This window comes from Rhodococcus sp. Q, assembly GCF_005503035.1.
GTDB lineage: Bacteria > Actinomycetota > Actinomycetes > Mycobacteriales > Mycobacteriaceae > Rhodococcus_G.
In genome coordinates this window covers 171,544-286,467 of the sequence record NZ_SCOY01000004.1, presented here as the reverse complement: position 1 = coordinate 286,467, position 114,924 = coordinate 171,544, and the positions used below count along the sequence as shown (strand labels likewise).

At 68.8% G+C, this 114,924-nt stretch carries 104 protein-coding genes (2 of these 104 cut by a window edge); 51 read left to right on the top strand and 53 right to left on the bottom strand.

The window, feature by feature from the left end:
* Both FFS72_RS06925 and FFS72_RS06920 read left to right on the top strand, forming a co-directional pair.
* Positions 1–138 carry the end of a hypothetical protein gene (locus FFS72_RS06925; RefSeq protein WP_212744328.1) on the top strand. The gene continues 618 nt to the left of window position 1, outside the view, so 138 of the gene's 756 nt are visible here — the last part of the coding sequence; the start codon falls outside the window, past its left edge; the stop codon is at positions 136–138.
* Positions 135–596, top strand: coding sequence for an RDD family protein (locus tag FFS72_RS06920; RefSeq protein WP_050066073.1), 462 nt, complete (start codon positions 135–137; stop codon positions 594–596). The genes FFS72_RS06925 and FFS72_RS06920 overlap by 4 nt, the downstream gene beginning before the upstream one ends.
* Here FFS72_RS06920 and FFS72_RS06915 read toward each other — a convergent pair.
* Positions 569–1,966, bottom strand: coding sequence for a GH1 family beta-glucosidase (locus tag FFS72_RS06915; RefSeq protein WP_137873230.1), 1,398 nt, complete (start codon positions 1,964–1,966; stop codon positions 569–571). The genes FFS72_RS06920 and FFS72_RS06915 overlap by 28 nt on opposite strands.
* A gap of 96 nt (positions 1,967–2,062) precedes the next feature.
* Here FFS72_RS06915 and FFS72_RS06910 point away from each other — a divergent pair, with 96 nt between their 5' ends.
* The 3 genes from FFS72_RS06910 to FFS72_RS06900 are packed head-to-tail and all read left to right on the top strand — an operon-like array spanning position 2,063 to position 4,230.
* Positions 2,063–3,259 carry an MFS transporter gene (locus FFS72_RS06910; RefSeq protein ID WP_137873229.1) on the top strand — a complete coding sequence of 399 codons (1,197 nt, stop codon included), beginning with the start codon at positions 2,063–2,065 and terminating at the stop codon, positions 3,257–3,259.
* A gap of 15 nt (positions 3,260–3,274) precedes the next feature.
* Positions 3,275–3,706, top strand: coding sequence for a hypothetical protein (locus tag FFS72_RS06905; protein WP_137873228.1), 432 nt, complete (start codon positions 3,275–3,277; stop codon positions 3,704–3,706).
* Entirely contained in the window at positions 3,703–4,230 is a 528-nt protein-coding gene (locus FFS72_RS06900) for a GNAT family N-acetyltransferase (protein ID WP_137873227.1), read from the top strand. Before FFS72_RS06905 ends, FFS72_RS06900 begins: the two co-directional genes overlap by 4 nt.
* On the opposite strand, the gene FFS72_RS06895 is transcribed toward FFS72_RS06900, so the two are convergent.
* Both FFS72_RS06895 and zapE read right to left on the bottom strand, forming a co-directional pair.
* Positions 4,227–5,285 carry an NAD(P)H-dependent amine dehydrogenase family protein gene (locus tag FFS72_RS06895; protein ID WP_137873226.1) on the bottom strand — a complete coding sequence of 353 codons (1,059 nt, stop codon included), beginning with the start codon at positions 5,283–5,285 and terminating at the stop codon, positions 4,227–4,229. The genes FFS72_RS06900 and FFS72_RS06895 overlap by 4 nt on opposite strands.
* 78 nt (positions 5,286–5,363) lie before the next feature.
* Entirely contained in the window at positions 5,364–6,377 is a 1,014-nt protein-coding gene (gene zapE, locus FFS72_RS06890; RefSeq protein WP_137873225.1) for a cell division protein ZapE, read from the bottom strand.
* A 34-nt stretch (positions 6,378–6,411) separates the two neighbouring features.
* Between zapE and FFS72_RS06885 the strand changes: the two genes are divergently transcribed.
* Genes FFS72_RS06885 through FFS72_RS06865 form a run of 5 tightly spaced genes read left to right on the top strand, consistent with a single transcriptional unit; the run spans position 6,412 to position 11,526 of the window.
* On the top strand, positions 6,412–7,185 hold the full coding sequence (locus FFS72_RS06885; RefSeq protein ID WP_137873224.1) for a pyrimidine reductase family protein: 774 nt from the start codon (positions 6,412–6,414) through the stop codon (positions 7,183–7,185).
* A gap of 3 nt (positions 7,186–7,188) precedes the next feature.
* Complete coding sequence (locus tag FFS72_RS06880) at positions 7,189–8,757, top strand: alpha/beta hydrolase (RefSeq protein WP_137873223.1); 1,569 nt, start codon at positions 7,189–7,191, stop codon at positions 8,755–8,757.
* A 59-nt stretch (positions 8,758–8,816) separates the two neighbouring features.
* Positions 8,817–10,058 carry a glycosyltransferase family 87 protein gene (locus tag FFS72_RS06875; protein ID WP_171018579.1) on the top strand — a complete coding sequence of 414 codons (1,242 nt, stop codon included), beginning with the start codon at positions 8,817–8,819 and terminating at the stop codon, positions 10,056–10,058.
* A 13-nt stretch (positions 10,059–10,071) separates the two neighbouring features.
* Positions 10,072–10,509, top strand: a complete 438-nt coding sequence (gene msrB / locus FFS72_RS06870; RefSeq protein ID WP_050066082.1) for a peptide-methionine (R)-S-oxide reductase MsrB — start codon at positions 10,072–10,074, stop codon at positions 10,507–10,509.
* A 51-nt stretch (positions 10,510–10,560) separates the two neighbouring features.
* A complete protein-coding gene (locus FFS72_RS06865) occupies positions 10,561–11,526 on the top strand; it encodes an L-lactate dehydrogenase (RefSeq protein WP_137873222.1) in 966 nt (321 codons plus the stop codon).
* A gap of 4 nt (positions 11,527–11,530) precedes the next feature.
* On the opposite strand, the gene FFS72_RS06860 is transcribed toward FFS72_RS06865, so the two are convergent.
* The 6 genes from FFS72_RS06860 to hemE form a co-directional block, all read right to left on the bottom strand.
* On the bottom strand, positions 11,531–12,799 hold the full coding sequence (locus FFS72_RS06860; RefSeq protein WP_137873221.1) for a serine hydrolase domain-containing protein: 1,269 nt from the start codon (positions 12,797–12,799) through the stop codon (positions 11,531–11,533).
* A gap of 43 nt (positions 12,800–12,842) precedes the next feature.
* Positions 12,843–15,122 (bottom strand): molybdopterin guanine dinucleotide-containing S/N-oxide reductase, encoded by a 2,280-nt coding sequence (locus FFS72_RS06855; protein ID WP_137873266.1) that lies wholly within the window; start codon positions 15,120–15,122, stop codon positions 12,843–12,845.
* A gap of 47 nt (positions 15,123–15,169) precedes the next feature.
* Positions 15,170–16,303, bottom strand: coding sequence for an endonuclease/exonuclease/phosphatase family protein (locus FFS72_RS06850; protein WP_137873220.1), 1,134 nt, complete (start codon positions 16,301–16,303; stop codon positions 15,170–15,172).
* 184 nt (positions 16,304–16,487) lie between these two features.
* Positions 16,488–17,183, bottom strand: coding sequence for a hydrogen peroxide-dependent heme synthase (gene hemQ / locus FFS72_RS06845; protein WP_050066087.1), 696 nt, complete (start codon positions 17,181–17,183; stop codon positions 16,488–16,490).
* Positions 17,184–17,187: 4 nt separating this feature from the next.
* A complete protein-coding gene (locus tag FFS72_RS06840; protein ID WP_137873219.1) occupies positions 17,188–18,540 on the bottom strand; it encodes a protoporphyrinogen oxidase in 1,353 nt (450 codons plus the stop codon).
* Positions 18,537–19,634 (bottom strand): uroporphyrinogen decarboxylase, encoded by a 1,098-nt coding sequence (gene hemE / locus FFS72_RS06835; RefSeq protein WP_050066089.1) that lies wholly within the window; start codon positions 19,632–19,634, stop codon positions 18,537–18,539. The genes FFS72_RS06840 and hemE overlap by 4 nt, the downstream gene beginning before the upstream one ends.
* Positions 19,635–19,761: 127 nt before the next feature.
* Between hemE and FFS72_RS06830 the strand changes: the two genes are divergently transcribed.
* Positions 19,762–20,337, top strand: coding sequence for a DUF3000 domain-containing protein (locus FFS72_RS06830; protein WP_137873265.1), 576 nt, complete (start codon positions 19,762–19,764; stop codon positions 20,335–20,337).
* Here the strand turns inward: FFS72_RS06830 and FFS72_RS06825 are convergent.
* Positions 20,323–21,552: an alpha/beta hydrolase gene (locus FFS72_RS06825; RefSeq protein WP_137873218.1), complete on the bottom strand. Its 1,230-nt coding sequence runs from the start codon at positions 21,550–21,552 to the stop codon at positions 20,323–20,325. The genes FFS72_RS06830 and FFS72_RS06825 overlap by 15 nt on opposite strands.
* A gap of 127 nt (positions 21,553–21,679) precedes the next feature.
* Here FFS72_RS06825 and FFS72_RS06820 point away from each other — a divergent pair, with 127 nt between their 5' ends.
* Entirely contained in the window at positions 21,680–22,942 is a 1,263-nt protein-coding gene (locus tag FFS72_RS06820; RefSeq protein WP_137873217.1) for a ribonuclease D, read from the top strand.
* On the opposite strand, the gene FFS72_RS06815 is transcribed toward FFS72_RS06820, so the two are convergent.
* Positions 22,935–23,582 (bottom strand): TetR/AcrR family transcriptional regulator, encoded by a 648-nt coding sequence (locus tag FFS72_RS06815; RefSeq protein WP_249353162.1) that lies wholly within the window; start codon positions 23,580–23,582, stop codon positions 22,935–22,937. The genes FFS72_RS06820 and FFS72_RS06815 overlap by 8 nt on opposite strands.
* Before the next feature lie 389 nt (positions 23,583–23,971).
* Here FFS72_RS06815 and FFS72_RS06810 point away from each other — a divergent pair, with 389 nt between their 5' ends.
* A complete protein-coding gene (locus tag FFS72_RS06810; RefSeq protein WP_137873263.1) occupies positions 23,972–24,736 on the top strand; it encodes an oxygenase MpaB family protein in 765 nt (254 codons plus the stop codon).
* Positions 24,737–24,809: 73 nt separating this feature from the next.
* Here FFS72_RS06810 and FFS72_RS26945 read toward each other — a convergent pair whose 3' ends face one another.
* Complete coding sequence (locus tag FFS72_RS26945; protein WP_283235405.1) at positions 24,810–24,935, bottom strand: hypothetical protein; 126 nt, start codon at positions 24,933–24,935, stop codon at positions 24,810–24,812.
* A gap of 415 nt (positions 24,936–25,350) precedes the next feature.
* A complete protein-coding gene (locus FFS72_RS06805) occupies positions 25,351–26,112 on the bottom strand; it encodes an SGNH/GDSL hydrolase family protein (RefSeq protein WP_137873216.1) in 762 nt (253 codons plus the stop codon).
* A gap of 227 nt (positions 26,113–26,339) precedes the next feature.
* Here FFS72_RS06805 and FFS72_RS06800 point away from each other — a divergent pair, with 227 nt between their 5' ends.
* The 5 genes from FFS72_RS06800 (at position 26,340) to FFS72_RS06780 (ending at position 33,723) form a co-directional block, all read left to right on the top strand.
* Complete coding sequence (locus FFS72_RS06800) at positions 26,340–27,560, top strand: thiolase family protein (protein WP_137873215.1); 1,221 nt, start codon at positions 26,340–26,342, stop codon at positions 27,558–27,560.
* Positions 27,561–29,666 carry a 3-hydroxyacyl-CoA dehydrogenase NAD-binding domain-containing protein gene (locus FFS72_RS06795; protein ID WP_137873214.1) on the top strand — a complete coding sequence of 702 codons (2,106 nt, stop codon included), beginning with the start codon at positions 27,561–27,563 and terminating at the stop codon, positions 29,664–29,666. It begins immediately after the preceding gene.
* A gap of 311 nt (positions 29,667–29,977) precedes the next feature.
* On the top strand, positions 29,978–30,970 hold the full coding sequence (locus FFS72_RS06790) for an alpha/beta hydrolase (RefSeq protein ID WP_137873213.1): 993 nt from the start codon (positions 29,978–29,980) through the stop codon (positions 30,968–30,970).
* 142 nt (positions 30,971–31,112) lie between these two features.
* Complete coding sequence (locus tag FFS72_RS06785) at positions 31,113–32,126, top strand: iron-siderophore ABC transporter substrate-binding protein (protein WP_137873212.1); 1,014 nt, start codon at positions 31,113–31,115, stop codon at positions 32,124–32,126.
* Between the two features lie 151 nt (positions 32,127–32,277).
* The gene (locus FFS72_RS06780; RefSeq protein ID WP_137873211.1) at positions 32,278–33,723 is read left to right on the top strand and encodes a sugar porter family MFS transporter; all 1,446 of its coding nucleotides are present in this window, start codon (positions 32,278–32,280) and stop codon (positions 33,721–33,723) included.
* Between the two features lie 28 nt (positions 33,724–33,751).
* Here the strand turns inward: FFS72_RS06780 and dxs are convergent, their stop codons facing one another.
* The gene (gene dxs / locus FFS72_RS06775; RefSeq protein WP_137873210.1) at positions 33,752–35,686 is read right to left on the bottom strand and encodes a 1-deoxy-D-xylulose-5-phosphate synthase; all 1,935 of its coding nucleotides are present in this window, start codon (positions 35,684–35,686) and stop codon (positions 33,752–33,754) included.
* 206 nt (positions 35,687–35,892) lie between these two features.
* On the opposite strand from dxs, the gene glsA reads away from it, so the two are divergent.
* The 3 genes from glsA to FFS72_RS06760 are packed head-to-tail and all read left to right on the top strand — an operon-like array spanning position 35,893 to position 39,593.
* Positions 35,893–37,746 carry a glutaminase A gene (gene glsA, locus FFS72_RS06770; RefSeq protein WP_137873209.1) on the top strand — a complete coding sequence of 618 codons (1,854 nt, stop codon included), beginning with the start codon at positions 35,893–35,895 and terminating at the stop codon, positions 37,744–37,746.
* A gap of 42 nt (positions 37,747–37,788) precedes the next feature.
* A complete protein-coding gene (locus FFS72_RS06765; protein ID WP_137873208.1) occupies positions 37,789–38,754 on the top strand; it encodes an ATP-binding cassette domain-containing protein in 966 nt (321 codons plus the stop codon).
* Positions 38,751–39,593 (top strand): ABC transporter permease, encoded by an 843-nt coding sequence (locus FFS72_RS06760; RefSeq protein ID WP_137873207.1) that lies wholly within the window; start codon positions 38,751–38,753, stop codon positions 39,591–39,593. The genes FFS72_RS06765 and FFS72_RS06760 overlap by 4 nt, the downstream gene beginning before the upstream one ends.
* 65 nt (positions 39,594–39,658) lie before the next feature.
* Here FFS72_RS06760 and FFS72_RS06755 read toward each other — a convergent pair whose 3' ends face one another.
* From FFS72_RS06755 to FFS72_RS06740, 4 genes are all read right to left on the bottom strand, one after another.
* Entirely contained in the window at positions 39,659–41,245 is a 1,587-nt protein-coding gene (locus tag FFS72_RS06755) for an MDR family MFS transporter (protein WP_137873206.1), read from the bottom strand.
* Positions 41,242–41,727, bottom strand: coding sequence for a MarR family winged helix-turn-helix transcriptional regulator (locus FFS72_RS06750; RefSeq protein ID WP_137873205.1), 486 nt, complete (start codon positions 41,725–41,727; stop codon positions 41,242–41,244). The genes FFS72_RS06755 and FFS72_RS06750 overlap by 4 nt, the downstream gene beginning before the upstream one ends.
* A 124-nt stretch (positions 41,728–41,851) precedes the next feature.
* The gene (locus FFS72_RS06745; RefSeq protein ID WP_137873204.1) at positions 41,852–43,120 is read right to left on the bottom strand and encodes a class I SAM-dependent RNA methyltransferase; all 1,269 of its coding nucleotides are present in this window, start codon (positions 43,118–43,120) and stop codon (positions 41,852–41,854) included.
* Positions 43,117–45,132 carry an APC family permease gene (locus FFS72_RS06740; protein WP_137873203.1) on the bottom strand — a complete coding sequence of 672 codons (2,016 nt, stop codon included), beginning with the start codon at positions 45,130–45,132 and terminating at the stop codon, positions 43,117–43,119. The genes FFS72_RS06745 and FFS72_RS06740 overlap by 4 nt, the downstream gene beginning before the upstream one ends.
* A gap of 178 nt (positions 45,133–45,310) precedes the next feature.
* On the opposite strand from FFS72_RS06740, the gene FFS72_RS06735 reads away from it, so the two are divergent.
* Both FFS72_RS06735 and FFS72_RS06730 read left to right on the top strand, forming a co-directional pair.
* The gene (locus FFS72_RS06735; protein WP_137873202.1) at positions 45,311–45,976 is read left to right on the top strand and encodes a potassium channel family protein; all 666 of its coding nucleotides are present in this window, start codon (positions 45,311–45,313) and stop codon (positions 45,974–45,976) included.
* Between the two features lie 58 nt (positions 45,977–46,034).
* Entirely contained in the window at positions 46,035–46,697 is a 663-nt protein-coding gene (locus FFS72_RS06730) for a potassium channel family protein (RefSeq protein WP_050066265.1), read from the top strand.
* Positions 46,698–46,900: 203 nt separating this feature from the next.
* Here FFS72_RS06730 and FFS72_RS06725 read toward each other — a convergent pair whose 3' ends face one another.
* The gene (locus FFS72_RS06725) at positions 46,901–47,635 is read right to left on the bottom strand and encodes a DUF3159 domain-containing protein (protein ID WP_137873201.1); all 735 of its coding nucleotides are present in this window, start codon (positions 47,633–47,635) and stop codon (positions 46,901–46,903) included.
* Positions 47,636–47,648: 13 nt separating this feature from the next.
* Entirely contained in the window at positions 47,649–48,026 is a 378-nt protein-coding gene (locus tag FFS72_RS06720; protein ID WP_050066103.1) for an OB-fold nucleic acid binding domain-containing protein, read from the bottom strand.
* A 147-nt stretch (positions 48,027–48,173) separates the two neighbouring features.
* On the opposite strand from FFS72_RS06720, the gene FFS72_RS06715 reads away from it, so the two are divergent.
* Positions 48,174–48,902, top strand: coding sequence for an alpha/beta hydrolase (locus FFS72_RS06715; protein ID WP_137873200.1), 729 nt, complete (start codon positions 48,174–48,176; stop codon positions 48,900–48,902).
* Positions 48,903–48,906: 4 nt separating this feature from the next.
* Here FFS72_RS06715 and FFS72_RS06710 read toward each other — a convergent pair whose 3' ends face one another.
* Together FFS72_RS06710 and dut are read right to left on the bottom strand one after the other, a co-directional pair.
* The gene (locus FFS72_RS06710; protein ID WP_137873199.1) at positions 48,907–49,719 is read right to left on the bottom strand and encodes a DUF3710 domain-containing protein; all 813 of its coding nucleotides are present in this window, start codon (positions 49,717–49,719) and stop codon (positions 48,907–48,909) included.
* Complete coding sequence (gene dut / locus FFS72_RS06705; protein WP_137873198.1) at positions 49,719–50,210, bottom strand: dUTP diphosphatase; 492 nt, start codon at positions 50,208–50,210, stop codon at positions 49,719–49,721. Before dut ends, FFS72_RS06710 begins: the two co-directional genes overlap by 1 nt.
* Positions 50,211–50,285: 75 nt before the next feature.
* Here dut and FFS72_RS06700 point away from each other — a divergent pair, with 75 nt between their 5' ends.
* Positions 50,286–50,762 carry a DUF3093 domain-containing protein gene (locus FFS72_RS06700; RefSeq protein WP_137873262.1) on the top strand — a complete coding sequence of 159 codons (477 nt, stop codon included), beginning with the start codon at positions 50,286–50,288 and terminating at the stop codon, positions 50,760–50,762.
* A gap of 172 nt (positions 50,763–50,934) precedes the next feature.
* On the opposite strand, the gene FFS72_RS06695 is transcribed toward FFS72_RS06700, so the two are convergent.
* Positions 50,935–51,237 carry a DUF4193 domain-containing protein gene (locus FFS72_RS06695; protein ID WP_050066107.1) on the bottom strand — a complete coding sequence of 101 codons (303 nt, stop codon included), beginning with the start codon at positions 51,235–51,237 and terminating at the stop codon, positions 50,935–50,937.
* Positions 51,238–51,744: 507 nt separating this feature from the next.
* Between FFS72_RS06695 and cei the strand changes: the two genes are divergently transcribed.
* Positions 51,745–52,428 (top strand): envelope integrity protein Cei, encoded by a 684-nt coding sequence (cei, locus tag FFS72_RS06690; protein WP_137873197.1) that lies wholly within the window; start codon positions 51,745–51,747, stop codon positions 52,426–52,428.
* 10 nt (positions 52,429–52,438) lie between these two features.
* Here the strand turns inward: cei and FFS72_RS06685 are convergent, their stop codons facing one another.
* Complete coding sequence (locus FFS72_RS06685) at positions 52,439–53,368, bottom strand: inositol monophosphatase family protein (RefSeq protein WP_137873196.1); 930 nt, start codon at positions 53,366–53,368, stop codon at positions 52,439–52,441.
* 60 nt (positions 53,369–53,428) lie between these two features.
* Between FFS72_RS06685 and ppgK the strand changes: the two genes are divergently transcribed.
* A complete protein-coding gene (gene ppgK, locus FFS72_RS06680) occupies positions 53,429–54,238 on the top strand; it encodes a polyphosphate--glucose phosphotransferase (RefSeq protein ID WP_137873195.1) in 810 nt (269 codons plus the stop codon).
* Positions 54,239–54,359: 121 nt separating this feature from the next.
* On the top strand, positions 54,360–55,724 hold the full coding sequence (locus FFS72_RS06675) for an RNA polymerase sigma factor (RefSeq protein ID WP_050066110.1): 1,365 nt from the start codon (positions 54,360–54,362) through the stop codon (positions 55,722–55,724).
* 15 nt (positions 55,725–55,739) lie between these two features.
* Here FFS72_RS06675 and FFS72_RS06670 read toward each other — a convergent pair whose 3' ends face one another.
* The 3 genes from FFS72_RS06670 to FFS72_RS06660 are packed head-to-tail and all read right to left on the bottom strand — an operon-like array spanning position 55,740 to position 57,818.
* Positions 55,740–56,951, bottom strand: coding sequence for a cation:proton antiporter (locus FFS72_RS06670; protein WP_137873194.1), 1,212 nt, complete (start codon positions 56,949–56,951; stop codon positions 55,740–55,742).
* A gap of 3 nt (positions 56,952–56,954) precedes the next feature.
* Positions 56,955–57,437 carry a cation:proton antiporter regulatory subunit gene (locus FFS72_RS06665; protein ID WP_050066113.1) on the bottom strand — a complete coding sequence of 161 codons (483 nt, stop codon included), beginning with the start codon at positions 57,435–57,437 and terminating at the stop codon, positions 56,955–56,957.
* A gap of 48 nt (positions 57,438–57,485) precedes the next feature.
* A complete protein-coding gene (locus FFS72_RS06660) occupies positions 57,486–57,818 on the bottom strand; it encodes a DUF952 domain-containing protein (protein ID WP_137873261.1) in 333 nt (110 codons plus the stop codon).
* A gap of 236 nt (positions 57,819–58,054) precedes the next feature.
* Here FFS72_RS06660 and FFS72_RS06655 point away from each other — a divergent pair, with 236 nt between their 5' ends.
* Complete coding sequence (locus tag FFS72_RS06655) at positions 58,055–58,252, top strand: DUF7455 domain-containing protein (RefSeq protein ID WP_050066115.1); 198 nt, start codon at positions 58,055–58,057, stop codon at positions 58,250–58,252.
* 84 nt (positions 58,253–58,336) lie between these two features.
* On the opposite strand, the gene FFS72_RS06650 is transcribed toward FFS72_RS06655, so the two are convergent.
* The gene (locus FFS72_RS06650) at positions 58,337–60,079 is read right to left on the bottom strand and encodes a DEAD/DEAH box helicase (RefSeq protein ID WP_137873260.1); all 1,743 of its coding nucleotides are present in this window, start codon (positions 60,077–60,079) and stop codon (positions 58,337–58,339) included.
* Between the two features lie 235 nt (positions 60,080–60,314).
* Between FFS72_RS06650 and FFS72_RS06645 the strand changes: the two genes are divergently transcribed.
* Positions 60,315–61,517: a YihY/virulence factor BrkB family protein gene (locus tag FFS72_RS06645; protein ID WP_137873193.1), complete on the top strand. Its 1,203-nt coding sequence runs from the start codon at positions 60,315–60,317 to the stop codon at positions 61,515–61,517.
* On the opposite strand, the gene FFS72_RS06640 is transcribed toward FFS72_RS06645, so the two are convergent.
* Positions 61,490–61,726 carry a DUF3039 domain-containing protein gene (locus FFS72_RS06640; RefSeq protein WP_050066269.1) on the bottom strand — a complete coding sequence of 79 codons (237 nt, stop codon included), beginning with the start codon at positions 61,724–61,726 and terminating at the stop codon, positions 61,490–61,492. The genes FFS72_RS06645 and FFS72_RS06640 overlap by 28 nt on opposite strands.
* 80 nt (positions 61,727–61,806) lie before the next feature.
* Between FFS72_RS06640 and FFS72_RS06635 the strand changes: the two genes are divergently transcribed.
* The 3 genes from FFS72_RS06635 to FFS72_RS06625 all read left to right on the top strand — a co-directional run bounded on the left by FFS72_RS06635 (position 61,807) and on the right by FFS72_RS06625 (position 64,813).
* On the top strand, positions 61,807–62,166 hold the full coding sequence (locus FFS72_RS06635) for a DUF3099 domain-containing protein (RefSeq protein WP_137873192.1): 360 nt from the start codon (positions 61,807–61,809) through the stop codon (positions 62,164–62,166).
* 38 nt (positions 62,167–62,204) lie between these two features.
* On the top strand, positions 62,205–63,686 hold the full coding sequence (locus tag FFS72_RS06630; protein WP_137873191.1) for a DUF7782 domain-containing protein: 1,482 nt from the start codon (positions 62,205–62,207) through the stop codon (positions 63,684–63,686).
* Between the two features lie 155 nt (positions 63,687–63,841).
* Positions 63,842–64,813 (top strand): sigma-70 family RNA polymerase sigma factor, encoded by a 972-nt coding sequence (locus tag FFS72_RS06625; protein WP_050066118.1) that lies wholly within the window; start codon positions 63,842–63,844, stop codon positions 64,811–64,813.
* 76 nt (positions 64,814–64,889) lie between these two features.
* Here the strand turns inward: FFS72_RS06625 and FFS72_RS06620 are convergent, their stop codons facing one another.
* Positions 64,890–67,517 carry a bifunctional acetate--CoA ligase family protein/GNAT family N-acetyltransferase gene (locus FFS72_RS06620; RefSeq protein ID WP_137873259.1) on the bottom strand — a complete coding sequence of 876 codons (2,628 nt, stop codon included), beginning with the start codon at positions 67,515–67,517 and terminating at the stop codon, positions 64,890–64,892.
* Between the two features lie 82 nt (positions 67,518–67,599).
* Positions 67,600–68,886: an acetoin utilization protein AcuC gene (locus tag FFS72_RS06615; protein ID WP_137873190.1), complete on the bottom strand. Its 1,287-nt coding sequence runs from the start codon at positions 68,884–68,886 to the stop codon at positions 67,600–67,602.
* Positions 68,887–69,079: 193 nt separating this feature from the next.
* Here FFS72_RS06615 and FFS72_RS06610 point away from each other — a divergent pair, with 193 nt between their 5' ends.
* The 3 genes from FFS72_RS06610 (at position 69,080) to FFS72_RS06600 (ending at position 71,969) form a co-directional block, all read left to right on the top strand.
* On the top strand, positions 69,080–69,766 hold the full coding sequence (locus FFS72_RS06610) for an iron-dependent transcriptional repressor DtxR (RefSeq protein ID WP_137873258.1): 687 nt from the start codon (positions 69,080–69,082) through the stop codon (positions 69,764–69,766).
* 4 nt (positions 69,767–69,770) lie between these two features.
* Positions 69,771–70,757, top strand: a complete 987-nt coding sequence (galE, locus tag FFS72_RS06605) for a UDP-glucose 4-epimerase GalE (protein ID WP_137873189.1) — start codon at positions 69,771–69,773, stop codon at positions 70,755–70,757.
* A gap of 171 nt (positions 70,758–70,928) precedes the next feature.
* Positions 70,929–71,969, top strand: coding sequence for a phosphatidylinositol-specific phospholipase C (locus FFS72_RS06600; RefSeq protein WP_249353158.1), 1,041 nt, complete (start codon positions 70,929–70,931; stop codon positions 71,967–71,969).
* A 17-nt stretch (positions 71,970–71,986) separates the two neighbouring features.
* Here the strand turns inward: FFS72_RS06600 and FFS72_RS06595 are convergent, their stop codons facing one another.
* Both FFS72_RS06595 and FFS72_RS06590 read right to left on the bottom strand, forming a co-directional pair.
* A complete protein-coding gene (locus tag FFS72_RS06595) occupies positions 71,987–73,051 on the bottom strand; it encodes a DUF4192 domain-containing protein (RefSeq protein ID WP_249353157.1) in 1,065 nt (354 codons plus the stop codon).
* Between the two features lie 108 nt (positions 73,052–73,159).
* The gene (locus FFS72_RS06590) at positions 73,160–73,909 is read right to left on the bottom strand and encodes a sensor domain-containing protein (RefSeq protein ID WP_249353156.1); all 750 of its coding nucleotides are present in this window, start codon (positions 73,907–73,909) and stop codon (positions 73,160–73,162) included.
* Positions 73,910–74,126: 217 nt separating this feature from the next.
* Between FFS72_RS06590 and FFS72_RS06585 the strand changes: the two genes are divergently transcribed.
* The 4 genes from FFS72_RS06585 to FFS72_RS06570 all read left to right on the top strand — a co-directional run bounded on the left by FFS72_RS06585 (position 74,127) and on the right by FFS72_RS06570 (position 80,174).
* Positions 74,127–75,089 (top strand): proteasome assembly chaperone family protein, encoded by a 963-nt coding sequence (locus FFS72_RS06585; RefSeq protein WP_137873187.1) that lies wholly within the window; start codon positions 74,127–74,129, stop codon positions 75,087–75,089.
* A 116-nt stretch (positions 75,090–75,205) separates the two neighbouring features.
* Positions 75,206–76,243, top strand: a complete 1,038-nt coding sequence (locus FFS72_RS06580; protein ID WP_137873186.1) for an alpha/beta fold hydrolase — start codon at positions 75,206–75,208, stop codon at positions 76,241–76,243.
* A 32-nt stretch (positions 76,244–76,275) separates the two neighbouring features.
* On the top strand, positions 76,276–78,780 hold the full coding sequence (locus tag FFS72_RS06575) for a DEAD/DEAH box helicase (protein ID WP_137873185.1): 2,505 nt from the start codon (positions 76,276–76,278) through the stop codon (positions 78,778–78,780).
* On the top strand, positions 78,777–80,174 hold the full coding sequence (locus FFS72_RS06570; protein ID WP_137873184.1) for a cytochrome P450: 1,398 nt from the start codon (positions 78,777–78,779) through the stop codon (positions 80,172–80,174). The genes FFS72_RS06575 and FFS72_RS06570 overlap by 4 nt, the downstream gene beginning before the upstream one ends.
* 88 nt (positions 80,175–80,262) lie before the next feature.
* Here the strand turns inward: FFS72_RS06570 and FFS72_RS06565 are convergent, their stop codons facing one another.
* Together FFS72_RS06565 and FFS72_RS06560 are read right to left on the bottom strand one after the other, a co-directional pair.
* Entirely contained in the window at positions 80,263–81,000 is a 738-nt protein-coding gene (locus FFS72_RS06565) for a hypothetical protein (RefSeq protein ID WP_137873183.1), read from the bottom strand.
* A gap of 239 nt (positions 81,001–81,239) precedes the next feature.
* Positions 81,240–81,674 carry a DUF5997 family protein gene (locus FFS72_RS06560; protein WP_137873182.1) on the bottom strand — a complete coding sequence of 145 codons (435 nt, stop codon included), beginning with the start codon at positions 81,672–81,674 and terminating at the stop codon, positions 81,240–81,242.
* Positions 81,675–81,706: 32 nt separating this feature from the next.
* Here FFS72_RS06560 and FFS72_RS06555 point away from each other — a divergent pair, with 32 nt between their 5' ends.
* On the top strand, positions 81,707–82,468 hold the full coding sequence (locus FFS72_RS06555; RefSeq protein ID WP_137873181.1) for a LysR family substrate-binding domain-containing protein: 762 nt from the start codon (positions 81,707–81,709) through the stop codon (positions 82,466–82,468).
* 86 nt (positions 82,469–82,554) lie between these two features.
* Here the strand turns inward: FFS72_RS06555 and FFS72_RS06550 are convergent, their stop codons facing one another.
* Positions 82,555–83,748, bottom strand: coding sequence for an acetyl-CoA C-acyltransferase (locus FFS72_RS06550; protein WP_212744331.1), 1,194 nt, complete (start codon positions 83,746–83,748; stop codon positions 82,555–82,557).
* Positions 83,749–83,814: 66 nt separating this feature from the next.
* Complete coding sequence (locus FFS72_RS06545) at positions 83,815–84,744, bottom strand: LysR substrate-binding domain-containing protein (RefSeq protein WP_137873179.1); 930 nt, start codon at positions 84,742–84,744, stop codon at positions 83,815–83,817.
* Between the two features lie 120 nt (positions 84,745–84,864).
* On the opposite strand from FFS72_RS06545, the gene FFS72_RS06540 reads away from it, so the two are divergent.
* Positions 84,865–85,539: a PhzF family phenazine biosynthesis protein gene (locus FFS72_RS06540; RefSeq protein ID WP_137873178.1), complete on the top strand. Its 675-nt coding sequence runs from the start codon at positions 84,865–84,867 to the stop codon at positions 85,537–85,539.
* A gap of 97 nt (positions 85,540–85,636) precedes the next feature.
* Here FFS72_RS06540 and FFS72_RS06535 read toward each other — a convergent pair whose 3' ends face one another.
* Together FFS72_RS06535 and FFS72_RS06530 are read right to left on the bottom strand one after the other, a co-directional pair.
* Positions 85,637–86,224 (bottom strand): LysM peptidoglycan-binding domain-containing protein, encoded by a 588-nt coding sequence (locus tag FFS72_RS06535; RefSeq protein ID WP_050066133.1) that lies wholly within the window; start codon positions 86,222–86,224, stop codon positions 85,637–85,639.
* Positions 86,225–86,602: 378 nt separating this feature from the next.
* Entirely contained in the window at positions 86,603–87,286 is a 684-nt protein-coding gene (locus tag FFS72_RS06530; RefSeq protein WP_137873177.1) for a hypothetical protein, read from the bottom strand.
* Positions 87,287–87,303: 17 nt separating this feature from the next.
* Between FFS72_RS06530 and FFS72_RS06525 the strand changes: the two genes are divergently transcribed.
* The gene (locus FFS72_RS06525) at positions 87,304–87,543 is read left to right on the top strand and encodes a hypothetical protein (RefSeq protein WP_050066135.1); all 240 of its coding nucleotides are present in this window, start codon (positions 87,304–87,306) and stop codon (positions 87,541–87,543) included.
* A gap of 63 nt (positions 87,544–87,606) precedes the next feature.
* Here the strand turns inward: FFS72_RS06525 and FFS72_RS06520 are convergent, their stop codons facing one another.
* A complete protein-coding gene (locus FFS72_RS06520) occupies positions 87,607–88,833 on the bottom strand; it encodes an aminotransferase family protein (RefSeq protein ID WP_137873176.1) in 1,227 nt (408 codons plus the stop codon).
* Positions 88,830–89,522, bottom strand: coding sequence for a Pr6Pr family membrane protein (locus FFS72_RS06515; protein WP_137873175.1), 693 nt, complete (start codon positions 89,520–89,522; stop codon positions 88,830–88,832). The genes FFS72_RS06520 and FFS72_RS06515 overlap by 4 nt, the downstream gene beginning before the upstream one ends.
* 68 nt (positions 89,523–89,590) lie before the next feature.
* Between FFS72_RS06515 and hrpA the strand changes: the two genes are divergently transcribed.
* Positions 89,591–93,499: an ATP-dependent RNA helicase HrpA gene (hrpA, locus tag FFS72_RS06510; protein WP_137873174.1), complete on the top strand. Its 3,909-nt coding sequence runs from the start codon at positions 89,591–89,593 to the stop codon at positions 93,497–93,499.
* A gap of 33 nt (positions 93,500–93,532) precedes the next feature.
* Here the strand turns inward: hrpA and nrdR are convergent, their stop codons facing one another.
* Both nrdR and FFS72_RS06500 read right to left on the bottom strand, forming a co-directional pair.
* Positions 93,533–94,036 carry a transcriptional regulator NrdR gene (nrdR, locus tag FFS72_RS06505; protein ID WP_137873173.1) on the bottom strand — a complete coding sequence of 168 codons (504 nt, stop codon included), beginning with the start codon at positions 94,034–94,036 and terminating at the stop codon, positions 93,533–93,535.
* 161 nt (positions 94,037–94,197) lie between these two features.
* Positions 94,198–94,683 (bottom strand): LysM peptidoglycan-binding domain-containing protein, encoded by a 486-nt coding sequence (locus FFS72_RS06500; RefSeq protein WP_137873172.1) that lies wholly within the window; start codon positions 94,681–94,683, stop codon positions 94,198–94,200.
* 349 nt (positions 94,684–95,032) lie between these two features.
* Between FFS72_RS06500 and lexA the strand changes: the two genes are divergently transcribed.
* Positions 95,033–95,740 (top strand): transcriptional repressor LexA, encoded by a 708-nt coding sequence (lexA, locus tag FFS72_RS06495; protein WP_137873171.1) that lies wholly within the window; start codon positions 95,033–95,035, stop codon positions 95,738–95,740.
* A gap of 101 nt (positions 95,741–95,841) precedes the next feature.
* Here lexA and FFS72_RS06490 read toward each other — a convergent pair whose 3' ends face one another.
* The 3 genes from FFS72_RS06490 to FFS72_RS06480 all read right to left on the bottom strand — a co-directional run bounded on the left by FFS72_RS06490 (position 95,842) and on the right by FFS72_RS06480 (position 99,944).
* A complete protein-coding gene (locus FFS72_RS06490) occupies positions 95,842–96,984 on the bottom strand; it encodes an acyl-CoA dehydrogenase family protein (protein ID WP_050066142.1) in 1,143 nt (380 codons plus the stop codon).
* Between the two features lie 331 nt (positions 96,985–97,315).
* The gene (locus tag FFS72_RS06485; protein ID WP_137873170.1) at positions 97,316–98,728 is read right to left on the bottom strand and encodes an aldehyde dehydrogenase family protein; all 1,413 of its coding nucleotides are present in this window, start codon (positions 98,726–98,728) and stop codon (positions 97,316–97,318) included.
* A gap of 88 nt (positions 98,729–98,816) precedes the next feature.
* Positions 98,817–99,944 carry an NDMA-dependent alcohol dehydrogenase gene (locus tag FFS72_RS06480; RefSeq protein WP_137873169.1) on the bottom strand — a complete coding sequence of 376 codons (1,128 nt, stop codon included), beginning with the start codon at positions 99,942–99,944 and terminating at the stop codon, positions 98,817–98,819.
* 232 nt (positions 99,945–100,176) lie between these two features.
* On the opposite strand from FFS72_RS06480, the gene FFS72_RS06475 reads away from it, so the two are divergent.
* Positions 100,177–101,256 (top strand): AraC family transcriptional regulator, encoded by a 1,080-nt coding sequence (locus FFS72_RS06475; RefSeq protein WP_137873168.1) that lies wholly within the window; start codon positions 100,177–100,179, stop codon positions 101,254–101,256.
* Positions 101,257–101,367: 111 nt separating this feature from the next.
* Here the strand turns inward: FFS72_RS06475 and FFS72_RS06470 are convergent, their stop codons facing one another.
* The 4 genes from FFS72_RS06470 to FFS72_RS06455 all read right to left on the bottom strand — a co-directional run bounded on the left by FFS72_RS06470 (position 101,368) and on the right by FFS72_RS06455 (position 106,711).
* Positions 101,368–102,651, bottom strand: coding sequence for a uracil-xanthine permease family protein (locus tag FFS72_RS06470; RefSeq protein ID WP_502704083.1), 1,284 nt, complete (start codon positions 102,649–102,651; stop codon positions 101,368–101,370).
* Between the two features lie 44 nt (positions 102,652–102,695).
* Positions 102,696–103,877 carry a lipase family protein gene (locus FFS72_RS06465; protein ID WP_137873167.1) on the bottom strand — a complete coding sequence of 394 codons (1,182 nt, stop codon included), beginning with the start codon at positions 103,875–103,877 and terminating at the stop codon, positions 102,696–102,698.
* Between the two features lie 78 nt (positions 103,878–103,955).
* Positions 103,956–104,966, bottom strand: a complete 1,011-nt coding sequence (locus FFS72_RS06460; protein WP_137873166.1) for a PHP domain-containing protein — start codon at positions 104,964–104,966, stop codon at positions 103,956–103,958.
* A gap of 26 nt (positions 104,967–104,992) precedes the next feature.
* On the bottom strand, positions 104,993–106,711 hold the full coding sequence (locus FFS72_RS06455; protein WP_137873165.1) for a phosphoenolpyruvate--protein phosphotransferase: 1,719 nt from the start codon (positions 106,709–106,711) through the stop codon (positions 104,993–104,995).
* Between the two features lie 144 nt (positions 106,712–106,855).
* Here FFS72_RS06455 and FFS72_RS06450 point away from each other — a divergent pair, with 144 nt between their 5' ends.
* From FFS72_RS06450 to FFS72_RS06435, 4 genes are read left to right on the top strand one after another with little or no spacing between them, the layout of a single operon-like run.
* Positions 106,856–107,617: a DeoR/GlpR family DNA-binding transcription regulator gene (locus tag FFS72_RS06450; protein ID WP_137873164.1), complete on the top strand. Its 762-nt coding sequence runs from the start codon at positions 106,856–106,858 to the stop codon at positions 107,615–107,617.
* A complete protein-coding gene (locus FFS72_RS06445; RefSeq protein ID WP_137873163.1) occupies positions 107,614–108,630 on the top strand; it encodes a 1-phosphofructokinase family hexose kinase in 1,017 nt (338 codons plus the stop codon). Before FFS72_RS06450 ends, FFS72_RS06445 begins: the two co-directional genes overlap by 4 nt.
* Positions 108,631–108,639: 9 nt before the next feature.
* Positions 108,640–110,664, top strand: a complete 2,025-nt coding sequence (locus tag FFS72_RS06440; RefSeq protein ID WP_137873162.1) for a PTS fructose transporter subunit IIABC — start codon at positions 108,640–108,642, stop codon at positions 110,662–110,664.
* Between the two features lie 37 nt (positions 110,665–110,701).
* The gene (locus tag FFS72_RS06435) at positions 110,702–110,959 is read left to right on the top strand and encodes an HPr family phosphocarrier protein (protein ID WP_050066153.1); all 258 of its coding nucleotides are present in this window, start codon (positions 110,702–110,704) and stop codon (positions 110,957–110,959) included.
* Positions 110,960–110,992: 33 nt separating this feature from the next.
* On the opposite strand, the gene FFS72_RS06430 is transcribed toward FFS72_RS06435, so the two are convergent.
* Together FFS72_RS06430 and FFS72_RS06425 are read right to left on the bottom strand one after the other, a co-directional pair.
* A complete protein-coding gene (locus FFS72_RS06430; protein ID WP_137873161.1) occupies positions 110,993–112,321 on the bottom strand; it encodes an alpha/beta hydrolase in 1,329 nt (442 codons plus the stop codon).
* Between the two features lie 118 nt (positions 112,322–112,439).
* Positions 112,440–113,399: a siderophore-interacting protein gene (locus tag FFS72_RS06425; RefSeq protein WP_137873160.1), complete on the bottom strand. Its 960-nt coding sequence runs from the start codon at positions 113,397–113,399 to the stop codon at positions 112,440–112,442.
* A 112-nt stretch (positions 113,400–113,511) separates the two neighbouring features.
* Here FFS72_RS06425 and FFS72_RS06420 point away from each other — a divergent pair, with 112 nt between their 5' ends.
* Complete coding sequence (locus FFS72_RS06420) at positions 113,512–114,177, top strand: GAP family protein (RefSeq protein WP_249353155.1); 666 nt, start codon at positions 113,512–113,514, stop codon at positions 114,175–114,177.
* Positions 114,178–114,194: 17 nt separating this feature from the next.
* On the opposite strand, the gene FFS72_RS06415 is transcribed toward FFS72_RS06420, so the two are convergent.
* Positions 114,195–114,924, bottom strand: partial view of a hypothetical protein gene (locus tag FFS72_RS06415; protein ID WP_137873159.1) — the 3' portion only. It continues 215 nt past the right edge of the window; 730 of the gene's 945 nt are visible here — the last part of the coding sequence; its start codon lies off the right edge, out of view — the gene reads right to left on this strand; its stop codon occupies positions 114,195–114,197.

Genomic DNA, 114,924 nt, shown 5'->3' with positions numbered 1-114,924 from the left:
GTGCGGAGTCAGGGCATGCAGGCCGACGACGCGGTTGCCGGGTTCGTGGGCCGCCTGTTCGGCCGCGAACGCCACAATCACGGTTATCCAACCGATCTCGCGCAGGCATCCACGGAGAGCGGGGAGTCCGACCGGTGACGCATGGAGTTCCCGAACGCCGGCCTGCGGGAATCGTGACCCGGGGTGTTGCCGCCGCGCTCGACCTCGGAGTGGTGCTCACCCTCCTCGGCGGCATCTACCTGAGTCTGGTCTTCCTCCGACTGCTGCTGTCGCCGCAGTCGTTCAGTTTCCCGGAGCCGCGGGTGCTGGCATCCATCTCGGCGTGGTTCGCGATGTCGTTCGCCTACCTGACCGGATGCTGGGCCACCACGGGCCGGACCGTCGGGTCGCTCGCCATGGGGGTTCGGCTCACGACCCGCACGCACCTCCGCGTGGGGTGGATGCGTGCAGCACTGCGCGCAGGCGCATGCATCTTCTTCCCGGTCGGCCTGATCTGGGTCGCGATCGACCCGCGACGACGCTCGGTGCAGGACATCCTGCTCCGCACCGAGGTCGTCTACGACTGGCGTCAGGACCTGGATGCCGTCACGGTCTGACGCTGCGCGGCAATGAGATTGCGGTACCAGTGGTACGAGTCCTTCGGGGTCCGCGTCTGGGTCTCGAAGTCGACGTGCACGAGCCCGAACCGTTCCTGGTAGCCGGCTGCCCACTCGAAGTTGTCGAGGATCGACCAGACGAAGTAGCCGCGCACGTCGACGCCGTCGTCGATGGCCTGCTTGAGTGCGTGCAGGTGGTCGCGGTGGTAGTCGATCCGGCGCTGGTCGCGTACCCGACCGTCGGCGTCGGGGCCCGCGTCGTGGTACGAGGCCCCGGACTCGGTGATGTAGATCGGGGGTAGTGCGTCGCCGTAGCGGTCGGCGAAGATCTGCACGATCTCGCGCAGCCCGTCGGGGACGATCGGCCATCCGAAATCGGTGCGGGGGTAACCCTCGAGCGCGACGGGCTGGAACGGCATTCCCGGAGGAAGGTCGACCTCGAGTACGCCGGTGCTGCCCTCGTCGGATGTCGGTGCGGCGATCACCGTCGGCTCGTAGTAGTTGATTCCGAACCAGTCCAGTGGCTGCGCAATGGTTTTCAGGTCGTCCTCGACCGGACCTTGCAGGATCGCGGCCAGTTCCGGCGCCGAGTAGGTGCCGCGCAGGATCGGATCCGCAAACGTCCAGTTGACGATGTGGTCGTAGATTTCGGCTGCCTCCACGTCGGCATCCGAATCGCTGGCGGCGTGCACCGGGGCGTGGTTGGACGCGATTCCGATGTTGCCGCATCCGGCCGACCGCAGCGCCTGCACCGCGAGTCCGTGCCCGAGGAGTTGGTGATGGGCCGCCTGGAGGGCGCCGAAGCCGAGTGTCTGCCCGGGAGCGTGGACGCCGAGCGCGTGACCGTAGAGGGTGTGCACCACCGGCTCGTTGAGCGGCATCCACATTCGGACCCGGTCCCCCAGCCGGGCGCCCACGATGGCGGCGTAGTCGGCGAGGCGGGCCGCGGTGTCGCGGTTGAGCCAGCCACCTGCGTCCTGCAGCGCCTGCGGGAGGTCCCAGTGGAACAGGGTGACTGCGGGTGCGACTCCCGCCGCGCACAGTTCGTCGATCAGTCGGTCGTAGAAGTCGAGTCCCTCGTCGTTGACCTCGCCGGAACCGCTCGGCAGCACCCGTGACCACGACACCGACAACCGGTACGCGTCGACGCCGAGGTCACGCATCAGCGCGACGTCCTCTGGGTAGCGGTGGTAGTGATCCGTCGCCGCCGCGCCAGTCTCCTCGCGTGCAATCACGCCCGGTCGCGTGCAGAATTCGTCCCAGATCGACGGGCCTCGCCCGCCGAGGTCGGTGGCTCCTTCGATCTGGTACGCGGCTGCGGCCACGCCCCACAGGAATCCGGGAGGGAACATCGGGTCGGCGTTCGTCATGAGGCGAGTCTCGCCTTTTCCTGGACGCACGTCCAGTGTGATGCTTGAATTCGTGGACACGCCCACGCGGGCCCGGCGAAAGTACCGACACAGGACATGACCGAACCCACTTCAGTTTCGCGCACCGCCCGTGTGGCGGCCGCAACGGCGTTCGCGCTGCAGGGCTTCTTCCTGGCGGTCCTGCTCACCCAACTCCCCCAGATCAAGGACAAGTTCGGATTCTCCGACACCACCATCGTCATCGCGGTGGTGACCGTGTCCCTGGTGGCAGGCGTCGGCAGTGTCATCGCCGAACTCGTCGCGACCCGGACCTCGAGCCGGACGACGCTCCGGCTCGGACTGGCGGTCGTCGCGGCTGCAGGTGTCGGGATCGCACTGTCCCAGGGAGTCGTCGCCTTCTTCGCCGGATTCGCGGTGTACGGAATCGGACTCGGCATGGTCGACGCCGCCGCGAACATGCAGGCTGTCGCAATCCAGCACCGCTACGGGCGCTCGATTCTGTCGTCCTTCCACGCGGTGTGGAGCGTCGGCGCCATCATCGGCGCGCTGTTCGTCTCGGTCTGCGCCGGCCTCGACGTCGGGCTCGGCGTGACGCTTCTGATCGGGGCCGCGGTCGTCGCCGCGGGAACCGTGGCGTTGGGTCCCCGACTCCTCGTCACCGGGCACGAACACGTCATCGCGCCGACCACCCCCCTGTCCGTGCCGCTGCGGCCGTTCCTCGCGCTCGGCGCGGCGATGGCACTGTTCTTCGCGATCGACTTCAGCGTCGGCAACTGGTCCGCGCTCTACCTGACGGACGTGCTACTGGCCAGCACGAGCACCGCTGCCCTCGGCGTCGCCGCCTACCAGGGTGCCGGACTCGTCTCGCGCCTCACCGGCGACCTCTGGGTCCGCCGGTACGGCGAGATCGCAGTGGTCCGCGTCGGTGCGGCGATCGGCGCCGTCGGCATGCTCGTCGTCGTGACGGCAACCGGCCCGGCCATGGCGATTGCGGGATTCCTCGTCGTCGGTCTCGGCGTGCCCATCGTCGCACCGCTGTGTTTCAGCGCCGCAGGCCATCTCACACCGCCGGAGCAGACCGACGCCGTCATCGCACGCCTGAACCTGTTCAACTACGCCGGGACCGTCATCGGCGGCGGCGTCGTCGGTGCTGTCGCGGCGGTGTCGAACCTACGAGTCGGCTTCCTCGTTCCACTCGCGTTCGCGATCCTGCTGATCGTCCTGGCGCCCGCGTTCCGGCCACACGTGGCCATCGCAGGCGAGGTACCGGAGTCCGCCGACCGAACCGCCTAGTGGTTGACTGAGCCCATGCCGAACTGGGGCTGGCTCATCGTGGTGCTGATTCTCGTGGACCTTGCGGTTCTGACGACGTGGCTTCTGACGCGGCGTTCGCAGTCCGCGGAAAAGCAGTCGTCGTCACATGGCCTCCTCGCGAACCTCGACCTCGACACCAGGGACCGCGTCGAACGGCTCGTCGCCGACCACAAGAAGGTGCACGCCATCACCGTGCTGCGGGAGCGAACCGGTCTCGGCCTCGCCGCGGCCAAGGCTGCGGTCGACGCCGTCGAGCGCGGCGAGTGGGTGCCCACAGCGGGCAATCCCCCCGCCGACTGGCACGAGCTCGAACCGGAACTCAAGAGCCTCAAGGCCGCCGGGCATCCCGGCAGGGCAGCCAAGATGCTCCGCGACCGAACCGGCATGGGGCTGCGCGAAGCGAAGGACGCGGTGAGTCGACTGTGACCGTCACCGTTGCCGACGCCACGCAGGCCGACGCCGCCGAACTCGCGGCCGTCGCCGCCGTCACCTTCCCGCTCGCCTGTCCGCCGTCCGTCACCACCGAGGACGTCGCGGACTTCCTCGCAACCGTGCTGTCGAGCGCCCGCTTCTCCGAGTACCTCGAGGCCTCCGATCGTGCGGTGCTCAAGGCCGTCGTCGCCGACCGGATCGTCGGATACGCGATGCTCGTCGACGGCGTGACCGACGCCGATGTGCGCACAGCGGTCACCGCCCTCCCCACCGTCGAGCTGAGCAAGCTGTACGTCCTGCCCGACCACCACGGCGAGGGCGTCTCGCACATGCTGATGGACGCGGCGATCGAGCGCGTCCGCTCGCGGGGCGCAGCGGGCCTGTGGCTCGGCGTCAACCAGGAGAACGTCCGTGCCCAGCGTTTCTACACGAAGCAGGACTTCGAACGCGTCGGCACCAAACGATTCCAGGTCGGCGACCAACTGCACCACGACTTCGTGATGCAGCGGACGTTCTAGCGGGCCGCCAGCTTCGGGTGCGCACGACCGGCCATCAGCGGCAGGTCCAGGTACGTCTTGATTCCGGGTTCGGCGCGGCACACGTATGGCACCGAGTTCACGAGGTGGTTGGCGGTGGCGACGATGCCGGGATTCGGATCACCCACCTTCTCGACGGCATCCGAGTTGAAGCCGGTGAAGGTCATGAGCGAACTCGGGGTGCCCTCGATCTCGACCTCGTAGCGCTCGCCTGCGGACCCGAGCGTCCACGGCGGATCGAGGTTCTCCTCCCCCATCAACCAGTTCACGGCGACCCGCGCGACGGAGTTGCCGTCGATCACCGCATCCCACTGGAACCGTTGCGCCGCAACGGCTCCTGGCTCGATGACGCCGAGCGGACTGTCGATCGGCGCGGTGGCGACCGCGATGTCGTGGCCGGTGCGGATCTCGGCGTCGGGGTCGAATCCCATGCCGTCGAGGATCAGCCGGAGCGACTGCGTGAACCCGCCTGTGAGCAGGCCGAGCATCGGACCGTCTTGCGCCTCCTCCACCGAGCCGCCGAACCGCATGATCCACCGCAGCACGTCGGGCGCAGCGTAGCCGCGCAGGTCCGAGAACTCCTCGGCCCGCACGAACGTCACCGCCGACGTCATCGCCGAGAGTGCCAGCGGGAAGAGGTCGGTGATGCCACCCGGGTCGATGCCGGTGCCGTGCAACGTGACTCCGGCGTCGCGGGCCGTCCGGTCGAGTGCGGCGTCCCGCTCGGACGGCCGGAACCAGCCGAGCGGTGTCACGACGTTCTTCCCCGACGCGAGGAGCGCCGCGACGACCTTCTTGTCCGCGACGAGCGGCGTGTAGATCACGCAGTCCGCATCGAGGGCGAGAATTTCCTCCGCGCTGGTGGTCGCGCGAACACCGACGGGTGCTCCTCCGACGAGGTCGCCGATGTCGCGGCCGTTCTTGTCGTCGGAGTGCACCCAGCATCCGACGAGATCGATGTCCGGATGTAGCAGCGCCCCCCGGATCGCCGCGGTCCCGACCCCACCCGTCGCCCACTGCACCACACGAAACGTCATGGCGCAGATGGTAGGGGCGACTCCGACATGCGTGAGTCCTTTTGGCCCCGATGCGGAGCGAAAGGACTCACGGATGCGTTAGGCCGGAACCTCGAAACGCGACAACGCGAGCAGACGCGAGGTGGCGCGCAGGTACTTCTTCTTGTAGCCGCCCGCGAGCATCTCGGGGGTGAAGATCTCGTCGAGCTTCGCGCCGGACACGGTGACCGGAATGCTGGCGTCGTAGAGACGGTCCGCGAGGACCACGAGACGCAGTGCCACCGACTGGTCCTGTGCGGGGTGCACGCCGTCGAGGAACACCGCGGTGACGTCCTGGATCAGCTTGTTGTACCGCGACGGGTGCAGGGTGCTCAGGTGCACGCACAGCTCGTCGAAATTGTCGAGGGTGGCGCCGGGTGTCGCCTCCGCGCGCTCGCGCAGATCCTCCGACGAGATCGGCTCCGGGGCGGGCGGAAGGTCGCGGTGGCGGTAGTCGGGGCCGTCGACGCGGATGGTCTCGAAGATCGAGCCGAGCTTCTTGATCTCGCGCAGGAAGTCCTGGGCCGCGAAGCGACCCTCGCCGAGCTGGCCTGGCAGGGTGTTCGACGTCGCGACGATGGACACGCCGCGCGCGGACAGTTCGGTCAGCAGCCGCGAGACCAGCATCGTGTCGCCCGGATCATCGAGCTCGAACTCGTCGATGCACAGCACACTGTGCGAGGACAGCTGCTCGACGGCGTTGTTGAAGCCGAGCGCGCCGACGACGTGGGTGAGTTCGACGAACGTACCGAACGCCTTCGGGCTGGGCGAGCTGTGGAAGATCGACGCGAGGAGGTGCGTCTTGCCGACGCCGAACCCGCCGTCGAGATAGAGGCCAGCGCCGGTGGAGGGCGCCTTCTTGCCGAACAGGCCGCGGCGTCCGCCGGCCCGGATCTTCGCAACTTTGCCCGAGAACTCCTCGGCCTTGGCGACCGCAGCGGCCTGGCTCGGTTCGTTCGGATCGGGGATGTAGGAGGCGAAACTCACCTCGTCGAACATGGCGGGCGGGACCATCTGGGCAATCAGTTGGTCGGCGTGGACCACGGGATTGCGATCGACAAGGCGCTGCGGCATGTAAACAGCGTATCTACGTGCTGTTATCGACACTATGCGCGCTATCGATAATGAGGGATTCCTCACAACAGCTCACAGCCGGCTACACGACGACGAGATCCGCGAGCTGTACGCCTACCCAACGGATCCGAGCTCGCCGTGGATCCGAATGAACTTCGTCTCCAGTATCGACGGTGCGGTCACGTCCGACGGTACATCCGGGGCACTCGGCACGCCCGCGGATCGGCGGCTTTTCACACTTCTGCGCGAGCTCGCCGATGTCGTGGTCGTGGGCGCGGGCACGGTCCGATCCGAGAACTACGGCGGCGCGAAACCCGACGCCGCCACCAGGGACCGCCGCCTCGCCCGTGGTCAGGCGTCGGTTCCCCCGATCGCCGTCGTCACCACCAGCGCGCACATCCACCCCCGAAGCAGGCTCCTGACGGACACGGATGTGCCACCGATCGTGATCACCGGCCGGGCCGCACCCGAGGACCGGGTGCAGGCACTCGTCGCGGCCGGCGCCGACGTGGTGAGGGTCGACGACGATGCCGTCCCGACCTCGGCGCTGCTGGCCTCGCTTGCGGAGCGAAACCTGAATCGCGTGCTCTGCGAGGGCGGCCCGAGCCTGTTCGGGCAATTGCTGCGGGACGACGCCGTCGACGAACTGTGTCTGACGACGTCACCGATGCTCATTGCGGGAAGTGCGGGACGGATCGCGTCGTCCCCGTCGTCCTCACCCAGGCCGATGCGACGCGCTCACGTGCTCGCCGACGACGACGGCACGATCCTGACCCGCTGGGTGAGGGAGCGACCTGGCAGGCTGTGACGCATGCGCACATTGGGGTTGGCGGCACTGGTCATCGCGTTGTGCAGTGCGTGCAGCGCGGGGCCGAGCATCCGACCGGACGTCGCGGTCGTCGAGGAACAGGAAGGTGCCCCGGCCTCGACGACGGGTGACGTCCCCACCGGTGCAGCCGAGTTGCCGGTACCGCAGCACGACCTCGACTGGCGGGACTGCACCACCACGACGGTGGCCGTCCTGGGGTTGCCGCCGGGTCCGCCGGGGCTGGTCCTCGAGTGTGCGGAACTGACGACGCCTGTCGACCCGGACGAGTTGATGCGCGGCACGTTCACCCTCGGTGTCCTGCGCGCGAGGCTGCCCCAGACTCCGACCGACGTCGCGCCCCTCGTCCTCACGACGGGAGCGGATCGTTCGTCGACGTCGACGCTGGCGGCGCTCGCGACCGGACCGGTCGGATCACTGCTGCCGTCGCGTCCGTTGGTGGCGGTGGACCGCCGCGGCATCGGCACGTCCACGGCGATCGAGTGCGCCAACAGCACGACCACCACGATGCCTCGGCAGGCGATGATCGACCTCGGACAGTTCACGCCGCCCCCGGCGCCGGGTGGTGACGAGGCGGACACCGTCCTCGCACTGGGGCGGGATGCCACGACGGTCTGCTCGGACTTCCTGGCACCGCACGAACTCTCCTTCGATGCCCTCAATGCCGCCGGGGATCTCGACGAGATCCGACGGATGTGGGGCGTCGACCGGATCGGTCTGATCGCCGCAGGCAGCGGCGTCGACGTCGCCCTCGCGTACGCGGCCGAGCACCCGGAGTCGCTGGGACGGCTCGTCCTCGACTCGCCGTCGGTGGTTCGGTCGGACGCCGCGACGGCCACCGAATCCGTGGTCCGCGGCAGGCAGGCGGCTCTCGCCTCGTATGCCAGGCAGTGCGCGGCGCTCCAGTGCTCGCTCGGGGCGGATCCGCTGGGCGCGATCACGAACCTGGTCGAGCGGGCCCGCAACGGCGAACTGGGCACGGTGTCCGCGAACGCGGTGCTGATCGCGATCACCGACTTCGTCGGTTCGCCGCGCCCCGACGTTCAGGCCGGGATTCGTGAGTTCTCCGACACCCTGTCCGCCGCGGCGGCGGGCGACACCGGCCCCCTGCAGGCACGGATCGATACCGCGGTCGCCGCGATCCGGACCGACGGTCAGTTCATCGCGCGGTGCTCCGACGGCGACCAGTGGCCGACGCCGGGACGAGTCCGGGAACTGATGACCGACTGGGGACAGCGGTATCCGGTGTTCGGACCGGAGGCGGCGCTGGAAATGCTGCTGTGTGCGTCCTGGCCGAGCACTCCGCCGCCGCCGGGGCCCGATACCGACACCGTCGGGACGATGATCGTTGCCGGTGCCGCCGATCCGGTCGGCGGTGACGGGTCGGCGTCGGCGTCGGGTGCCCTCGGCGCCGTCGGCACTCCGACGGCGACCATTGTCTGGCTGGGGTCGGGTCACCCCGCATTCACGCATTCCGACTGCGTGCAACTCGCGATCGCCGGGTACGCGGACACCGGCCTTCTGCCGCCCGACGGCGGTGCGTGTCCGGGCTGAGCCCGAATCCGGGCGGCGTCTTGGGGCGGCGGAGGCGACGCGTCGGGTACCGTGCCACGGTGTTCCTTCGACAGCTCGAGCCGCGTACCGCCCGCACCACCGCCGAGGTGGTGAAGTTCGCGCTCTGGCCGCTCGCGATCATGACGGTCCTGCACCGCGTGCTGGTCAAGGCCGTGAACGGGGCGCGCACCGATGACTTCACACCGGTGTACAACGCCGCGCTGGCCTTCCTGAACCGACAGCCGGTGTACACCGCCAATTTCAACTGGGTGGACCCGCACTACCTGTACGCGCCGAGCGGCACACTGCTGCTCTCGCCGATCGCGATCATCGACCCCGAGCGGTCCCGGTGGCTGTTCATCCTCGGCAACGCGGTCGCCGTGATCATCGCCGGCTACCTGCTGCTGCGCATGTTCGGTCTGGCACTCGACTCCATCGCCGCCCCGATCCTGCTCCTCGGCATGTTCGCGAGCGAGACGGTCACCAACACACTGGTCTTCACCAACGTCAACGGTGTGGTCCTGCTCGGCGAGGTCGCGTTCCTGCTGCTTCTCCTGCGCCGGCGTGACGCATGGGCGGGCGTCGCCATCGGATTGACGCTGGCGATCAAACCCGTACTGGCCCCCCTGCTGTTGCTCCCGCTGGTGACGAAGCAGTGGCGCGCACTGGTCACGGCGGTCGGTGTCCCGCTGGTCCTGACTGCGGTCGCGTGGCCCCTGGCCGTCGACCCGATGGAGTTCGTGCACCACACGTTGCCGTACCTGATGGAGTCGCGGGACTACTTCAACTCCGCGATCGTCGGCAACGGCGCCTACTACAACCTGCCGACCTGGCTGATCTTCGGACTCAGGGGCGTCTTCGCCGTGGTGGTGCTGGTGTCGCTGTGGCTGCTCTACCGGTACTACCGCGAGGACCGCCTGTTCTTCCTCACCACCACAACCGGCGTTCTCATGGCGGGCTCGTTCCTGCTCGGTTCGCTCGGTCAGATGTACTACTCGATGATGCTGCTGCCGTTGCTGATGACCGTGGTGCTGCGCAACTCGGTGATGCGGAACTGGCCGGCCTGGCTCGCGGTGTACGGATTCATGTCCCTGGACAGTTGGCTGTCGGGCCGGTTCCCAGCGACCGGGCGGGCGGCCGAGTACATGAAGACCACACTTGGCTGGAGCCTGCTGCTGCTCGTGATCTGCGGTGTGCTCGTCACCCGGTACCTGACCGCGAAACGCGAGGGTCGCCTCGACCGAGGCATCGATCCGGCGTTCGACGAACCGGAGCGGGAAGCCGTTCCCGTCGCGTCCTGAGTAGCGTGGTCTCATGACCCCGGATTCTGAGCACACTGCTGCGGGCCGCAAGCCCGGGTTCGAGCTGACCGACGCGCAGTGGCGCGAGAAGCTGACACCCGAGGAGTACGCGGTGCTTCGGCAAGCGGGTACCGAACGTCCCTTCGTCGGCGAGTACACCGACACGAAGACCGTCGGCGAGTACCACTGCCGCGCGTGTGACGCGCTGCTGTTCACGTCGACCGAGAAGTTCGAGTCGCATTGCGGGTGGCCGTCGTTCTTCGACCCCGCCGATTCGGACGCGGTGATCCTGCGTGCCGACGACTCCCTGGGAATGCGCCGTGTCGAGGTGCTGTGCGCCAACTGCCACAGCCATCTCGGGCACGTTTTCGAGGGCGAGGGTTATCCGACGCCGACGGACCAGCGGTACTGCATCAACTCGATCTCACTGCGCCTGACGCAAACGGGGTAGGTCGTCCCGGCTCGCACTGCGCCGAGCGCCGAAGGCGGGGACGATTTGTCCATGACCGCTACGAGGGCGTCGCGTAAGTCGAAGGTGTCCATCATCGGCGCAGGCAGCGTCGGCACCGCGGTTGCGTATGCGTGTCTGATCCGCGGGTCGGCGGATTCACTCGCGCTGTACGACACCAACGCGGGCAAGGTCCGAGCCGAGGTGCTGGATCTCAACCACGGGACGCAGTTCGCGCCGGCATGTGTCATCGACGGGGCCGACGACCTCGCGGTGACCACGGCGTCGGACCTGATCGTCGTCACCGCGGGCGTGAAGCAGCGCCCGGGACAGTCGCGACTCGACCTCGCCGCCGCGAACGTCGAACTCGTCCAGGCACTGACCCCGGCGCTGCTCGACCTCTCTCCTGACGCTGTGATCGTGTTCGTGAGCAACCCCGTCGACATCGTCACGTACGCGGCCGTACGCACGGCGGGTGCGGAGTTCGCGCCCCGGATCTTCGGTTCGGGCACCGTCCTCGACTCGGGTCGGCTGCGATTCCTGGTCGCCCAGCGCGTCGACGTGGCCGTCGAGAACGTGCACGCGCTCATCGTCGGCGAGCACGGCGATTCGGAGATCGCACTGTGGTCGAGCGCGACGATCGGCGGGGTGCCCGCCCTGAGCTACGACGTCGGCGCCGGCCCGGTGTTCGACGAGAACGCCTGCGCCGAGCTGTCGGCCGAGGTGACGCGGAGCGCCTACGAGATCATCGAGGGCAAGGGCGCCACCAATCTGGCGATCGGCCTGTCGACGGCACGGATCGTCGAGGCCGTCCTGCGCGACCAGCATCGCGTGCTCCCCGTGTCCACTGTGCAGACCGGCGCGTACGGCATCGACGGGGTCTGCCTGTCGCTGCCGACCCTCGTCGACGGACGCGGCGCCACGCGGGTGCTCGAGGTGCCGCTGTCCGGCGGTGAGGCGGAGGGCCTGCGGGCGTCCGCGCAGGCGCTGCGGGGCGTGCAGCGCGCGCTCGGACTGTGACACCTCAGCCGGCGTACATCTCGTCGATGAGGTTCTTCGCGATCGTGGAGGCCGGATCGTGCCCGTTCGCGCCGGGCGCGAGATTCGCCCACACGATCAGCGTGACCCCGTTCTCCGGGTCCGAACCCATGAACGAGTTGTAGCCGGGCAGCTCGCCGGTGTGCCCGTACATCGGCCCCATCTTCGCGATGCCCCAGCCGTAGCCCGCCGCCTCGGGGCTGGACGGGTCCGTCGGCTGAACACTGGCCAGCCGCTGCTTCTGCATGTCGGCGTCCAACGCCTTGCCGCCCGCGAGCGCCTCCGCCCAGGTGGCGAGGTCCTCGGCGGTCGAGATTCCGCCGCCCGCGGACCACGTCCACGACGGGTTGTTGTTCGTGACGTCGGTCGGAGCGAGGGTGCCGTCCATCGCCTGGGCCTGCATGTCCTGGGGCAACGCCGGATCGGTGAGGGTGAGCATGTTGGTGCCGAAGAAGTAGCCGTGCGAGTACGGATCGGGAAGCGAGGTGTCCGTCGGCTCGGGGAACGACGAGCTGGTCAGACCGGCGGGACCGATGATGCGGTCACGGTAGATCTCGGCGAGCGGCTTGCCGTCGAGTTGCTCTGCGATCAGACCGAGCAGAACGTAGTTGGTGTTCGAGTAGTGGTACCCGCCACCGGGCGGGAAGTACGGCGGCTGCGACAGCCCGAGGGCGAGCAGTTCCTCCGGCATCCAGACGCGTCCCGGGTCGTTGTCGAGTGCCTCGTTGAGCTCCGGGGTCTCGCTGTAGTTGTAGAGCCCGGACCGCATGTCGAGGACCTGCGCGATGGTGATGTTCTCGCCGTTCGGGACGTCGGGGCGGTACTTCGACACGGGGTCGGTCACCGCGATCTGCCCCTCCTGCGCGAGCTGCAGGATGGCCGTCGCGGTCCACGTCTTGGTGTTGGAACCGATCCGAATGTGGTCCCCCAGCGCGACGGCGTCACCGCCGCCGCGTTCGGTGGTGCCGTACGTCGCGGTGATCGTGCCCGACGGAGTGCGCAGCAGCGCGACCGCACCGGGGAACAGGAACTCCTTCGCTCCCTCCTCGAGCGCGGCCTCGAGCCCCGCCTGATCGACGGGCTTGACGGCACCGGCATCCGAGGTGGCCGACGATGTTGCGGCCGTGCCGGCCGTCGTGGACGTGGCGTCCGAGGACGCGTCGTCGGAGTCCGAGCACGCTCCGGCGAACAGGGTCAGCGTCACCACGACGCCCGTGACCCGCAGCAGTCGGCCAGGTACGGCTTTACGGTTCATGGGCTTTCACGCTACGCGGGGCCACAGCCGGATGTGAGGTGGTTCACATATGTGAACGAACTGTCGGCGGCTCGTACGCACGAATCGGCGGCACCTCACCCTCGAACCGCTCGACCTCGACCAGCACGTGCTGCCCGGTGCTGCCGCGCGCCAGTCGCGACGTCCCGACGTCGGGCGTGAGCACGTTCGGGTTTCCGTGCACGCACATCGAATTCGGATCGGACGGATCGAGCGGGTCGTACCAGGCGCCCGTCGACAGTTGAACGACCCCGACGAGCAGTCCGTCGTCGAGTACGGCCCCGGCGAGGCAGGCGCCGCGGTCGTTGAACACCCGCACGACGTCGCCGGCCGCGATGCCGCGCGCCGCGGCGTCGTCGGGGTGCAGCCGGATCGGTTCGCGCCCCTGGATTTTCGACGCCTGGCTGGTGGCGCCGTGGTCCAGTTGGCTGTGCAGCCGCGTCTTCGGCTGGTTCGCGATCATGTGCAGCGGGAACTGCTCGGCACGCCGCCCGCCGAGCCACTCCTGAGGCTCGTACCAGGTCGGATGCCCCGCGCAGTCGTCGTAGCCGAATCCGTCGATGTCGCTGGAGAAGATCTCGATCTTCCCGCTCGGTGTCCGCAACGCGTTGCGCTCCGGATCGGCGCGGAAGTCCTCCAGCAGCGTCAGGCCGTCCTCGGTGCGCATCCGGACGTGTCCACGCGCCCAGAACTCGTCGAACTGCGGTGCCTCGCCGCCATCGGCCCGCACGAAGCCGCGCCACTGCTCGTACAGGTGCTCGATCCACTCCGCCGACGTTCGCCCCTCCGTGAACTGCGCACCGAAACCGAGACGGCGTGCGAGTGCCGCGAAGGTGTCGTAGTCGTCACGGGCGTCGGCGTACGGCGGAACCGCTGCCTGCATCGCGACCATCAGCGGGTCGTTCCGGGTGCAGGACAGGTCGTTTCGCTCGAGTGATGTCGTGGACGGCACGACGATGTCGGCGTGCTTGGCCATCGGGGTCCAGTACGGGTCGTGCACGACGATCGTGTCCGGACGCGACAGTGCACGGCGCAGCCGGCCGAGGTCCTGATGGTGGTGGAACGGGTTGCCGCCCGCCCAGTACACGAGGCGGATGTCCGGGAACGTGCGGGTCTCGCCGTTGTAGTCGTACCGCTCCCCCGGATGCAGCAGCAGGTCCGAGATCGCCGCGACGGGGATCGACTCGGAGACCGGGTTCTGCCCCTGGAACAGGGTCGGCAGCGGGTACGGCACCGGCGCCAGGCCCGGCTCGTTCATCGACCCGTAGCCGTGGCCGAAACCGCCGCCGGGAAGACCGATCTGGCCGAGCATCGCGGCGAGGGTGATTCCCGCCCACGGTGCCTGCTCGCCGTGCCGGACCCGCTGCAGCGACCACGTGACGGTGACCAGCGTCCGGCCGGACGCCATCTGCCGGGCGAGGTCCGCGATCGTCGCGGCGGGAATCCCGGACAGGCCCTCGGCCCACGCCGGGTCCTTCGCGACGCCGTCGCTGCGGCCCAGCAGGTAGTCCTCGAACTTGTCGTAGCCGACGGTGTACCTGTCCAGGAAGGCGCGATCCGCGAGATCCTCTGTGGCCAGGACGTGTCCGAGCGCCAGCATGATCGCCACGTCGCTACCCGGCCGCGGCGCCAGCCACCGCGCGTCACCGTGCACGTCGTCGCGCAGAGGGCTGATCGTGACGATCCGCCCGCCGCGGGCGCGCAGCGCGTCCAGCGCGCCGCGGGTCGGGTGGTTGCTCGTGCCGCCGTCGTTGACCGCGGTGTTCTTCAGGGGGACGCCGCCGAAGCACACCATCAGATCGGTCTCGCGGGCGATGACGTCCCAGTTCGTCGAGCGCGCGAACAGCTTCCAGTGCGTGCCCATCACCCGAGGCATGATCACGCTGGTCGCGCCGAGCGAGTAGCTGTTCTCCGAGCGCGTGTAGCCACCGAACTGCTTCAGGAACCGGTGCACCTGGCTCTGCGCATGGTGGAACCGTCCCGGCGCCGACCAGCCGTAGGAGCCGCCGAAGATCGCCCGGTTGCCGTGCCTGTCGACGACCCGGCGCAGCTCGCCGGCCAGCAGTTCCGTGAGCTCGTCCCACGACACCGCGACGAAGTCGTCGGCGCCGCGCCGATCGGACGGACCCGGGCCGCCCTCGAGCCAGCCGCGCCGGACCGCCGGGCCGGTGACGCGCGAACGGTGACGAACCGACCCGACCGCGTTCTCGAGGATCGGTGAGGGGTCGGCGTCGCCGGCGAACGGGTGCACCGCGGTGACCTCACCGTTCGCCGACTCGGCCTCGAACATTCCCCAGTGCGCCATCTGCCGGCGCCGCTCCGAACTCACGGTGGCCAGTGTGCCACCGGTCGCTACTTCAGCTTCAGCTCGGCCACCACCCCGGCGTGATCCGAGGCCCACAGCGGCGCGGGTGCGTTTCGGAACGGTGCCGCTCCGACCGTCGAGACCTTCTTGGCCTGCCAGTCCCCCCTGGTCAGCACCAGGTCGATCCGCGTCGTGTTCTCCGACACCGGGTTCGTCAACAACTCGTTCTGGCAGCACGTCAGCCCGGGATCGTTCCGGTTGGCTGCGGGCCACGCATCGACGAGTCCGCCTGCGATCAGGTTCGCGTAGGTCGGCGTCGTCGTGCCCGCCGCGTCGGAGTTGAAGTCGCCGACGACGATCACGGGCAGCGGACTCGCGGTGACGATTCCGAGTGCCTCCGCGCCCTGCGCGACCTGAATGGCGGGCACCGGGGACTCGGTCTCGAGGTGGGAGTTGAAGAACCGGAACGAGGCGCCGTTCACGGTCGCGTCGACCGATGTCCAGCCTCGGGTGAAGCTGACGGTGCTTCCTGCCGCGGTGGGCACGGTGAGCTGCGCGGCGTAGTGGCCGTTCTGCGGGTTCGCGGTGGCCACCCCGGACCGCGCGAGGATCACGTCGCGGTCCGTGAGCCGGATGTCCGACAGCGGCAGTCCCAGCACAGGATTCACCGGTGCCGCCGGATCCAGGTACGGCGCCTCGACGTCGGCGTTGGTCGACGTCGCGACCGCGGTGTAGGCCAGGCCGCGTTCGGCCAGCTCGGACTGCAGGATCGCGAGGAAGTCCTGGAACGGGGTTGTCGCGTTCGGGGTGCCCGTGAGATCGGCGGGGGTCTGGGTCCGCCACAGCGAGACCTCTTGCAGACCCACGAGATCGGGGCCCGCCTGCTGGATCTCGGTGGCCAGCGCGTCGGCGCGGGCCGCGAAGTCGGTCTCGATCACGTTCTGTCGGGCCCGGGTGACGGCCTCGACGAACTGCGGGAGGGTCGGTGCGGTCACGATGTCGGTCAGACCGGTTCCGAGGTAGAGGTTCCGCGTCATCACGGTGACCTTCTTGTTGTTCGGTTCACCCGGTGGGGTGCCGTTGTTCGGCGCCGCGGCGGCGGGCGCCGCCACCACGAACGCGGCGGCGACGGTGACGAGAATGCCCAACCGCCTGGTGATCTTCGAGAAACGCTGCGACATGGTGGATACCTCCGTCGTGGTGGCGTGCCCGGTACACCCGACGACGGTCACCACCGGTACTCCTCGGGCGAAGCCTCGGGCGTCCGTTGCAGGTGGGTACCGCCGTCCACCACGGAGAGTGACACAGAAAGCCCTCCCCGCGGTCGGTAACGACGAGACTTCGTCCCGACCGCAGGGGGCAGGATCAGGGCAGGGAGTTGACCAGCTGCTCCACCGACACACGCGGACCGGTGAAGAACGGCGTCTCCTCGCGGACGTGCATGCGAGCCTCGGTGGCGCGCAGATCACGCATCAGGTCGACGATCCGGTCCAGCTCCGGCGCCTCGAACGCGAGGATCCACTCGTAGTCGCCGAGCGCGAACGCGGGCACCGTGTTGGCGCGGACGTCCGGGTAGCCGCGTCCCGCCTTGCCGTGATCGGCGAGCATCGTGCGACGCTCGGCGTCGGGCAGCAGGTACCACTCGTACGAGCGCACGAACGGGTACACGCAGATGTAGGCGCCCGGCTCCTCGCCCGCGATGAACGCAGGTACGTGGCTCTTGTTGAACTCCGCCGGACGGTGCAGTGCGACGTTCGACCACACCGGGTCGCTCGCCTGGCCCAGGTCCGTCGTGCGCCGGAAGTCGGCGTACAGCTTCTGCAGGTCCTCGAGCTTCTCGGCGTGGGTCCAGATCATGAAGTCCGCGTCCGCGCGCACACCGGCGATGTCGTAGATGCCGCGGACGACGACGTCCGTGTCCTCGTACGAGTCGAAGAAGTCCTGGGCGTTCTTCACCGCGGCGGCGCGGTCGTCACCGAGGACTCCGGGCTGGGCCTGGAACACCGAGAACATCGCGTAGCGCAGGGTGGAATTGAGCTTGTCGTAATCGAGGCGTGCCATGGCCCTATCCTGCCACCTGCTCCGCGAGCCGTGTCGCGGCCGTCGTGGCTGATCGGACACATGCCGGGACGCCGACGCCGTGCAGCATCGCGCCCGCGACCTCGATGCCGTCGACCAGGGCGATCTCGGATTCGAGTGCCGCGACGACGTCGAGGTGACCGGCCCGGTACTGCGGCAGGCCGCCGTGCCAGCGCTGCACGAAGGTCGCGATGGGCTGATCGGTGACGCCGGTGACGGTGGCGAGGTCCGCGCGCGCCAGGGTGACGAGCTGCTCGTCGTCGGCGTCGACGAGGGCGGCGTCCCCGAACCTGCCGAACGACGCTCGCGCCAGGGTGACCGCGCGCGCGCCGAGGTGCGGCCACTTCCGGGCCGAGAGTGTGAACGCCTTGGCCGCGAGGTCCTCGCCGGTGGCCACCAGGATTCCTGAATTGTTCGGCAGTGCAGCATTCTTCGGCAGCGCCATGGCGACGACGACGGACGACGCGAGCGGAATGTCGCGCGCCTGCGTCGCTGCTGCAGGCACCGTGTCGGCGAGCAGTGTCGCGGCGCGGTCGGCGGGAACCGCGAGGATGACCCCGTCGACCTCGCCGATCGGGTCGATCGACCAACGGCCGCCGGTCCTCCGCAGCCCCGCTGCGCGGGTGCCGTCGTGGAACTCGGCTGCCGACGCCTCGCGAAGCGCGTCGAGGAGGGTGCCGTACCCGTCGCGGAGTGTCCCGAACACGGGTGCGTCCGAGGGGGGTGGCAGCGCACGGCGCACCGCCTCGGTCAGGCTCGGCGCACCCGCGTCCAGCGCGGCCGCGAGCGTCGGAACCGTCGCCCGAACGCCCGCTGTGTCGGACAGGCCCGAGTAGACCCCACCGAGCAGCGGATCCACGGAGCGCCGGACCACCTGGTCCCCGAACCGGGCGCCGACAAGGGCGGCGACCGAGACGTCGGTGGTGCTGTCCCAGTGCAGCGGGGTGGTCGGCTCGGCGTCGATCTGCGCGAGGGTCTGCGCGTCGACCAGTCCGACAAGGGACTCCGACCCGGCCGGGATGCCCATGAGGGTCCCGGTGGGCAGCGGATGCAGCCGCCCGCCCGCCCAGATCAGCGGCCGCGCTCCCGACGGGTGCTCCACCTGGTCGGACAGGCCCAGCTCGGCGAGGAGCTCGGGCACCTCCGGACGCCGCTCGATGAACGCCTCGGCCCCGACGTCGACCGGATCACCGGCGAGCGGGACGGTACGCAGTTTGCCGCCGCACCGATCCGACTCCTCGAGCACCACGATCCGGGCGTCCGGTCCGAGGCGCTGCCGCAACCGGTAGGCGGCGACGAGCCCGGAGATGCCACCACCCACCACCGCCACCGTGGTCACAGCGAATGCACCAGCTCCACGACGTCGGTGAGCACGGCCGGATCGGTGTCGGGGAGGACGCCGTGGCCGAGGTTGAAGATGTGCCCGATCGCCCCGGCCGCAACCGCGCGGTCCGCCTCGGCAGTGATGCGCCGCACCTCCTTCTCGATCGCGTCCCAGCCGGCGAACAGCACCGCGGGATCGAGGTTGCCCTGTAGCGCCTTGCCCGGACCGACCCGGCGGGCCGCGTCGTCGAGCGGGATCCGCCAGTCGACACCGACGACGTCGGCCCCGGCCTCCCCCATCACGCCGAGCAGTTCACCGGTACCCACGCCGAAGTGGATACGCGGCACGCCCGCCTCGGCGACCTCGGCGAACACCCGCTCGGAATGCGGCAGGACGTACGTGCGGTAGTCCGCCTGCGACAGCGCACCCGCCCACGAGTCGAACAGCTGGATCGCATCGACACCGGCGTGCAGCTGCGCCTTCAGGAAGGCGATGGTGGTGTCGGCGAGCGCGCCGAGCAACGCATGCCACGTCGCCGGGTCGGAGTGCATGAGCGCCTTCGTGCGCTCGTGGTTGCGACTCGGTCCACCCTCGACCAGGTACGACGCCAGCGTGAACGGGGCGCCCGCGAAACCGATGAGGGGGGTGTCCCCGAGCTCGGTCGTCAGGAGCGCGATCGCCTCGGTTACGGCGCCGACCTCTTCGGCACGCAGCCGGGGCAGCGCCTTGACGTCGGCGGCTGTGCGCACCGGGTTCGCGACGACAGGCCCCGTGCCCGCGACGATGTCCAGGTCGATGCCCGCCGCCTTGAGCGGGACCACGATGTCCGAGAACAGGATCGCGGCGTCCACCTTGTGCCTGCGCACCGGCTGCATGGTGATCTCGCAGACCAGCTCCGGGTTGAAGCAGGATTCGAGCATCCCGATCCCCGCCCGGATCTCCCGGTACTCGGGCAACGACCGCCCGGCCTGCCGCATGAACCACACCGGCCGGTGTCGCGGCCGCCCGCCGGTGGCCGCGGCCAACAGCGGCGCGTCGGTGAGGCGCCTGCGGTACGGGTACCGCGCGCCGGTGGTCATCGCCGAATTCGTGTCTTCCAGATCGCTCATGTGTCCCAACGCTTCGTCACCTGGTCCGTGCTACTCGTCCGTCATGCTGCCAGATCCGCCGCCACACGACGTCCGGCGCGCCTCCCGCGCCGATCATCGGGGCCGGTCTACCGTCCGCTCTGTGACCATGTCCGGACCCAACGCCGAGCCAGCGCCGTTCCGTAGCGCAGTGGACTCCATGCATGCGGCATCGGTCCACCCGCAGATCGAGATCGGCCCGATCCGGCCGCCTCAGCGACTCGCCCCGTACAGCTACGCGATCGGCGCCGAAGTCAGGCATCCGCAGGCCGACGCCGTTGCCGAGGACTCCGAGGGCGATGCCTTCGGTCGGCTGATCCTGCTCTACGACCCCGCGGGCGACGAGGCGTGGAACGGGACCCTGCGCCTGGTTGCCTATATCCAGGCCGACCTCGAGGCAGACCTCGCGGCCGATCCGCTGCTTCCCGAAGTCGCGTGGAGCTGGCTGATCGACGCGCTCGACGCCCACCACGAGCAGGTGACGGCACTCGGCGGCACCGTCACCGCGACCAGTTCGGTCCGATACGGCGACATCGCCGGTCCGCCGCGCGCCCACCAACTGGAACTGCGGGCGTCCTGGACTGCGGGTAGCACCACGTTGGCGCCTCATGTCGAGGCGTTCTGCGAGGTTCTCGCAGCGGCGGCGGGTCTGCCGCCCGCAGGCGTCACCTCACTGGGTCACTGACGGCTGCGCGGGTTCGGTTCCCTCCTCCGCGCGTGCGCGTGTCCATTCCAGAAATGCCGCCACTCGGGTGGTGACCTGGTCGCTGCGCAGGGAGTGGAAGAGGTCGAAGGCGTGCTGGGCTCCGCGCAGTTCCGCGTACGCGACGGGGTTGTAGGACACGTCGCGGAGCCTCCGGACGAAGTCGCGGGCCTCGGCGACGGGGATGAGCGAGTCGTTCGTTCCGTGGATGACGAGGAACGGTGGCGCACCGGCGTGCAACTTCGCGAGCGGCGAGGCGGCCAGGTAGGAGTCGGGGAACACCGCGTCCCGCCCGAGAACCATCCGGGTCAGTTTCGACTCGACCCGCCACCGGACGGCGGGGATGCCCGATTCGCCGGTGAAGTCGTAGGCGCCGTAGAACGGCACGCAGGCCTGCACCGACGTGTCGAGGTCCTCGAAACCGGGCTGCAGCACCGCGTCGTTCGCGGTCAGCGCGAGCATCGTGGACAGGTGGCCGCCTGCCGAACCACCGGTGACCGCCAGAAAACCCGGATCTCCCCCGTACTGCGGACCCTCGGTGCGCATCCACCCGACCGCACGTTTGAGTGCGACGAGGTGGTCCGGCCACACCGCCTTGGGCGAGAGCGGGTAGTTCACCGCCGCACACACCCAGCCCCGCGACGCCATCTCCACCATCAGGGGCAGTCCCTGCTGGTCCTTGTTACCGATCACCCATCCGCCGCCGTGCACCTGCAGCAGCATCGGCGCGTCGGCCGGGGTGTCGCGGTGGTGGTAGACGTCGACGAGGAAGCGCTTGCCGCCGGGCGCGTACGCGAGGTTCCGGACCCGGCGCACGCCCTCGCGACGGTACGAGAACGGCCGCGACGACGACCGCCAGTCGACGGCACGACCCGGGAGGTCGATCCCGACCTCGGTGAGCGCCGCGTCCATCTCGGCTCCCGCCCGGCTGCCCGTGAGGATGTTCGCAGCCAATCCGGCAGCGGACGCGGCGGCGAGGGCGAGCCCGATCCGATCGGTCGGGGTGCGGACGCCGCGCCGCGCCACGTGGATGCCCGCGTCGAGCGCGGTGGCCGCGAGAAGTTGAGGTGCGAGCTCCGACGTCAGCCAGCCCGCGGGGAAGGCGGGGACGGCGCTGCGCGGGCCGTCCATCGGGCGCAACGCGTTCACGCTCGCCACCGCGTTCACTGCCTGCCGTAGTGCGAAGGAAATAGTCATGCGCTGCCTTTCGGGTGTACCGCCGGATCGAATCTAGGACACGCCGCGCACTCGGCGGGGGCATTCCGCCACGCGTGGTCCGGGTCGTTCCTCGATGCTTGAGACAGCCGTCGTAGAGTCACCTACCATGTCGGAGCCGAGCGTCCCCTCGCCTGCACCCACCGCTGTCCCCCTCCTGGCGCCGTCGGGCGGGCTGCCCGAGGTGGTGGACTCGCCTCGCCTGGTCGCGGAGGCGGCAGTGCGGCTCGCGGGTGGCACCGGGCCACTCGCCGTCGACGCCGAGCGCGCATCCGGCTTCCGCTACTCCAACCGCGCCTACCTGCTGCAGTTCCGGCGCGCCGGCGCGGGAACGGTCCTGGTCGATCCGATCCCTGTCACGGGCGATCTCGGTCCGCTCGCCGAGGTGATCAATCCCCTCGAGTGGGTCCTGCATTCGGCGGATCAGGATCTGCCGGGGATGGCGGAGCTCGGACTCCGACCTGCCTCGCTGTACGACACCGAACTCGCGGGCCGGTTGGCCGGATTCGAACGGGTGGGGCTCGCGGCGGTCGTCGAACGACTGCTCGGGCTGGAACTGAAGAAGGGACACGGCGCCGACGACTGGTCCCGCCGTCCGCTACCCGAATCGTGGCTCAACTACGCGGCTCTCGACGTCGAGGTGCTCGTGGAACTGCACGACGCGATCGCCGCCGAGCTCGAATCGCAGGGCAAAACCGATTGGGCCGCACAGGAATTCGAGCACATCCGGCTCGCGGGCCCACCGAAGCCGAAGGCCGACCGCTGGCGGCGCACGTCGCAGATCCACTCCCTGAAGTCGCCCCGCCAGCTCGCCGCGGTCCGTGAGTTGTGGCTGGCACGCGACGAGATCGCGTCCCGTCGCGACATCGCGCCCGGCCGCATCCTCCCGGACTCGGCGATCACGGCGGCCGCGAGCGCGAACCCGATGTCCGTGGACGCGCTCCGGGCACTACCGGTGTTCGGCGGACCCCGCCAGCGCCGCAGTTCGAAGGTGTGGCTCCAGGCACTCGAACGCGCCCGCGCGCTTCCCGAGTCGGAGCTGCCGCCGGTCACACAGCCGTTCAGCGGTCCACCGCCCGCCGGACGCTGGGCCCGGAAGCACCCCGACGCGGCGGAACGGCTCGCTGCGGCGCGGGCAGAGCTGGCGACCCTGAGCGAGCGGGTGACCGTGCCGGTCGAGAATCTTCTGATGCCGGAACTGGTGCGGCGACTGTGCTGGGACTACGTCCCCGCCGACCATGCCGGTGAGAGTGCCGCCCAGTTGACGGAGTTCGTCGACTCGGTTCTCCAGGCCGGCGACGCCAGGCCGTGGCAACGCGAACTGACCGCGCCCGTACTCGCCGCAGCGCTGACGCAGGCGACGACTACCTGACGCCGCCCGCGGCGATCATCAGGTCGGTGCAGCGCTCGATCAGGGTTTCCGTGTCCACCTCGACCGCACCGTCGAGCCACGCGGTGAGGATCTGAGCGAGTCCGCCGACGACGAAGTGACCGACGAGGTCGAGTTCGGGGCCGGACGGCGTGTCGTAGAAGTCGACCGCCTGCGCGATGGTCAGGCCGACGAACATCCGCACCGATTCCAGGCGCTGCTGCGCGAGCATGTTGTTCAGGGATGCGAAGAACACGAGTCGGCCGAGTCGTGGATCGTCCGAGATCTCCTGGACGAGGATGGCGACGACCGCGCGCACGAGGGCGCGTTCCTCCTGCGGCGCCTCGGCGACCGCCCGGAGTGCCGATTCGGCGATTCGACCGACCGCGTGCTCGTAGACGGCCACCGCGAGCGCTTCCCGATCGGCGAAGGACTCGTAGAAGTACCGACTCGCCAGTCCGGCCTTCTTGCAGACTCCACGAACGGAGAAGGCCGTCTCACCGTCGGGCCCTCCCAGCAGGTCGAGTCCGGCTTCGATCAGTTGCGCCCGTCGTTCGGCCTTGCGCTGATCGCCCTCGACTCCCGCGTAGATCCGTGCCGACGTCGTCATGGCGTCCATCTTCCCATCGGGCGATCTTTTCATCCGACCCTTGTACGCGGTACATATATCTGAGTACAGTCGTGTTCAGATGCGGCCGACGGGGCCGAACGAGATACCTGGAGGGGCAGATGTCTGTGGCACCGGAAGCGGACGGCACGATAACGAGCGAATCGCCCGAAGCGGCAGCACCCGAGGCCGCGGCACCGAAGCCCGCCGCAGCCAAGCCGGCCGCCGCGAAACCCGCCGCGCGCAAGTCTGCGGCACGGAAGGCGGCGGCACCCAAGGCCGCCGCCGAATCCGACGCTGCAACCCCCGAAACCACACCGGCTGCGCCGGCCCCGGCGGCAGCGCCTGCCGTCCCGGCCGCCAAGCAGCCGATCCGGGCCATCGACGGCGGGCCCGTGCTGGCCCACGTCGACGGAATCTCCCTGATGGCGGGCGCCGCGAACGTCATCATGCAGCTCTCGTGGCCCGCGGTCGGCTATGGCGTGATGGAGAGCAAGGTCGAGTCGGGACGCCTGCTGGACCATCCGATCAAGCGCAGCCGCACCACACTGCAGTTTCTCGCGGTCGCGTCGATGGGCACCGACGAGGAGAAGCGACTGTTCCGCCGCGGCGTCAACCGCGCGCACGCCCAGGTTCGGTCGACCGACGAGAGCCCCGTCGAGTACAACGCCTTCGATCCGGAACTGCAGCTGTGGGTCGCGGCCTGCATCTACCGCGGCTTCGAGGACACCCATCGACTGCTGCGCGGCGCGTACACCCCGGCGCAGCGCGAGTACTACTACCAGAAGGGCGCGGTCTTCGGCACCACCCTTCAGGTCAAGGAAGAGATGTGGCCCGCGACCCGTGACGCGTTCGAGGAGTACTGGGCGGAGTCACTGAAGAAGGTGCACATCGACGACGCCACCCGCGAGCACCTCGACTACATCGCGCGCGCCAAGTTCGCGCACCCTCTCACCGCCAGGCTGATCGGCAGGACCAACCTCTTCATCACGAAGGGATTCCTGCCGCAAGAGTTCCGTGACCAGATGCGGTACTCGTGGACAGCCAAGGACCAGAAGCGATTCGACCGCATGATGAAGGTGATCGCCACCGTCAACCGCCGGATGCCGACGGTGCTGCGCGAGTTCCCATACAACTACCTGATGGCCGACCTGCGCTGGCGCCTGCGAACGGGACGCTCACCGGTCTGATTCACCGAACCACGAAAGGCGATGGTGGCCAGGATGACTCACTCCTGAACACCATCGCCTTCTCACGCGTGAACTAGGCTGAGAGCGTCGAAAGGCTCCCGGTCTCGTCGCCCGCACTGCTTGCCGCGCTCAGCTTCTCGATCACGGTCAGAATGGTCGCCACTCCGGTGACGATGGAAGCGATCTCAGAAGATCCCACGATTGTCCTCCCTCAATGTGTGATTCGTGCCCGAGATGTGGACACAGCACGAACGTACTGCCCGCGTTGCGAGTGGTCACGGCCTTGACAAGCACGGTTACTCGGCAGTAGCGACAAACGCCCGGTGGGGACTCGGAGCAGATTCGGCCGTCGAACAACGCTGCGCTGCATACCAATACGTCAGTCCGTGCGATTACGTCCGACACGGGCGAGCAGCAGTACCGCACGAATCGCAGTGAGGGGGATCACCTCACCGCGCGGCGAACACGAACCACGAATCACCCCGGTCGACGCACCCGTCGGCCTCCGTTCGCCTCCCCGACACCTTCCCGCCGTCGGCCCGCAGGAATGGGCGCCGAATTCGCGTGTGATCGGCCACATTTCGTCGACGCCGATGCTGTGACGCTCGACACCGTCAACTCACGGGCGTCAACTGTGGCCGCTTCGCGGTGCGTCCCGCACCCGAGGACGTGCCCCGCATACGGCGCCCGAGCCATGGGCCGAGGAAGCGGACGACCCATTCCGCATCCCCGCGCACGCGGTCACCGAATCGCACGGACGGCAGCGGTCCCAGATCCTCCTGCCACGACAGGTCGGAACCCGGCAGGGCGAGGGCGCTGGCAGCGGCTGCCGCGAGGCGCTCGTGCCCGTCCGCGTTCAGGTGCAGGCGGTCCCAGCTCCACAGTCGCGGGTCCGTCGACACCGAGTACGCCTCGAGATCGACCAACGCGACCCCCTGCCGGTCGGCGGCGGCGCGGATCTCGGCGTTGAGCGCGACGATGCGACCCCTGATCGCGGACCCGCCGGGCATTCCCGCACCGAGCGTCGGGAACGCCATGGTCAGCACCCGCGCACCGGAGGCGGTCAGCGCCTCGAATGCGATCTCCAGTTCACCCGCGACCGTCACCGGGTCGAACTTCGGACGCAGCAGGTCGTTGACGCCCGCGACGACGGAGGCGAGGTCCGGTTCGAGCGCGAGTGCGGGCGCGAGTTGTTCCATCCTGACCTGCGCGGCGAGCCTGCCGCGGATCGCGAGATTCGCGTACCTCGCCCCGGGGTCGACGACGGCGAGCCGTTCGGCGAGCCGGTCGGCCCAGCCGCGGTAGCCGGCGTCGTCGTCGCCGTCGTTCAGGCCCTCGCTCTGACTGTCGCCGATCGCGACATACCTGGTGAACACCTGACATACCTCCCGGAGTGCCGAATTCACTATTAAAGAAATTGACTATAGCGGGTGCGGGCTCGTGCTCTCACACGATCCCTCATGTCGGTACCGGCGGTATTGACGTAGACTAAGTTACCGACCGGTAGCGAACGCGCACGGCTCGCTACGAGGGCAAATACAGGCCTCACCGCCGCAAGGGCAACGGTGACGGTGAGCATCTCCCCCCACCAGGAGGAAACAGCGTGTCTCCATCCACTTCGCAGGGTCGCGGCGTCGTCTTCGTCGACGGCATCCGCACCCCGTTCGGCAAGGCCGGCGCCAAGGGCATCTATGCCGAGACCCGCGCCGACGACCTGGTCGTCAAGGCGATCCGGGAACTGCTTCGCCGCAACCCGCAGCTGCCGCCCGAGCGCGTCGACGAGGTGGCTGTCGCCGCCACCACCCAGACCGGCGACCAGGGCCTGACCATCGGCCGCACCGCCGCCATCCTCGCGGGCCTGCCCGAGACGGTTCCCGGCTTCGCGATCGACCGCATGTGTGCGGGCGCGATGACCGCGGTCACCACCACCGCTTCCGGCATCGGCTTCGGCCAGTACGACGTCGTCATCGCAGGCGGCGTCGAGCACATGGGCAGGCACCCGATGGGCGAGGGCGCCGACCCGAACCCCCGTTTCCTCGCCGACAAGCTCGTCGACCCGTCCGCCCTGGTCATGGGCAACACCGCCGAGAACCTGCACGACCGGTTCCCGGCGATCACCAAGGACCGCACCGACGCCTACGCGGTCGCGTCGCAGAACAAGTACGACGCCGCTCGCAAGGCCGGGTACATCTCCGAGATGCTCGCGCCGGTCGCCACCCGCTCCGCCGCCGGATGGGGCCTGGCCACCGAGGACGAGCCGCCGCGCCCCGGCACCACGCTCGAGGACCTGGGCAAGCTCAAGACCCCGTTCCGTCCCGCGGGCCGGATCACCGCAGGCAACGCGGCCGGCCTCAACGACGGCGCCACCGCCGCGATCCTCGCCGGCGAGGACACCGCCGCCGAACTCGGCCTGCCGGTCGGGATGCGGATGGTCGGATTCGGCTACCAGGGCGTCGACCCCGCCGTCATGGGCATCGGACCCGTCCCCGCGACGGAGAAGCTCCTCGCCCGCACCGGCCTGAAGATCGAGGACATCGGACTGTTCGAGATCAACGAGGCGTTCGCCGTGCAGGTGCTCGCGTTCCTCGATCACTTCGGCATCGCCGACGACGACCCGCGCGTCAACCAGTGGGGCGGTGCCATCGCGTGCGGCCACCCCCTAGCCTCCTCCGGGGTCCGCCTGATGACGCAGCTCTCGCGTCAGTTCGCGCAGAACCCCGACGTCCGCTACGGCCTGACCACCATGTGCATCGGCCTCGGCATGGGCGGCACCGTCATCTGGGAAAACCCCAACCACGCTGATTACCAGGCCGGAGGCAAGTAAATGAGTGACATTGCAAGCGCTTTCGCCGACGAGGTCGTGACGAACGCCTACACGAAGCTCGTCGCGGTGCCCGGCATCGACGGCCCGGTCGCGCTGATCACCCTCGACAACGGGTTCGACCACACCAAGCCGAACTCCTTCGGCCCGGCCGGCCTGCTCGCGTTCGACGCCGCGCTCGACGTCGCGTTCGATGCGAACCCGGCCGCGATCGCCGTCACCGGCAAGCCGTTCATCTTCGCCGCGGGCGCCGACCTCAAGGGCGTCCCGTCGATCACGTCGCGCGAGCAGGGCATCGAGCTCGGCCGCCTGGGCCACAAGGTGTTCCGCCGCCTGCGCGATTCGTCCGTGCCCACCTTCGCGTTCGTCAACGGCCTCGCGCTCGGCGGCGGCCTCGAGGTCGGCCTGCACTGCCACTACCGCACCTACGCGGACAACGTGCCCGCCCTCGGCCTGCCCGAGGCGATGCTCGGTCTGGTCCCCGGCTGGGGTGGAACGCAGCTGCTGCCCAACATCGTCGGGCCGGCCAACGCGGTGACGATCGCGGTGGAGAACCCCCTCAACAACGGCAAGGTCATCGGCGCCGCGCAGGCCGCGAAGCTCGGCCTCGCCGACGCCGTCCTCGGCTCCGCCGACTTCCTCGAGCAGTCGCTCTCGTGGTCGGCCAAGGTGCTCGCAGGTGAGATCGTCCCCGCCCGCCCGGAGATCGACCGCGGCACAGGCTGGGACGAGGCAATCGCCCGTGCCACCGCACTCGTCGCGGGCAAGACCAAGAACAACGCCCTCGGCGCCGTGCGCACCGTCGCGCTGCTCGACGCCGCCCGCGCGGTCGACCTCACCGACACCGCGACCCTCGACGCAGGGTTCGCGGCCGAGGACGAGGCCCTCGCGGACCTGTTGATGTCCGACGAGCTGCGGGCAGGCCTGTACGCGTTCGACCTGGTGAACAAGCGCGCGAAGCGTCCCGCCGGAGCCCCCGACAAGTCCCTCGCTCGCAAGATCACGGGCGTCGGCATCGTCGGCGCCGGCCTGATGGCCAGCCAGCTCGCGATGCTGTTCGTCAAGCAGCTCAAGGTGCCGGTGATCCTCACCGACATCGACCAGGAGCGCATCGACAAGGGCGTCGGTTACGTCCACGCCGAGATCGACAAGCTGCAGGGCAAGGGCCGGCTGTCCCCGGACGCCGCGAACCGCCTCAAGGCGCTGGTCACCGGCTCCCTCGACAAGGCCGCGTTCGCGAAGACCGACTTCGTCATCGAAGCCGTCTTCGAGAACATGGACGTCAAGAAGAAGGTGTTCGCGGAACTCGAGGAGCACATCTCCCCCGAGACCGTTCTGGCCACCAACACCTCCTCGCTGTCCATCACCGAGATGGCCTCCGAACTCGAGCACCCCGAACGCGTGGTGGGCTTCCACTTCTTCAACCCGGTCGCCGTGCTTCCGCTGCTCGAGATCATCAAGGGCGAGAAGACCGACGATGCCACTCTCGCAACGGCTTTCGCCACCGCGAAGTCGCTGCGTAAGTCCGCGGTGCTGTGTGGCGACAAGGCCGGGTTCGTCTTCAACAGGCTCGTGACCCGCACCCTCGGCGAGGTCATGGCCGCCGTCGACGAGGGCACCCCGTTCGACGTCGCCGACAACGCGATCGCCGAACTCGGCATGCCGATGAGCCCGTTCACGCTGCTCGCCCTCGTCGGCCCGGCCGTTGCGCTGCACACCGGCGAGACCCTGCAGGCCTCGTACCCCGAGCGGTTCGCGTCCTCGCCCGGACTCGAGGCACTCGTGGAGGCCCGCAAGCCCGGCGTGTGGACCTATGGGCCCGAGGGACAGGTCGTCGACCCGGAGGTCGCCGCACTGTGGCCCCAGGGTGACAAGCCGTCCACCGCCGACGAGGTCCTCGAGCGCACCCGCCGGGCATTCGCCGAGGAAATCGCGATCATGCTCGACGAGGGCGTCGTCGCGGCGGCCGAGGACATCGACCTCTGCCTGATCCTCGGTGGCGGTTTCGGATTCTGGAACGGCGGCATCACCCCGTACCTGGATCGCACCGGAACCTCCGAGGCCGTCAACGGCAAGCGGTTCCTGGCACCGGGTGTTGCCAGCGTCTAACCGACCCGCACCACACACGGGCGCGGCACGGGATGATCCCGCGCCGCGCCCGTGCCGTCGGAGGGGAATCATCTCCGCGCGATATTCCCCTGACCAGGCAATATAGACCCGACACGCGCGACACCGGGGCGACGCAGATGACGTGGGACACGCGTCGCGCGGTAAAGTGCACGGGCCCGTGACCCGCGGCTGTGCATTGGCCGCACCGAACGAAAGGCCCGAGCACGATGCGATTACGCCTCTGGAAAAACGGGAGGGCTGCCGGCTCTCCCGACCGCACCGGATTGCTCAGACGCGCTGTTCTGGTGTCGATGGCGATCGTGCTACCGCTCGGGGCGTCGGTAGCAGGTCCCATCGGCACCGCGAACGCGGCGTTCGATCCGAACTACGGCTTCGACTTCTGGGTCGACTCCGAGATGGGCCCGATCAAGTCGCGCGTCTTCCGCGCGGCGAACGGCAACACCAACCGTGTGGTGTATGCCCTCGACGGCATGCGGGCGCGGGACGACCTCAACGGCTGGGAGATCGAAACCAACGTTGCGCGGGCGTTGACCGCGGCGAACATCAACGTGGTGATGCCGGTCGGCGGCCAGTCCAGCTTCTACCTGGACTGGAACGCACCGAGCACCTTCTTCGGCACGGACGGTTCGAGCACGGGATCTGCCGGATCGTCCGCCGTCGGTTCGTCGGCCGCAGGGAACGACGTCGCAGGGAAGCGGAACACGTACAAGTGGGAAACGTTCCTGACCCAGCACCTTCCCCGTGAGCTGAACAACCGACTCGGGTTCCGGTCCACCCGCAACGGCGTCTTCGGGCTCTCGATGGGCGGCAGCGCCGCGCTGGCCCTCGCCGGGTACTACCCGCAGCAGTTCAGCTTCGCCGGCTCGTACTCCGGGTTCCTCAACACATCGGCTCCCGGCATGCGTGAGGCCCTCCGCGTCGCGATGATCTCGGCGGGCGGTTTCAACATCGACTCGATGGCTCCCCCGTGGGGCCCGCAGTGGCTGCGCATGGACCCGTTCGTGTTCGCACCTCAACTCCGCGACAACAACACCCGACTGTGGATCTCGTCCGGCAGCGCGGTACCCGGACAGGGTGACGTGGCCAGTGCACTCGGAATCGTGCAGGCGGTGCCCCTCGAAGCGCTGGCATTGGCCAACACTCGGGCGTTCGAGGTCCGGATGGCCACGATCGGCGCGCGAAACGTCCACTATGACTACCCCGCGACGGGTGTGCACAACTGGAAGAACTGGGAGGACCAGGTCAACCGGATGATCCCCGACCTGTCGGCGAACATCGGCTGATCCGACCGAGCGCGAGAGGGCCGGTGCCACGGGACACGTCCTGCGGCACCGGCCCTACTCCTGTGCGGGCGATGAGCTTTGCTCCCTATTCGTGATCACGGACCGTTCCAGAACGCCGCCACAGTAGGTTAGCCTCCCCTATGTGAAGCACTCTCTCCTGCGCGCCGGCGTCGCCGCACTCGCCGTCACGGTCCTGGCCGGTTGCTCGTCCACCTCCGACGACACCGACACCGGAACCCCTTCCGGGGACGGCCACTTCCCCGTCACCATCGAGAACACGTTCGGGTCGACGACCATCGAATCGCAGCCCGAGCGTCTCGTCACCATGGGCTGGAACGCACAGGACGTGCTGTACGCCCTCGACCTCAAGCCGGTCGGTCAGCCGAAGTACGTGTACGGCGCCGACGCCAACGGCGTGATGCCCTGGGCTCAGCCGTACTTCGACGCGGACACGACCACCCTCTTCGAAGACCCGCAGGCCGGTGAACCGTCCGTCGAGTCCATCGCCGCCCTCGCGCCCGACGTGATCCTCGCGCCGTACGAGGGATTCGACGAGGCCTACTACAAGCAGCTCACGGAACTCGCACCGACGGTCGCGTACCCCGGCGGCGCCTGGCAGACGACCTGGCAGGACCAGACGACGCTCATCGGGCAGGCCGTCGGCAAGCCCGACGAGGCACGCGCGCTGATCGACGGACTCGGCACCACGCTCGCCGACACCGCCGCCGCGCATCCCGAGTTCGCAGGCAAGACGCTGACGGTGGTCAACCTCGACACCTCGACCGGCCAGGCGAACGTCTACCTGCCCACCGACCCCCGGGTCCAGGTCCTCACCGAGCTCGGATTCGTCAACGCGCCCGGCGTGGAGGCACTCGCCGCCGACAACGAGGCCGGCACCTTCTACAAGTCCCTCTCCCTGGAGAACCTGCGCCAGATCGACGCGGACGTCGTCGTCGCCTTCGGTGTCGCGGGAGCGAGCGACATGGCATCGAACCCCGCCCTCGCACAGCTGTCCGCGGTCGGCCGCAACTCCGCGGTCGTGCTGACCGACGAGCAGGTCATCGCCGCGCTGAGCAACGTCAACGTGCTGAGCATCCCGTGGGTGCTTCCCACCATCGTCCCCGAGCTGTCCCGGGCCGCCGCGAACGCGAAGTGAGCCGACCCACACGGTGTGGCAGTGCCGACACCGCCACACCGTGTGATGTCGCGCACACCGGGGCGATTCGCAGTAGCGTCATAGTACTCCGGGTGTGTCGACGCAATGGAGCGTCGGCCCGGAGGCTCTACGGCTGAGAGGCTGGGCGGCCATGGCGACGAGCGACACCTCTTACGGCGGAAGCAGTTCCGGTCCCGCCCACACCCACGCGGGGCATGCGGTGATGATTGCCGCTGCCGCCGCCCTCGGCGGATTCCTGTTCGGCTACGACACCGCTGTCATCAACGGCGCGGTCGGAGCCATCCGCGACAAGTACGACATCGGGGCAGGCGGGACCGGGCTGACGGTCTCGCTCACTCTGCTCGGCGCCGCACTCGGCGCCTGGATCGCAGGCGATCTGGCCGATCGCCTGGGCCGCATTCGGGTCATGCAACTCGCCGCGGTCCTCTTCCTGCTCGGGTCGATCGGCTCGGCGTTTCCGTTCAGCGTGTACGACCTGACCTTCTGGCGTGTGGTGGGTGGAGTCGGAGTCGGCTTCGCCGCGGTGATCGCCCCCGCGTACATCGCAGAGATCTCCCCCGCGTCGATCCGCGGCCGGCTCGGTTCGATGTACCAGTTGGCGATCGTGCTCGGGATCGCGATCTCACAGCTCGTCAACTACGCGCTCACCCAGGCGGCGGACGGTGCCCGGGGAGAACTCGCCGGCATCGAGGCGTGGCAGTGGATGCTCGCGCTCGAGTCGATCCCAGCCGTCCTGTACCTGCTGATGACCTTCCCGATCCCCGAGTCACCACGATTCCTGGTCCTACGGGGCCGCGACGACCAGGCACGTCGGGTTCTCGCGGAACTCGAAGGCGGCGACGATGCTCAGGTCACCGCCCGGATCGCGGAGGTGCGCGAATCGCTGAAGGAGCACCGGGCCAAGACCACGGTGCGGCAACTGTTCTCGAAACCGCTCGGCGTCGCGCCTCTGGTGTGGATCGGTATCGCGCTCGCCGCACTGCAACAGTTCGTCGGCATCAACGTGATCTTCTACTACTCGGCGACACTGTGGGAGGCCGTCGGATTCGGCGAGGACCGCTCCCTGTTCATCAGCGTCGTCAGCGCGCTCGTCAACATCGTCGGCACGTTCGTCGCGATCGCCGTGATCGACCGCGTCGGCCGCAAACCGCTGCTCCTGATCGGCTCCGTCGGCATGGCCGTGTCCCTCGCGATCACGTCCGTCTGCTTCAGTTCCGCGGTGGTCACCACCGACGCGGAGGGCGACTCCGTCGCCACCCTGTCCGGATCCAACGGGACGATCGCCCTGGTCGCCGCAAACACGTTCGTGTTCTTCTTCGCATTGTCATGGGGCCCGGTGGTGTGGGTGCTCATCAGCGAGATGTTCCCGAACCGGGTCCGCGCCGCGGCCGTCGGCGTCGCCACTGCCGCCAACTGGGTCGCGAACTTCCTGGTCTCCGCCACGTTCCCGGCGCTGGCCGACTGGAATCTGTCTGCCACCTACGGCGGCTACGCGGTCATGGCGGCCCTGTCGTTCTTCGTGGTCTGGAAGTTCGTCACCGAAACCCGCGGCCGCACACTCGAAGCCGCGGGCTGACCCGCGGAACTCCCGACCCCGGAGCCCATCAGGACTTCGGGGTGGCCTCCGGCTCGATGGCGGTCGGGGCCGCGGCGTCGTCGTCGGACCGCAGTCCGGCCACCCACCCGGTGATCTGGCGGGCCAGATCCTGGGCGGTCAGCCCGACCTCGGCGAGCACCTGGTCCCGCGACGCGTGGTCGAGGAACCGCTGCGGCACACCGACGTCGCGGGCGGGGGTGTCGACATCCGCCGCGCGCAGCGCCCCGGACACCGCCGATCCGATACCGCCGTGCACGCCGCTGTCCTCGACGGTGACGACCATCGAGAAGTTGCGGCCCAGGTCGACGAGGGCGTCCGCCACCGGCAGCACCCAGCGCGGATCGACGACCGCCGCTGAAATTCCTTGCTGAGCCAGGCGTTTCGCCGTCTCCAGCGCCATCACGGCGAACGACCCGACCGCGACGATCAGCACGTCGCCGCTGCGCGCAGCGGGCATCGCGAGCACGTCGACCCCACCGATCCGTTCGAGCGCCGGGATGTCGTCGCCGACGGCCCCCTTCGGGAACCGCACCGCCGTCGGGCCGTCGGAGATCGCGAGGGCCTCCCCCAACTCCTCACGCAGGGTTGCCGCGTCACGCGGAGCCGCGACCCGCATCCCCGGCACGATGCCGAGCAACGAGAAGTCCCACATACCGTTGTGGCTGGCGCCGTCGGGCCCGGTGACACCGGCCCGGTCGAGCACCAGGGTCACCGGCTGCCTCAACAGAGCGGCGTCCATCAGCAGCTGGTCGAAGGCGCGATTGAGGAACGTCGAGTACACCGCGACAACCGGGTGGAGCCCACCGAGCGCCAGACCCGCCGCCGACGTGACGGCGTGCTGCTCCGCGATCCCGACATCGAACATGCGCTCGGGGAAACGGTCCCCGAACGCCGCGAGACCGGTCGGCCCCGGCATCGCCGCCGTGATCGCGACAATGTCCTTCCGCACGGTTGCCCGGTCGATCAGCTCCTGCGAGAACACCGACGTCCAGTCGGCGACCGGGCTGCTCGTCGACCGGCCCGTCCGCGGATCGATCACGCCCGTCGCGTGCATCTGGTCCGCGACGTGGTTCTCGGCGGGCGCGTAGCCCATGCCCTTCCGGGTCACGGCGTGCACGATGACCGGTCCGCCGAACGACTTCGCGCGACGCAGCGCCGACTCCATCGCCGCCTGGTCGTGCCCGTCCACGGGCCCCAGGTACTTGATCCCGAGGTCGGTGAACATCACCTGCGGGCTCACCATGTCCTTGATGCCGGCCTTCATGCCGTGCAGCAGCTGGTACGCCGCGCGCCCCACCCAGGGCATCTTCTTGACCATGCGGCGGCTGTTGTCGAGCACCCGCTCGTAGCCCGGTTGCAGTCGCAGTGCGGCGAGGTGGTCGGCGAGGCCGCCGATCGTCGGCGCGTAGGAGCGCCCGTTGTCGTTGACGACGATGACGACGGACCGGTCACGTCCCGCCGCGATGTTGTTGAGCGCCTCCCAGCACATGCCGCCGGTCAGCGCGCCGTCGCCGACGACCGCGACGACGTGCCGGTTCTGGCCGGTCAACTCGAACGACTTCGCGAGCCCGTCCGCGTAGGACAGTGCCGCCGACGCGTGCGAGGACTCCACCCAGTCGTGCTCGGACTCGGCACGACACGGGTACCCGGACAGCCCGCCCTGCTTGCGCAGGGTGTCGAAGCGGTCCTTGCGGCCGGTCACGATCTTGTGGACGTACGCCTGGTGTCCGGTGTCGAAGAGCACTGCGTCGTGCGGGGACTCGAACACCCTGTGCACGGCGAGCGTCAACTCGACGACACCGAGGTTGGGGCCGAGGTGCCCGCCGGTCGCGGACACCTTCTCCACCAGGAACGCGCGGATCTCGGAGGCGAGTTCGCGCATCTCGGCGAGGGTCAGGCCGTCGAGGTCACCGGGCGACTGAACTCGAGAAAGAACACCCAACGAGATCGCTCCCTCCACAGGACTGCACCACAACACTCCGACCGCGGATCGGCCGATCCCGATCAGTCTACGGAGGCTGCGGGGCGATCAACGCCAGGCGTACCGCCGCGACCCGCCGCCGATGCGCGCTGCCTGCTCCATTATGACTGCCCCGGTGAGTCACATCACAGGTCGCGCGGCGCCGCCTGGGATGCAAACCTGGTCGCATGCGCACCGTGGTGGACACGATCATCGGCGAAGTGTTCGAGCGTTGCCGCGGCAACCGTGACGGTGCGCTCGCGGATTACATACCCGAACTCGCCCAGGTGTCGCCCGACACCTTCTCGCTCTGCGTGGCCACCGCCGACGGGCATGTCTACGAGGTCGGTCCGTCCGACGTCGAGTTCACCATCCAGTCGATCTCGAAGCCACTGACGTACGGACTCGCCCTCGCCGATCGCGGGCCCGACTTCGTCGCCACCAAGGTCGACGTCGAACCGTCCGGCGAGCCCTTCAACGAGATCAGCCTCGACCCGGTCACGGAGCGACCCCGCAACCCGATGATCAATGCGGGCGCGATCACCGCCGCATCGCTGATCGCGGGCGCCGACCCTGCCGAGCGGTTCGAGCGGATCCGCCGCTGCTATTCCGCCTATGCCGGACGCGAGCTGACCGTCGACGAGGAGGTGTACGCCTCGGAGGCCCGCACCGGGCACCGCAACCGGGCGATCGGTCACATGTTGCGTTCGTTCGGCATCATCACGGACGACCCGGAGGACGCGGTCGACCTGTACTTCCGCCAATGCTCGGTCAACGTCACCTCCCGGGATCTGGCACTGATGGCCGCGACACTCGCCAACAACGGAACCCACCCGCTGACCGGCGAGTGCGCGCTCGCCCCGGAGCACGTCGAGCGGGTGCTGTCGGTGATGACGTCCTGCGGCATGTACGACGCGGCGGGCGACTGGATCGCGCGGGTCGGCCTGCCCGCCAAGAGTGGCGTCGGGGGCGGCGTACTCGCGGTACTGCCCGGCCAGATCGGCATCGCGGTGCACTCCCCCCGCCTCGACGCCCACGGCAACAGCGTCCGCGGCGTGCAGGCGTGCCGGGAACTGTCGAAGACCCTCGAACTGCACTTCCTGCACGTCACCCGCGCGGCACGTTCGGCGATCCGGTCCAGCTACACCGTCACCGAGGCGCCGTCGAGACAACGCCGAACCGACGCCGAACGCGCGACGCTCGCGCGACTCGGTGACCGTGCCCGCGTCTACGAACTGCACGGCGACCTGCTGTTCGCAGGCGCCGAGTCCGCGGTCCGCGCCATCGGCGAGCGCGCCGCCGGACTCGAGGCCGTCGTCGTCGATCTGCGCCGCGTCGACGAGGTCGGCGACGTCGCGCGGCGGATGTTCACCGAGATGCGCGAGGACCTCGACGGGTCGGGGTGCCCCTGCGCATTCGTCGACCCCGACGGGCACCTGGGCAACACCGCGTCGAGCATCGACCCATCGGGGCGCGGACGCGTGTTCGTCGACCTCGACAGCGCACTGGAATGGGCGGAAACAGTGGTCCTGGACCGGCACTGCGCGACCGGCCGGATCCCGGCGTCCATCGAACTCGGCGACCATCCCCTGCTCGCACACCTCACCACCGACCAGTTCGCGCAGGTGGCGGCCCAACTCGACTTCCGCGAGGTGCCCGGCGGGCACACCGTCGTCCGGCGGGGGGAGGATGCGATCGGCATCGCCCTGATCCTGTCCGGCCGGGTCAGCACCACCGTCACGGGGCCGGACGGTTCCATCCACCGGATCACCACCCTCGCACCCGGTATGACCTTCGGCGAGATGCCGACCCTGATCGGGGGAACGTTCCTCGGGGACATCCGAGCCGACACACCGGCCCGCTTCGCCATTCTCTCGCCCGAACACTTCGCGACTCTCACCGACGCTGCTCCCGGAGTGAAGGTCGCACTCCTCAACCGGCTCCTCACCAGCGCATACGCCCAGCTCGACACGGCGATTCGCGGATTCGGCGTCCACGGACCGGCCGTTCCCGGTCTCCCGTCGCCGGTGAAGGTCCGATAAATTCCATTGCCCGATCCGCCCGAATCGGACAGGCTGGTCGTCATGCCAACCGACCTCGCGATCGACACCCAGGGACTCGTCAAACGCTTCGGCAAGACCGTCGCGGTCGACGGCGTCGACCTCGCCGTTCCACGCGGCGGCGTCTACGGCGTCCTAGGACCCAACGGTGCGGGCAAGACCACGACGATCCGGATGCTCGCCACGCTCCTCGACATCGACGGCGGGTCGGCCCGTGTCCTGGGCCACGACGTGGTCCGAGAGGCCGACACCGTGCGGAGCAAGGTCGCGCTGACCGGTCAGTTCGCGTCGCTCGACGAGGACCTCACCGGCACGGAGAACCTCGTGCTGCTCTCCCGCCTGTACGGCTTCTCCCGCGGTGCCGCGCGCTCGCGGTCCGAGCAACTGCTGACCGCGTTCGACCTGACGGACGCCGCGGACCGGCAGGTGAAGAACTTCTCCGGTGGCATGCGACGACGCCTCGACATCGCCGCGTCGATCATCGTCACACCAGAGCTGATCTTCCTCGACGAGCCCACGACCGGCCTCGACCCGCGCAGCCGCAACCAGGTGTGGGAGATCGTGCGCGCACTCGTCGCGGGAGGCACCACCGTGCTGCTCACGACTCAGTACCTCGACGAGGCCGATCAGCTCGCCGACCGTGTCGCCGTGATCGATCACGGTCGCGTCATCGCCGAGGGCACGACCGGCGAATTGAAGGCGTCGGTCGGGTCGGGCGCGCTGCACGTCCGTGTCGCCGATCCGGCACGACGCGAGGACGCCGGAGCCCTGCTCACCACCGTGCTGGGAGTCGAGGTCACCGCCGAAACCGATCCCGCGGCGCTGACCGCGCGCATCGACGACAGCGAGCGTGTCGCACGGGCACTTCCCGCACTGAACGAGGCCGGCATCGCGGTCACCACCTTCGCCCTCGGTCAGCCGAGTCTCGACGAGGTCTTCCTCGCCCTGACCGGCCGGCCCGCCGACGATCTCGAGGAGACCACCGCATGACCACGACCACCACCGTCTCCGCCACCTCACCCGCCGCTGCCGTCGGCGCTGCACTCGCCCTCGACGGCCCACGGCCGAAGCGGCCGAACGCGGTCGCGTCGTCACTGTCCTTCGGTTGGCGGGCGCTGCTCAAGATCAAGCACGTCCCCGAGCAGCTCTTCGACGTGACCATGTTCCCGATCATGTTCACCCTCATGTTCACGTACCTGTTCGGCGGCGCACTCGCGGGGTCGACCGAGGCGTACGTGCAGTGGCTGATCCCCGGCATCCTCGTGCAGACGGTCGTGATGATCACGATGTACACGGGTTTGACGCTCAACAAGGACATCGAGAAGGGCGTCTTCGACCGGTTCCGCTCGCTGCCGATCTGGCGACCCGCTCCGCTCGTCGGGGCACTGCTCGGCGACCTCGTCCGCTACACGATCGCGTCGGTGATCGTGATGGTGCTCGGTCTGATCCTCGGATTCCGGCCCGCGGGCGGATTCGTCGGCGTCGTCGCATCGATCGCCCTGCTGCTGTTCTTCTCGTTCGCGATGTCGTGGATCTGGACGATGTTCGCCATGCTGATGCGCACGGAGCAGGCCGTGATGGGCGTGTCGATGTTCATCCTGTTCCCCCTCACGTTCGCCAGCAACATCTTCGTCGACCCGGCCACGATGCCGGGGTGGTTGCAGGCGTTCGTCGACGTGAATCCGATCAGCCAGCTCGTCACCTGCATGCGCGACCTGATGAGCGGCACCATGCCCACCGGCAGCCTCGGGATCGTGTTCGCGTGGTGTGCCGGATTCATCGTGATCTTCGGACCGATCACGATGCGCCTGTACAACCGCAAGTCCTGAGTGCAACGCGAAAGGCCCGGTCCCACCATGGGATCGGGCCTTTCGCGTGACCGGGAGACCGGCGGCTAGACCTTCGCGTACTCCTCGTCCGCGACAGAGGGCTTGAGGTCGATCGTCGTGCGCAGCGGCTTGTTCGGCAGGAACGCGACCGCGATCACCGTGACCACGGAGACGAACGCGGCGATCAGGAAGATCCGCCCCGTCGCGTCGCCGTACGACGCTCTGATGACGTCACGGACGGGCTCGGGAAGGGCCCCGAGGTTCAGGCTCCCGCCGCCCCCGCCGGAGGCGTGAGGGTCGATGCCGAGCTTCGCGAAGCCGGACGCCGTGAGGTCGCCGACGCGGGTGGCGAGGACGGAACCGAGCACCGACACGCCGATCGCGCCACCGAACGTCCGGAAGAACGCCACCACGCTGGACGCCGCGCCGACGTCGTGGACGCTCACCGTGTTCTGCACCGCGAGTACGACGTTCTGCATGAGCATGCCGGTGCCGAGACCGAGAAGGGCGATCATGAGACCGATCAGCGGAATCGCGGTCTCGTGGTCGACGGTCGAGAGCAGTGCGAATCCGACGACCTGCAGGAAGGCTCCCGCGACGACGAAGCTCTTCCACTTGCCGTACCGGGTGATCAGCTGTCCCGACCCGACCGTGCCTGCCAGCATGCCCGCCACCATCGGGATGGTCAGCAACCCGGCCTCGGTGGGCGAGAAGCCGCGTGAGGTCTGGAAGTACTGGGTCAGGAACGTGGTCGCGCCGAACAGTCCGATGCCGACGGCGATCGAGGCCACGATCGCGAGCGCGGTGGTCCGCTCAGTCACGATCTTGAGCGGGATGATCGGCGACGTGGCGCGGCTCTCGACGACGACGGTCGCGATCAGGAGCAGCAGACCGCCGCCGACCATGAGCGCGGACTCCGTGGAGATCCAGTCGTAGTAGGTGGCCTTGCCCGCGAACGACACCCACACCAGCAGCACGGACACTCCGGCGGTCAGCAGGGTGGCACCGAGCCAGTCGATCTTCACGCCGTCGACCCGGTTGGTCTCGATGTGCAGCGTCTTCTGCAACAGGAACAGGGCGATCACGGCGAGCGGGACACACACGAAGAAGCACCAGCGCCAGCCGAGGGTGTCGGCGATCACGCCGCCGAGTACCGGCCCGCCAGCCATCGACACGGCCATGACGGCACCCATGTAGCCGGAGTACCGGCCGCGGTCGCGCGGCGGGATGATCGTTCCGATGATCGCGACGACGAGCGCCGTCAGACCGCCCATGCCGATGCCCTGGATGACGCGGGCGCCGAGCAGGAGCGGCACGTTGTGGGACAGTCCCGCGATCACGGAGCCGACCACGAAGATCACGATCGCGGACTGGACCAGGACCTTCTTGTTGAAGAGATCGGAGAGCTTGCCCCAGATCGGCGTCGACGCGGCGGTCGCGAGCAGCGCGGCGGTGATGACCCAGGCGTACTGGGTCTGCGACCCGTTCAGGTCACCGATGATCGTGGGCAACGCCGTCGAGACGATGGTCGAACTGAGAAGTGCGGTGAACAGCGCGGCGAGCAGTCCGGCGAGTACCTCGAGGATCTGCCGGTGGTTCATCAGCTCTTCGGACTGCGCCTCGCCCGGGCTGCGTGTGGCTGTCGTGGTCATGCGACACCCCCTTCGTTCTGTGTGATGGCGCCGGCAGCGGGGGTCCGCACCGGGATGGTGGAGAAGGTCTCCTTGAGGTGTTTCAGGGCGATCAGCGCGTCTTCCGCCTCGTCCTGGTTCCATTCGCCGAATCGCTCACGCAGGCGCGCGACGATGCGGCCCGTGTTCTCGATCAGCAGTCGGCGGCCCGCGTCGCTGACCTGGACGAGCGAAGCGCGCCTGTCCTCCGGGTCGGGGTGACGTTCGACGAGTCCGGCGTCGACGAGTTCGGCGACCTGTCGGCTGAGTGCCGACTGGCTCACGCACAGGCTGAGAGCCAGTTCGTTCTGCCGGCACGGCGCACTGTGTGCGAGGACGTGCAGGACACCGATCAGCGCGGGCGGCAGGTCCGTCTGGTCGCTGCCGAGGGCGCCGCGGAGCACTCGCCCGAAGAGGAACACCTCTTCGACGAGGCTTTCTGCGGTTGCGGTCTGGACGGCCATCGGTCAACTCCACGGAAGGTAAAGACGCCTTTAATATGCTTGCGTTATGCAAGTATATAATTGGTTGCAGACTGCAATCAAGTCTCGGGAGGTGTGATCGCCACCGCATCCGGCCATCCGGCGATCAGCGCGTCAGTCGCGCGAAGCACTCCATGTGGTGAGTGAGAGGGAAGGCGTCGAATGCCCGGACCTCGTCCAGCCGGAAGCCCTGCTCCAGGTAGAGGCCGACGTCGCGACCGAATGCCGCAGGATCGCACCCGACATGAATCACCGTCCGCGGACCGGCTGCGGCGACGGCTGCCACCACCGCGCGTCCCGCACCTGCACGCGGCGGATCGAGGACGACGGTCCCGACACCACCAGACAACAGCGTCGACGCACTCTCCACCCGGGCCACCTCGAGGCGGACCTGCGGCAGGTCCGCGAGCGACCTCCTGCCGTCCTCGACGGCGCCGCGGCTCGATTCGACGGACAGGACCGTCCCGCCCTCCCCCACCTGCACTGCGAGCGCGGCAGCGAAGACACCGACACCGCCGTACAGGTCCCACGCGACGTCGCCGGCACCCAGTTCCGCCCACTCGGAGACGACCTCGGAATAGCGGTCCGCAGCCCCTCGATGGGCCTGCCAGAATCCCCTGGCCGACAATTCCCACTCTCGGCCCGCGACACGCTGTGTGACCCTGCCACTGCCGATCACCGGACGCTCACGTCGTCGCCGCGACGACGCCGCACGTCGTGCTGTCGCCCCGCGCCGACCGGGGCTGCGCCGACCGGTCCGGCTCACCTCGGCCGGTTCGATCTCGACGACGTGCCGCAGTCCGTCCGAGTCGACGGCGACCAGGAGTTCCGCTCCGGGGCGCCACGACCGATCGGCGAGACCGTCGTACATCCCCGACACCGGCTGCGGACACCCGAGCGACGTGACGACCCCACTGCTCCGATATCCGTGAAAACCGGCGCGCCCCTCGGAGTCGACGGCGAGCCGCAGACGGGTACGCCACCCGGATCCGTCACCGGTACCGGGAAGATCCTCGACCTCCACCTCGCGCTCCACGCCCGCCAGCCGGTGCAGTTGCTCCGCAACCACCGACGCCTTGATCGCCCGCTGCGCGGACAGGGTCGCATGCGACAGGTCACAGCAGCCCGCGCCGCCGGGACCGGAGATCGGACACAGGGGATCGACGCGGTCCGGCGACGACTCCACCACCTCGACCGCGTCGGCGCGGCAGAACGACCCACCGCGGTCCTCGGTGACCCGGGCCCGCACCAACTCCCCCGGCAGCCCGTGCCGAACGAACACCACGCGACCTTCGTGGCGCGCGACGCAGAAACCGCCGTGCCCCGGATTGCCCAGTCGCAGTTCCAGTTCCGCGCCGACCCAGCTCTCGCTCATCGGGGGGTGTCCGATCCGTTCGTGTCGGGTGCATCGAAGCCGCGACGCGTTCCGCCCGGCCCCGACGGAACGGTGTACCGCTTCACCCGCTCGGACGACGTCAGCTGCCACGGCACCGACGTCACCATCACACCGGGCTGGAACAGCAGCCTGCTCTTGAGGCGAAGGGCACTCTGGTTGTGCAGGATCTGCTCCCACCAGTGACCCACCACGTACTCGGGGATGAACACCGTCACCACGTCGCGCGGCGAATCGCGGCGCACCCGCCGCACGTAGTCGAGGACCGGCTTCGTGATCTCCCGATAGGGCGACTCGATCACCTTGAGCGGCACCGTGATATCGCTCTTCTCCCATGCGCGCACCAACGCGCGGGTGTCCGGGTCGTCGACGTTGACGGTGATCGCCTCGAGAGTGTCGGGCCGTGTCGCGCGAGCGTAGGCGAGCGCGCGCAACGTTGGCATGTGCAGCTTCGACACCAGCACGATGGAATGGGTCCGGCTGGGCAGCACCCCGTCCCACTCCTGGTCGACGAGTTCCGCTGCGACGCCGTCGTAGTGCCGCCGGATCGACTTCATCAGCACGAAGATCGCAACCATCGCCACGATCGCAATCCACGCGCCCGCCGCGAACTTGGTGAGCAGGACGATGACCAGGACGGCACCCGTCATCGCGAGACCGATCGAGTTGATCACCCGGGAACGCTGCATGTGCCGACGCTGAGCGGGGTCCGACTCCGACTTCAGATGCCGCGTCCAGTGCCGGATCATGCCGGTCTGACTCAGCACGAACGACACGAACACTCCGACGATGTACAGCTGGATCAGCTTGGTCACCTCGGCGCCGAACGCCACCACGAACGCGATCGCTGCGCCGGAGAGGAAGAGGATGCCGTTGCTGAACGCCAGCCGGTCACCGCGGGTGTGGAGCTGCCGCGGCAGGTAGCGGTCCTGGGCGAGAATCGAACCGAGTACGGGGAACCCGTTGAACGCCGTGTTCGCTGCCAGTACCAGGATCAGCGCCGTCACGATCGCGATGAAGAAGAATCCGATCGGGAACCCCTCGAACACCGCTTCCGCGATCTGCGCGATCAACGTCTTCTGCTGATATCCCTCGGGAGCGCCGACCAACTGCGTCGCCGGATCGTGCGCGTACACGATGCCGATCTTCTGCGCGAGCGTGATGATGCCCATCAGCAGCGCGATCGCGAACGCGCCGAGCAGGAAGAGCGTGGTCGCCGCGTTGCGCGACTTCGGCTTCCGGAAGGCGGGCACACCGTTGCTGATCGCCTCGACACCGGTCAGCGCCGCACACCCCGAGGAGAACGCGCGGGCGATCAGGAAGGCGAACGCGATACCGACCAGGTGCGAATCCTCCGCCACGAGGTCGAATCCGGACGACTCCGCCGCGACATCTTCCCCGAGCACGTAGATCCGGAAGAACCCCCAACCGAGCATCAGGAACATACCGACGATGAACGCGTACGTGGGAATCGCGAACGCAGTCCCCGATTCCCGGATTCCCCGCAGGTTGATCGCGGTCAGCAACACGATGGCCGCGACCGCGAACAGCACCTTGTGGGTCGCGACGAACGGGACCGCCGACCCGATGTTCGACGCGGCGGACGAGATCGACACCGCGACGGTCAGCACGTAGTCGACCATGAGTGCGCTACCCACCGTCAGACCCGCGTTGGGGCCCAGGTTCACCGTTGCGACCTCGTAGTCGCCGCCGCCCGAAGGGTAGGCGTGGACGTTCTGCCGGTAGCTGGCAACCACCACGGCCATCACGAGGCAGACGGCGAGCCCGATCCACGGGGTGTACGCGTACGCCGAGATGCCCGCCACGGAGAGGACGAGAAAGATCTCCTCCGGGGCATACGCCACGGACGACATCGCGTCGGATGCGAACACCGGCAGCGCGATCCGCTTGGGCAGTAGGGTGTGTCCCAGCTTGTCGCTCCGGAACGGCCTACCCACCAACAGCCGCTTCGCAGCGGTCGACAGCTTTGACACCGCCAAAGCGTAAGCCGTCGGAACCGATCCAGCCCCATCCACTCCCCATCGAGTCCGCTTCGAGTCCGCTTCGGGCGGATTTCGGCATGCCCGTCGGCACCACCCCGTTCCGAGCGGTACCGTTCGGACCACATCATCGGTGCCGCATCGGACGACACCGGCCAGGAAAGGGTGTCAGGTGTACGTAGTCGTGATGGGGTGCGGCCGAGTGGGGTCCGCCCTCGCGGCCGGACTGAGCCGGATCGGACACGAGGTCGCGATCATCGACCGGGACCCGGAATCGTTCCGGCGACTCGACCCCGAGTTCACCGGGCATCGGGTGGTCGGCATGGGCTTCGACCGCGACGTGCTCGTCAAGGCAGGCATCGAGAAGGCCGAGGCGTTCGCGGCGGTCTCGTCCGGCGACAACTCGAACATCATCTCCGCCCGGGTGGCCCGCGAGACGTTCGGCGTCGGCCGGGTCGTCGCGCGCATCTACGACGCCAAACGCGCGGCCGTCTACGAGCGCCTCGGCATCCCCACCGTCGCGACCGTCCCGTGGACGACCGACCGCTTCCTGCACCACCTCACCCGCGAGTCGCAGACCACGAAGTGGCGCGACCCCACGGGCACGGTCGCCGTCGCAGAACTCGACCTTCACGAGGACTGGATCGGACGCAAGGTCACCGAACTCGAGGAGTTCACGACGTCGCGGGTCGCCTTCCTGATCCGCTTCGGTGCCGGAATCCTGCCGACGGCCAAGACCGTCATCCAGGCGGACGACCAGGTGTACATCGCGGCGGTGTCCGGCACCGTCGCCGAAGCGGTGGCGCTCGCCGCCACCCCGCCTCCGGCGGACGAGTGAGAACCGTGCACGTCCCCGCCGAGCCAACCTCTCACCCGAAACCGATCGGATGGACCCGATGAGAGTCGCAATTGCCGGAGCCGGCGCTGTCGGCAGATCGATCGCCCGCGAACTCGTCCGCGGCGATCACCACGTGATGCTCCTCGAGCGCAAACTCGAGCACGTCGACCCAGAGGCGATCCCGGAGGTTCACTGGGTCCATGCGGACGCCTGCGAACTCGGTCTCCTCGAAGCGGCCCAACTGGAGTCCTATGACGTCGTCATCGCCGCGACGGGCGACGACAAGGCGAACATCGTGGTCAGCCTCCTGGCGAAGACCGAGTTCGCGGTCCGGCGCGTCGTGGCCCGCGTCAACGATCCCCGCAACGAGTGGCTCTTCGACGAGTCCTGGGGCGTCGACGTCGCGGTGTCGACGCCGCGAATGCTCGCCTCGCTGGTCGAGGAGGCCGTCTCGGTGGGCGACCTGGTCCGGCTGATGACGTTCCGTCAGGGTCAGGCGAACCTCGTCGAGGTCACCCTCCCGCCGGACACGTCGCTTGCGGGCAAGCCCGTCCGCAAGATGACATTGCCGCGCGACGCCGCGCTCGTCACGATCATCCGCGGTGGCCGGGTCATCACGCCGCAGCCCGACGATCCGATCGAGGGCGGTGACGAACTGGTGTTCGTGGCGTCGGTCGAGGTCGAGGAACAACTCCGGGACGCTCTCGGCCTGACTCGCTGACGAATTGCTTGGACACTTTCACCGTCGAGTGTCCAAGAATTTGTACATCATTCGAAATACACGACAGCCGACAATCGCCCCGCGACATTCCTCAGCAAATTGCCCCGACGACGGGGCGAGGAAATTCTTCGCCGCGACACCATTTCGCAGGCACTCCTCCGAATTCATCGGAACGCCTGCGAAATCGGTGTCGCCCTGTGCGATCAGCGACCGTGCGAGGTGGGAGTCTCACCCGTATCGGTGTCGGCCGCATCGGGCGTCGCGCCGTCCGCGGTGACGTCGGCATCAGCATCGGTGTCAGTGTCGGTGTCGAGCGCATCCTCGTCCACCACGTGATCGGCGCGTCGAACAGCCCACACCGTCACCAGCAGCACCAGCGCCGTGAGCGGCCACCCCATGCCGATCCGGGCGACCGCGAGCCACCCCGTGTGGTCGGTGTCGTACAACTGGGACTGCACGACGTACCTCGCGCCGAACACCAGCGCCCACGCGAACGTCGCGATGTCGTAGGCCCGGATCGCCGAGCGGGACGTGCGCCAACTGTTGCCGTGGCCGTTCAGGAATCCCCACACCACACCGACCAGCGGCCAGCGGACGAGGATCGACGCGATGAACACCGCCCCGTACAGCAACGAGGTGTAGATGCCGAAGAGGAAGTAGCCCTTCGCGTCACCGGTGCGGTAGGCGATGAACGCACAGACACCGACACCGAGGAACCCCGAGATCGCCGGTTGCACGGTTCCACGAACGACGAGGCGCCACACCAGGATCACCGCCGCGACCCCGAGGGCGGACCAGATCGCCGCGGTCAGCCCGAACAATCCGTTGACCGGTACGAACACCAGCACCGGCAGGGTCGAGTAGACCAGCCCGCTGACGCCTCCGAGCTGTTCGAGAATGGTGGGCTGCTTGTCCGTCACCACACGAGGGTGCCACATCCACCGCGGAGCGCTACGAGTCGCCCAGGAGCTCGTAGTAGGGGTTGTAGATGACCTTCTGACCGTTGCGGTCGCCGATGCGTCCCCGCACCAGCAGCTGCTTACCGGTTTCGATCCCCGCGATGCGGCGCCGCCCGATCCACACCAGCGTCACGGGATCGGTGCCGTCGAACAGTTCCGCCTGCACCGTTGCGGCGGACGCCTTGGGGCAGGATTCGACGCTGCGCAGCCGACCCCGCATCGTCACTTCTTCGCCATGTCGACAGTCACAGGCGCGTTGCGCGCCTGTGGCGTGCAACGACTCCGCCAGTTCCTCGGCGTCGAGCTGGTCGATGTCCTCGGTCAGTCGCCGGGTCAGTCGCCGAATGTATCCGTTGGCCGCGAGTGCCATTGCGCCCCTCCGAGCAGCGTGCGGCGCGACTTTCGCGCCACGGGTAGTCCACGTGTGGTCTCTCTTCTCGCCACTGTAGACCTCATTTGCAGGGGGTCAATCAGACCTCCTGCGACGAGCTCGGGACCGGCCGTGCACTATCGACGAATGGCTTCGCTCACACTGCCGCCGGTCGCGGTGGCCCTCCCCGGAACCGGCTCCGACGCCGACTTCGCGGCACGCGCGTTCACCGACGCGTTGTCGCAGATCGGGGTGCATGTCATTGCCGTCGAACCCGATCCGGCCCGACTCGTCGGAAGCTACCTCGACGCACTGAACTCGGCGGCGCGGCAGCACGGCCGGATCCTGGCCGCAGGCATCTCCATCGGGGCATCCATCGCGCTCGAGTGGGCAACCCAACACCCCGATCGCGCGGCCGGGGTCCTCGCTGCCCTGCCTGCATGGACCGGCAACCCCGCGAACGCGCCCGCAGCGCTGAGCGCCGCCTACACAGCAACCCGGCTGCGCGCCGACGGACTCGACACCGTGACCGCCGAGATGACGGCGTCCTCGCCCGCCTGGCTTGCCGGCGAACTCGAACGCTCGTGGCGGTCCCAATGGCCGCAGCTCCCGCTCGCGCTGGACGAGGCGGCCGGATACCACGCGCCCACGGCCGACGAGATGGCGTGCTGTGAGGTCCCGGTCGGCATCTGCGCGGCCGTCGACGACGCCGTGCATCCCCTCACCGTGTCGCAGGACTGGACGCGGATGCTTCCCCACTCCGTCCTCGGCACCGTCACCCTCGACGAGATCGGGGCCGATCCGTCCGTCCTCGGACGGGTGTCGCTCGATGCGCTGCAGCGGGTCTCCCCCGCCACAGCGCATCGAGTGAGCTGAGTTCCTACGAGTCGCGCTCGATCTGCTGCATCGCCGAACCACTGCCACCCGGGCGCTGCTCGGGTGGCATGGCGTCCTTCGCCTGCTGCGCCTGTACCGCCGCGATCGCCTCCTGACGCTGCGCCTCGGCCTGTGCTGCAGCGGCCTGCTGCTGCGCGAGCACCTGTTGCTGCTGCGCGGCCACGAGCTGGTCGGCGAGCACCTGCGGAAGAACCACCGGCAGCGGCGTGCGCACGGGATGCGGCTCGTCGCCGCGGCGGACCACCGTCTCCCTCAGCACTTCCCGCGCGACCCGTGCCAGGTCCGAATCCACGCCCGCGGTTCCGGCCGGCCCCGCCACGACGCACCGGATCATCCAGCGGTAACCATCCACACCGATGAAGCGGAGATCCGCGTTGGGTGTGACGGCGTGCAGTTCGCGGCCCCACGGCCCACCTTCGACGGAGACCTGCGCGTTGTCACCGCGCAGCGATTCCGCCAGATCCGACGCGACCTCGCGCCACTGCCCGGGAGACTTCGGTGCGGCATACACCGCGACGGTGATGCGGCCGTACTGCGTGACCAGATGGACGGCCTGCGGTGAGCCGTCGGTGGACATCTCGACCTGGATCTGGCCGCCGTCCGGAACCGGAACGAGAACCGACCCGAGGTCGAGGCGCCCCTCCGTCGGCTCCGCGTCCTCGAAGTCGGTCGCGTCGTACGGGCCCCGGTCCTCGGTGCCGAGTGCCGGGAACTCGTCGGTGTCCGTGTTGCTGTCGGCGACGTCGAACTCGACAGGCGTCTCGTCTGCGTCGGTCTTCTTCTTGCGTCCGAACATCACTGCGCCTCTCCCTCGGCCTGCTCCGGCACCACGTGGAGCAGCGCATGTCCGCCGCTCGACCCGTGGCCGCCGGTGCCCCGGCTCGTCTCGTCCAGTTCGTCGACCTCGACGAACGTCACCAGTTCCACGCGCTGCACGAGCAGCTGCGCGATCCGGTCCCCGCGCCGGATCTCGATCGGGGTGTGGAGGTCGTGGTTGATCAGGCAGACCTTGATCTCGCCTCGATATCCGGCGTCGACGGTGCCGGGCGTGTTGACCACGGACAGCCCCGATTTCGCCGCCAGACCCGACCGCGGATGAATCAACCCCACCGTCCCGATCGGCAGCGCGATCGCGATGCCGGTACCGACGAGAGCCCTCTCGCCGGGTTGGAGGGTGACGTCCACGGTGGAGCAGAGGTCGACGCCGGCATCGCCCTCGTGGGCACGTCGGGGCAGTGGTGTCTCGGGGTCGAGGCGCTTCAACTCGACGGCAGGAAGATCGCTCACGTGGACCGAGACTACTCTGAGTGTGTGCCTGTAAAGCCCGGACCTGCGAACCAACCGTCCTCCACCCCCGCGCCACTGGAGATCACGAAGTATTCCGAGCGCCTCCGCGTCCCGCTGTGGTGGTGGGTTGCGGGCCTGGCGATCGCGATCCTGCTCGCCGTCGAGGTGAACATGGGAGCGCCCGGGCTCGTCTCCTGGCTGCCGTACGTGGTACTGATCCCGATCCCCGCATGGGGACTGCTGTGGCTCAGCCGCCTGCAAGTCGAGGTCGTGCCCGGCCCCGGTTCCGGCGAGGGCGAGCTGCGAGTGGGACGCGCACACCTGCCCGTGGACGCGATCGCCCGGGTGGCGGTCGTGCCCGGGTCGGCCAAGTCGGCGGCGCTGGGCAGGCAGCTCGATCCCGCGGCGTTCGTTCAGAACCGGACGTGGATCGGGCCGATGCTGCTGATCGTTCTCGACGATCCCGAGGATCCGACGCCGTACTGGCTGGTGAGCACGCGACACCCGCGCGAACTCGCTGCCGCCCTCGGCTGGCGCATCGACGCGAGCTGAGCTCGGACCCACACAGCCGAAACGCCCGTGGCCGACCCGATCGTTCGGGTCGGCCACGGGCGTTTGCGGGCGCAAGGTCGGTCAGATGCCGACGTCCTCGAACCGCAGCCCACCCGGGTCGGACCCCGTTGGGTCCGACCATGACAGGTCGGCGCGGCCGTCGTTCACTGCGTCAGGCGGCGCAGTCCATGCAAATCATCACGCCGTTCGCGTCGCTGGCGAGTCGGCTCCGGTGGTGAACCAGGAAGCAGCTCGAGCAGGTGAACTCGTCGGCTTGCTTCGGAACCACCCGAACCGACAGTTCCTCGCCGGACAGGTCGGCGCCCGGCAGTTCGAAGGACTCCGCCGTGTCGGACTCGTCGACGTCGACGACCGCGGACTGAGCCTCGTTCCGTCGCGCCTTCAACTCCTCCAGCGAATCCTCCGACACCTCGTCGGACTCCGATCGCCTCGGTGCGTCGTAGTCGGTTGCCATCTCGTCTTCCCCTCGTCCTCTCTCGTCATCTGTCCCCGTCCCCACGCCCTGGTGGGCGTACCACCTGGTGCAGTCCCGCTACACAACGCGCCAGAACGAAAAGTGGTACCGGAAGTTCGTCAGGCGAATTATGATTCGCCTCACATTCTCCTCCGGTAGCGCACCGCAGAGCCTTCGTCCTGTCATCATCAGGCGGCCAGACAATAGCCGAACTACGCGAAAAAGTCGCGGTTCATTTCGCCGTGGCCCGCAAATTGTCGGACAATCGGCACCAACACTCCCGTGGACCCAGACATTCCGGGCCGGCGGCGGCCGGTGTCACCCACCGCCACGGCGCCCCACCGGCGACTCCCGCCCGCGAGGCGCGCAGGGCCCCGTCCGGTGTCGTCCGCACGCCCCCGCGTTCACTACGCTGTGCCAAGCGCAGCAGCAGATCCGCGCCCCCAACGGCTCTCCCCGACCGGGGCCGGCCGGCGCACCCCGAACAGCGAGAGGTCAGGACGCAACGTGGTTTCACTGATCACCGACGGCCGGTCGACGGACCCGAGCGGCAAGCCGTATCCGTACCGCCGTGCACTCCCTGTGATGATCCTCATCACTGTGCTCGCCGTGCTGGGTGCCGTCGTGTGGTTCCGGATCCTCACCAAGCCCGCCGAACTGTCCGCGCCGGTCGTGTGCAACCCGCCGTCGACGTCGGGACCGCTCGAGGCGGGAGACCCGGAACCGCAGCCGCTCGGCGACGTCGTGTCCGCCTCGACGCTCCTCGACGTCGAACCGGCGCCGCTCGCCGCGACCCGGGTCCGCGTGTTCAACGCCAACGGCGAGCGCGGCCAGGCCGCCGACGTCGCGTCACAGCTCAGCGACTACGGGTTCGCGTCTGCACCGGACGTCCAGTCCGGAAACGACCCGGTGTACACCGACCAGAACATGCAGTGCCAGGGACAGATCCGCTTCGGAGCCAACGGTCTCGCCGCGGCCAGCTCGCTGTGGCTGGCCATGCCGTGCGCGGAACTGGTGCAGGACGCGCGCACCGACGACGTCGTCGATCTCGCGCTCGGCACCTACTTCCGCAAGATCCAGCCGAACACCGACGCCGAGGAAGTTCTCGCCGCGCTGAAGACGACCGCTCCCGGCAGCGCGGGCGCCGTCGACATCGACCTGCTCAACGCGGCGCGCACCGCACACTGCTGACGGCCCGCACTCACGCCGGGATCGGATCCAGTGCTCCGATCCCGGCCAGTGTCGCCTCCAGCGCCGCCGCGACACCGGGCGCCGCCGCGACCGTGACGTCACCGTCGGCGCTCGTCGACTCCGGCGACGGCAACATCACCACGGCACCCGCCTCCTCCGCGATCAGCGAGCCGGCGGCCCAGTCCCAGGGGCTCAGCCCGTGCTCGAAGTGCGCGTCGACCCTGCCGGCCGCAACCATGCACAGATCCAGTGCCGCCGAACCGATCCGGCGGATGTCACGGACCTGCGGCAGCAGGGCTGCGATGAGTTCGCCCTGCCGCTGCCGCCGCGCTGGGGCGTAGCCGAATCCGGTGGCGAGCAACGACATCGACACCTCTGTGACGGTCGTGCACCGCAGTGCATGGACCGCTCCGTCGGCCTCGTGCAACGTGGCCCCGTGCCCCCGTGCGGCCGAGTACACCGCTCCCCCGGCCACGTCGACCACCGCGCCCGCGACGGACACGCCGTCGAGTTGCGCCGCCACCGAGATCGCGTACGCGGGAATCCCGTAGAGGAAGTTCACGGTGCCGTCGATCGGGTCGACCACCCACCGGATCCCCTCGGGTCCGCCGTCGCGGCCGCCTTCCTCGCCCAGGACCGCATCTCCGGGTCGCAGGTCGGCGAGCCGGGCACGGATGAGGATCTCGGTTTCGGTGTCGACCACCGTCACCGGGTCGGTCGGTGTGCTCTTGGTGTCGACGGCGCCCGCGCCCGCCTCGGTCTCCCGGACCGCGTGGCCCACCGAGGCGAACACCTGCGGACGTCGAGTCGACGCGTGGGCGGCGGCCTCGACGGCGACCCGGACCGCCACCTCCCGAAGTGTTCGAGGGTCGACCGAACCAGATGTGGAATCGGCGGCGACGTGGTCACGGACAGCGGGGTGATCGTCGAAAAGCGGCACGCCCCATGGTCCCCCACTGCTTCCCGACGCGCAGCGCCGGCAGCCACTATCGTGGCTCGCATGACGGATGCGGCACAGCAGGAGCCGGGCAGCGCCTCAGCAGCCACCCCTCCCGCAAGCGGTAACCATGCACTCGGAATCGACGTCGGAGGCAGCGGCGTCAAGGGTGGCGTCGTGGATCTGGACACCGGGGAGCTGGTCGGCGAGCGGCAGAAGATCCTCACACCGCACCCCTCGACGCCGGACGCGGTCTCCGAGACGGTCCTGGAGATCGTGAACCGGTTCGAATGGGCCGGACCGGTCGGTATCACCCTCCCGGCGGTCGTGACATCCGGCGTCGCCCGGACCGCGGCCAACATCGACCACTCGTGGATCGGAACCGACGCCGCCGAGTTGTTCTCGCGAACCCTCGGCGGACGTCCGGTCTCCGTCCTCAACGACGCGGACGCGGCGGGGATCGCAGAGGACCGGTACGGCGCGGGCAAGGAGGTGGACGGCGTCGTCGTGCTGTTGACGTTCGGCACCGGGATCGGATCGGCGATCCTCAACCGCGGCGTGCTCCTGCCGAACACCGAGTTCGGCCACATGGAGGTCGACGGGAAGGAAGCCGAGCACCGGGCCTCGTCCGCGGTCAAGGAACACAAGGACCTCTCGTACAAGGACTGGGCGAAGGAGGTCTCACGGGTACTCGAACGGTACGAGCAGCTGTTGTGGCCGGACCTGTTCATCGTGGGCGGCGGGATCAGCCGAAAGGGCGACAAGTGGATCCCGCACCTGACGACTCGCACGCCCGTCGTGGCGGCCACTTTGAGGAACACGGCGGGCATCGTCGGGGCCGCTCTCGCGTCCGTGACCAGCATCGGGCGATAGCACCCCGCCGCGATCGTTACAATGGTGAGGCCGACGTCCAAAGCCGGCCGAAATCAATTGACCTCTCCGCCGGAAATCACTCTGGCGTGACGCCGCACGACTCCGTCACGAAAGGGCGTACGTGGCCGCCACTGAAACCAGTCAGACCGCCGACTCTGCTGCCGACACAGGCACTGCTCAGGACTCGGCCGTCGCCGGTACCGCCCCCGTGAAGAAGGCGGCCGCGAAGAAGGCTCCTGCCAAGAAGGCCGCGGCGAAGAAGGCTCCCGCCAAGAAGGCCGCCGCTAAGAAGGCTCCCGCCAAGAAGGCCGCCGTCAAGAAGACCGCGGCGAAGAAGGCGACCGCCAAGGCCGGCGATCCCGATGCCGACGGCCTCGAGGACGACGAAGCCGAACTCGACGGTCCCGAGGGCGAACTGACCGAAGAGGTCGTCGAGGAGATCGTCGTCGAGGACGATGCCGAGACCGAGGAGCCGTCCGAGAAGGACAAGGCGTCCGGCGACTTCGTCTGGGACGAGGAGGAGTCCGAGGCCCTTCGCCAGGCACGTAAGGACGCCGAGCTCACCGCGTCCGCGGACTCGGTTCGCGCCTACCTGAAGCAGATCGGCAAGGTCGCCCTCCTCAACGCCGAGGAGGAGGTCGAACTCGCCAAGCGCATCGAGGCCGGCCTCTACGCGACGCAGTTGATGCAGGAGTTCACCGAGAAGGGCGAGAAGCTGCCGGTCGCGCAGCGGCGCGACCTCAACTGGATCTGCCGTGACGGCAACCGCGCCAAGAACCACCTTCTCGAGGCGAACCTGCGCCTCGTGGTGTCGTTGGCGAAGCGGTACACGGGCCGAGGTATGGCGTTCCTCGACCTCATCCAGGAGGGCAACCTCGGTCTGATCCGTGCAGTCGAGAAGTTCGACTACACGAAGGGCTACAAGTTCTCCACGTACGCCACCTGGTGGATCCGTCAGGCGATCACCCGCGCGATGGCCGACCAGGCCCGCACCATCCGTATCCCGGTGCACATGGTCGAGGTCATCAACAAGCTCGGCCGCATCCAGCGCGAGCTTCTCCAGGATCTGGGCCGCGAGCCCACTCCGGAGGAGCTGGCGAAGGAAATGGACATCACGCCGGAGAAGGTCCTCGAGATCCAGCAGTACGCGCGTGAGCCGATCTCCCTCGACCAGACCATCGGCGACGAGGGCGACAGCCAGCTCGGCGATTTCATCGAGGACTCCGAGGCTGTCGTCGCCGTCGACGCGGTGTCGTTCACGCTGCTGCAGGATCAGCTCCAGTCGGTGCTCGACACGCTGTCCGAGCGTGAAGCGGGCGTCGTGCGACTGCGCTTCGGTCTGACGGACGGTCAGCCCCGCACCCTCGACGAGATCGGTCAGGTGTACGGCGTGACCCGCGAGCGCATCCGCCAGATCGAGTCGAAGACGATGTCGAAGCTGCGCCACCCGTCGCGGTCCCAGGTGCTCCGCGACTACCTGGACTAGCGTCGCGCCGGGAGCCTAGATCTCCCCGATGCCCTCACGAGCGGCCGCCGGATCACCGTCCGGCGGCCGCTCGCGTGTCACCCACTGCATGAACGGTTCGACGACTCGGGCGGCGACCGGACCGAGCACGGCCATGAGCAACACGTAGGCCGTCGCCAGGGCGGCCAGTTCGCCCTCGACCGCGCCGGCGGACACCGCGAGGCCCGCGATCACGATGGAGAACTCGCCACGCGCCACGAGGGCGGCGCCGGCGCGGGCCTGTCCCATCCGCGCGATGCCCTGCCTACGGGCCGCCCAGACACCGGTGGCGACCTTGGTTCCGGCCGTCACCACTGCGAGGACGGCCGCCCACGCCAGAACCGGCGGGATGGTGGCCGGGTCGGTGTTGAGTCCGAACACGACGAAGAACATCGCCGCGAACAGGTCCCGCAGCGGTTCGAGCACCTGGGTGGCGTTGCGTGCGGTCGACCCCGAGATCGCGATACCGAGCAGGAACGCCCCGACGGCCGCGGACACCTGCAGGGCGGAGGCGAAGCCCGCGACGAGCAGGGCGGCGCCGAGAAGCTTGAGCAGGAACACCTCGCGTTCCTTGGCGTCGACGAGGTTGGACACCACGTGCCCGTACCGCAGGGCGACGATCAGCACGAGCACCAACACGGCGAGCGCGATGATCATTGCCCGTAGTCCGCCGACGACCCCGACACCGGCGACGACCGCGGTGAGGATCGGGAGATACACCGCCATCGTCAGGTCCTCGAACACGAGGATCGACAGCACGACAGGCGTTTCCCTGTTGCCCAGGCGTCCCAGGTCGGTGAGCACCTTGGCGACGATGCCGGAGGACGAGATGTAGGTGACGCCGCCCATCACGAGCGCGCCGACCGGACCCCACCCGAGGAACAGTGCGACGACCACACCCGGCAGTGCGTTGAGCACGAGGTCGACGACGCCTGCCATCCACGACTTCCGCAGCCCGGTGACGAGCTCGGATGCCCGGTATTCGAGTCCGAGCAGCAACAGCAGCAGCACGACACCGATCTCGCTGGCGATGTGTCCGAACTCGCTGACGTCACCGAGCGAGATGAAACCGCCCTGCCCGAAGCACAGGCCACCGAGAAGGTAGAGCGGTACCGGCGACATTCCGACCCGACTGGCGAGTCGACCGAGGACACCGAGTACGAAGAAGATCGCGCCCAGTTCGATCAGCGCGAGTGCGGTGCCGCTCACCGATCACCCGTTGTGCAGGATCTTGGCGGCTGCGTCGAGTCCGTCCGAGGTGCCGACGGCGACGAGGAGGTCACCCTCGGTGAGGTTGAAGTCGGGGTTCGGCGACGGGTACACCTGGCCGGCCCGCATCACGGCCACGACCGAGACACCGGTCCGGGTACGCATCGCGGTCTCGCCGAGCGTCCGCCCGTCGTACGGCGATTCTTCGCCGATGGGAAGCTGTCGGGTGGAGATCCCGGGCAGGTCGCGGTGTTCCTCGCGCAGCTGCGACACCAACTGCGGGGCACCGAGCAGGTTCGCCAGGACGGCAGCCTCGTCGTCGGTCAGTCGAACCGATGCCTGACAGGAGTCGGGGTCACCCTTCTTGGACACGATGAGGTCGAGGCCACCGTCACGCAAGGCGACGACACCAACGCGCCGCCCGGTGGTCAGCTCGAAGTCCTTCCGCACCCCGATTCCGGGTAGCGGGGTCACTTCCACGTTCATGTCTCAACGGTAGCGCCGCGGGAGGATTTCGGCCGCGACACCGTCAATTCACGGTGGCGGCGGCGTCCCGAACCACCCGTCGACGCCCGGTCGGTACCGCGTGACGGCCGTGACGGCGGCGGCAGGGAGCGGGCCGTAGAGGTGCGGGAACAGCATCGAATCCGGGTCTGTGGGGACTCCCGGCTCCCAACGGATCTCGGCCCCGAGCTGCGACGAATCCAGGTGGAGCAGGACGAGGTCGGTGTGCCCGGCGAAGAGGCGGTTCGCCGGGAGGTGCACCTGGTCGCGGGTCGACAGATGCACGAATCCGTCGGTGTCGAAGTTGTCGGGGCGCCGACTCCCGGTGGCCCGGCAGCTCTCCCACTCCGCGGCGGTGCACATGTGTACGAGGTTCGAATCCGTCACCCGCGGAGCGTATCCCGCGGACGGGACAGACCAGAAAGAGTGACGCACGTCACCCGTGTCGGATTTCTCCTGTTAGTGAAACCACAAAGAAACACCCTCGGGAACAATGCTCGAACGCCGAACGTCTGACAGAGTGAGTCCACCGCGCCAGACGGCACGGCGGAGCACGCACCAGGCCACCGGGTCACGCCGGCGGCCAGTACGGAGGAGTCATGCCCGAGACACTGACCACCGCCCCGTTGACCGCAGCCGACCGGTGCGACCGGTGTGGTGCAGGAGCCCGCGTTCGCGCGCTCCTCACATCAGGGGGAGAACTCCTGTTCTGCCAGCACCACGCGAACGAGCATTCGGACCGGCTTCGCGCCATGAACGCGACGATCGTGTCCGGTGCCGTCGAGGCAGCGATCTGAGGCGTACAGCCGAACCCCTTCGTACGACAGTGCCCGCACCCATCAGGGTGCGGGCACTGTCGTTGTATCGGGACGGCCGATCGGTCACCACTTGCGCAGTGCGGCGATCCGATCGGTCAGCTGGTCGACGGTGGCGATCGCCGTCGGCGGGCCACCGCAGACGCGGCGCAGTTCGCCGTGGATCCAGCCGTGCGGCTTGCCGGTGCGGTGGTGTGTCATCGCGACGAGACCGTTCAGTTCCTTGCGCAGCTGGGCCAGTTTCGCCGCGGACTCGACCCGCTCGGACGCCGCGGGCGCCGGAACGTGCACCGCGGACTCCTGTGACTTCTTCTCCATCTGACCGGCCTGACGCTCACGCAGCAGCGCACGCATCTGATCGGCGTCGAGCAGTCCGGGCAGTCCCAGGTAGTCGGCCTCCTCGTCGCTGCCCGTGAAGGTCGCCGTGCCGAACGAGGAGCCGTCGTAGATCACCTGGTCGAGTTCGGCGTCCGCGCCGAGCGAGGTGAAGGCCTTCTCCTCCTCGCCCAGCTCGTCCTTCTGCTTGTTGGCGTCGGCCAGCAGGTCGTCGTCGAGGCCGTCCTTCTCGCGGTGCGGCTTGCCGAGGACGTGGTCGCGCTGCACCTCGAGCTGGCTCGCCAGATCCAGGAGCACCGGAACCGACGGCACGAAGACGCTCGCCGTCTCCCCCTTCACGCGGGACCGCACGAAGCGGCCGATCGCCTGCGCGAAGAACAGCGGGGTCGAGGAACTGGTTGCGTACACACCGACCGCGAGGCGCGGAACGTCGACGCCTTCCGACACCATGCGCACGGCGATCATCCACGGTTCGGTGTTGTTGCTGAACTCGGCGATCCGCTTCGAGGCGGTCGGATCGTCGGACAGAACGACGGTCGGGGGCTGCCCGGTGATCGACTCGAGGATCTTCGCGTATGCGCGGGCCACGGTCTGGTCGGTGGCGATCACGAGTCCGCCCGCATCGGGCATCCCACCGGCACGCAACTGTTGCAGTCGGGTGTTCGCGGCGCCGAGGACGGCGGGGATCCAATCGCCGCTCGGGTCGAGCGCGGTGCGCCACGCCCGCGCGGTCTGCTCCGCGGACAGCGGCTCGCCGAGCCGGGCCGCGAACTCCTCGCCCGCGTTGTTCCGCCACCGCGCCTCACCCGAGTACGCAAGGAACACGACCGGGCGGACGACGCCGTCCGCGAGCGCATCGGAGTATCCGTACGCGTGGTCGGCCTTCGACCGCATCAGGCCCTCGCGGTCCGGCTCGTACTGCACGAACGGGATCGCGGAGTCGTCGCTGCGGAACGGGGTTCCGGTGAGTGCGAGGCGCCTCGTCGCGGGGTCGTACGCCTCGCGGATCGCGTCACCCCAGCTCTTGGCGTCACCGCCGTGGTGGATCTCGTCGAGGATCACCAGGGTGCGGCGGTTCTCGGTACGGACCCGGTGCTTCGTCGGGTGCGACGCCACCTGCGCGTACGTGACGACCACGCCGTGGTAATCGGCGGACGTCTGACCGGTCGAGTTCGTGAAGTTGGAGTCGAGCGCGATTCCGAGCCGCGCGGCGGACTCGGCCCACTGGTGCTTGAGGTGTTCCGTCGGCGCGACGACGGTGATCTGATCGACGGTCCGGTCGCCGAGCAACTCGGCCGCAACCCGAAGGGCGAAGGTCGTCTTGCCTGCGCCCGGCGTCGCGACCGCGAGGAAATCCCGCGGTTTGGTCGCCAGGTACTTCGTCAGAGCACGCCGCTGCCAGGCACGGAGGCTGGGTGCGGGTGCGGACGATGCCGATGCTGCGCTCGTCGTGAGCGATTCGGTGTCCCCCATGAGCACTGTCGCGTCCGCTCCTTCTCGATTGCGGGTCGTTCTCGACCGGGACAACTGCCGCACGAGCCTAACCCTCACCACCGACGTTCTCCGCATTCCGCGGCGCGCGTCACCCTCTCCACTACGAGGTGGTGACGAGGACCGTTCCGTGCGGTCCGACGTCACCGGAGGTGTTGTCCGACACGACACCTCCGGTGCGGCCGAGCGACACGCCGTCAGGGATGCTTGAGGAACCATGAGCGAACCGATCGGCGACGAGCACCCGGGTGGCACACCCGCGGCGCCCTCCGATCTGCCCGCCGAACTGCCCACCCACCACGGGGACGCGGAGCAGGAACGCCGTCATCCACTTCGGACCACCTGGTTGGTCGTCAGGCGAACCGCGGTCAAAGCGTGGGGTGACTCGATCTTCGGCAAGTCCGCGACGGCGGCGTTCTGGCAGACCCTGTCTCTGCCGCCTCTGCTGCTCGGGCTTCTCGGCAGCATCGGCTATGTCGGCGGCTGGTTCGGTCCGGATACCGTCGGCATCATCGAGTCGAAGATCATCACGTTCAGCCGGTCCGCGTTCAGCGAGAACGTCGTCGACCAGTTGATCCAGCCGACGCTGACGGACGTGCTCGGCCGCGGCCGGCCGGAGATCATCTCCGCGGGCTTCCTGCTGTCCCTGTGGGCTGGGTCGTCGGCGATCGCCACGTTCGTCGACTCGATCGTCGAGGCGCACGGGCAGAAGGACGCCCGGCACCCGGTGTGGCAGCGGATCTTCGCGCTGCTGCTGTACGTGATGTTCCTGATCGTGGCGGTGTTCGTACTGCCGCTGGTGGCACTGGGTCCGACTCTGGTCGGCCGGGCGATGCCCGAGGCCTGGTACGACGTCGGATCGCAGCTGGTGGACACCTTCTACTATCCGGCGGTCGGCCTGCTGTTGATCGCGGGACTCACGACCCTGTACAAGGTGGCGTTGCCGAAGTCGCTGCCGTGGCACCGACTGCTCGGGGGATCGCTGCTCGCGGGGGTGTTCTTCATGGCGGCCAGCGCGGTGCTACGCCGCTACCTGACGTGGATCACCCAGACCGGATACACCTACGGCGCACTGGCAGCACCGATCGCGTTCCTGCTGTTCACGTTCTTCCTCGGCTTCGCCGTCGTTCTCGGTGCACAGTTCAACGCCACGATCCAGGAGTTCTGGCCGGCACGGGCGACACGAATGGAACAGGTCCGGGAATGGTTGGCGGCACAGACCGCGGCGAACCCGACCGACTCCGGCGCAGTGACCACACTGACGAGGCGTCTCGCATCCGCTCCGATCCGCATCGTGAACCCGGACCGTGGCAGACACGAGACGCCCGACTCCGCGGATGCGGACGCCTGCGAACTACCGACCCACCAGCCGGCCGCGCCGGTCGACCAGGGTCACTCCCCCGGACGAAGCCCCTCGTAGATCTTCTTGCACTCGGGGCACACGGGTGAACCGGGCTTGGCTGACTTCGTCACGGGGAACACCTCGCCGCACAGTGCGACGACATGGGTACCCATCACGGCGCTCTCGGCGATCTTGTTCTTCTTGACGTAGTGGAAGAACTTGGGGGCGTCGTCGTCCGTGGTTTCGTCGGTGGTGGTGTCGGGACGTTCCTTGGTCACAGTGCTCACCAGTCCATGATGACGCATCCGTCGGCGCCCGGCGAGGCCCCGGTCGTGACTCGGGGGCCGACAAGTGGGAGGCTGGACACATGGCTTCGAGTTCACAGCCCTCGCCGCGCGACGGCGACGAGGACTCGCGGAATCCGGTACTGATCACCGACGCGGCGCAGTCGTTCGACGAGCAGCACCGTGCCCGCGTCCGCAAGTACACGATCATGATGGGAATCCGCATCCCGGCGCTCGTGCTGGCCGCGATCGCATACAGCGCCTGGGGCAACGGGTTGATCAGCCTGCTGATCATCGGTGCCTCGATTCCGCTGCCGTGGATCGCGGTTCTGGTGGCGAACGACGCACCGCCGCGCCGGGCCGACGAACCACGACGGTTCGACCACCGCCCTGCGTCGGCCGCGGCGATCGAGTCGGCGAACCACCGCACGATCGACGGCTGACACCGCGACCACCGTGTCGCTGCGCGAGAATGGGCCGCGTGAACCGCGACCTCCTCTCCCTCTGTGGCCCGCTGCGCGAGGCCCTGCACCGCACCGACTACACCGCTGACGCGGTTCTCGCCGCGCTCGGCGACGACGCCCACGCGGCCCTGGGACGAGGTGAGCCGGTTCCGGTGCGACGCGCCACCCGCGACGCCGGCGAGATCGGTGTACTCGTACGACTGTTCCTGCTCGTCGACGACTGCCCGGCAGCCGAGGTCGCGTCCGCGCTCGCCCCGGTCGATCTCGACCACGCGGTGGCGGCAGGACTGCTCGAGCGCGACGGCGACGTCGTTCGGGCCGCGCTGGATCTCCGCCCGATGGACCTCGGTCGCGGAAACGTGTGGGTGGTCTCCGACCTGGACGGCAGCATGCGGCCTCGGGTGACCGCGCCGGACCACGTACTCGGCGTCGGGCACGCCTCGCTGTCGCTGCTGCGCGGTACCCCGACCGCCCCGACGGGCAGCGTCCTCGATGTGGGGACGGGGTGCGGCATCCAGGCACTGCACGCGACCGGGTACGCCGATTCGGTGACCGCGACCGACGTCAACCTCCGCGCGCTCGACCTCTCGGCGGCGACGTTCGCGCTCAACGACGTGACCGCGGACCTGCTCGCAGGATCGTGGTTCGAGCCGGTCGCCGGACGCACCTTCGACCGCGTCGTCGCGAATCCGCCGTTCGTGGTGGGCCGGGCGCGGGTCGAGCACACCTACCGGGACTCCGGCCTCGACCTCGACGGTGCGAGCGAACTGATGATCTCCCGGGCCGTCGACCACCTGAATCCGGGTGGCACGGCGTCGATGCTGGCGTCGTGGGTGCACGTGGCCGACGACGACTGGCGCGCACGGGTGGCGTCGTGGCTGCCGGCGCACGGGGTGGACGCGTGGATCGTCCAGCGAGACGTCGCGGATCCCGCGCTGTACGTCGGGACGTGGATGCGCGACGCCGGTCTCGACCCCCGCGATCCCGCGACGGCCGCCCAGGCCGAGGCGTGGCTGGCGCATTTCGCCGCCAACGAGGTCGAGGGCATCGGTTTCGGGTTCGTGTACCTGCGACGCACCGACGAGCCGTCCGACGTGCTCGCGGAGGATCTGCGGCACGCGTACAGCGATCCGCTGGGCGACGAGGCACTCGGGTACCTGGATCGGGCGGCGTGGTTGCGTGATCGAGACGTGCTGGAGGCACGGTTCGCGCTCGCCCCCTCGACCGCACTCGAACGGGTCTACCTGCCGGGCGAGGAAGGGTGGCGCCAGGTGGTGGCACGGGTGCACCGAGGCGACGGGCCTGCGTGGCAGCACGAGATCGACGACCTCGCCGCCGCGTTGCTCGGTGGAATGCGCGCGGACGGTCTGGCGTTGGGTGAGTTGGTGGAGTTGCTGGCTGCGGCGCACGGCGAGGACGCCGACGCACTGGTGGATGCTTCCGTTCCGCTCGTGCACGGCCTGGTCCGTCACGGACTGCTGGTTCCCGCGACCCGGTGACCGCCCGGTTCCGGGTGCGTGTTCTTCTCAGCAACTTCTCAGGCCGGACCTGCGGAACTCGCAGGTCAGAGCGGATGTGACGCAGGCCGCTCGGGAACTTTGCCGACTCGTGTGGCGTTGAAGCTCATGAGAGAACACCGACGAGGAGGCAAGTCATGACGAGCCCCACCACCACCCGCCGAGCGCGCCCCACCGCCGAGGATCTGGATGCCCAGTCCCCGTCCGCAGACTTGGTCCGTGTCTACCTGAACGGGATCGGGCGGACCGCCCTGCTGACAGCCGCGGACGAGGTCGAACTCGCGAAGCGGATCGAGGCGGGACTGTATGCCGTTCATGTGCTCGAGACCGGCAAGCGACTCAGTGCAACGAAGAAGCGCGACCTCGCGGCGATCGTCCGCGACGGTGAGGCGGCGCGGCGTCACCTCCTGGAGGCGAACCTGCGCCTCGTGGTGTCCCTGGCGAAGCGGTACACCGGCCGCGGAATGCCGCTGCTGGATCTGATCCAGGAAGGCAACCTGGGCCTGATCAGGGCGATGGAGAAGTTCGACTACGCGAAGGGCTTCAAGTTCTCCACCTACGCGACGTGGTGGATCAGGCAGGCCATCACCCGCGGAATGGCTGACCAGTCGCGCACCATCCGCCTGCCCGTCCACCTCGTCGAGCAGGTCAACAAGCTGGCCCGCATCAAGCGGGAGCTCCACCAGCAGCTCGGCCGCGAGGCGACGGACGACGAGCTGGCCGAGGAGTCGGGCATCCCCGCCGCGAAGATCGCGGACCTGCTCGACCACAGCCGCGACCCGGTGAGCCTGGACATGCCGGTCGGTGCCGACGAGGAAGCCCCGCTGGGCGATTTCATCGAGGACTCCGAGGCGACGTCAGCGGAGAGTGCCGTGATCGCCGGTCTGCTGCACAGCGATGTGCGTAGCGTGCTGGCCACGCTCGACGAGCGCGAGCAGCAGGTGATCCGGTTCCGCTACGGCCTCGACGACGGTCAGCCCCGGACGCTCGACCAGATCGGCAAGATCTTCGGGCTCTCGCGTGAGCGGGTCCGGCAGATCGAGCGTGAGGTGATGGGCAAGCTCCGCCAGGGCGAGCGCGCCGACCGTCTCCGCTCCTACGCCAGCTGATCCGACTTTCCACCCAGGGTGAGGGGAACCCCCGACCGGCCTGACCGGTCAGGGGTTCCCCTCACCCTTTCGGGTTTCAGCGCAGGCGGCGCGGTCCCAGGTCGAGGCGGGTGCTCGGCTCGGGACCGATACGCACCCGCGAGTCGGTGAGCTCAGCGCCGGACGCGCTCGCCAGCACCGGCTCGCACACCAACTCCCGAACCTCGGGCAGGTCGTCGCCGAGCGCCGAGATGCGCTGCAACAATTCGACGAGCGCCGCCCGGTTCACGCCGGGACCGCCGCGGTAGCCGGCCAGCAGCGGCGCCGCCTTCGGCGCGTCGATCAGTTCGCCCGCCTCGTCCTCGGTGAGGGGCAGCACCCGGTACGCCCGGTCGCCGAGCAGACCCGAGATGACCCCTGCGAGACCGAACGAGATCAGCGACCCGAACGACGGGTCGTCCTGGACTCCGATAACGCATCCGAAACCCTTGGTCGCCATCTTCTGCACGTACAGTCGCCGGTCCCCGGACGCCTCCGCGAGGTCGCGGTAAGCCCGTCGCACGGCGTCCGCTGTGTCGAGGTCGAGACGCACCCCGGCGAGGTCGGGCCGGTGACGCCACTGCTCGCGGGTCGCCTTGACCGCGACCGGGTATCCGAGCTTCTCCGCCGCCGCGACGGCGTGCGCCTCGCTGGACGCCTCCGCGAACCGGGCAACGCCGACGCCGTAGCACGCCAGCAGTTCCGCGGCCTCGAAGTCGGTGAGCCAGCGGCCTTCTCCCCCGCTGTCCTCGAGCCAGCCGGCCACGAGTGCGGCGGCGCGATCGGCGTCGATCCCGTCGGGGCGCACGACGCTGGAGACCGGACGTTCACGCCACTGCGCGTACCGCCATGCCCGTGCGAGCGCGAGCGCGGCGCGTTCGGGCCCCGGGAACGACGGGACCGAACCCCGCACCGGGTGACCGTCGGGACCGCGCACCGCCAGGACGTCGGGAATGCCCTCGGCGGCGAGAAAGGTGGTGACGATCGGCTTCTCGGAATCGCCCGCGGCGTCCCGTAGCGCCTTCGCGTACGGTTCCGGGTCCATCGCGACCGGCGGTACGAACACCGCGACCACCGAGTCGACCTCCGGATCCTCGATGGCGGCGCTGACCGCACCCGCGAACTGCTCGGGGGTGGCCTGCGGACCGAGGTCGACGGGCTCGGCGGCGACGAGTCCCTCGGACCGCGCGGCATCGACCGCGAGCAGTCCGAGTGCCGACGAGTTCCCGATCACGGCGAGCCGGGGCCCGGCCGGCAGGGGTTGGTAGCCGAAAAGCACAGCGCAGTCGAAAAGTTGGGCGATCGATCCGACCTGCACGACACCGGCCTGGGCGAACAGGTCGTGGACGATGGTGTCGTCGATCTCGACTCCGGTGGCCCGGAGAGCAGCGGGCACGGCGTGGCGGCCCGACTTCACCGCGACCACCGGCTTGTTGCGGGCGACGCGTCGCGCGATGCGGGAGAACTTGCGCGGATTGCCGAACGACTCCAGGTAGAGCAGCACCACTTCGGTCTCGGGGTCCGTGTCCCAGTACTGGAGCAGGTCGTTGCCCGAGACGTCGGCGCGGTTGCCCGCGGAGACGAAGGTGGACAATCCGATTCGCCGCCGCGCGGCCTCGTCGAGGATCGCGATGCCGAGCGCACCGGACTGGCAGAAGAACCCGACCTTGCCGCCGTGCGGCAGGACCGGCGCGAGCGTGGCGTTCAACTGGACGGCCGGGTGGGTGTTCGCGACGCCGAGTGCGTTCGGCCCGACCAGACGCATGCCGTGTGCCCGCGCGGCGTGCACGAGACGACGTTCCTTCGCGTACCCGTCGGAGCCGGTCTCGCCGAATCCCGAGGACACGACGACGAGCGCCTTGACGCCCTTGGCGAGGCAGTCGTCGAGGACCGAGTCGATCGCCTCGGCGGGCACCGCGACCACCGCCAGGTCGACCGGGTCCGGGATGTCGCGCACCGACGAGTACGCGCGAACTCCGCGCACGGATCGGCGTTCGGCGTTGACGGGGAACACCGGGCCCGCGAATCCGGCGCCGAGCAGGTTCCGCAGCACCGCGTTTCCGACCTTGGCGTCGTCGGTGGACGCGCCGATCACCGCAACCGACTGCGGGCTGAGCAGATTGCGGACACTGCGTGCCTCGGCGGCCCGCTCGCGCGCGTTGCGGACCGTCAGCAGTGCCTCGGTGGGGTCGATCGCGAACTCGAGTCGCAGCACACCGCCTTCGAAGCTGCGACTGACCTGATAGCCGGCCCCCCGGAAGACCGCGACCATGTTGCGGTTCTCGGCGAGCACCTCGGCGACGAACATCGTCAAACCGTTCTCTGCGGCCGCACCGGCGAGGTGTTCGAGCAGGATCGGGCCCAGTCCGCGGCCCTGGTGTTCGTCGGCGACGACGAACGCGACCTCCGCGGACTTGCCGTCCCCGACCTCCAGCAGTCGCTCGTACCGCCCGACGGCAATGATCGCGTCACCGAGGATCGCGACGAACGCGACCCGATTGTGGTGGTCGACGGTGGTGAACCGCACCAGGTCGCGCTGGGACATGGTCGGATACGGCCCGAAGTACCGCAGGTAGCGGGTGCGCTCGGACAGCTTCGCGTGGAAGGCGACGAGCCGGTCGGCGTCCTCGGGGGTGATGGGGCGCAGGTGCACGGCGCCGCCGTCGGTCGCGAGGACGTCGGCGATCCAGTGGGCAGGAAAGACCGGCTTGTCCGGCGGCGTGTCGGCAGTGTCTCGGTCGGTGCTGTCGGTGCTGTCGGTGCCGGGGTCAGTCACGGGGATCCTCCGGATCGAGGCCGAGCAGCGGGAAACTGGCCCTCCGCGTGGCGATGATCGCCGCGTCGACGCGAATCAACGCGCGATCGACGGCGTTCACGCCGGTCTCGGGCGTTCCGCCCGGCCCGTCCCAGGGCAGGTAGTCGGTGTCGCCGTTGTCGGTCATCGTGGTCGGCAGGTCGACGGAAGGCGCCTTCGCGGCCACCGCCTGACGCCAGGATTCCGGCACCGCGACGCCGGGGTCGAGGTCGCGGCCGAGCACGGTCGCGATCAGGTGCGTCCATGACCGCGGCACCACCCGGACGAGGCCGTATCCGCCGCCGCCGACCGCGATCCATCGTCCGTCTGCATAGCGGTCGGCGAGGTCGCGCATGGCCCGGTACGCGGCGCGTTGGCCGTCGACGGTCAACGACAGGTCGGCGAGCGGATCCTCGCGGTGACTGTCCGCGCCGCACTGACTGATCACGATCTGGGGTTTGAACGCGGCCACAGCGGCGGGAACGATCGCGTGGAATGCTCTCAGCCACACGGAATCCACCGTCCCGGGGAGCACGGGGACGTTCACGGAGGTGCCCTCACCGGCGCCCGACCCGACCTCGCTGGACCAGCCGGTGTTCGGCCACAGGGTGGCGGGATGCTGATGGACGGAGACGGTCAGGACCCGGGGGTCACCGAGGAAGGCGTGCTGGACGCCGTCACCGTGATGCGCGTCGACGTCGATGTAGGCGATCCGGTCGAATCCGTTGTCCAGCAACCAGGAGATCGCGATCGCGGCGTCGTTGTACACACAGAAGCCGGACGCCCAGTCCGCCATCGCGTGGTGCATGCCGCCGCCGATGCTCACCGCCCGACGTGTGCGTCCGGAGGCGATCTCCCGAGCCGCGGCGAGGGTGCCTCCCGCGAGGATCGCGCTGGCCTCGTGCATCCGCGGGAAGATCGGATTGTCCTCGCTGCCCAGCCCGTGCGGGGCGACGTCGCTGTCGGCACGCGCGTCGGTCAGCCGCTGCGCGGGCGGCCCAGCGGATCCCGCCTCCTTCACCGCCGCGATGAGCCCCGGCGTGTGGATTCGGAGCAGATCTGCGTCCGTTGCGGGCTCGGGCGCGACGACTTCCGCGCCCTCGATCAGACCGAGGCCGGTCGCCAGCGACATCGTGAGGTCGAGCCGGGTCGGATTCATCGGATGGTCTGCACTCCACCGATAGTTCAAGTAGTCCGGACTCCACACGACCACCCCGTCTGCGGCGGGCGTCGGAGTGCCTGGACTGGTCGTTGCGTCCATGTCTGTCACGCTACTTGCGCCGTCGGGGAAGCCGCGAGCGGTAGGCGTTGTTGTACTTGTCGACGTGTCGGTGGCGGTGTCCGAGCGCGACGACGCGCGACGCGGGCTGTGGCATGGGTCGCATCGTCCGCGCGTGTGGCACCTGTTCGTCGGACACCCCCGGTAGAATCACCGGGAACGAAGGGGCGTGAGCGTGAAGGATCTGGTCGATACCACGGAGATGTACCTCCGGACGATCTATGACCTTGAAGAAGAGGGCGTCATCCCACTGCGGGCTCGCATTGCCGAGCGGCTGGAGCAGAGTGGACCGACCGTGAGCCAGACGGTGGCGCGGATGGAACGCGACGGGCTGCTGCTCGTCGCGGGCGACCGTCACCTGGAGCTGACCGAGAAGGGTCGGGAGCTGGCGGTGGCGGTGATGCGCAAGCATCGTCTCGCCGAGCGACTGCTCGTCGACGTGATCGGTCTCGACTGGGACCAGGTGCATGCGGAGGCGTGCCGCTGGGAGCACGTGATGAGCGAAGAGGTCGAGCGGCGTCTGGTGCAGGTGCTCGACAATCCGACGACGTCGCCGTACGGCAACCCGATCCCCGGTCTCGCTCAGCTCGGGCTCACACGGCCCGACAGTGAGGCCGAGACGCTGATCCGTCTGACCGAGGTGCCCGCCGGGCAGCCGACGGCGGTCGTCGTCCGCCGGCTCGCCGAGCACGTGCAGTCCGATCCCGAGATCATCGCGCTGCTGCGCGCCGCCGGTGTCGTGCCCGACGCCCGCGTCACTGTCGAGACCCACCCGGACTCGGTGACGATCACCGTCCCCGGCCACGACGGTGTGGACCTTCCCGCCGAGATGGCGCACGCCGTCCAGGTCAAGCAGGTCTGACTCGGTGCGACTTCTGGTCACCGGCGGAGCCGGCTATGTGGGAAGCGTGTGCGCGACAGTGCTGCTCGAGCGCGGACACGACGTGGTGGTCGTCGACAACCTGTCGACCGGCAACGCGGACGCGGTGCCGGTGGGCGCCGAGTTCGTCGAGGGTGACGTCGCCGACGTCGCGGAGCGGGTGCTCGGCGGCGGGAACTTCGACGGTGTGCTGCACTTCGCGGCTCAGTCGTTGGTGGGCGAATCCGTCGAGGAACCGGCGAAGTACTGGCAGGGCAACGTGGTGACGACCCTGACGTTGCTCGAGGCGATGCGTGAGGCGGGCACCCCGAAGCTGGTGTTCTCGTCCACCGCCGCCACCTACGGCGAACCCGACAGCACCCCGATCACCGAGAACGATCCGACGCGACCGACGAATCCGTACGGCGCGACGAAGTTGGCGATCGACCACGCGATCACGTCGTACGCGAACGCGTACGGCCTGGCCGCGACGAGCCTGCGGTACTTCAACGTGGCGGGCGCGTATCGCGGCGCAGGCGAGAACCGGGTCGTGGAAACGCATCTGATTCCGCTGGTGCTGCAGGTGGCGTTGGGGCAGCGGGAGAAGATCTCGGTGTTCGGCACCGACTGGCCGACGCCGGACGGCACCGCGGTCCGCGACTACATTCACGTGCTCGACCTCGCCGACGCCCACCTGCTGGCACTCGACCACGCCACCGCCGGGACCCACACCGTGTACAACCTCGGCAGTGGTGCCGGTTTCAGTGTGCGCGAGGTCATTTCGGCGTGCCGTCGGGTGACGGGACTGCCGATCACCTCCGAGGACGCCCCGCGCCGGGCAGGCGATCCGGCGGTACTGGTCGCGTCAAGCGACCGTGCCATCGCCGATCTCGGTTGGCAGCCGAAGCGCACCGACCTCGACGTGATCGTGGCCGACGCATGGCAGTACCTTCAGGAACTCGGCGACCGCTCGCACGCCGCACGTCGGAACTGACACGAGCTCGCGGACCGCGCACACCGGCGGTCCGCGAGTTCACTCGTTTCGCGCTCCCCCTGTCGAGGTGGCCGATACTGCACCGCCGCGGGATGCGACGTGCAATGCTGCACACCATTCGAGAGCCGTTGCCGGCTCGCCGCCGATGTGTGTGAGCAAAGGACGATGCCCGTGACGGTGCGCATCCGACCCGTGCATTCCCGGACCGTGTGGGCAGCACCCGCGGCGCGTTCGCTGTTCGTCCTCCTGACTGCGCTCCTCCTGATTCCGGCGCCACTCGCCGCCGCGGCATCCGCCGACACCGCCAGTGTGCCCGGAGGGGGCAGCGCCTCCGGCTCCCTCGAGCCCAGCGGGCTCGAGCAGGCGCACAACCCGGACTGGATGAGCGCGCTTCCCGACGACACCGGCCTGTCCGAGCTGTCACTGCCCGGAACACACGACACGATGGCGGCGCGGGCCTCGGTGTTCGCAGACACACAGGATGTGGACCTGCCCACCCAGCTTCGGGCCGGTGTGCGGGCGGTGGACATCCGGACCCGACATTTCCGGGACGTCTTCCCGATCCATCACGGGCTCGAGTACCTGCACACCAACTTCACGAATGTCGTTGTGCAGCTGACCGATTTCCTCCGCGAGCACCCCACCGAGACCGTGGTGATGCGGCTGAAGGAGGAGTACACGCCCGCGGAGAACACGCGCAGCTACGAGGACACCCTGAACTGGTACATCCACGACGATCCCGAGACGGGCCCCCGGCTCCGCGAGCACCTGTGGCCGGCGGACGGGAACCGCTTCCCGACACTCGGTGAGGCACGCGGGAAGATCGTGGTGATCGAGGGTTTCGATGCCGAGGAGACGTTCGGTCCCCGCTGGGGCACTGCGGGCATGGACATCCAGGACACCTACGAGCTCACGGGGATCGGCGACGTCGACCGCAAGTGGGACCTGGTCCGGGCCCAGTTCGACCGGGCCGCGTCGGGCGACGCGCAGACGTTCTTCGTCAACCACCTCAGCGCGACCGGCAACCCTGCCGCGCTCGTGACCGGAACGGTGCCCGTCACGGTGGCGCGGGGCGTCCCCGGCACCATCGGGATCCTCGACCGGGCGGAGGACTACCTCGAGGCGAACCCGATCGGGCGCACCGGTGCGGTGATGGCCGACTATCCCACCGCGGAACTGGTCGACGAGCTCGTCGCCCGCAATTTTCGCTGACTGCGGCGGCTCTCCCGTCAGACCGGTGCGACGGGCGGCAGGGTGACCCCGAGGTCCGCGGCGCTGTCCCGACCGGTTTCGGCGAGGTCGACGATCGCGCTGGGCTGAATTCCGTGGCGCAGGGCCATGTCGAGGAGGCCGGCGAGCCGGTGTTCCGGATCGGCGTCGAGTGCGGCGGCGAGTGCGATCCCGGCGAGTGGACCGTTTCCGCGGACGTACGCGCTGAACCCGAGCAGCGCGGCCGGTTCCGCCCTGGCGCGGCCGGGGAGCGCACGGGCGAGCGTGATCCACACCTGCTCGGCGACGTCGGCGGCGTCCGTGAGAGCCAATCCGAGAACGGAGTCCCGCACCGGTACCCGTTCGAGTGCGACCGACAGCGCGGCGATCTCGTTGTCCGTGAGGTGACCGGTCGACTCCATCGCCGCGATCCTCACGAGCACGAACTCGAGCTGTTCCCGATCGCTGCGATTTCCCGATGCCGGGTGCCGCGCGAGCGCCAGCAGGCGTCCCAGTGCGCGCTGTTCCCGCCGGTGCAGCGGGGCAAGAACGTCCACGAGTTGGTCGCGCGATTCGAGAATGGGTCGGCCGCGAAGTACCTGCGCCACAGCCACTCTCGATGCTCTCGGGTCGGGCAGGAGCCCACCCGCACTGTCACCCGCCAGGCTCCACCAGCGCCGTCCGGCGACCAGCGCGGTCGTGGCGTGTACTGCGATCGCGGCGATGCCGACCTCGTCGAGGCAGTCGACGAAGTGGTCGACGAACACATCGTTGCTCTCCGCTGCGGCTTCGTCGTACCGGTCGTCGACGACGACCGTCACGACGGCCTCGGCTCCGGCCTGCGCGCACACCCCGGCAATGTGTTCGAGGCCGAACCGGTCGTCGGCAGTGACGATCCCGCGCGGCAGGTCCTGCCTCATGACGCACTGGACCACGGTCGGGTCGCCGCCGAGGCAGACCGCGACGAGCGAGCGGTGCGGCCGGAATCCGAGCAGGGCAGGGATGGCTGCGATCAGATCGCCCGGCTTGCTGATCTTCACCCGTGATCGACCGTCGGGCAGAGGATTCGGTTGTGTGGTTGCCATGCCACGAACCGTCCCTGACACGTCCGACCTCACCCCCGCCCGCGACGACCGGAATCGGCCGACCTGTGGACGGCGGACTGCCTCCGTCCACAGGCTCGGAGGAACGGTTTACTTCTGCGCTGCCGTGACCTTCTGGACGGCCTCGGTGAACACCTGGTCGAGCGCGGCCGAGTCGGGCGCGGCGTCGCCGAACGACATGTGCGTCGCGGAGATGCGCACGTCGTCGACCTGCGCCACCAGTCGCAGCATCGACTGCGTGACCTTCTGGTCCGCGTTACCGGACGTCACGGTCTGACGAATCGCCATCGTGTCGTCGGCGTTCAGCGGCGGCGCCGGCAGCATCGTGGTCGTCACCGTCGCGGTGGCACCGTTCCTCGTCGTCGTCACCTCGGGGCACTGTTCGAGCTCCGCTTCGCGGGTGGCGAGTGGACGGTCGACCCGGGCCAGCTCGACGGAGATCGTCGCCCGTGCGGCGTTGTCGGTGCCGACGATCAGGGCGGCGGCATCGGGACCGAATTCCTGAGGCGGCGGCTTGCAGCCCGCCGGATCGACGGTAGCGCCTGCCGGGATCCCGTCGAGGTCGGAGGTCGCCTGCTCGACGGCATCGTCGGGCAGCACCAGAGCCTCGTACTTGGCCGGGAAGTCGGCCGGGGTGAGCAGCATCGACGAGAGCGGAGCCGCGATCGTGCCGGTACCGGTTCCCGACCCGGTCGACCCGCTCGTGCCCGGACCGGTGATGTCGGGTACGACCGCACCTGCCGCTCCGTCGGGCTCGGCGACGCCGGACACATCCGACGAACAACCGGCCAGGGTGAGGGTCACGGCGGCGAATCCGGCCACCAGAATGCGGCGTCTCAACGAACTTCCTCTCGGGTCGCGTGGTCAAGCACCTCAACTCTGCCAGGTGGCGGTGCCGTCACCTGCGACCCTGCGCGGGCGCGTCTCCCCGAAATGGGAATGATGTCACCCGCGGTCACGTTGAACGCAGCGGGAGACCGGGCGCCCGACCAGGGTGGCGCACACCCTCGACCGGTAAGGGACACTGGTCACAACGAAAACGTGAAGGGGTTTGGCGATGAACGAGCAGTCGGGCATGTACGAGCTGGAGTTTCCGGCACCGCAGGTGTCCGCGGAGGACGGCCGGGGCCCCGTTCTGGTGCACGGCCTCGAGGGCTACTCGGACGCCGGGCATGCCGTCAAGCTCGCAACCACGCACCTGCGCGAGAGCCTCGAGACCGAACTGGTCGCCTCCTTCGCCGTCGACGAGTTGATCGACTACCGCTCGCGGCGGCCGACGATGACGTTCAAGTCGAACCAGTTCTCGGACTACGACGCACCCGAGCTGAACCTGTACGCGCTCAAGGACACGGAGGGCACACCGTTCCTTCTGCTCGCGGGCATGGAACCGGACCTGAAGTGGGAGCGGTTCACCACCGCGGTTCGACTGCTCGCGGAGCAGTTGGGCGTCCGCCGCACGATCGGCATGAACTCGATCCCGATGGCGGTTCCGCACACCCGCCCGCTGGGCGTCACGGCGCACTCGGCCAATCCGGACCTGGTCGGCGAGAACGAGGGCTGGCCCGGTGACCTGCGCATTCCCGGCAGCGCGTCGTCGCTGTTGGAGCTGCGGATGTCGCAGCACGGACACGAGTCGATGGGGTACTCGGTGCACGTGCCGCACTATCTGTCGCAGGCCGACTACCCGGCCGCAGCCGAGACACTGCTCGAGCGGGTCGGTGAGATCGCCGATCTCACCCTTCCGCTGGCCGCGCTCGGCCAGGCGGCCGCACGGGTCCGTGAGCAGGTCGATGCGCAGGTCAACGGCAACGACGAGGTCGAGTCGGTGGTCAAGGCGCTCGAGCAGCAGTACGACACGTACGTCACCGCACAGGAACGTCAGTCGAGCCTGCTCGCCACGGAGAGCGAACTGCCCAGCGGCGACGAGCTGGGTGCCGAATTCGAGCGCTTTCTCGCCGAGCTGGGCGACTCGGATGGCGACGACGGAACCGGCCCCGACACCGGCGAGCGGGGTGTGTGAATTCGTTTTACAGTTACCGGGCGCGCCAGGGTGATCATCTATACGATCGTCCAGATCATCGCTCGGCATGGTCGGTCCAGCCGGTTGGCTGGGCCGACGAACGACAGGAGTGACCCATGGGCGGAGACCGACCCCGCGTACTTCGCACCGTGCCCGACACGGAACCGCGTCTCGAGTACCGGACGATCCACGGTTACCGCCGGGCGTTCCGGATTGCCGGTAGCGGTCCCGCACTCCTCCTGATCCACGGAATCGGCGACAACTCCGCGACCTGGAACGAGGTCATTCCGCACCTTGCGAAGAACTTCACCGTCATCGCCCCCGACCTGCTCGGGCACGGGCGCTCCGACAAACCGCGTGCCGACTACTCCATTGCGGCGTACGCGAACGGGATGCGGGACCTCCTGACCGTCCTGGGCATCGACCGCGCGACGGTGGTCGGGCATTCGCTCGGTGGCGGCGTGGCGCTGCAGTTCTCGTACCAGTTCCCGCAGATGGTCGAACGGCTCGTTGTCGTCGCCCCGGGTGGCGTCACGAAGGACGTGAATCCGGCACTGCGGTTCGCGGCGCTCCCGATCGCCAACGAGGCGTTGCGGCTACTGCAGGTACCGGGTGTCGTCGATCTCGTCGCGGGGCTCGGGATGATCGCCGACCACCTGTACAAGGGGCCGTTCAAGTCGCTGGACATCTTCCACGATTCGCCCGACCTCGTGCGCGTGCTGCGCGACCTTCCCGATCCGACCGCACGCGAGGCGTTTCTCCGCACGTTGCGTGCGGTCGTCGACTGGCGCGGTCAGGTCGTGACCATGCTCGACCGATGTTATCTGACGGCCGACCTGCCGGTTCAGATCATCTGGGGCGATCGCGACGCCGTCATCCCCGTCAGTCACGCGCACCTCGCGCACTCCGCGCTCCCCCACTCCCGGCTCGACATCTTCGAGGGCAGTGGGCACTTCCCCTTCCACGACGATCCCATCCGATTCCTGCGGGTCGTCGAGGACTTCGTCGCCACCACCCGCGCCCACGACTTCAGTCAGGACGAGTGGCGGCAGATGCTCGTCGACGGCGTCGGCGAGTCCCAGATCAGCGGTCCCAGCACGACGCGCGAGGCCGTACTGGACGCGATGGGCGCCGACGAGCGCAGCGCCACCTGAGCCGTCGCATCGCTCTCGCATAACCTGTATCGGTGCTGCTCTCCGAACTGGTTCCCGACCGCCCCGACGCGGACACCCTCTTCGACGCCTTCGCGGGCTGGGCGTCCGACCGTGGGCTGACGCTGTATCCGGCGCAGGAGGAGTCGCTGATCGAGATCGTGTCGGGCGCGAACGTCATCCTGTCGACACCGACGGGGTCGGGAAAGTCGATGGTCGCCATCGGGGCCCACTTCGCCGCGCTCGCCGACGGCAGACGCACCTTCTACACCGCGCCGATCAAGGCACTGGTCAGCGAGAAGTTCTTCGCCCTCTGTGAGGTGTTCGGTGCCGAGAACGTGGGCATGATGACCGGCGACGCATCGGTGAACTCGTCGGCGCCGATCGTCTGCGCGACAGCGGAGATCGTCGCGAACCTGGCGCTGCGCCAGGGCGCGGACTCGGACATCGGGCAGGTCGTGATGGACGAGTTCCACTACTACTCCGAACCGGATCGCGGCTGGGCGTGGCAGGTGCCGCTGATCGAGCTGCCGAACGCCCAGTTCCTGCTGATGTCGGCGACGCTCGGAGACGTCTCGTTCTTCCGGGACGACCTCACTCGCCGCACCGGCCGGCCGACAACCGTCGTCGGCGGAACGGAACGGCCTGTGCCGCTGACCTTCTCGTATGCGAAGACACCGATCGGCGAGACGATCGAGGAACTGGTCACCACACATCAGGCGCCGGTGTACGTCGTGCATTTCACGCAGGCGGCTGCGTTGGAACGCGCGCAGGCGTTGACGAGCGTCAACATGTGCTCCAAGGAGGAGAAGGCCGCGATCGCCGATGCGATCGGCGCCTTCCGATTCACGACGGGCTTCGGCAAGACACTGTCGCGGCTGGTGCGGCACGGCATCGGAGTCCACCACGCGGGCATGCTCCCGAAGTACCGACGGCTCGTCGAACGGCTCGCGCAGGACGGCCTGCTCAAGGTCATCTGCGGCACCGACACACTCGGCGTCGGCATCAACGTGCCCATCCGCACCGTCCTGATGACCGGTCTGACGAAGTACGACGGAACCCGGACCCGGCACCTGCGGGCCCGCGAGTTCCACCAGATCGCCGGCCGCGCGGGTCGCGCCGGCTACGACACGATGGGCACCGTCGTCGTGCAGGCGCCGGAGCACGACATCGAGAACCACCGCCTGGTCCAGAAGGCGGGCGACGATCCGAAGAAGCTCAAGAAGATCCAGCGCAAGAAGCCGCCAGAGGGGTTCGTCTCGTGGGGTGAGCCCACGTTCGAACGGCTGGTCGCCGCGGCGCCGGAACAGCTCACGTCGCGGTTCCGGGTGTCGAACTCGATGCTGCTCAACGTGATTGCCCGACCCGGCAACTGCTTCACCGCGATGCGGCACCTGCTGGAGGACAACCACGAGTCGCGGCCCCAGCAGCGCAAGCACATTCTCCGGTCGATCGCCCTGTACCGCGGGTTGTTGCAGGCGGGCATCGTCGAGCAGCTGGACGAGCCGGACGAGAACGGATCGTGGGCGCGGCTCACGATGGACCTGCAGCGCGACTTCGCCCTCAACCAGCCACTGTCACCGTTCGCGCTCGCCGCAATCGAACTGCTCGACGAGGAGTCCGTCACGTACGCACTCGACGTCGTGTCGGTGATCGAGTCGACCCTCGACGATCCGCGGCAGATCCTGATGGCCCAGCAGCACGCCGCGCGCGGCGAGGCGGTGCAGCAGATGAAGGCCGACGGCATCGAGTACGAGGAGCGGATGGAACTCCTCGAGGAGGTCACGTGGCCCAAACCTCTCGGCGACGTGCTGTACCCGGCGTTCGAGACGTACCGAGGTGGGCACCCGTGGGTGTCGGAGTTCGCGTTGTCCCCGAAGTCGGTGGTGCGGGACATGGTCGAGAAGACGATGACGTTCGCCGAACTGGTCAGCCACTACGGCCTCGCCCGCTCGGAGGGCCTGGTGCTCCGCTACCTCGCCGACGCGTATCGCGCTCTGCGACAGACGGTTCCGGACTCTGCGCGCACCGAAGAACTCGAAGACCTCATCGAGTGGCTGGGTGAGCTGATCCGCCAGGTCGATTCGTCACTGCTCGACGAATGGGAGCAGCTGACCAACCCGGGTGTCGAATCCGACGACCAGCAGGTCGCGTTCGGCGCCGACATCCCGCGGCCGGTGTCCGCGAACGTCCGAGCGTTCACGGTCATGGTCCGCAACGCGATGTTCAAGCGGGTCGAGCTCGCGTCCAGGAAGCGCTGGGACATGCTCGCCGAGTTGGGCGACGGACTCGAAGCCGACGACTGGGCGGACCTGATGGAGCTGTACTTCGAGGAGTACGACGAGATCGGTACCGGCCCCGACGCCCGCGGACCACAGCTGTTCACCGTGTCGCGGGAGGCGGAACTGTGGCGAGTGCGGCAGACCATCGCCGACCCCAATGGCGACCACGGCTGGGCGCTGGTCGGCGAGGTCAACCTCGCGGAGTCCGACGCGGCGGGCGAGGTCGTGTTCGACGAGTTCGAGGTGGTCGAGGGATGACCGCGACGTCCGTCTCCCGGGTCGCCCAACCTCCCCACCCCCCGAACCGCATACCGATCCTCGGGGATGTGCTCGGCATCGACACGGTCAAGCCGATGCAGAAGACGGCACGGATGCTGGCGCAACTCGGTCCGATCTATCAGCGTCGCATCCTCGGCCTGCGTCTGACGTTCGTGGGCGGCGCGGACCTCGCCGCGGAGGTGAACGACGACACGACATGGCAGAAGGCCGTGGCGCGTCCGCTGCAGATGCTGCGCCCCATCGTCGCCGACGGGTTGTTCACCGCCCACAACGACGAGCCGAACTGGGCGAAGGCGCATGCGATTCTCGCGCCCGCGTTCACCCAGGCGTCGATGCGGTCCTATCACGACACGATGCGCGACGTCGTCGACGAGATGTGCGCGTCGTGGGACGCGACCACCGGTGACCTCGACGTCGCGGCGGAAATGACCAAGCTGACGTTGGAGACGATCGGGCGCTGCGGTTTCGGCTACCGCTTCGACTCCTACAACCGCACCGAACTCGATCCGTTCATCCCGGCGATGAACAACGCCCTCGGATACGTCCAGAAGCAGGGTGTCCCCGTCCCCGGCCGGGCGCTGTACGACACAGTCACGGGACGCGCTCGCGCCCACCGGAACAACATCGAGCACATGTTCGGAGTCGTCGACGACGTCATCGCGGAACGGCAGGCCGATCCACACGACGACCCCCGCGACCTGCTCGACCTGATGCTCACGACCCGCGACCCCGAGACGGGCGACATGCTCGACGCCGTCAACGTGCGCAACCAGATCCTGACGTTCCTCGTCGCCGGTCACGAAACCAGTTCGTCCGCACTGGCTTTCGCACTGCATCTCCTGGCGCACCATCCCGCCGAGGTGGAGAAGGCACGGGCCGAGGTCGACATACTGTGGGCAGACTCCCCCACCGTGAGTTTCGAGCAGGTCGCGAAGCTGCGATCAGTGCGCCGCATCCTCGACGAGACCCTGCGATTGTGGCCGACGGCGCCGGGCTACTTCCGGGAAGCCAAGCACGACACCGTCCTCGGCGACCGGTACCCCATCCGCGCCGGGCAGATGGTCATGGTGGTGCTGCAGAGCATCCACACCGATCCCGCGGTGTGGGGAGACGACGCCGACGAGTTCCGGCCGGACCGCTTCCTGCCGGAGCAGGTGCGCGCCCGACCGGGGCACGCCTACAAGCCGTTCGGCACCGGAATCCGAGCGTGCATCGGACGCCAGTTCGCGTACCACGAGATGATCCTGGCACTGGCCACGATCCTGCACCGCTACGACGTCACCATCGACACGTCGATCCCGCTCGACGTGCGGGAACAGCTGACGCTCAAGCCCGAGGGCGTGCGCATGTCGGTGACGCGGCGCCGGGTGTAGTCCCGATCCGCAGTGGCGTCACACTCGGTGGCGCCACTGCGCGGAACCTGTCGATGGGGTCACCGACCGTGCGCCGGCTCCGAGGCCGTCACCGCGGCCCATAGCCCCCGTCGGGTCCGTAACCCCCATCGGGTCCGTAGCCACCGCGTGGGCCGTAGTCCCCACGCGGCCCGTAGTTGCCGCTCGGCCCGTAGTCACCGTCCGGTCCGTAATTGCCACTCGGTCCGTAGTCACCGTCCGGCCCGTAGTCACCGTCCGGCCCGTACTGGCCGGTGGGTCCGTAGCCGCCGCTCGGGCGGCCTCCGTCCATCGGCGCCGACTCCGGTACCTGCGTTGTCGTCGGTGCCGCCGTCGCGCGCCACGTGGGCTGCGGAACCTGGTCCATCGTCTGCTGCTGCACAGCGTTCGACGGTGCGGCAGCTTCGGTGGTCGGCAGGAGTCCGGACAGTGCGCCCGCGATCACGAGGTCGGCGACGAAGTTTCCTCCGGACTGCTCTCCCTGAACGACTGCCGCGTCACCGATCTCGAGGTTCTCGAACTCGTCGCCCTGCAGCGTGACGATGCGGGTGGCAGCCGTGGTGCCGATCGTGATCTTGGTCCCGTCCTCCGCTTTCAGGACGAAGGTGTCGCCGGCGACGGTGTCGACGGTTCCCGACGTGGCGAGGAACATTCCGGGGCCTGGCGCCGGTGCCGCAGACGTGGTGGTGGGCGGCGCGACCGTCGTCGCTGCGACAGGGACGGTCGCGGGCTCACTGCTCGACCCGCTGGATCCCGCGAAGTAGCCGGCGGCGGCACCGAGCACCAGTGCGGCGACGGAGGCACCCACCGCGACGATCCTTCCTCGCGATCCCGACGACGCGGGCGCTTCCGGGGTCGGTTCGGGTTCGGGTTCGGGTTCCGGGTCCGGTTCCACGCGCGGGATCACAACGGTCGGATCGGAATTCATGTCGAACGGATGGGACACGGGTCGAGCCTCCTCATGACAGTGACAGCGCACAGACATGCCCGGATGCTCGCCCGGACATCGAAGTGCCCATCGCGACCGTCGCGATGGGCGTTACCCATTCAGTCCTGTGGGTGCATGATCGGCTTGGCTCGCCGCTGCTGACGGTTGGACGCCTCACGCTTCGCGGCCTGCTGCTCACGAATGCGCTTCTCGTCCTTGCGGACCTCGACGAGGCTGGCCCGTTCCGCGACCAGCCAGTCGGGCTGGTCCGCGAGCAGGGCGTCGATCTGTTCGGTGGTGAGCGCGTCGGTGACACCGCCGCGAGCGAGTCCGGCGATGGACACGCCGAGCATGTCTGCGACCACGTTCTTCGGGTGCGGGCCGTTGGCCCGCAGGTCCTGCAGCCACTGAGGCGGGTTGGTGCGCAGTTCGGCCAGTTCGTCTCGGGTGACGACGCCGGAGCGGAACTCGTCGGGCGTCGCATCGAGGTACACGTCCAGCTTTTTCGCCGCCGTGGCAGGCTTCATCGTCTGGGGTGTCTTCTGGGCACTCATGGGTCAAGAGTATCGACCGGTAACCTGACTGCATGACCGAGCCCGCACCCACGTCGTTCCGGCTCGCCTACGTACCCGGTGTCACCCCGACGAAATGGGTGCGGATCTGGGGTGAGCGCATGCCCGACGTGCGGCTCGAACTGATCGCCGTGACCGCCGGTGATGCCGTCGACCTGCTGCGCAGCGGCGGCGCGGACGCGGGCCTGGTGCGACTGCCGATCGATCGCGACGGACTCAGTGTCATCGCGCTGTACGAGGAGACACCCGTGGTGGTGGTCCCGAAGGATCACCTGCTCACCGCCGCCGACGAGATGGCCGCGGCGGACCTCGCCGACGAGATCGTCCTCCATCCCCACGACGACACCCTCGAATGGGCGTCGAGGCCGGGCACCGCCGCGCAGCACCGTCCCGACACGACCGCCGATGCGGTCGAACTGGTCGCCGCGGGGATCGGTGTGCTCGTGGTCCCGCAGTCGCTGGCGCGGCTGCACCACCGCAAGGACCTCACCTACCGCACCGTGACCGACGCACCGGTCTCCCCCGTCGCGTTGGCGTGGCCCGCGGGCACGACCACGGATCTGGTGGAGGAGTTCGTCGGGATCGTCCGCGGACGCAGCGCGAACAGCACGCGGGGACGCGGCGGCGACGAACCCGCACCGAAGCGCACCGCGTCCCAGAAGGCCGCCGCGAAGCGCGCCGCCCGCGAGGAGGCAGGCAAGATCCCGGCGCAGCGCTCCGGCAAGGCAGGCAAGTCCGCCAAGGGCAGATCAGCCCCCAAACGCGGCCGACGCTGAACGGACCGAAACGCCGAACGGGCGGTTGCCGGGGCATCGGTCGAGTGACCGTCCCGACAACCACCCGTTCGTGAGTGGGTCGCGCGTCAGACCGAGATGATCATCGCGATGCCCTGGCCGCCGCCGCCACACAGTGCTGCCGCACCGGTGCCGCCGCCTGCAGCCTTGAGCGAGTGCGCGAGGGACAGGACGATGCGCGCACCGGACATCCCGACCGGGTGCCCCACGGCGATCGCGCCGCCGTGAATGTTCACCTTGTCGGCGTCGACGCCCAGCTGACGGATCGACGCGATCGCGACACCGGCGAACGCCTCGTTGATCTCGAGCAGGTCGAGGTCCGCGACGGTGGTCTCGCCGTCCCGCTTGAGGGCGGCCTCGATGGCGTTCGCGGGCTGGTGCAGCAGGGAGGTGTCCGGGCCCGCGACGAGTGCGTGCGCGCGGATCTCGGCGATCCACTCGATGCCGCGGGCCTCGGCGACGTCCTTGCGCATCACGACGACAGCGGCGGCGCCGTCGGACAGCTGAGATGCCGCACCGGCGGTGATGGTGCCGTCCTTCGCGAACGCGGGACGCAGCTTCCCGAGCGACTCGGCGGTGGTCTCGCCGCGGATTCCCTCGTCGGCGGTGACGGTGACGGTGCCCTTGCGGGACGCGATCTCGACCGGGGCGATCTCGGCGGCGAACGCACCCGACTCGGTCGCGGCGGCAGCGAGGCGGTGCGAACGGGCCGCGAACTCGTCCTGCTGCTCGCGGGTGATGGCCTCGGATTCCGTCGCCTGGTACCCCTCGGTCGACGCACCCATCGAGATGCCGTCGAACGCACAGGTCAGGGCGTCGCGGTCGAGTGCGTCCTCGAAGTTGGTGGAGCCGTACTTGAGGCCCGTGCGGGCGCCACGCACCAGGTACGGCGCGTTGGTCATCGACTCCATGCCGCCCGCGACGACGACATCGGCGGCACCGGTCGCGATCAGGCGATCGGCCTGCATGATCGCCTCGAGGCCCGACAGGCACAGGTTGTTGACGGTGGTGGCGGGAACGGTCATCGGCAGCCCCGCCGCGACCGCGGCCTGACGCGCCGGGTTGGGGCCGACGCCCGCCTGGACGACGGTGCCCATCACGACGGCGTCGACGCCGTCGGTGCCGACACCGGCGCGCTCGATCGCTGCGGCGATGGCGCGGCCGCCGAGGTCCGCAGCCGTCAGGGACGCCAGCGCGCCCGACAGCTTGCCGATCGGGGTTCGGGCGCCTGCCACGATGACACTGGTGCTCACGACTGAGATCTCCTTCTGCTCCGGCACACCACCGCAGGCGTGCCCGACGACCATGGTCCCATCACCGCATCCCGGTCAGGAGTGCAGGTGGGCTCGCTCCGGGGCGATGGAGCGGATGACTTCGGCGAGCCGGTCGTAGGCCTCGCCTCGCCCGCTCGACGCCCGGAACACGAGTCCGATGGTGCGTCCGGGGGCCGGTGCGGCGAATCGGGCGGTGGCCAGGTCACCTCGCGCGGTTTCCACCGCGACGGCCGATTCGGGCACGAGGGTGACGCCGAGACCACCGGACACGCACTGCACCACTGTCGACAGCGACGTGGCGCGGGTGTCACCGGCGACCGGGTGCGCGCCGACGGAACGGCACAGGTCGAGTGTCTGGTCGCGGAGGCAGTGCCCCTCGTCGAGGAGCAGCAGCGGCAGGTCGTCAAGCGCTGCGGGTGTCAGGTCCACGCGCCCCGCCAGTGGGTGGTCGCGCGGGAGCACCATGACGAACTCCTCCGTGTAGACGGGGATCTCGACGGTGCCCGAGGCGTCGGCAGGCAGTGCGAGCACGGCGACGTCGAGCGACCCGCTGCGCAGTGCGGCAAGCAACCGCGCGGTCTGGTCCTCGACGACGTGCGGGACGACCGCAGGCAGTTCGGCCTTGATCACCGGGAGCAGCGATGGGAGCAGGTAGGGCGCGACGGTGGGGATCAGGCCGATCCGCAGAGGTCCGGCCAGTGCCTGCCCCACGCCGGCGGCGGTGGTGACGAATCCGTCGGCACCCTCGACGATCTGTTTCGCCTGCGCGAGGAGAACGGTTCCCGCAGCCGTGACGAGTACCCGTCGGGTGCTGCGTTCGATCAACTGCACCCCGAGGCCGTTCTCGAGGGCGGCGAGCGCCTGCGACAAGGTGGGTTGACTGACTCCGAGACGCGTTGCGGCCGTTCCGAAGTGGCGATACTCGGCGACCGCGACGAATGCGCGCAGCTGCGCCAGCGTCGGTTGCCATCCCTGATCGGACATACCTATGAGTTTAGCGCCGTTCATTGATGATCACTGTCAGCGATTCGATGCCCACCGCAACGCCCGAGAAGCGGCGTCGCTGTCACCCGAACAACACCCGGGGAGCGGTATCGTTCGACAATGGGCATACAGGTAGACGTCGTCCGGGTGTTCACCGATCCCACAGGGCGCCACGGCAATCCGCTCGGGATCGTCGACGCGACACAGGTCGCGCCGCCAGACCGACAACGCATCGCCACGACACTCGGATACAGCGAAACCATCTTCGTCGACGTACCTGAAGCGGGCGTCACCACGGCGACCGCGCAGATATTCACTCCCGCAGCCGAACTCCCCTTCGCCGGACACCCCACCGTCGGAGTCGCCTGGTGGCTCACCGACCGCGGCCTCCCCGTCGACACCCTCGCCGTGCCCGCAGGCGACGTCGCAACCCACACCACCGGCGACTACACCTGGGTGCGAGCCAAACCCGACTGGGCACCGGAGTTCACCCTGCACTGCGAGCCCGACACCGCTGCAGTCGCCGCCGTCGCCGCAACCTCGTTCGAGACCGGCCACCACTACGTATGGGCCTGGGCCGGCGAAGGCACCATCCGATCCCGCATGTTCGCACCCGAACTCGGCGTCCCCGAAGACGAGGCCACCGGCGCCGCCGCGATCCGCATCACCGACCACCTCCGCCGCGACCTGCACATCACCCAGGGACGCGGATCGAAGATCGTCACCCGCATCGTCCCCGACGGCTGGATCGAGATCGGCGGACAGGTCAGACGCGACCGCCCGGTGACCGTCTGACGACGATCACCGGGCGGTAGGCGAAAGGAAGGCTCAGAACGCGAGCGTCTGACAACCCAATGAGCTCAGAACGCGAGGGTCTGACAACTCAATGAGCTCAGAACGCGAGCGTCTGACCCGGGAAGATGAGGTCGATGTTCTGGACCTGAGACGCGAGGACCGACAGGTCGACACCGTGGTCACGGGCGATCTGCGAGAGCGTGTCGCCGGCCTGGACGACGTAGCTCGACGCACCGAGGGTCTGAACCGGTGCCGACTCCGCGATCTGGGCCGCAACCTGCTGGACCGGGTCGGCAACGGGAGCCGGGGCCGGGGCGGGCTCGGCGACCGGCTCGGCGATGTCGGAGGCACCGGTCGTCAGGTACTGACCGCACACCGGCCACGCGCCGACACCCTGGCCCGCGAGGACGTTCTCGGCGACGCGGATCTGCTCGGCCTTGCTGGCGTTGTGTGCGGAACCGTTGCCGCCGTACGCCTGCCAGGTGCTCTGGGAGAACTGCAGGCCACCGTAGTAGCCGTTGCCGGTGTTGATGGACCAGTTGCCGCCGCTCTCGCACTGTGCGACGCCATCCCAGTTGTGGGTGGCCGCGGAGGCGGTGCCTGCGCTCAGGCCCATCGGGACGGCGGCGAGGGCAGCGGTGGCAGCAAAGGCGCCGAGGGCGCGCTTGGGGGTGAAGCTGGACATACGGGGAAATCCTCTCCTTGCCGCCGGCAGTCCGATCCGAGCGCGCGACGTGCGGCGCTCGAGGTCTTTCCGTCCCACTCCTGTCCCGGGGAATTGGTGGCGTCCGGCCCGCGGGACAGGATCAAGCGGTAGCGGGTCGGCGGTGGTCCGGTTGTCTCGGGCCGGTAACGACCGTAGGCGAAAGTCACGAATCGATCTCGCACCGCGTGTCCACACCGGGCGCAACACAATTGCTGCTATAGAACGCCGTCGCGGCAGGGCACGATAGTGATTTACCGTTAAACCAACTGGCCGGTTCCGAGTAGAAATGTGACGACCGACACCACCAATTGGTGACTGCGGTCACGCACAGAGAGGGTTGGCGTCACCTGAAGGTGCCTATCGAGGCGTGCGACCCGCCGCCATATCGTCGTCGTCGAGCAGAACGGCGATCTCGTCACCGAGACGCACACCGTCGGTCAGGGGAAGGCGATCACCGCTCCAGAACTTGCCCGGGTCGTACCAGTTGGTCTTGCGACGCCCCGTCAGCAGACCCATCGCCTCGTACGTCTGCGCGACCACCTCCGCGCAGTAGGCGCTCTCGAGTCCCGCTGCCTTCTCCTGCTGCCGTCGACGCACGGAGGGCAGGCGTCCCCCGAACCATCGCGACGCCAACTTCACCGTCGACGGGAACGGAGCACCGTTCAACCGCGCGATCGTGCGAAGCAACTCGTCTTCCTGGTCCCGAGTCACCGGGGACTCCAGTTGCCGCAACCAGCCTCGCTGGCCGTACTTCGCGCCCCACACCTGCACCGCGGCGCGCAGGTCGTGCAGTTGCACACCGCGCTGGTATTTTCCGGTCCACATGTCCTGGAGCGAGTGGCCGAGTTCCGCGTGCCACATCAGCGGAGGCATGTCGTCGAGAACGACAGACATGCCGACATGGTTGACCGGGCTGTTGGTCAGCGTCTGAATGGCGCGGTCGGCGCCCGAGTGCCCCCGAAAGATCCAGATGTCGCCTGTGCGGGTGGCGTCCACCGCCACGTCGAGGGTGACCTGGGATTCGTGCATGCGCCGACTCATGCCCCTAGGTTAGAGCGATGTCGGTCAACGCCAGGTCTCTGTGGAAGCTCGTCGGACTCGCGGGTGTCGTGGGGGTCGCCGCGACGGGCGCGCTGACGGTCCGCGCCGAGCGCAAGCGTCAGGCGTACACCCCGGACGAAGTGCGCGCGCAGCTGCACACTCGCTACGCGCAGGCCGCCGCAGATGCCGAGCAGCGACCGCGAGTCGACCTCGCACCGGTCCGCCGATCGTTGCGCGACCGACTCCGCAGGCGCTGACGCACTCGTGCGCGGGTTCGGTGGCTCCCGCCTCCGAACCCGCGCACGAACGGCGGAGCCGCTCTATCCCAGTGCCGCGCGGACGCCTGCCGCCATCTCCGCGACCTGCTCGTCGGTCATCACGAACGAGGGCGAGAACTGCATCGCGCCGACACCCGCGGCACGACCCGAGATGCCGTGTTCGCGAAGGGTTCTCACGAAGGGAAGCGCCTCTGCCGGGTCCGCGAGCTGCACGGCCGCGACAGCACCGAGACCGCTGCGCACCTCCTGCACCCGCGGGTGGTCCGCCAACGGCGCCAGGTGCTCGTGCAGTGACCGCTCCAGGCGAGCGGACTCGGCGAGCAGGTTCTCGCGCTCGATGATCTCCAGGTTCGCCAATGCCGCCGCGGCGGCGCCCGCATGTCCCCCGTAGGTGTAGCCGTGCCGCCACCACACGCCGCCCGCGAAGAACGGCTCGGCGACCCGCGGCGCGATGAACACCGCACCCATCGGGACGTATCCCGACGTCAGGCCCTTCGCCGTGGTGACCATGTCCGGCTGCAGGTCGAATCGGCTGGACGCGAACCACGAACCGCCGATACGGCCGAAACCGGTGACGACCTCGTCCACGACGAACAGGATGTCGTGCTCGCGGCAGATCTCCCGCACCTCGGAGAGATAGCCCTCCGGCGGCAGGTAGATGCCGCCCGCACCGATGATGGGTTCGGCGAAGAACGCCGCGATCGAGTCGGCGCCCTCCCGCTCGATCAGTTCCAGCAGGCTCTTCGCATTGTCCCACTCCACTGTTCGGGCATCGGGCATCAGCTCGCCGTAGCCCTCCCGGTTGACGGGAATTCCCGCGAGGGCCGTTCCGGCGACGTGCATGCCGTGGTACGCCTTCTGCCTGCCGACGACGATCCGCTTGGCGGGCTTGCCGACCTCGTTCCAGTACCGCCGGGCGAGCTTCGCCGCGGTGTCGACCGAGTCGGAGCCACCGGACGTGAAGAAGATCTTGCTGCCGGGCACCGGCGCGATCTCCGCGAGCTTGTCCGCGAGCGCGACCGTCGTCTCCGGCGCGAAGTCACCGAAGTTCGAGAAGTGCGCCACCGTCGACAGCTGCTTCGCCACCGCGTCCGCGATCTCGGTGCGGCCGTGGCCGACGTTCGTGAACCACAGTCCGGCGGTCGCATCGAGGTAACGCGTTCCGGCGTCGTCCCAGATGTACGCTCCCTCACCACGACTGACCACGAAGGCCCCGTCTCGCTGCACCGCGCCCATGTCGGCGAATCCGTGCCAGAGCGAATCGCTCATTCTTCGACCTCTCTCTCGACGCCGCCGAAGTGCGTCTCTACTTCCTTTCCATCACCGTATCGCCACCGCCGCGCCAGGCGCCCGGCAGCATTCACCGCCAGCGCCATCAGCACGAACGCCAGCAGCAACACGACGAGCCCGATCGCCATCTGGAGATAGCCGTTCGGCCGAGGGTCGATGAAGGGATAGGGATAGAAGTCCGCGAACGGACCGCGAACGAGGGTGTAGATGCCGTACGCCAACGGGAACCACAGCCACGTGACGGACCGCCCGTCGCTGATCCGCATGCGCGGCGGACTGATCAGCCAGTCCAGCAGGATCACCAGCGGGATGTAGCGGTGCAGGGTGTCGTTGATCCACTTGTCGGTGAGCTGCACATCGACATCCGCCAGCAGGACCGCGTAGATGATCCCGGTGATCACCATGTACAGGGTCGTGGCGCCGCGAAAGAGCTGCCAGCGCTCGGACTGCGGGTCGGAGACGGCCCCGACCAGCAACACGACCAAGGCGAGCACGTTGCTCAGGATGGTGAAGTAGCTGAAGTAGTTCGCCACCGAGAACGACGGGGTGTCGAGGTTGCGCAGCGGAATCCAGGCCAGCGCGACGAAGCCGAGGACGGCGAACGCGAACCGCAGGATTCGAACGAGGGCGGGACTGTGGGGAGCCGTGCTCGCGGGCGTGTCGGTCACCGGGCGATCGTCGCACGCCGCGACGCCGACACCGGGGATTTGCCGACGCCCGCTACGCTGGTCGCAGCATGTCCACCACGCCTTCCGCCGCGCCGTCCGGCCCGAATCGACGCGAACTCACGCGACTCCTGCCCGAACTCACCCTGCGCGACGAGCACCGCCTGCGCCGCAAGCTCGACCGCGCCCGCTCACCGGAGGCCGTCGCCGCGCTCGGGCGGGAGATCGCCGCCGCGCAGGCCCGGGTCCTGACGCGTCGAGCCGCCGTCCCCGCGACCACCTATCCCGAGGCGCTGCCGGTCAGTGCCCGCCGCGACGACATCGCCGCTGCGATCGCCGAGCACCAGGTGGTGATCGTCGCCGGCGAAACCGGTTCGGGCAAGACCACCCAGATCCCGAAGATCTGCCTCGATCTGGGACGCGGAATCCGTGGGCTGATCGGGCACACACAGCCCCGCCGCCTCGCGGCCCGCACGGTCGCGGAGCGGATCGCCGAGGAACTGGGAACCGACCTCGGCGACGCGGTCGGGTACACGGTCCGCTTCACCGACCAGGTGTCGGACGGCACCCTGATCAAGCTGATGACGGACGGCATCCTGCTCGCCGAGATCCAGCGGGACCGGCTGCTGCGCCGCTACGACACCCTGATCATCGACGAGGCGCACGAGCGCAGCCTCAACATCGACTTCATCCTCGGCTACCTCAAGCAGCTGCTCCCCCGGCGTCCCGATCTGAAGGTGATCATCACCTCCGCGACGATCGACCCCGAGCGGTTCGCCGAGCACTTCGCCGTCGACGGGGTGCCCGCACCGATCGTCGAGGTCTCGGGTCGCACCTTCCCGGTGGAGATGCGCTACCGCCCGCTCACCGTGCACGTCGGCGAGCAGACGATCGACCGCGATCCGGTGGACGCAGTCGGTGAGGCCGTCGAGGAACTGCTGACCGAGGGCGACGGGGACATCCTCGTGTTCCTCTCGGGCGAGCGGGAGATCCGGGACACCGCGGACGCCTTGCGCGAGCGCAAGATTCGCGGCCTGGACATCCTGCCGCTGTACGCACGACTGTCCGCCGCCGAGCAGCACCGTGTGTTCGAGCGGCACACCGGCCGCCGGGTCGTCCTGTCCACCAACGTCGCCGAGACGTCCCTGACCGTGCCCGGAATCCGGTACGTCGTCGATCCGGGTACCGCCCGCATCTCGCGGTACTCGGTGCGCACCAAGGTGCAGCGGCTTCCGATCGAGGAGATCTCGCAGGCCTCCGCCCGACAGCGCGCCGGTCGATGCGGTCGCGTCGCCGACGGCATCTGCATCCGCCTGTACTCGGAGGAGGACTTCGACGCGCGTCCGGAGTTCACCGAACCGGAGATCCTGCGCACCAACCTGGCGTCGGTGGTGCTGCAGATGACCGCTCTCGGTCTCGGCGACATCGAGGCGTTCCCGTTCGTCGAGAAGCCCGACCCGCGGGCCGTACGCGACGGAATCGCCCTGCTCGAGGAACTCGGTGCGATCTCGCCGCCGAAGAAGGACGCGCCCGCCGAGCTCACACCGGTCGGCCGCGAACTCGCCCAGATCCCCGTCGACCCACGGATGGCGCGGATGCTCGCGCAGGCCAACGAAACGGGCTGCCTGCGCGAGATGCTGGTCATCGTCTCTGCCCTGTCGATCCAGGACGTACGCGAACGCCCGGCCGAACACCAGCAGGCCGCAGACGAGAAGCATGCCCGCTTCGTCGTCCCCGGATCGGACTTCCTGGCGTACCAGAAGCTGTGGGAGTACCTGCGTTCACAGCGGAAGGAGCTGTCCTCCAACCAGTTCCGCAAGATGTGCAAGGCCGAGTTCCTGCACTGGCTGCGCATCCGGGAATGGCAGGACCTACACGGACAGTTGTCCCAGATCACCCGATCGCTCGGCTGGTCCGTCGCCGACGGGGACGCGTCGCCGGACTCCGTTCATCAGGCTCTGCTCGCAGGCCTGCTGTCCCACATCGGGCTGCGGGAGGGTGACAAGAAGGACTTCCTCGGCGCCCGCGGCGCCCGCTTCGCCGTCTTCCCCGGGTCCTCGCTGTTCAAGAAGCCACCACGCTGGGTCATGGCCGCCGAACTCGTCGAGACGTCGCGACTGTGGGGTCGCATGGCTGCCGGCATCGAACCGGAATGGGCCGAGAAACTCGCACCCCACCTCGTCAAGCGCACCTACTCGGAACCGCACTGGTCGACCAAGCGGGCCTGCGCGATGGCATACGAACGGGTGACGCTGTACGGGATTCCCCTCGTCGCCAAACGCGCGGTCACCTACTCCGCGATCGACCCCGAGGCCTCCCGGGAACTGTTCCTCCGGCACGCGCTCGTCCAGGGCGAATGGCAGACCCAGCACAAGTTCTTCCACGCCAACCGCGCCCTCCTCGACGACGTCGAGGAGATGGAGACCCGGGCCCGGCGCCGGGACATCCTCGTCGACGACGAAGCGCTGTTCGAGTTCTACGACCAGCGCGTCGGCCCGGAAGCGGTGTCCGCGAGGCACTTCGACACGTGGTGGAAGCAGGCCAGACGCAGCAACCCGGACCTGCTCACGTTCACCGCTGCGAACGTCGTCAATCCCGAGGCGTCGTCGGTCCTCGGCGGTGACTACCCGAACACGTGGCGCCAGGGCGAGCTCTCGTTCCCCCTGACCTACCAGTTCGAACCGGGCACCGAGGAGGACGGCGTCACCGCGCGCATACCCGTCGCGCTGCTCGCCCAGGTTCGGAACGTCGGTTTCGAGTGGCTCGTGCCGGGCATGCGGGAAGAGTTGGTCACGGCACTGATCAAGACCCTTCCGAAGACGTTGCGTCGCACCGTTGTTCCCGCTCCCGACTACGCGCGGGCGGCACTGTCCGTCGTCAAGCCCCGCACGGAACCGCTGACGGTGGCGGTCGCCCGAGAGCTGACGCGGATGGCGGGCACCCCGATCAACCCCGGCGACTTCGACCTGTCCGCCGTGCCCGATCACCTGCGGATGACGTTTGCCGCCGTCGATCCGGCGGGGAAGGTCCTCGGCCGCAGCAAGAGCCTCGATGACCTCCGCGCCGGACAGGCCACCCGGGTCGCGGCAGCGGTGTCGAAGGCGACGGCGACAACGGAGCGGCCCGCGGCAACGGTGTGGACCTCCGAGACGCTCGGAACAGTCCCGGACACGGTGACCCGCACACTCGGCGGGCAGAAGGTCGTCGGATATCCGGCGCTGGTTCCCGAACGCGATGGTGTCGCGGTTCGGGTCATGGCAACGGCCGCCGAGCAGCGACGGGCGATGCTCGAAGGGACCCGGGCGCTACTCATGGCCGCAGTGCCGACCCCGACGAAATCGGCGATCGGCGGACTCGGGACCCGCGATCGGCTGGCGCTGAGCCAGAATCCGCACGGCAGCGTCGACGCGCTCATCGACGATTGCCGAACCTGCGCAGTGGACGCCCTGATCAACCGGCACGGCGGTCCGCCGCGCTCACCGGAGGCATTCGACGCCTTGCAGTCCGCGGTGCGCGGGGAACTCGCACGTGAGGTGGCGGTACTCGTTCGGCTCGTTGTTCCGATTCTGTCTCGAACACAGGAGCTTCGCGTGCTTCTCGACGGCGCCCGAGGTGACACGGCCGACGACGTCCGCGAGCAACTCGATGCCCTCGTCTATCGCGGGTTCGTCGCCGACACCGGCGCTACCAGGCTCCGTGAGCTTCCTCGCTACCTCGATGCGGCGATCGCGCGGCTACGGGCGCTGCCCGGGTGGGCGACCCGCGATCGCCAGAACCTGACGGTCTTGGACGGCGTCTTCGACGACTACGGGAAGCTGCTCGCGCGCCTCGACCCGCGGCGGCACCACGACCCCGACGTGGATGCGGTCCGGTGGATGATCGAGGAACTGCGGGTCGGACTGTTCGCTCAGTCGCTGGGGACGCCGTATCCGGTGTCTGCCAAGCGAATCAGCAAGGCGATGTCTGCCATCACCCGGTAGCAGTGCCGGGCTTACGATCTCGACGGGTGCCGGCTACGGGGTGCCTGCATCCGACCCGTCGGCCGGATCGCTGTCGACACGAGCTGATTCGGCTCGGTGCACCCGCAGATCCTTGATCTCCTGCTCGAAGTCCTCGGCAGAGGAGAACGAGCGGTAGACCGATGCAAAGCGCAGGTACGCGACCTCGTCGAGATCGCGGAGCGGACCGAGAATCGCCAATCCGATCTCGTTGCTCGGGATCTCAGCGGACCCGTTGGCGCGCACGTTCTCCTCGACCTTCTGCGCCAACTGGTACAGGGCGTCGTCGGCGACGTCGCGGCCCTGGCACGCGCGTCGCACCCCCCGTACCACCTTCTCTCGACTGAACGGCTCGGTGACGCCGCTGCGCTTGACGACCGACACCACAGCCGTCTCCACCGTCGTGAATCGGCGTCCGCACTCGGGGCACTGCCTTCTGCGCCGAATCGCCTGTCCCTCGTCCGCCTCACGCGAGTCGACGACGCGCGAGTCGGGGTGCCGACAGAACGGGCAGTGCATGGCGTGTCCTTCGCGTGAACCGTAGAGGCGGTCGTGAGTCCCCGGCACCACGAGGGCGTCCTGATGCCCAGGTGCACCGAGCCCACACGCTCCACTGGATGTGGTGGGCCCAACAGGGTTCGACAATACCGTTGTGTCACGCATGTCCGCGCACGTCCCGGTCAGTCGCTCACCGACACCGGCACGACTAGCGTCTGCCCCGGATGCACCGCGGAGTCCGAGAGGGCGTTGAGGTCGACGATTCGATCCACGACCTGCCACGTGTCGACCCCGGGCGCGACCCGTGCCGCAACGTCCCCGAGGGACTCACCGCCGCGCACCTGAACGACGGCAGTCCGGTCCGGCACCGGGTCCGATGTCCGCCACTGCGCCAAACCCAGGAAACCTGCCATCACCAGTGCCGTGACGAGGGCGGTGATCACGACGGCCCCCCACCCGACGTCCTGTGTGTCGCTCCGATGCGGGGTTCGCGACGTCGCTGCGCGAGGCCGTTCGTACGACAGCGGCCTGCCACCGGGACGAACGTCCGCATCCTGTCGGCGCTCGATCCGACGGCGGGTGTCGACCACACGACCGGACGCAGAGCCACGCGAAGGGCCGCCACCTGTGGAGCCGGGGCCGCCGAAGATGTCCGTCGCAACGCTCATGAGAACCTCCACTGATGTCCGAACAGCGCCTGGGTTCGAATCGATGACGGTCGATCGGCGCTGGTACTCGAGTGCGGGATGTGCGCGAAACCGGTGTTCGATCACGCGTTCGAAAGAACGCATGTTCGATTTCTACCACGCCGCACCGACAAAATCGCCTCCTGGCGGCAAAAATCTCGAACAGATGTTTGATAAGCCTGCTCGATGCGTCTAGATTCGTGTCAGAAGCCACACCACGCCCAGGCGTCCCATTGGACTCACCCGTACACACGCAACACATGCGGGTTGTGGGCACACAGGAATCGACACGACAGACCAGTACGGACGACGGACAAGCCCAGGAGGCTCCATGAAGGACGACAGCTCCAGCGAAGGCGCGCCTGCCGGCACCGGCAGGCCCGCGACGGCGGGGCTAACGGATCGGCAGCGGCGCGTTCTGGAGGTGATCCGCGAGTCGGTCAGCGAGCGTGGCTATCCGCCCAGCATCCGCGAGATCGGTGACGCGGTCGGCCTCACGTCCACGTCGTCGGTCGCCCACCAGCTGCGCACACTCGAACGCAAGGGGTTCCTCCGTCGGGACCCGAATCGCCCACGCGCAGTCGACGTCCGAGGACTCGACGAGGTGGCCCCGACCTCGGCTCCCTCCACGACAGTCGGCGAGGGAGCCGGGTTGGAGTCGGTGAAGCCTGCGATGGTCCCCGTACTCGGACGCATCGCGGCAGGCGGCCCGATCCTCGCGGAGGAGGCGGTCGAGGACGTCTTCCCCCTTCCCCGCGAACTGGTCGGGCAGGGTTCGCTGTTCCTTCTGAAGGTGGTCGGCGAGTCGATGATCGACGCCGCCATCTGCGACGGCGACTGGGTCGTGGTGCGCCAGCAGTCCGTCGCCGAGAACGGCGACATCGTGGCCGCGATGATCGAGGGCGAGGCCACCGTGAAGACGTTCAAGCGCGCGAAGGGTCAGGTGTGGCTGATGCCGCACAACGAGCTGTTCGAGCCCATTCCCGGCAACGACGCACAGATCCTCGGCAAGGTCGTCACCGTGATGCGGAAGATCTGACGCAGCCTCCTCGGGGTGTGAGACCCACTCAGGGCCGTGACGGATGATTCCGTCACGGCCCCGAGCAGCCCCTCACAGGTTCGGGTGGTGCGACCGCACCGTCAGAGATTCAGGCCCCGCCCGATGATCTCCTTCATGATCTCGCTGGTTCCGCCGTAGATCTTCTGCACACGAGAGTCCATGTACGCCTTCGCGATCGGGTACTCCCGCATGTAGCCGTAGCCGCCGTGCAGCTGGAGGCAACGGTCGATGAGCTCGACCTGCCGGTCGGTGGTCCAGTACTTGGCCATCGCGGCCTCCTGGACGGTGAGCTTGTTCTGATTCAGCAGCTCGATCGACTTGTCGACGAAGACGCGCGCGATCTGCGTCTGCGTCGCCATGTCCGCGAGCTCGAAACGGGTGTTCTGGAAGCTGCCGATGGACTTGCCGAAGGCCTTGCGGTCGCGGACGTACTGGATGGTCATGTCCAGCGCCGATTCCATCGCGGCGGCGGCGACGACAGCGATCGACAGGCGTTCCTGCGGAAGGTTCTTCATCAGATAGATGAAGCCCATCCCCTCCTCACCGAGCAGATTCGTCGCGGGCACACGGACATCGGTGAAGCTGAGTTCGGCGGTGTCCTGGGCCTTCAAACCGATCTTGTCGAGGTTGCGTCCACGTTCGAAGCCCTCCATGCCGCGCTCGACCACGAGCAGGGAGAAGCCCTGCGCGCCCTTGTCGGGGTCGGTCTGCGCAACGACGATCACGAGGTCGGCGTTGATTCCGTTGGTGATGAAGGTCTTGGAACCGTTCAGGATCCAGTGGTCACCGTCGCGAACTGCGCGGGTCTTGATGCCCTGCAGGTCCGATCCGGTGCCGGGCTCGGTCATCGCGATCGCGGTGATGATCTCGCCGGAACAGAATCCGGGCAGCCAGCGCTGCTTCTGCTCCTCGGTCGCGAGATCCATCAGGTACGGGGCGACGACGTCGTTGTGGAGCATGAAGCCGATGCCGCTGAAGCCCCGGCGGGTGGTCTCCTCGGTGACGATCGCGTTGTACCGGAAGTCCAGCACGCCGCCGCCGCCGTACTCCTCGGGCACAGCCATGCCGAGGAAGCCCTGGTCTCCGGCCTTCTTCCAGACCTCACGGTCGACGATGTTCTGCTCTTCCCACAGGTCGTGGTTCGGCGCGACCTCCTGGTCGAGGAACTTGCGGTAGGACTCACGGAAGAGTTCGTGCTCGGGCTCGAAGAGAGTGCGTTCCATACGCTCAGGCTAGGTCGCCGTCGAGCGACCGGTCGATGACCCGAACGAGCGCAAAGTGTGACCGGGGAGACAGTCGACGCCCCGGCCACTCATACCCGCGAAGATCGGGCCGCTCATCCGCGCGAGCGCGGGCATTCCCTCGTATGGGTGGATCACGGGTTCGATCGCCATGAAGCCTCCTCCGGTTGGCGCCCCGCACCCGTGGTGCGCTCTCGGTCCCCTCACACCCGAAAGCGCACCACTGCGGCGGTGCCGCACATCAGTGCTGCGGCGGTGCCGCACATCAGTGCTGCGGCGGTGCCGCACATCAGTGCTGCGGCGGAGCCGCGTGTCAGCTCTGAATGGACTTGACCTCCAGGAACTCTTCGAGCCCGAACACACCCGCCTCGCGGCCGTTGCCGGACTGCTTGTAGCCGCCGAACGGCGCGTTGACGTTGAAGGCGCCGTCGTTGACCTGGATCTGGCCGGCCCGGATCCGACGGGCGATCCGGTCGGCGCGCTCCCGCGATCCGGACCAGACGGCACCGGCGAGGCCGTAGTCGGTGGCGTTGGCCAGGCGCACCGCCTCCTCCTCGCTGTCGTACGCCTCGATTGCGAGGACGGGTCCGAAGACCTCCTCCTTGTGGAGGGTCATGTCCTCGGTGACGTCGGAGAACACAGTCGGGCGCACGAAGGCACCGGGCGCGTCGAGGTCCACCTCGCCACCCGCGACCAGGCGCGCACCCTCGTCGAGGGCGGTGCGGATGTGACCGAGGACGCGCTGCTGCTGCGCCCGCGACGACAGCGGGCCGACCGCGGTCCCCTCGTCCGAGGGGTCACCTACGGGCAGCGCCTCGGCCGTAGCCTTTGCCAGCGCCTCCACCTCGGCGACCCGGTCACGCGGCACGAGCATGCGGGTGAGCGCCGTGCACGTCTGACCGGAGTTCAGCATCATCGTCTGCACCGACGCCGGCACCACGGCGGCGAGGTCGGTGTCGTCGAGGATGACGTTCGGGCTCTTGCCACCGAGTTCGAGCGACACCTTCTTGACGGTGCGGGCCGCGACCTCGGAGATGCGGCGTCCCGCGCGGGTGGAGCCGGTGAAGCTGACGATGTCGACGTCGTCGTGGCCCGCGAGCGCCTCACCGACGTCCGGCCCGGTGCCGAAGACGACGTTGAACACGCCTGGGGGCAGGCCGATCTCGTCGACGATCTCGGTGAGGATGATCGCGCAGAGAGGAGTGACCTCACTCGGCTTCACGACGACCGTGTTGCCGGCGGCCAGGCCGTACGCGACCTTCAGTGCGATCTGGTGCAGCGGGTAGTTCCACGGCGTGATGGCTGCGAGGACACCGAACGGTTCCCGGACGATCGTCGAACCGCGGTACTCGGTCTCGAACTCGTACTCGCGCACGATGTTCGCGGACTCGGCGAAGCTGTTGAGAGGCAACGGGACCTGGATCGCCCGCGACACCGAAATGGGGCAACCCATCTCGGACGAGATCGTGCTCGCGATCTCCTCGGCCCGCTCGGCGAGCTTCCCGGCGATCGCCGTGAGGAGGTCCGCGCGCTCGGAAGCCGGCGTCTCGGACCAGCCCGGGAACGCCGCCCTGGCGGCCGCGACGGCGGCGTCCACGTCGGCGACGGTACCCGCGGTGACCTCGGCGATCACCTCGTCGTTCGCCGGATTCGTCACGGGGATCCGTGTCGTTCCACTCGACGGAACCCACTTGCCGTCGATGTAGTTCTTGTCGTGCGTCTGCATGAATCTGCTCTCTGTCGTGTGCTCGGTCAGTGTCGAATCAGCGGTCGCTGTGGATCGGACCGCTCAGCGGTCGTGTCGATCGGACCGCTCAGCGGTCGGCGTCGGTGTAGACGACGACACCGCGCAGGTTCTTGCCGTCGAACATGTCCTGGTAGCCCTGGTTGATGTCTTCGATGCTGTACCGGGTGGTGACGAGTTCGTCGAGCTTGAGGTGCCCGGAGCGGTAGAGGTCGAGGAGCTTGGGGATCTGGGTGCGGGGGCCGACGCCTCCGAAGATGGCACCCTGCACGCGCTTCTGCAGCAGGGTCAGCTCGAACAGGTTGAGGTCGACGGTGGACTGGGTGGCGTCGCCCATGCCGGTCACGACGACCTGCCCGCCCTTGCCGGTCAGGCTCAGCGCCTGCTGGATGTGCTCGCCCTTGATCTCACCGACAGTGATGATCGTGACGTGTGCCATTTTGCCCCAGGTGAATTCGCCGATCTCGGCGGCGGCTTCCTCGACCGAGGCGTAGGTGTGCGTGGCGCCGAACTCGATGGCCTTCTTTCGCTTGAACTCGACGGGGTCGATGGCGACGACGAAGCGGGCTCCGGCGAACTTGGCGCCCTGCACGGCGTTGATGCCGACGCCTCCGACACCGATGACGACGACCGTGTCGCCGGGGCGGGTGTTGCCGATCTCGGTGGCCGAGCCCCAGCCCGTGGACACGCCGCATCCGAGCAGCGCCGCGGTTTCGAGCGGGATGTCCTTCTCGATCTTCACGACGGACGCCTGGCTCACCGTGACGTAGGGCGCGAAGGTACCGAGCAGGCACATCTGGATGACGGGCCGGCCGTCGCGGGTCACGCGGAACGTCTTGTCGGCGATGGCTTGACCGGTGAGCAGCCCGGCGCCCTCGTCGCACAGGTTCTGCAGCCCGGTGGCGCAGGACGGACAGGTTCCACAGGCCGGGATGAACGCGAGCACAACGTGGTCGCCCTCTTCGAGTCCGGTGACGCCGGGGCCGACCTTGGTGATGACGCCTGCGCCCTCGTGGCCGCCGAGGACGGGCATCAGCGGCACCGGGCTGGCGCCTGCGACCACGTGCGCGTCGGAGTGGCACAGCCCGGAGGCGGCGAGCCGCACCTGAACCTCCCCCGCCACGGGATCACCGAGTTCGACCTCGGTGATCGTCCAGGGTGCACCGATCTCCTCGACAACCGCAGCCTTGACCTTCATGCAACGCCTCCTCGTGTATGCGAGCGGACACAGTCACCACTCGATGTGACATGCCTCACTGTGATCACACGGTAGGGCTCGACCGGGGAATCAACCAGAACCGTCGGGGCCACAACGCAACATTTCCGGCCATCATGACGACGGTCTCGACTGGATCAGCGACCGACGGCGGGAGCCTTCGCCGGACATCGGACTCGTTGACGCGGTCCCGGCGGTCGGTGAAACTGGCCACATGATCCCCGGTGCCGTGGTCCGTCGCGAACTGTCACCGGCGGCGCCTGCGGTGACGGAAGCCTCGAATCGGGTCATTGCCGCCATCACCGATCCATGGGACCACCCGAGGACGATGGTCTCGGTCGCGCTCATGTGCGAGTGGGGCGCGTCCCACGGCATCGAGGTCGAGACGCTGCTGCGTGGGACGCGCATCGACGCAGGTTCGCTGAACGACCCCGAGGGTCTGGTCGGGGCCCGCCAGGAGATGGCCGTCATCCGCAACCTCGTCACCGCGATCGGCCATCGGCCCGGACTCGGCGTCGAACTCGGTTCGCTCTATCACCTGACGGCCTACGGATATCTCGGATATCTGCTCACCGCGTCCGCGACCGCCCGCGACACCGTCGAACGGGGCCTGCACTTCGCGCTCCTCACCTTCGCGTTCACGACGATGACGGCGCGGATCGATTCGGGTGGACGGTACGTGCTGACCCTCGAGGCCGACGACGTGCCCGAGGACGTCAGGGGGTTCGTGCTGGAGCGAGACACGGCTGCCGTCGTGCAGATCCATCGCGAGATCTTTCCCGGTGCCGGCCGCGTGCCGCTCCGCGAGATCCGCCTCGCCACCGGCAATGAGGGGTCGACGGGGGTTTTCGCGGACTTCTTCCAGGTTCCGGTCGTGTTCGGATGCCCAGACACCGAGGTGGTGCTGGACGCCGGGTATCTCGACGAGGTGCCACCGATGGCGAACACCCACACCGCGCAACTTCTCGTCGCACAATGCGAACGAATTCGTGCCGAACGCCTGCACCACACCGGGGTCGCCGCTCGGGTCCGCGCACACCTCCTCGATCGGACGTCACTGGATCTCACACTCGAAGATGTTGCGCTGCAGTTGCATTACGCGCCGCGCACTCTGCGACGCCATCTCGAACACGAAGGCACGACGTTCCGTGAACTGCTCGACGAGGTGCGCCGCAGCGTCGCGGAGAACCTGCTGCTCGACCGGTCGATGTCACGGCACGAGATCGCCCGACGGCTCGGGTACCAGGACTGGTCGAGTGTCGTGCGGGCCACGCGCCGCTGGAAGCGCGAATGACACTGCGCCGCTCGAAAGCGCGAATGACGCTGCGCCACTGGAAGCGCGAATGACACCTCGCCGCTGGAAGCCGGACCGACACCCCGCCGGAAGCGGGGCCGAGCGTCTGCGTCAGCGGCGTAATCCTGCCAGCCATCGCATCAGCGGGTAGCCGACGAGAATGCCGACGGATCCCCATGCGATGCCGCCGAGTTCGACCGATCCGATGGACAGGGTGAGGTCGCCGATGCCCGCGACGATCGCCGCGGCGACGACGGTGAGGTTCACGGGGTCCGTGAAGTCGACCTTCGCGTCGGCCCAGATGCGGACGCCGAGGATGCCGATGAGTCCGTAGAGGACGAGGGTGGCACCGCCGATCACACCGTCGGGAACGGTGAAGACGAGGGCTCCGAATTTCGGGGAGAACGCGAGCACGATCGCGGTCGCGGCGGCGACCCAGTAGGCAGCGGTGGAGTAGACGCGGGTCGCGGCCATGACGCCGATGTTCTCGGCGTAGGTCGTCGTGCCGGAGCCGCCGCCTGCGCCTGCCAGGGTGGTCGCGAGTCCGTCCGCGAACAGCGCGTCGCCCGCGACGGCGTCGAGGTTGCGTCCGGTCATCGCGGACACGGCCTTGACGTGCCCGACGTTCTCGGCGATCAGGACGATGACGACCGGCAGCGTCAGGGCGATCACCGACCAGTTGAACTCGGGGCCACGCAGGTGCGGGACGCCGATCCACGCCGCATCGCGCAGTGCGTCGACGCGGGCGTCGTCGAGACCACCGGTGACGGCCGCGAACACCCAGCCGACGACGACACCGACGAGGATGCCGAGTCGGCCGAGCAGTCCGGGTCCGACCGCGGTGACGACGAGGATCGCGACCAGGGTCACGCCCGCGATCAGTGGTTGCGCTTCGAACGAGCCGACCGCCGCAGGCGCCAGGTTCAGGCCGATGAGCATGACGACGGCGCCGGTGACGACGGGCGGCATCACCGCGTCGAGCACTCGGGCACCCGCCATCCTCACGAGGATGCCGACGAGCATGAGCACGACGCCGACGGACAGCACCGCGCCGAGTTGCGCGGCGGGTCCGTCGGCGGCGGACGCGGTCAGTGGTGCGATGAACGCGAACGACGATCCGAGGTAGCTGGGGACGCGTCCGCGCGTGATGAGCAGGAACAGCACGGTGCCGATGCCGGAGAACAGCAGCGTCGTCGTCACCGGGAACCCGGTGATCGTCGGAACCAGCAGCGTCGCACCGAACATCGCGATCACGTGCTGCATCCCGACGCCGACGGTGCGGGGCCAGCTGAGCCGCTCGTCAGGCGCGACCACGGCACCGTCGGCGATCGTTCTGCCGTTACCGTGCAGGGTCCATCCGAATCCGCCACGCGCGGCGATGTCTCGTTTGGTCACGTGGCAGATCCTAGGACGTCCGGGTGTCCGGACGCGTGCGTCGATCAGCTCCCGGTCGACGGGGCAGGGGTCTGACCGTCGAACAGTTCCCGCACGAACGGCAGGGTGTCGGGCAGTGAGGCGGCCATGGTTCCGCTGTGGTCGGTCGGGTAGGTCTTGAAGGTCACCGGCTCGCCGTTCCGTGCGAGCGTGGACGCGAGGAGAAGCGTCGACGGCATGATGATGTCGGTGTCCTTGAGGCCCTGACCCATGAAGAACGGCTTGTCGTATCCGGTTTCGGGGACACCCATGTAGTCGGCGAGGACGCCCTGGATGTTCGGGATCGTCGACAGCGGCTTCGCGAACAGCGATCCGATGACCAGTCCGCTTGCCGCGCTCTTGAGCTGGTCATAGCACTCGGTCTCGGCCTTGGCGAGCCAACTGCGCCCGCTGTCGTTGAGGAGCGACGGGAGGTCGAGTTCGGGGTGCGCCGCGTTGAGGCCGGCAAGGATGTAGAGCGAGTACACGGTCAGTCCGCCGGGAAGCGCGACGGGCGGGAAGCCCGGACCGGCGAGCGCGACGATGTTCTCGATGTAGGCGGGCACTCCGGTGCCGACGGCCCCGCGGTAGTCGAGGTCGGGTCCGCCGAACTCGGTGGCGTAGCGCGCGGTGGTGATCGCCGCGCCCGCACCCTGCGACTGCCCGATCGCGACCCAGGTGTTCGACAGTGACGGTTCGACAGCCCGCCCGGCCTTGACCATGTCGACGACGTTGTGCGCTTCGGACTTGCCGTCGAGGTAGGCCATGGTGCCGGGGGTACCCAGGCCGGCGTAGTCGCTCGCGACGACGGCGTAGCCCTGGTCGAGCCAGGTGCCGAGGTACGCGAAGTCCCGCTCGCGCGCGCCGGGTCCGACGACGGACGGTGCGCAGCCGTCGCCGAGGCCGACGGTGCCGTGCGCCCAGGACAGGACGGGCCAACCACCTTCGGGTGCCGGACCTTCGGGGACGAAGACGGTGCCGGTGCTCAGCGCGGGCTCGCCCGTGGCTCCGGTGGTCCAGTAGGTGAGCTTCTTCGCGTCCGCGGAGCCGGGGTACCAGAGGTCGCGGGGCAGTGTCTCGCTCGCGGTGACGGTGCCGGGCGCGGCGGATTCGGGTGCCGCGACTGCGGGTGCGGCGCCGAGCAGGACGCCGCCGACGGCCAGGGCGAGGCCGAGCACTCCGGCGCGACGTCGGGTGGATCGGATCACGGGGATTCCTTCGTCGAGATCACACCGGTTCGTGGTCACGGCCGGTGTCGCGACACTACGATTTGATTGACCGTATGGTCAAGCTTCTGTCCAGTCGAGTAGCCGCTCGACCGGCCACGTGTTGACGATCCGTTCCACGGGCACCTCACAGGCCTGCGCCCGCTCGCACCCGTACCCCAGGAAGTCCAGCTGGCCCGGCGCATGCGCATCCGTGTCGATCGAGAACAGGCATCCCCGCTCGAGCGCCATCCGGATCAGCCTCGACGGCGGGTCACGGCGTTCGGGGCGACTGTTGATCTCCACCGCGGTGTCGAACTGCCTGCACGCCTCGAACACCACCTCCGCGTTGAAGTCCGACTCGGGCCTGGTGCCACGGCCACCCTCGACGAGCCTGCCGGTGCAGTGGCCGAGCACGTCGACGACCGGGTTCGCCACCGCCCGGACCATCCGCCGCGTCATCGCGTCGTGATCCATCCGGAGCTTCGAGTGCACGCTGGCGACGACGACGTCCAGTTCGGCCAGAAGCGAGGGATCCTGATCGAGGCTGCCGTCGTCGAGGATGTCGACCTCGATGCCGGTGAGAATGCGGAACGGCGCCAACTCGGCGTTCAGGTCGGCGATGACGCCGAGCTGACGGCGCAGCCGGTCGGCAGACAACCCGTTCGCGACCGTCAAGCGCGGCGAGTGGTCGGTCAGCGCGCAGTACTCGTGACCGATCAGTGCGGCGCGGCGCATCATCTCCTCGATCGGACTGCCGCCGTCGGACCAGTCCGAATGGGTGTGCAGGTCTCCGCGTAGGGCCGCCAGGAGCTCGCGTCCACCCTCGCCGATCTGCTGCGCCGCGTCCTTCACCTCGGACAGGTAGGTGGGCACCTCCCCCGCCCACGCCTGCGCAATCACGGCCGCGGTTTTCGGTCCGATCCCGCTCAGCGCCGTCCACGTGTCGGTGCGGCCGTACCGGTCTCGTTGTTCGGGTGTCAGCCCCTCGACGACGTCGGCGGCGCGGCGGTACGCCTTGACCCGATGTGTCTCCGCCCGACCGCGTTCGAGCCAGAACGCGATCTCCCGCAACGCCTCGACGGGGTCCATTCCCCCATCCTGTTCCATCGGCCCGGCTAGCGCAGGATCTCGGCCGCCCGCTCGCGCGCCGTCGCCGGGTCGGCGGCATCCAGTGCGGCCTGCGCGGCGCGGCGGCACTGGTCCAGATCCACCGCCGCCAGCGCCGATCCGGTGGCCGCGACCGCGGACGCGGCCATCGACAGTGACGTGACGCCGAGACCTGCCAGAACGCAGGCGAGCAGCGGATCGGCGGCCGCCTCACCGCAGACTCCGACACCCTTACCCGCTCGCGCACCGTCGGCCGCGGTCCGCGCGACCAGTGCGAGCACCGCAGGCTGCCACGGATCGGTGAGGCCGGCGAGCGGGGCCGACATCCGATCGGCCGCCATCGTGTACTGGGTGAGGTCGTTGGTCCCGATCGACAGGAAGTCGACGTGTTCGAGTATCCGGTCTGCCAGCAGAGCCGCGGCCGGGACCTCCACCATGACGCCGGGCACGAGACCCCGCGCGCGGGCTGCGGCCGCGAACTCGGCGGCCTCGGCGACCGTGGCGATCATCGGTGCCATCACCAGGACCGTCGCCGTCGACTCCCGAGCCGCGGAGGCGATCGCGTCGAGTTGACGCTCCAGCAGTCCGGGATGGTCGGCCGCGATGCGGTACCCCCGGACGCCGAGCGCCGGGTTGGGTTCGTCCCCGGTCGCGGCGAACCTCATCGGCTTGTCCGATCCGGCGTCGAGGGTGCGGACCACGACCTTGCCCTCCGGGAACGCGTCGAACACCTCCCGATAGATCCGCGTCTGCTCCTCGACGCCCGGCTCGGCGTCCCGGTCGAGGAACGCCAGTTCGGTGCGGAACAGGCCCACCCCCGCGGCCGCGGACCCTTCGGCGGCGGCGCGGGCGCCCGGGCCGTCCTGGACGTTCGCGAGAACCGCCACCGGATGACCGTCGCGGGTGCGTCCGGGACCCGTCCAGGACGCGGTGCGTTGCCGGACCTCCTCGGCACGCGCGACAGCCGACCGGGCCCGGCCGGGTTCGGGGTCCACCTCGACGGTTCCGGCGCTGCCGTCGACGAGAACCTGTGCACCCGAATCGATGTCGTCGAGCCCGGCTACGCCGACGACACACGGGATGCCCAGCTGCCGCGCGATGATCGAGGTGTGGCCGGTGGGTCCGCCCAGGGTGGTGGCGATCGCGACGACGAGCGTCGGGTCGAGGACCGCGGTGTCCGCGGGTGCGAGGTCGCGGGCCACGAGCACCGACGGCTCGGTCGGCGTCGGGACGCCCGGTTCGGGCATCCCGCGCAGTTCGGCGATCACCCGATCGCGAATGTCCTTCAGGTCGGTGACCCGCTCGGCCATGAGTCCGCCGAGCTTGGTGAAGACGGCGGCGAACTGGTCGGTGGCGTCGGTGGCGGCGGATTCGGCGGGCGCGCCCGCGTCGACAAGTGCGGTGGCGGCGCCGAGCCAGCCACGGTCGGTGGCGAGACCTGCGGTGGCCCGGAGGACCTCGGCGCCCGCGCCCTTCACCTCGTTCGCCCGCGCGAGGAGCCTCGAGGACACGGCGTCCGCGGCGTCGAGGAAGCGTTGCTTCTCGGCCGGTCGGTCCTCGGCAGGCAGGTCTGCGCCGCGTGCCGGACGGCGGGGCCGCTCGCCGGGCCGGATCGTCGGGCCGTAGCCGACGCCCGGGACGACAGCGGTACCGGCGAGCACGCGCCCCTCGGCCTGCGCACCTGCTTCCACCTGCACCGAACCGTCTTCCGACCCGATCCCGTCCATGTCCACTCCTCGGCTCCGACTCGCTTCGACTTCCAGATCACCCGACCCGGTCGTATGTGACCAGGATTACTCCAACCCATTGACATGTCAACACACCCAGGCGTAAAACAACATAACCCAACATTCATTCAGACAGGAGGTCACATGTACGCGGAAGAGCGACAGCAGGCGATCGCGGGGCTGATCAGCCAGCGCGGACGGGTGTCGGTCGCCGATCTCGCCGGCACCTACGACGTGACCACCGAAACCGTCCGACGCGACCTGGCCGCACTCGACCGGCTCGGACTGATCCGCCGCGTGCACGGAGGCGCCGTGTCGGCGTCCGCGATCACCCTCGGCGAGAAGGAACTCGGCGAGCGCGAACACAGCAACGCGCCCGCCAAGGACCGGATCGCCGCCGCAGCACTGAAGTACCTGCCGTCGACCGGCGGCAGCATCGTCCTCGACGCCGGAACCACGACGTCGAGGATCGCGGCGCAACTGCCTTCGGATCGTGATCTCACGGTCGTCACCAACTCGATCCCCGTCGCGACGCGCTGCACCGGCCGACACACCCTGCAGATCCTCGGTGGACGCGTCCGCGGCGTCACGCAGGCAGTGGTCGGGGATCAGGCGGTCGCGACGCTGACGTCGTTGCGCGTCGACGTCGCCTTCGTCGGCGCCAACGGCCTCACCGCCGAGCACGGACTGTCCACGCCGGACTTCGACGAGGCCGCCGTGAAGTCCGCGCTCGTCAGGTGCGCCAATCTCGTTGTCGTCGTCGTCGACTCGAGCAAGTTCGGCCGCGAGGATCTCGTCCGTTTCGCCGCCGTCGACGAGATCGACGTACTGGTGACGGACGTCGACCTCGATCCGCTCGCCCGCGCGGCGTTCGAGGACCACGGCGTGGAAGTGGTGCTCGCATGATCGTCACACTCACGGCCAACCCGAGCCTCGACACCACCATCGAACTGGCCGGACGCCTCGAACGCGGCGCCGTGCAGCGCGCCAGGTCCACGACAACCGATCCCGGCGGCAAGGGCGTCAACGTCGCCCGGGTGGTCACGGCTGCGGGCAGCCCCGCACTGGCGATCCTGCCCGCCCGCGACGACGACCCCCTGGTCACGGCACTCGCCGACCGCGGTGTCGCTCACCGACTCGTCTCCACCGGACGCCCCGTCCGGGCCAACGTCACCGTCACCGAACCGGACGGCACCACCACCAAGATCAATCCGCCGGGCTCCACCGTCGACGCCGAACACCTGGCGGCACTCGCCGACCTGGTGTCCCTACACGCGGCGACCGCGGACTGGGTGGCGCTGTGCGGGTCGCTTCCTCCGGGGGCGCCCGACGACTGGTACGCGACGCTCGTGCGGGCGCTGCGGCCGCTGCCGTGCGCCGTCGCGGTCGACACCTCGGACCTGCCGTTGCGAGCGCTCGCCGCGGGCTTCCCCGACACGGCACCCGACCTGATGAAGCCGAACGCGGACGAGCTCGCCCAGCTCACCGGCTGCGACGGCGGCGCACTCGAGGCCGCTGCCGAACAGGGCGACCCGGACCCGACGGTGCGGGCGGCCCGCGCACTCGTCGACCGCGGCGTCGGGACGGTACTCGTCACCCTCGGCGGCGCCGGAGCCGTCCTCGTCACGGCCGACGGTGCGTGGTTCGCCCGGGCACCGCGGATCACTCTCCGGAGCACGGTCGGCGCGGGAGACGCATCACTCGCCGGTTACCTGCTTGCCCGGGTCTCGGGTGAGTCCCCCGATCGCGCACTCCAACTCGCCGTTGCGCACGGTACGGCGGCGGCGGCTCTTCCCGGCACCGCGCTCCCCCGCCCCGATCAGGTCGACCGCGACGCGGTCACCGTGACCGCCCTCGGCGTTCCCGTCGCGGGTATCGCATCATCCACCCCGGTCGCCGACCCGGCCTCCGATCTCTGAGGATCCGACATGTCCACTCCCACTGCAGATTCCCCGGCGATCATCGACGCCGGTCTGATCGACCTCGATGCCGACCTGGGCTCCGAGTCGGCCGACGTGATCGGCGCATTGGCGGGCAGGCTCGCCGCCGAGGGACGCGCGACCGACGCCACCGCGCTGCGCGATGCGGCACTGGCCCGCGAAGCGCAATCCGCGACCGGCCTTCCCGGCGGAATCGCGATCCCGCACTGCCGGTCCGCGGCCGTCACCACCGCGTCCCTCGGGTTCGCGAGGCTGCAGCCGAAGGTCGACTTCGGCGCCCCCGACGGTCCCGCCGACCTGGTGTTCCTCATCGCCGCTCCCGAGGGCGCGGGCGCCGAACACATGAAACTGCTGTCCGGACTTGCCCGTTCGCTCGTCAAACCCGACTTCGTCGCCGCGCTGCGAGCGGCTCCGGACGCCGACGCCGTCGTCGTGCTGGTTCACGAGGCACTCGGACTCGAGGTCCCGGGCGGGCCGGCCACCGAGACGCCCGCACCTCCGGCACCCGCGGAACCCGAGCAGGCCGAGGCGCCCGGGCGCTACATCGTCGCCGTCACGGCCTGCCCGACCGGCATCGCGCACACCTACATGGCCGCCGACTCCCTCGTCGCCGCCGGCGAGCGAGCGTCGGTTCCGGTACGCGTCGAGACCCAGGGATCGAGCGGCGGCACCGCACTGAGCCCGGACGTGATCGCCGGGGCGTCGGCCGTCATCTTCGCCACCGACGTCGGGGTCAAGGGCCGCGAACGATTCGCGGGCAAACCCGTCGTCGCGTCCGGCGTCAAGCGGGCGATCAACGAGCCGGACGCGATGCTCGCCGAGGCACTGCGCGCATCCGAGAACCCCTCCGCGGCAACGGTCTCCGGGTCGGTCGAGGGCTCAGACGCCGATGCCGGGACCGGTGACGTCGGCTGGGGCACACGACTGCGGCAGATCCTGTTGACCGGCGTCAGCTACATGATCCCGTTCGTCGCGGCGGGCGGCCTGCTGATCGCGCTCGGCTTCCTGTTCGGCGGCTACGAGATCGGCGACAGCGCCAAGGACATCGTCCTCGACAACTCCCTGTGGAACCTGCCCGACGGCGGATTCACCGCGTACCTGGGCGCCGTCCTGTTCCAGATCGGGTCGCTCGCCTTCGCGTTCCTGGTGCCTGCGCTGGCCGGCTACATCGCGTTCGCGATCGCGGACCGGCCCGGTCTCGCACCGGGATTCACCGCAGGCGCGGTCGCGGTGTTCGTGGGCGCCGGATTCATCGGCGGTCTCGTGGGCGGCATCATCGCCGGTTTCGCGGCACTGTGGATCGGCCGCATGCCGGTGCCCGCGGTCCTGCGCGGCCTGATGCCGGTCGTGGTCATCCCGCTGTTCGCGACGCTGGTCGTCGGCGCGCTGATGTTCATGGTGCTCGGTCGTCCGCTCGCCTCGGTCACGACCGGCCTCACCAACTGGCTCGGCGGCCTGTCCGGCGGTTCCGCAGTGATCCTCGGCATCATCCTCGGCCTGATGATGTGCTTCGACCTCGGCGGCCCCGTGAACAAGGCGGCATACGCCTTCGCGGTCGCGGGGTTGAATGTGAACGACCCGGCGACCCTGCGGATCATGGCCGCGGTCATGGCAGCAGGCATGGTTCCCCCGCTCGCGATGGCACTCGCGTCGACCGTTCGGCCTGGACTGTTCAGCGAGGCCGAGCGCGAGAACGGCAAGGCCGCCTGGTTCCTGGGCGCCGCGTTCATCTCGGAGGGCGCCATCCCGTTCGCGGCGGCCGACCCGCTGCGCGTGATCCCGTCGATGATGGCGGGCGGGGCCGTGACGGGTGCGCTGATCATGGCTACCGGCGTCACCCTCAGCGCCCCGCACGGCGGCATCTTCGTCTTCTTCGCGATCGGCGGAATCGGCTGGTTCCTCGTCTCCCTCGCCGCCGGAACCGTCGTCTCGGCGTTGGCAGTCGTCACCGCGAAACAGTTCACCCGTCGTGGTTCGTCCGAGGAGGTCGACCTGACCCCCGTGACCGTCTGATCCCACTCCAGAGATTCACACCCTGAAAGGACGTCTCATGCCCAGCATCACCGTCGCCGTCGGATCGTCGATCGGCCTGCACGCCCGCCCCGCCGCCGTCATCGCGGACGCCGTCGCCGCCGCGGGTGTCCCCGTCACGCTCGCCGTCGAGGGAGCCGATCCGGTCGACGCCGGCTCGGCACTCATGATCATGACCCTCGGCGCCACCAAGGGCGTCGAGGTGACCGTGTCGAGTGAGGATCAGCCCACGCTGGACAAGGTCGCCGAACTCGTGGCGGCCGACCTCGACGCCTGAGGTACCGACACACGAGGTGCCCAGGACGTACGGCTAGGGTGCGAGCAGTCCGGTGCGGGTGGCGATCCAGCCGAGTTCACCCGCGAACGCCGGGCCCCACACCTGTCCGCTGTGTGCGCCCGGCAGGTCGTAGTACCGCACGTCCAGACCCGCGGCGGCCGCGGCCGCGTACATCCGCCGCTGCTGCGGGCGGTACACCTCGTCGTCCTCGCCCGCGACGAACACCCCCGACACGTCCGGCCTGGCTCCGGCATCGAGTTCGGCACGAGCACTGACCGCGGCGAAGGCCGCCTCGTCGCCGTCGAACGTCGCCGCGACCGTTCCGTCGTGGTCCCCGACCGACGGTTCGTCCTGACCGGAGATGTCCAGGAACGTCGGGTAGGCATCGGGACGGTTGACGGCCAACTGCACCGCGCAGGTGCCGCCGTAGGAGTAGCCGCCGATCGCCCACGCCCTGGCGGCGGTGTTCACCTGCAGATGCCCGGCGACCCAGTCCGGGACATCCTCTGCCAGATAGGTTTCCACGTTCCCGAGCCGGGAGTCCAGGCACAGCGGAAGCGCGTCGTCGGCACCGAGCGCGTCCGGTACCACGACGACCGGGGCCAGACCGTCGTGTGCCGCGGCGAACGCGGAGACCGTGCTCGCGAGCCCGACGCCGAGCCAGTCGTCGGGCCGGCCCGGGTTGCCCGCGACGAGAACCACCACCGGCAGCAGCGGGCGCGGAGTGTCGAGGTAGGCGGGCGGCAGGTACACCAACGCCGGCCGGGCGGCGAAACCCGAACGCAGTCCGGGGATCTGCGCGTGGGTGACGATCCCGTCGCGCACCGACCGCAGCGGCCGCCGCCACGCCCCTTCCACGGGGGTCCCCGCCTGCACGCGGGACTGCGGCCCCGGGACGTCCGCGAAGTCGACGAACCGGACGCCAGGGGCAGGCCCGTGCCCGAGCAGCGATCCGGCGGTCGGGAAGCGGTCGACGTCGCGGTTGACCGCGACGACCGCCGTCACCGACAGCGCGGCGGCCGCGACAACCGCGGTCATCGCCGTCCCGACCGCGGGACGGTGTCCGTTCGCCGCGGCACCAGCAAGGCACCACCCGGTGACAGCAACGAAGACGGCCACCGCGATCTCCCCGGTCACCTGCGGTGGCAGCGGACGCAACACGACCCACGAGACGAGGGCAACTCCCCCGGTCAGCGCGGCAGCGAGACCGGTCGACCACAGGGAACGCCGGCACGATCGCAGCGCGAGCGCGACGAGAACGATCGACGCACACACGCCGACGACCACGATCCCGGTCGTGGCGACCGGCCCGACGAGCGACAGCCGCGACAGCGACCTGAGTACGTCGTGAGCACCGGGCATCGCGCCAGTATCTGTCGGTCATCGACCGAAATCGAATCGGACAGAGGACGATTCGGACAGCCCGGGCGAACCGCCCAAGGTTTGCCGGCTGCCGGTGCACCCAGGGTTTTCCGTGTGCTCAGCCGGTCCGTTCGGCGACCCCCTGACGCCAGTACCCCATGAAGGCGACTCGCCTGCGATCCACGCCCCAATCGGTGACGAGGAGTCGGCGGAGCTGCTTGATGACCGCCGACTCACCCGCGAGCCAGGCGTAGAACTCGCCGGTCGACTCGGGTTCGGGTGAATCCCACAGGATCTGCGTGTCGACGTCGATGTCGTCCAGTTCCTGCACGGTGTCGGCGTGTGCCGCGTCGACCACGGAGCGATCCGCGCGGCGCCACTCGTGCAGCGCCGGGACGAGAAGCGACCCGACCGGTGCACCGTCGCGGGGCAACCAGCGGACGTCGACGTCCGCCACGCTGTCGACGGGGATCACGTCACCGCGGTCGGGCACCTCGATCAGGGCCGTCGCCCGGCACGGCGCGGGCAGCCGTTCGAGGATGCCCGTGATGGCGGGCGCTGCCGTCTCGTCACCCAGCAGCAGCAACTCGGTGGCGTTGCCCGGCTTCCAGTCCATCCCGGTGTCGGAGTGCTCGCTGCGCGCATCGGGGCCGACGATGACGACGGCATCGCCGGGCATCGCGGTGTGCAGCCAGGCGGAGCCGGGCCCGGACGGGTGTCCGTCCTCCGTGTGGGTGACGAAGTCGATGTCGACGCGACGCGACGCGGTGTCGACGGCGCGCACGGTGTAGGTACGGAACGGACTGCGCCTGTCGTCGGGCAGTGCTCGCCATCGCGCGTACCACTCGCCGCGCAGGATCGCGTCCTCGTCGTCGACTCCGAGGTCGGCGTAGCACCGGTCGTCCTTCGGAAACACCACCTTCACGCGCTGGTCGCGGGCGTGGTCCGCGAAGTGCTCGAACCCCGGACCGGTGAAGCTGACGCGGACGAAGGTGGGACTCAGCCGCCGCACGGCGGTGACCGTCGCCCGATAGGGGCGGTAGCCGGGCCGGTTGACGACGGCACTCGCGTCAGACATCGAACTCCTTCTGCACCGCTTGCGCTCACGGGAACGAACGCTGACCAGAGTGCCTCATCCACGCACGGCACCACTAATCTTCGTCGGTGACCGAAACTCCTGGACGTGCCTCGTGACGAACGCGATCGGGCTGTCACTGCCGATCGCCGTCGGCCTGGCGCTCGCCGCGATGCCGATCGTGATGTTGTCGGTGCTCCTGGTCTCCGCTCGGCCGGTCCGGGTGTCGTGTGCGTTCGTCGGCGGCTGGGTCTGCGGCCTCGTCGCGGCGGGTGCCGTCGTGTTGACCGTCGTCGACGTCATCGCGTTCACGACCGAACCCACCTGGTGGGTGGGCGCACTGAAGCTCACCCTCGGAATCGCGCTCGTCGTCATCGCGGTCCGGAAGTGGCGCGCACGACCTCGCGCCGGGGAGGAGGTCACCCTCCCGCGGTGGATGGCGGCCGCACGCACCATGACGGCGGGACCGGCACTGCGCCTCGGGTTCCTGCTCGCGGCGGCGAGTCCGAAGAACCTCGCTCTGGTCGCGGCGGGAGCGACGGTCATCGCCGATGCGACGCCGCGGGTGCACGAGCAGGTCGTGGCGTTGCTCGTCTTCGCTGTCGTGGCGAGTCTCGGCGTCGCCGCACCGGTAGCCGTCCGGATCGCGTTCCCGGACCGGGCGGAACGCGTGTTGGGCGCGACGGGCGAATGGATGACCCGCCACAACGCCGCGATCATGGCGGCTGTCCTGCTCGCGCTGGGAGTGGTCCTGATCGGGAACGGTGCCGCCACGCTCTAGGCATGCCTTCCGGCGGGCTAGGACACGAGCGCAGTCGCGCCCCGCAGGATCTGGATGGGCTGCAGCGCACCACCCGCGGACTCGGATGCGCTGAGCAGGTCACCGGCCGGGGTGAAGGCGATGGCCTCCCCCTGGGGCTGGTTCGGCATCGGCACCCGAACCGGGGTCGATCCGGTCAGCGCGGCCACGACGTCACCGTCCGGGGCCCCGAACAGGTAGACGTCGGTGTAGGTCCGCAGCGCGACGACGCGGCCGTCGGCACTGACCGCGCCCCCGGTCACGAGAGTCGAGCCGGCAATCGGCACCGGACCGCCCGGAGTGTCGGTCGGACCGAGCCGGACCTGCCCGGCACGACGCAACACCGTCGGGCCGGCGGGAAGATCGCCGACCGCCTGATCCGCCGTGTAGATCCCCGCCGCGAGGAGGACCTCCTTCGTGACGATCACCGGCCGCCCGTCCGCACCGACGAGCAGCGCCTCGGCGTCGTGGGCGCCGTCCGGGTAGGTCAGTGTGCGACTCCCGCCCCCACCGGTGCCGGGGTCCATCGAGGTCAGCGCGACCGACGGCCGAACCCGGTTGTTGTCGCCGGTGTCCGAGAGCCACAGCCTGCCACCGGACAGTGCGAGATCCTCCACATCGACAGGGGCGCCGGGCACCGGCAGCGATTCGGTGACCGCGCAGTCGGCGCCGAGCACCCAGAGAGTGCGGTCGGTTCCGCTGTCCCCGATCGCGAACATCCTGGATCCG

Coding starts and splice junctions, on each gene's coding strand:
- FFS72_RS06915 (WP_137873230.1), bottom strand. CDS start 1,966: ATGACGAACGCCGACCCGATGTTCCCTCCCGGATTCCTGTGGGGCGTG.
- FFS72_RS06910 (WP_137873229.1), top strand. CDS start 2,063: ATGACCGAACCCACTTCAGTTTCGCGCACCGCCCGTGTGGCGGCCGCA.
- FFS72_RS06905 (WP_137873228.1), top strand. CDS start 3,275: ATGCCGAACTGGGGCTGGCTCATCGTGGTGCTGATTCTCGTGGACCTT.
- FFS72_RS06895 (WP_137873226.1), bottom strand. CDS start 5,285: ATGACGTTTCGTGTGGTGCAGTGGGCGACGGGTGGGGTCGGGACCGCG.
- zapE (WP_137873225.1), bottom strand. CDS start 6,377: ATGCCGCAGCGCCTTGTCGATCGCAATCCCGTGGTCCACGCCGACCAA.
- FFS72_RS06885 (WP_137873224.1), top strand. CDS start 6,412: ATGCGCGCTATCGATAATGAGGGATTCCTCACAACAGCTCACAGCCGG.
- FFS72_RS06880 (WP_137873223.1), top strand. CDS start 7,189: ATGCGCACATTGGGGTTGGCGGCACTGGTCATCGCGTTGTGCAGTGCG.
- msrB (WP_050066082.1), top strand. CDS start 10,072: ATGACCCCGGATTCTGAGCACACTGCTGCGGGCCGCAAGCCCGGGTTC.
- FFS72_RS06865 (WP_137873222.1), top strand. CDS start 10,561: ATGACCGCTACGAGGGCGTCGCGTAAGTCGAAGGTGTCCATCATCGGC.
- FFS72_RS06860 (WP_137873221.1), bottom strand. CDS start 12,799: ATGAACCGTAAAGCCGTACCTGGCCGACTGCTGCGGGTCACGGGCGTC.
- FFS72_RS06855 (WP_137873266.1), bottom strand. CDS start 15,122: ATGGCGCACTGGGGAATGTTCGAGGCCGAGTCGGCGAACGGTGAGGTC.
- FFS72_RS06850 (WP_137873220.1), bottom strand. CDS start 16,303: ATGTCGCAGCGTTTCTCGAAGATCACCAGGCGGTTGGGCATTCTCGTC.
- hemQ (WP_050066087.1), bottom strand. CDS start 17,183: ATGGCACGCCTCGATTACGACAAGCTCAATTCCACCCTGCGCTACGCG.
- hemE (WP_050066089.1), bottom strand. CDS start 19,634: ATGAGCGATCTGGAAGACACGAATTCGGCGATGACCACCGGCGCGCGG.
- FFS72_RS06830 (WP_137873265.1), top strand. CDS start 19,762: ATGTCCGGACCCAACGCCGAGCCAGCGCCGTTCCGTAGCGCAGTGGAC.
- FFS72_RS06825 (WP_137873218.1), bottom strand. CDS start 21,552: ATGACTATTTCCTTCGCACTACGGCAGGCAGTGAACGCGGTGGCGAGC.
- FFS72_RS06820 (WP_137873217.1), top strand. CDS start 21,680: ATGTCGGAGCCGAGCGTCCCCTCGCCTGCACCCACCGCTGTCCCCCTC.
- FFS72_RS06815 (WP_249353162.1), bottom strand. CDS start 23,582: ATGAAAAGATCGCCCGATGGGAAGATGGACGCCATGACGACGTCGGCA.
- FFS72_RS06810 (WP_137873263.1), top strand. CDS start 23,972: ATGGCGGGCGCCGCGAACGTCATCATGCAGCTCTCGTGGCCCGCGGTC.
- FFS72_RS06795 (WP_137873214.1), top strand. CDS start 27,561: ATGAGTGACATTGCAAGCGCTTTCGCCGACGAGGTCGTGACGAACGCC.
- FFS72_RS06790 (WP_137873213.1), top strand. CDS start 29,978: ATGGCGATCGTGCTACCGCTCGGGGCGTCGGTAGCAGGTCCCATCGGC.
- FFS72_RS06780 (WP_137873211.1), top strand. CDS start 32,278: ATGGCGACGAGCGACACCTCTTACGGCGGAAGCAGTTCCGGTCCCGCC.
- glsA (WP_137873209.1), top strand. CDS start 35,893: ATGCGCACCGTGGTGGACACGATCATCGGCGAAGTGTTCGAGCGTTGC.
- FFS72_RS06765 (WP_137873208.1), top strand. CDS start 37,789: ATGCCAACCGACCTCGCGATCGACACCCAGGGACTCGTCAAACGCTTC.
- FFS72_RS06760 (WP_137873207.1), top strand. CDS start 38,751: ATGACCACGACCACCACCGTCTCCGCCACCTCACCCGCCGCTGCCGTC.
- FFS72_RS06755 (WP_137873206.1), bottom strand. CDS start 41,245: ATGACCACGACAGCCACACGCAGCCCGGGCGAGGCGCAGTCCGAAGAG.
- FFS72_RS06750 (WP_137873205.1), bottom strand. CDS start 41,727: ATGGCCGTCCAGACCGCAACCGCAGAAAGCCTCGTCGAAGAGGTGTTC.
- FFS72_RS06745 (WP_137873204.1), bottom strand. CDS start 43,120: ATGAGCGAGAGCTGGGTCGGCGCGGAACTGGAACTGCGACTGGGCAAT.
- FFS72_RS06730 (WP_050066265.1), top strand. CDS start 46,035: ATGAGAGTCGCAATTGCCGGAGCCGGCGCTGTCGGCAGATCGATCGCC.
- FFS72_RS06725 (WP_137873201.1), bottom strand. CDS start 47,635: ATGTGGCACCCTCGTGTGGTGACGGACAAGCAGCCCACCATTCTCGAA.
- FFS72_RS06720 (WP_050066103.1), bottom strand. CDS start 48,026: ATGGCACTCGCGGCCAACGGATACATTCGGCGACTGACCCGGCGACTG.
- FFS72_RS06715 (WP_137873200.1), top strand. CDS start 48,174: ATGGCTTCGCTCACACTGCCGCCGGTCGCGGTGGCCCTCCCCGGAACC.
- FFS72_RS06710 (WP_137873199.1), bottom strand. CDS start 49,719: ATGTTCGGACGCAAGAAGAAGACCGACGCAGACGAGACGCCTGTCGAG.
- FFS72_RS06695 (WP_050066107.1), bottom strand. CDS start 51,237: ATGGCAACCGACTACGACGCACCGAGGCGATCGGAGTCCGACGAGGTG.
- ppgK (WP_137873195.1), top strand. CDS start 53,429: ATGACGGATGCGGCACAGCAGGAGCCGGGCAGCGCCTCAGCAGCCACC.
- FFS72_RS06665 (WP_050066113.1), bottom strand. CDS start 57,437: ATGAACGTGGAAGTGACCCCGCTACCCGGAATCGGGGTGCGGAAGGAC.
- FFS72_RS06660 (WP_137873261.1), bottom strand. CDS start 57,818: ATGTGCACCGCCGCGGAGTGGGAGAGCTGCCGGGCCACCGGGAGTCGG.
- FFS72_RS06655 (WP_050066115.1), top strand. CDS start 58,055: ATGCCCGAGACACTGACCACCGCCCCGTTGACCGCAGCCGACCGGTGC.
- FFS72_RS06650 (WP_137873260.1), bottom strand. CDS start 60,079: ATGGGGGACACCGAATCGCTCACGACGAGCGCAGCATCGGCATCGTCC.
- FFS72_RS06645 (WP_137873193.1), top strand. CDS start 60,315: ATGAGCGAACCGATCGGCGACGAGCACCCGGGTGGCACACCCGCGGCG.
- FFS72_RS06635 (WP_137873192.1), top strand. CDS start 61,807: ATGGCTTCGAGTTCACAGCCCTCGCCGCGCGACGGCGACGAGGACTCG.
- FFS72_RS06625 (WP_050066118.1), top strand. CDS start 63,842: ATGACGAGCCCCACCACCACCCGCCGAGCGCGCCCCACCGCCGAGGAT.
- FFS72_RS06615 (WP_137873190.1), bottom strand. CDS start 68,886: ATGGACGCAACGACCAGTCCAGGCACTCCGACGCCCGCCGCAGACGGG.
- FFS72_RS06595 (WP_249353157.1), bottom strand. CDS start 73,051: ATGGCAACCACACAACCGAATCCTCTGCCCGACGGTCGATCACGGGTG.
- FFS72_RS06585 (WP_137873187.1), top strand. CDS start 74,127: ATGAACGAGCAGTCGGGCATGTACGAGCTGGAGTTTCCGGCACCGCAG.
- FFS72_RS06580 (WP_137873186.1), top strand. CDS start 75,206: ATGGGCGGAGACCGACCCCGCGTACTTCGCACCGTGCCCGACACGGAA.
- FFS72_RS06570 (WP_137873184.1), top strand. CDS start 78,777: ATGACCGCGACGTCCGTCTCCCGGGTCGCCCAACCTCCCCACCCCCCG.
- FFS72_RS06560 (WP_137873182.1), bottom strand. CDS start 81,674: ATGAGTGCCCAGAAGACACCCCAGACGATGAAGCCTGCCACGGCGGCG.
- FFS72_RS06555 (WP_137873181.1), top strand. CDS start 81,707: ATGACCGAGCCCGCACCCACGTCGTTCCGGCTCGCCTACGTACCCGGT.
- FFS72_RS06545 (WP_137873179.1), bottom strand. CDS start 84,744: ATGTCCGATCAGGGATGGCAACCGACGCTGGCGCAGCTGCGCGCATTC.
- FFS72_RS06540 (WP_137873178.1), top strand. CDS start 84,865: ATGGGCATACAGGTAGACGTCGTCCGGGTGTTCACCGATCCCACAGGG.
- FFS72_RS06535 (WP_050066133.1), bottom strand. CDS start 86,224: ATGTCCAGCTTCACCCCCAAGCGCGCCCTCGGCGCCTTTGCTGCCACC.
- FFS72_RS06530 (WP_137873177.1), bottom strand. CDS start 87,286: ATGAGTCGGCGCATGCACGAATCCCAGGTCACCCTCGACGTGGCGGTG.
- FFS72_RS06525 (WP_050066135.1), top strand. CDS start 87,304: ATGTCGGTCAACGCCAGGTCTCTGTGGAAGCTCGTCGGACTCGCGGGT.
- FFS72_RS06520 (WP_137873176.1), bottom strand. CDS start 88,833: ATGAGCGATTCGCTCTGGCACGGATTCGCCGACATGGGCGCGGTGCAG.
- hrpA (WP_137873174.1), top strand. CDS start 89,591: ATGTCCACCACGCCTTCCGCCGCGCCGTCCGGCCCGAATCGACGCGAA.
- nrdR (WP_137873173.1), bottom strand. CDS start 94,036: ATGCACTGCCCGTTCTGTCGGCACCCCGACTCGCGCGTCGTCGACTCG.
- FFS72_RS06500 (WP_137873172.1), bottom strand. CDS start 94,683: ATGAGCGTTGCGACGGACATCTTCGGCGGCCCCGGCTCCACAGGTGGC.
- lexA (WP_137873171.1), top strand. CDS start 95,033: ATGAAGGACGACAGCTCCAGCGAAGGCGCGCCTGCCGGCACCGGCAGG.
- FFS72_RS06490 (WP_050066142.1), bottom strand. CDS start 96,984: ATGGAACGCACTCTCTTCGAGCCCGAGCACGAACTCTTCCGTGAGTCC.
- FFS72_RS06485 (WP_137873170.1), bottom strand. CDS start 98,728: ATGCAGACGCACGACAAGAACTACATCGACGGCAAGTGGGTTCCGTCG.
- FFS72_RS06480 (WP_137873169.1), bottom strand. CDS start 99,944: ATGAAGGTCAAGGCTGCGGTTGTCGAGGAGATCGGTGCACCCTGGACG.
- FFS72_RS06475 (WP_137873168.1), top strand. CDS start 100,177: ATGATCCCCGGTGCCGTGGTCCGTCGCGAACTGTCACCGGCGGCGCCT.
- FFS72_RS06460 (WP_137873166.1), bottom strand. CDS start 104,966: ATGGACCCCGTCGAGGCGTTGCGGGAGATCGCGTTCTGGCTCGAACGC.
- FFS72_RS06455 (WP_137873165.1), bottom strand. CDS start 106,711: ATGGACGGGATCGGGTCGGAAGACGGTTCGGTGCAGGTGGAAGCAGGT.
- FFS72_RS06450 (WP_137873164.1), top strand. CDS start 106,856: ATGTACGCGGAAGAGCGACAGCAGGCGATCGCGGGGCTGATCAGCCAG.
- FFS72_RS06445 (WP_137873163.1), top strand. CDS start 107,614: ATGATCGTCACACTCACGGCCAACCCGAGCCTCGACACCACCATCGAA.
- FFS72_RS06440 (WP_137873162.1), top strand. CDS start 108,640: ATGTCCACTCCCACTGCAGATTCCCCGGCGATCATCGACGCCGGTCTG.
- FFS72_RS06435 (WP_050066153.1), top strand. CDS start 110,702: ATGCCCAGCATCACCGTCGCCGTCGGATCGTCGATCGGCCTGCACGCC.
- FFS72_RS06430 (WP_137873161.1), bottom strand. CDS start 112,321: ATGCCCGGTGCTCACGACGTACTCAGGTCGCTGTCGCGGCTGTCGCTC.
- FFS72_RS06425 (WP_137873160.1), bottom strand. CDS start 113,399: ATGTCTGACGCGAGTGCCGTCGTCAACCGGCCCGGCTACCGCCCCTAT.